This is a genomic window from Larkinella fluvii (assembly GCF_051857545.1).
In the GTDB taxonomy this organism is placed as follows: domain Bacteria; phylum Bacteroidota; class Bacteroidia; order Cytophagales; family Spirosomataceae; genus Larkinella.
Genome location: NZ_JBPZHB010000014.1, coordinates 57,672 through 146,771 on the forward strand (window position 1 = coordinate 57,672; position 89,100 = coordinate 146,771).

Below are 89,100 nucleotides of genomic sequence, written 5' to 3' on the forward strand. Positions count from 1 at the left end.
TGCCCAGCCCCAGTTGCAGGCTGTCGAGCGTTTCGGTGAGCAGCGACGACATCCCTTTCACCTCCGTGATGAGTCCGTTTGGGGTTTCGCCCAGTTTGGCAATGGTGGCTTCCACGGCCTGCGTGGCCGTGCCCAGATCGCGGTGGTGTACGTTGGCCGAAACCGTTACGAACCGGCGGGGGCCGATGCGGTCATATTCGCCGGGCAGGGTGTCGATGGAAAACGTGGCGACATCGCCCAGTACGGGCCGTGTCTGACCCGATACCAGCGGAATCGACTCCAATTGCGTCATGTTGCGCATGTCATATTCCGGAATCTGAACCTGCACCTGGTACGTGTACGCCGACTGTTTATCGAGCCACTGGTTTTTTTCGGTATACCGACTCGAAGATGTGGATGCGGTAATGGATCGGGCGGCTTGCTGGAGATTCAACCCCATCATGGCCAGTTTCTGCCGGTCGAGTGTGATGTTGATAACCGGAAATTTCAACGGCTGAAGAATGCGGACGTCGCGCAGGTACGGCACTTCGGCCAGGCTGTCGACCAGGCGGTTGGCATACCCCGCAATCTGTTTCATGTTACGCCCGGCCACCATCACCTCAATAGGCGTGCTGGCCCCTCCGCTCATGAGCTTTTCGGTCAGATCGGCGGGTTCGAACGAGAGTGTGAGGTCGGGAAGCTGGTCCTGAACCGCCAGCCGGATGCGTTCTTTCAGGTCCTGCATGTTGGTATGAAACCCCTTGGTCAGTCCCACTTTAATAACCGCATCGTTGGTTCCGCTGGTGTTCACGTAGAGGTTGGAGGTGGCGTAGTTGGTCGGTACAACCCCGACGTAAGCCGACGAAACCGCCAGATTTCCCCCCGACACCTCATCGACCAGCGCCAGGAGTTCGCCCACGCGTTCTTCGGTGCGTTCGAGCCGGGTGCCGTCGGGCGTTTTCATCCGAATCACCATCTGGCCGGAGTTGGTCACGGGCAGCATGTCTTTCCCGATTAATACAAAACCGACGCCAGCCAGGGCCAGAATGCCGACGAAATACAACGTGAGAATGAGCCCATTGCGTTGGAGAAGTCGCCCCGTCTGACCGACAAACCCGACACGAACCCGCTCAAAAAAGCCGGGTTTCTTCGCTTCGTGATCCGCTTTGTGAACGTGATCTTTCATGAGCCAGTTGGCCAATACCGGCACCAGACTCTGGGCCAGGAAATAGGAAACCGTCATGGCAAAACCGATCGACAGCGACAGGGGCAGGAACATGGCCCGGGGAACGCCCGTCATGATGAACGAGGGCGCAAAAACCGCCAGAATACACAGCAGAATCAGCAATAGCGGCAGGGCAACTTCCTTACAGGCATCGAAAATCGCCTGCTTGCGGGGTTTGGCTGACGTGCCCCGGCCCATTTCCAGGTGCTGGTGAATATTTTCAATCGTCACCGTAGCCTGATCCACCAGGACCCCAATGGCTAGCGCCAGTCCCGACAACGTCATGATGTTGATCGTTTGTCCGGCCAGACTCAATCCCAATACGGCAGCAATAATGGAAACCGGAATCGTGATGATGACGATGACCGACGAGCGCCAGTCGCCCAGAAAGAGCAGCACCATCAAACCCGTCAGAATAGCCCCAAGCCCGCCTTCAAACAGCAGGCTTTCAACGGCATTGATCACGAAAACGGACTGATCGAATTCGTAATTGACCTCAATATCGTCCGGGAGCAGACCGCGCATCTCGGGCAGTTTGGCTTTCAGCCGCGTAACCACATCCCAGGTCGAGGCATCGGCGGTTTTAACAACCGGGATGTATGACGAGCGGCTTCCGTTGACGAGCGCATAGCCTGCCGTTACGTCCGAACCGTCGAGGACAGTGGCCACGTCGCCCAGAAACACGGTGCGGTGTCCCTGCGTAACGACCGGAATCCGGCTAAAATCGGCCACCTGGTCTTCCAGCGAATTTAGAGTGGTGATGTAGGTGGTGTTGTCGATCCGGATATTGCCGGAGGGCGTCATGGCGTTGTTGGCCGCCAGGGCTTCCACCACTTCATCGGGCGAGAGGTTCAGGCTCCGGACTTTATCGGGGTTCAGGTTGATGACAATCGTGCGGGAGTTGGTTCCAATCGGGGGCGGAGCCGTCAGGCCTGGCACGGTGGAAAAGAGGGGCCGGATGCGCGTTACGGCCAGTTCGTGAATTTCCGCGAGCGAACGGGTTTTACTTGAAAACACCAGATCACCGATCGGCACCGACGAGGCATCGTAGCGCACCACCTGCGGGGGCAACGCACCCGGCGGGAAAAATTTCATGGCCCGGTTTACCTGAATGGCCACTTCGGCGGCTGCCTGAGCCATGTCGGAACCTTCATAAAAAGCCAGCTTTACGATGGTAAGCCCCTGCACACTGCGGCTCTGAATTTCCCGAATACCGCCGATGTACAGAAACTGATCCTGCATCCGGGTAGCAAAGAACCCTTCCATCTGCGCTGGCGACATCCCGCCATAGGGTTCGATCACGTAAATGGTCGGGGAGTTCAGGCGCGGGAAAATGTCGATGGGAATCCGCATTGCCGACATGATCGAAAACGCAACGACTCCGGTAACGAGTACCAAAACCGCAATCGGGCGTTTTAACGACGTTGATAATAAAGACATAAGCAGGAAATTTAGGTTGGGTTAGCGCCGGAACAGCGAATAGAATTCCTCAAAATTGTCGGTTGCCTGAGCGCGTTGCAACCGGAGTTGAACGGCCTGAGCGCGGGTCTGCACGGCTTCTTTTTCCACCGCCGTGAGCAGCGTCAGGGCGTCGGTCAGGCTCAAAATGGTTTCCAGTCCGTTGTTGTAGAGCGAAAACCGCTGGTTGTACGCATCCTGGGCTGAGCGCAGCGTGTAGGGGAGTTCGGTCAGTTCGCTCTGGACGACGGAAAGCTGGGCGTCGGCAATCCCCACCGCATTCTGGAGTTGCAGCTTCGCAACGGCCAACTGGTTGCGGGCTTCCTCAATCCGGAATTGCTGGAGCTTGATGCGGTGAGAGGCCCGTCGGAAATCCATCAGATTGACCGTTCCGGCAATGCCGAGCAGGTAGTTCGTGCGGCTATAGGCCAGCCCTTTCGCCACCGGGCCGAAGTTGTTTTCGACATCCAGACTGGACCCCCGCGCCCAGGTGGCCGCCAGCAGCGATATTCTCGGAAGGGCTGATTTTCGAATCAGGTCAATCTCGGCGGTTTGCCGGGTGACGAGTCGTTCCTGAACCCGCAGGAGCGGATGCGTCGGTGGGGTAAGCGATGTCGAAAGCGGAACCAGCAAAGGCCCCACCCGGAAGGCCGTATCGATTTTTACCTCTTCGGCCGGGCGACCCGTCAGCGTGGCCAGTTGAACCCGCGCGCGTTGCCGTTCTTCCTGCATCCGGAGGTAGGCCAGCCGGGCGCGGGAAAGGGCGACGTTGGCGAGAGAAGAATCCAGGCCGGGTTTGACGCCGTTTCGGACCAGGTTGACGATGATCCGGCGCACAGTATCGACCCGGGCCAGGTTCTGCTCTTCGATGAGCAGATTCTGTTCCGTCCAGTATAAATCGAGGTAACTGCTGATGACCGTCTGGCGCAATCCGAACTGCTCGCGCTGGAGGCTCGCTTCGCTGACGGCGACATCGCTGCGAACGAGCTTGTCTTCCGCCGAAAACCGGCCAAAGTTGTAGATTTCCCAGTCGGCGGTCGCCAGCGCTACGTTGCCCGACGCCAGATCCGGGCGGTTTTCGGCCCGGCGTCCGCCCGAGGTTGGCACGATCAGACCCAGGGAAAAATAAGATCCCGAAATCCCGTTGGCCGTTCCGATGTTGATCTGATCGTGCAGCCGGACATTGGGCAGGCGGTTGTCGCGGACCACCCGGACGTTGGCGCGGATGGCTTCCAGTGCCGACCGCTGAGCCGCCAGCGTGGGGTATTGGGCAAAGGAGGCTTCAACCGCTCCCTCCAGCGTTAGCGTCTGGGAATATAAATAAGGAGAGCTTCCAAGCAAAAATACAAGGGCAAGCAGATGACGTTGAATCATAGTGCGTTTCAAAATAAGAATCAGGCTTTACGGGTCGCAACCATTCCTTTTCAAAATAACCACCCCTTCCATTAAAGGCTGATTAGTGAGTTATTAGAATTTGGTTAGAGTCCGGGCCAACCCCCCGAATTGGTTACTTTGTTGCTACATTTATCCTAAAAAAGACGGTAGACAGCCTATGAATGTCTTACTTGTAGAAGATGATGTTGAACTGGCGCAGTTCATCCAGAAAGGATTGCAGTCTGAAGGGATCTCGGTTTCGATGGCATTCGACGGCGTCATTGGCCGGAGTCTGGTCAACGAACACCGGTTTGATGTGGTCGTGCTGGACGTGAATATTCCCGGCATGAATGGCTACGATCTGTGCCGGTATATCAAGCAGAACTGGCCGGCCATTCCCGTCATTCTGCTGACAGCGTTGGGGAGTCTGGACAACAAAGTGCTGGGCTTCGAATCCGGTGCCGACGATTACCTGACCAAACCGTTCGCTTTCAAAGAGCTCCTTTTTCGGCTGAAAGCCCTCGCCCGGCGGAATTCGCCCCGGCCGCTGCTGCCCCAGCGGCTTCAACTTTTGGATCTGGAACTCGATACGCAGTCGCACCAGGTCTGGCGGGCGGGGCAGCGCATTAGCCTGACCGCCCGCGAATACGCCCTGTTGGAGTATCTGCTCGCCAATCAGGGGCGGGTGGTGAGCCGGGTGAGCATTCAGGAAAATGTCTGGGATGTGCATTTTAACACCAACACCAACGTTGTGGATGTGTACATCAACTACTTGCGCCGGAAAATTGATACCGTAGAACCGAAGTTGTTGCACACGGTCTTTGGAGTCGGGTATATGATCGGCGCCGAACCATGAGCATCAAGCAGAAGATAACCATTGCGTTTGGTCTGCTGGTGGCGGCTTTGCTCATTCTGTTCTCCGTGTTTATTTTTCAGGCCTACGAATCCTACCGGAGTTCGCTGATGAAGACCCGGTTGCAGCGCCGGGCCCTGGCGGCTCAAACCTATTTTCAGAACCGCAGCGAATTTCAGCAATCGACCTACCTGACTTTACCCGAGCAGCATGAAACGCTTTTTGACGACCAAAACCAGCGGATCTATGCTTCGACCGGCCCCGACGATTATCCGCCACCGCCCGAACTGCTTGAGGAGGCCCGTCGCGAAGAAGTGTATTTTACCTACCAGAGTCCGGAATGGGAAGCTCCGAAGGAGGGTGTTGCGCTCTCATTCCGACATCAAAACCAGGTTTACGTTGCCATTGTGACGGCTTATGACCTGAGTGGGCGACAGACCAGCCGGAATCTGGTGGCCATCCTGATCGGCGGCAATTTTCTTTCACTGGTGGTCATTGTGCTGGCCGGTTTTTTATTTGCCAGCCGGGCCATGTACCCGTTCGACCAGCTCATTCGCCAGATCAACACGGCTACCGTCAATGATTTCTCGTTTCGGCTGATTCACGAACCCCAGCCCGACGAAGCCAGTTACCTGGCCGGATCGTTCAATGACCTGTTGAGCCAGTTGCAGCAACTGGCGCTGAGCCACGAGCATTTTATCGGCTATGCTTCCCACGAAATCCGGACGCCCCTGACGGTGGTCAAAGGCATGCTGGAAACGAGTCTGGCCTACGATCAGACGCTGGAAGCCACCCACCAGAGCATCGAGAAAGCCCTGTTCCGGTTGGATGGCGCCATCGACCTGGCCAATTCCTTGCTACGCTTGACCGAAGTGGAAGGGCTGAATCCGTCGCGGTTGCTGGAAGACATCAATCTGGTCGACACCATTTTAGATACTGTCACCTATTTCCAGGAAAAATACCCCGAACAGGCCATTGAACTCCAACTGACCGATGTTTTTACGGAGAGCAGTTCGGTGATCAAAGTGGTTGGCAACAACAGCCTGCTCCGCACGGCCCTGATCAATATCATCGACAACGCCTGTAAATATTCCAGCCACCAGCCGGTGCAGGTTCAGGTGACCTACCAGCCTTCGTGGGTCGTTATCGATGTCATCGATCAGGGCATCGGCATTCCCGAAGCGCAGTTGTCCGATGTGTTTCTGCCCATGATGCGGGCCGGTAACGTGGGGAGTATTCAGGGGTTTGGCCTGGGGCTCACGCTGGCGGAAAAGATCGTCAGTCTGCACCAGGGCGTTCTCCAGATTCAATCCGTGCCTCATCAGGGAACCACGGTTTCTGTCCGTTTGCCTGCGCTGCCGTTTTAAAACCGGACTTTCCTTTATTTCTCAACAATTGCCCGGATCATCTCCCTGATTTTCAAGCTGGCGGTAGCACTTTGCCGGGTTGTGGTACGCGTGAAAATAATGCCGGTCACGTTGTTCTTGGAATCCTGCCAGGGGTGCGCGCCAAACAGACCGGGGCTGCTGGTTTCCAGAGCCTTCCCGGACGCGTCCACCACATCCCGCCAGTTTCCGATGCCGTAGCGAACGCCGACCGTCGGATGGGGTGAATACGGGTTGGTGGGGTAGGGCGTTCCCTGAATCGTCGCACCAGCGGTTTGGTCACTGAGCATCTCCGTGATGGCTTGCTCGCTCAAAACCCGCTTGCCTTTAAACACCCCCTTCTGGTTGATCATTTCCAGAAAATTCAGGTAATCGCGGGCGGAGGTTCGGGCACCACCGGCGATCAGCGGATTTTTTAGGCTGGTCAGCAGATACGTCGCCTGCATCCCGCACGGAATCGCAACTTTCTCATTGAACAGCACCTGCCAGGATTGGCCGGAGACCAGTTCGGCGATGCGTCCGGCAACATGCATGCTCGCACTGCCGTAATTGAAGGCTTTGCCGGGCGGGTTGGTCAGTTTGGTATACACCGCCAGCGAATCGACGGCTTGCGCCAGGGTCAGGTCGCGCCGGTATTCAAACTTCTCGGGAGAGTCGCCCGGAAAACCGGCGGTGTGCGAAAACAACTGCCGGATGGTGATGTTACCCTTGCCGTATTTTGTAAAAATGGGCAGGAATTTGCCAACGGTGTCGGTCAACGCCAGCTTCTTTTCATCGACCAGCGCCATGATCACCGCGCCCGACAGCCATTTGGAGGCCGATGCAATCAACCGGTTTGTCTTCGTGGTCAGGTTCACTTCTTTTTGGTAAATCACCTGCCCGTTTTGAGAAACGAGCACCAGTACGCTATCCTGATAGACGCCGAGGTTCTCCTCAAGGTATTTGTCTACAGCCGAGAAATCGTAGGTTTTGGGTGGGGTGTTGGGCGTAACGGCGTCGTTACAGGCCAGAAAGGCGATCAGAATGGCACTCAGCAGAAAGACGGTTTTCATGGTTTCGTTTTGATTGGATGAAGAGCCAGACGTCAGAAGATCTGGTCGAACGAAACAAAGAAACCGTTTGCCGGACTGGTCTATTGAAAAAACGAAGTAAACCGTCCGGATTGCCTGGTGATTCGGTCGATCCGGACGGTCAATGAAATTCCGTACTGTATGATGAAAGGATTATTTATTGGAAATCGCCGGGGTATTCAGGGCCTTGATTTCATCATCAAGCACGTCCTTCATGATGCTCAGGATATCGGCCGCGAGGAGTTTTTCACCGTCGTCGATAAAGCGGCTGTACGATTCGTACAGGATGTGGCATCTCCGCTCGAACCGGGTCGATGGCGTCATTGAGAAGAGGGTGGTCTGGCTTTTGAACTGACCCGCAATTACGGTTTCTCTCGTTTTACTGAATAAGCTTGTCATACACACAGCTATATTTTAAGGTACATCTCACTTTTTATAAAAAACCACAGTGAACTGATATGTTTGTGCAAGTATACTAAAAGTCAAAACAAAACCCGACTCGATTGGTCGGGCTGTATGTTAATTCTGTCCTACCCTTGCGGGCATGTCAAAAAAATAGCAAATATCAGGCCAGTTGGCATAGATAAAGGGGTTTAGCGGAGTGATTTTTTTACCAGAAAAAAGTCCAGCTCAGGCGGGCGAAAAAAGGTGTTCCGGGCGTGAAGTGAATTTCGTCGACCGGAGCGGTTTCGCCACGCAGGCGGCTTTCGGTGGCAAACTGGGTTTCTTTCCAGCGGGTATTCAGCAGATTTTGTACCGACAACCCGAACTGGTAGCGGGGCTGCGTGTAATTGACCTGCAAATCCGCCACAAAATACGATTGGGCCACAATGGAATTGTCTTCGTTGGCCGGTCGGTTTCCCAGATAGCGATACCGCAATGAACCACTCCAACGGCCCAAATTCTGGAGCGTCAGTCCGCCGGTTGAGGTCAACGTCGGTGCTAAGGGCAGGTAGCTCTGCCCCGCTTCGGCGCCGATGGCGCGGGGTTTGGCGGTATTCAGATCCAGGTCGGCATACAGGTGGTGGGTCAACTGGTAGCGGATCGACAGATCGACCCCGTATCGGCGCGACTTTCCGCTCGGTTCCACCACGCCTTCGTCCCCAACATATACGAATTCCTGTTGCAGCCACAAATACCAGCCTGCTGCGTTGATGAGCAAGCGGGGGAACGGTTTGAAAATCACCCCTAAATCAGAGCCATACGCGGGTGGCAAAATCTCCCGTCCGTTCCGGGGAACCACCACGCGGGTGTCGTTGGAGTGAAAGCCTTTTCCGGTGTTGAGATACACCTGAAACCGGGGATTCACCGTGTAATACAGGTTGAGTTTGGGCGAAACAAGAGCGGCATCCGCCCGTTGCAAACCGTCCGCTGGCTGAAGCAAATCGTCGTATTGGCTTCGGAAATAATCAAACCGAATCCCGGCATTGAGCGAGAAATGATCGGAAAACTGAATGAGTTCATCCACGTAGGCACTGGCGTTCCGTTCATTGATGTTGCCAAATTGCCGCCGTTCGAGGGTTTCGCTCCGATTTCGGGTGTGCGAAAGTTCGGTGTGGTGCGTCAGATCCTGGCGGTAGTGAAGACCCGCCGTGGACACAAACCGGGTTTTGCCGGCAAAATCCGTTCGTGAAACACTGCCGTTGTAGCCAAACAGATTCCGGCGTTCTTTCTGCCGGATCTGGTCGCCGTTGAGCGAATCGTCCCGGAAAAAAGTGAAGTTGGAATACAGCTCGAAGTGGTAGTTGCTATAGAAGACCTGGTTTTTGATGGTGTACTGGCTGGGCGTCACCGTCACCAGCTCGGCATTGACGTTGGTGCGGCTCGTTTCGCCCCCTTCGGTCGGGTCAACGGAGCCGAAAAAACCGACTAAGCCCGACGCCACGGCCCGGTCGGGAATCTGGCCGGAGTGGTTCCATTGGCTCCAGAACGTGGATCCCGTCAGCGTCAGGTTGGTCTGGGCCGACAGGTGGCCGTGGTATTTGCCTACGACATTCAGGCGCTTGAAGTTTTGCGGATGATCGAAGTAGGAATCGGAATACGAATATTCTGACGCCAGATAGGCCGATTGTTTTTTAGTACGCCCTTTTTTACCTATTAAATCCAAACCGGCCACGGCCCGGTAGGTGTTAAACTGCCCGACTTCCAGCTTGGCAAAACTTTTGTCGAGTGTGGTGCGTGTGCGAAAATCGGCCCAGCCCGCCGTCGTAAAATTGCCTTTTTCTGCGTTGTAAGGGCCTTTTCTGAAATCGACGCCTTCGATCAGTTCCGGAATGACGAAGTGCAAATCCGCGTAACCCTGTCCATGGGCGTGCGAAACCAGGTTGACCGGCATTCCGTCGACTGTCAGGCTAATGTCGGTGCCGTGGTCGATATCGAATCCCCGCAAAAAAATCTGTTCGGCTTTTCCACCCCCCGCGTGCTGGCCGATGAACAAACCCGGCACCATTCTGAGAATTTCCTGCGAGTTGGTGATGGGCCGCATCTTGATATCGAGGCTGCTGATCAGTTGCTGGTCGTGCGCCTGCTGCGCTGAAACGACGATCTCCCGCAATTCGATGGACGACCGGCTCAAAACCGTATTCAGCGCGATCGTTTCATCATCTTTAATGGTTACGTTGAGAACCAGTGACTTAAAACCGATGTGCGAAAGTTCGACTTTATAGGGAGCCGCCACCAGTCCCGCGAAACGGTATTGCCCCAACTCATTGGTCATCGTGGCTTTGCCCAAACCCGTGAGTTGCACGACCACCCCAGGCAGGGGAAGCTTGGTTGTCTGGTCGAGGACGGTACCGGAAATGCCGCCGAGGTGGGCAAAGGCCTGAAGGCTGAGGAAGGTCAGGAAAAGGGCGTAAAGCGTTCGTTTCATAAAACCGGGTTAGTCGTCAGATCGCATCCATTCGGGATTAAAGTGCGAATGTAGGATTTATTTTCCGGGCCTGCGCAACCAGCCGGTTTCCCATTTCAACGTGACCCAACGCTACTTCGATGGCCGCGGCCTGTTGCAGCCGTTCGGGGTCTTTGCTTCCGGTTTTCAGCGCGACCTGCATGTGCTCCTGCGCTTTTTTCAGGTCATTCTGATTGAAATAGACCCACGCCAGCGCGTGATTGACGTCGATGTTCTCAGGCCGTTTCCGGTATTCTTTCAACCCGTAAACCCGGGCCGAATCCAGTTGCCCGGCTTTGGTGTAGAGTTTGCAACGTTCGAGATCGACGGCGTGGCCGGAGCGGGCGTCTTCGTCGAGCATCGTGGCTACTTCGGCAAACTTTTTCTTCGCTTTTTCCTTCTCACCCTGCAGGGCATAAATCTCGGCCATTTCTTCGTAGAACGAAAACTCGGGCATAATTCCGGCGGCTTTTTCGAGTGTGGTCAACGCTTTTTCGTATTCCTTGCGGGCTTTCTGGATTCGGGCTTTTCCGGCCAGCGCGAAGGCGTAACTGGGCCGCAGGGCTAAAATTCCGTCGTATTGCTGCTCGGCGTCGGCCAGCCGCCCGGTGGTTTCGTAGAGGTGACCCAGAATATTTTTGCTCCAGCAATGCGGTTCGGAACCGGGTAAACCCGCCTGCACAGCCAGCTTCATGGCTTCAATCGAAGCGGGGTAATTGCCGTAGATTTCGCGCAGGTATGACGCCCGCGAATACGATTCCAGCGACGGTTTCAGTTGCTGCATTTTGTCCGACATCGCCACGGCTTCGTCGTAATGCCCCAGTTCAACGTTGGCATCCACCAGCACACCATACACGTAGGCATTGTCGGGGTTGATCTGCCGGGCTTTTTCGGCCAGTTCGCGGGCTTCGGCAAACTGGTGCTGCGACATTTTGACGGACGACTTAAAGGTCGTAGCCTCAAAGTTTTTTGGAGCCATCGCCAGGACGCCATCCAGAATGGTCAAAACCGCCGGGTAATAATACGGGTGTTCACCGGTGATGCGGGCTTCGGACAGGTAAATAACGGCCAACTGCAAACGCGGTTTGACATCGCCGGGTGTTTTTTTGATCTTTTTTTGAAGCTCGTCCACTTTTTCTTTGGTACGCGGCCATTCGACGGCGGTGGCCAAAACGCCCCGGCGCTCGAACAGGGGCGGTATTTCCAGGGTCGAACCGGGCGAAGCCGCCGTTTCGGTACCCGTTTTTTTGCGTTCGGTACAACTCATCTGTACCAGCAGGAGGAGGGAGAGAAGACTCGTAATGCCTGTTGAAACGAGTTGTCGGAAAGGAAGGATAGGTGTTGCCATGAATCGAAGCCGCTCATGCGGAGGAATGAGGAATCGTTTATTTTCGTTAAAAAAGCCGGGAATTGAGGAATAAACCCACCCAACTCCCGGCCTGAGCCGCAACGGTTTATTGCCGCAGCACTTTAATAATCTGGCGATCCGTTGGCGTTTTCACTTCCAGGAAGTAGACGCCGGTTTGTTGTCCCAGCCGCAGTGTCCGGCGTTCGACCGAGCCCGCTGCGGGCACCGAGTGTTCGCCAAACTGCTGCCCCTGGCTGTTGATCACCGAGAAATGCAGCGACTGGCCGGTGGCGCCGGTTACTTCCACCGTCACCTCGGTTTTGGAGGAGGGATTGCCCAGAACGCGAACGGACAAAGGTTCCGATTCCGCAGAGATGCGGGCCGAGGCACAGTGCGTGCGGAAGTTGAAGGTATAACTCACCTCTGAAGCGGCATCCCCGACATACCGACCCATGAGGATAATCGTGCTGTTGTTGGAATCGTTACGCACGCCAAACTCGATCTGCCGGTTGATGCTGGTGCCGTAAACGCCGTTGACAACCCCCGCAGCCCGGTATTCGACCGTCCGGCTCGGGTCGCCCCCGATGCGTCCGAAGGTGATGTCGCCGGTAGTACAGTTGTAATTCTGTACGGTTACGGCCAGCTTCTGATTCGGCTCATAGCTACTGCCGATGAAGCCGCGCCACGGGTCCTGTACAAACGGGAATGCACTTTTGAAGGTCGTATCGTTTTTGGTAACCCCCGCGTTGAAACCCAGCACTTTGCCCAATTGAGGAGTCACCGGGCTGCCACCCGGAACGAAGTCGTCGTACCACAGGCCAATGGCGGCCAGTACCACCCCACCGACGGCCTGCAGTTCAATCGTTGTCACGTCATCTTCCAGCCGCCGTCCGTTGGGAAAACCGTCCATGTTGGGAATGAACTGGAGGGTGGGATTGGTGTACATCGGATCGGTCAGCCCCAGCACGGCGGCTCCCACCAGCCCCAGGGTGCTGAATTTGGCGTGGTTGCGGGGCGTTGCCGGAACGGCCATGTTGAGCCGGAGCATATCGCCCAGCGTGGGCAGGAAGTTGTGAATGAAGGGTTTTCCGGCCGCCAGCGGATTGCCGCCTTTGCCCGTGGCGAGTTGATACGGTCGCAGGTTCGGCACGCCGGTGTAGAAAATGGGCAGCAGATCGACGGCGCGGGGGCTAGCGTTGTTGGGCAGCAGGATGGTGCCGAAGATGGCATCGTCGAGGGCCGTGCCGGTTAGCGCGGAGCTGCCTTTCAGACTGAATAAACCCGGTCTGCCATTGCGGAAATCAAACGCTCCCAGTGAATTAGCCTGAATCCGGAGGGCACTGAGTCCTGGAACCGCTCCGCCAAATTTGGAATCGTCCATATAGAGCGCCAGTTCGGGGTTGGTAAAGTTGGCGGCAAACTGCAGATCGTTGTTGTTATACGGCGTATAGGCATTCCATTTGTCCTTCATGCCAATCGGAATGACGGCTTCGTTGGTCAGTGGCATGCCCAGGCGCGAGACCTGCACCCAGCCGCCGTCGTAGCCTACATCGCCACCGGAATTGATGGTTTTGATCTGTCGGCGGCTGGACGATGCCCACACGCCGATGACGAAATCCGGGTCAAGAATCGTGGCAGCCTGCGCTACGGTTTTTCCGCCTTTCTGCAAGGTCGAAACCGGTACTTCAATGGCAATCGTGTGGACGTTGAAGCGCGCCAGACCGTCGCGGCCCGGTGCCCGGAAATTCCCGACGTCAAACGCTCCGCCCAGATCGACAAAGAACGGATCGTCGATGGGGCCGCAGAAAATCCGCTCGCCCGTCGAGCTTACGGTAATGGCCTGTTTCGCCAGCGCGTTGTAGGATGGAGCACCCAGACCGACGGTTGCATTTTCGATGGAGCGTGGCCCAATGTTGGCCGGAGGTACCACGCCGTTGCTCACAATGGTCGTCCAGCTTGTACCGCCGTTCGTACTCCGTTCGCAGGTGTAGGTGGCTTTCTGGTTTTGCTTGCCCAGCCGGATGTTGAAAAATGTGGTCGGATCTTCGTTGACAATCTTGAACGTAAACCGGTATGTGATGTCATCGCCGGGCGTTGCGGTATTGTTGTCAACGTGAATTTCATACCGGATATTCTCGCCGAACGTGTACCAGTTAGGGCCACCCGCCGGATCTTCGAACGGGATGTAATTGGCAATCAGGACGATTTTTTCCGCATCGGTCGGGCTTTTAAACGCGTAGACGTCGGTATTATCCGCCAGTGGATCGTTCGAAATCAGCGGAGCTTCCCGGTGACTCGACGCCATCACCTGACCAGAGGGCAGATACAGCAGTATCGCCAAAAGAAGGGTAAGTATCTTTTTCATGGTTTATCAGAATGGCAGGCTTAAAACTTGGTCGTTTTGGTATAATTGAACCCTCTCCACGGCGTCTGAACGTAGGGAAATGAGGCTTTGAGAGTCGTATCATTTTTGGTGATACCGGCGGTAAAACCCAGCACTTTGCCCAGTTGTGGAGTCACCGGGCTGCCACCCGGAACAAAGTCGTCGTACCACAGGCCGATGGCGGCCAGCACGACACCACCGACGGCCTGCAATTCAATCGTCGTTACGTCATCCTCCAGCCGCCGGCCGTTTGGAAAACCGTCCATGTTCGGAATGAACTGAAGGTTGGAATTGGTGTACATCGGATCGGTCAGCCCCAGCACGGCGGCTCCTACCAGGCCCAGCGTACTGAATTTGGCGTGGTTACGGGGCGTTGCCGGAACGGCCATGTTGAGCCGGAGCATATCACCCAGCGTGGGCAGGAAGTTGTGAATGAAGGGTTTTCCGGCCGCCAGCGGATTGCCACCTTTTCCCGTGGCGAGTTGATACGGTCTCAGATTCGGCACGCCGGTGTAGAAAATGGGCAGCAGATCGACGGCGCGGGGGCTGGCGTTGTTGGGCAACAATACTCCTCCAAACGCGTTCTCCGCCAGTGCCGTCCCATCCAGCGCAGGCATTCCTTTCAGACCAAATAAACCCGGTTTCCCGTTGCGGAAGTCGAAGGCTCCGAGCGAGTTGGCCTGAATCCGGAGGTCTTTCAACGACCCTACCGCTCCGCCAAACTTAGAATCGTCCATGTAGAGGGCCAGTTCGGGATTGGTGAAATACGGGGCGAATTGCAGGTCATTACTGTTGTAGGGCGTCATCGCGTTCCATTTGTCCTTCATGCCAATCGGAATCACAGCTTCGTTGGTCAGCGGCATGCCCAGGCGCGAAACCTGCACCCAGCCGCCGTCGTAGCCTACATCTCCCCCCGAATTCAAACTTTTGATTTGCCGGCGACTGGCCGATGCCCAAACGCCGATGACGAAATCCGGGTCAAGAATGGTAGACGCCTGAGCAACGCTTTTGCCGTCCTTCTGCAACAGACTGACCGGTATTTTCAGGGCGATGCTGTGAACGTTGTACCGGGCAAGACCGTCTTTGGGCGGATTGATTTTGTTGCCTTCAGGCCGGAAATTGCCAACGTCGAAAGCCCCCGCCAAATCGACGAAGAAGGGATCGTCGGCGGGGCCGCAAAACACTTTTTCGCCCGACGATGCCATGGTAATCGCCTGTTCGATCAGCGTGTTATACGAGCTGGCTCCCAGGCCAACACCCCCCTCGATGGAACGGGGTCCGATGTTGGCCGGTGGCACCACGCCATTGGCGACGATAGTGACCCAGGTTGTCCCGCCGTTGGTGCTTTTTTCGCAGCGGTAGACGGTTTTCAGGTTTTGCTGACCCAGCCGGATGTTGAAAAACGTGGTCGCATCCTGGTTGCTGTTCGTAAACGTAAACCGGTACGTAATGTCGTCGGCAGCCGTGGTTGTTTTGTTCTTGATGTGAATCTCATACCGGATGTTGGGGCCAAAATTGTAATAGTTCGGTCCTCCTTCCGGCAATTCAAACGGAATGTAATTGGCGATGATCGTGATGGTGTTCGGATCATCTGGACTCTTGAACGCGTAGACGTCCGTGTTGTCGGCCAGCGGATCGCTCGAGATCAGGGGAGCTTCCCGGTGGCTGGATGCAAAACTGCCGATGGTCAGCAGCAGCAGGAGACAACTCAGGATAGAACGCCTGAGTTGGCCCAAAAGCATAGGAAAGATGGCCATAGTGAGTATGGTTGAAAGTGAAAAAAATGGAAACGTTAACGAGCAGGTTGTCGATAGAATGAGACGAATACAACAGCCGCTTTCTGTTTTCTTCAGAAAAACGACCCGCCGGTTTACCGGTTTTTATACTCTCGTTGCTGGGGATGCATGAATTGATTTTACACGGAGGCACGGACATCCGCATAAAAACGCGCGTATTTTCGTAATCGGCACTGACAAATACACTGAACTTTTGGAAAGGAAACACTCTGCACTGGTACCGGGCTGTTCTGCTTCAGAGGGCACGGTACGAAAGAAATCTGGTAAATATACTTTTTTTTATAATTTTTATACCTTTTATTGGGGTAAGGATTGCTTAATTTATCGGACGGTTTTTGTGCTCATACAGACGATCCGAAAGGCCGCTCAAACGCCGGATTTCGGCACCGGAGCGGAAAGTATGATCGGGTTGTATCATGAAAAGAATAAGATACTTACCAGGGAAAACTGGAAAGTTTTCGGTTGAGCAAACAGATATACGTAATGAAGTTAAAAACGGATTTGCGGGATCAAAAAAATACGGAAGCGACGACCGAGGGTGGGCTTCGGAGGGAAAAACAACGAGCGGGAAAGGGAGGTAGAAGGGGCTAGTAACTCAGGGCGGCAATGAGCATGGTGCGAAGAAAAACGATCAGAAACGCCAGAATTGAAATGCCGAAGCCAAACATAAAGATGTTGTAGGCAATCCACAGCCGGCGGTATTTTTTAGCGAGCACGCGCCCGAGGTAATAAATGTCGCGGGTCATGGTGCCGTACAGGTAGGGACTGTCCTTCATCAGTTCACTCATTCCCCACTCAAAGTCTTCCAGGCTCATGCGGTGAAAATTACCGAAAAAGAGCAGGTTGCCTTTCTTCTTTTTGATGTCTTCCCGCTTGAACGTGCCTTTGGTCACGTTGGGGCGGGTGGCCAGAATGGCGAAAACGATGGTCAGCAGCGAGGTGGTCAGAATCAGCACCATCGGCACCAGCAGCGTCGGGTTTTCGTCAATCTGGAGGGCCAGCACCGAAACGATAACGGAAACCATGATCGAATTGACCGAAATCAGAATATTGGCTTTGTTGTCGGCAATGTCGCTCAGGTAGACGTGGTTGGTCGAGGTGGTGCGGAACATGGTTTCAATGCCCCGCACCGGTTGGTTGTCTTTCACGTTCGTAGCGTTAACGGGCCGGTTCCGGGTAGTTGAGGTGCAGGCGGATGGCTTTCAGCCGGGCAACACCCTGCAACGGTTCGAGATCAAGGTATTCGATGTGGGGTGTCAGCTTCTTCTGTTCCTGTAAAGCCGTGATAAAAGGGAGATAATCCGCTACTTCCCGGCGGTTGGAATACACGAGCGCAATGGTATTGGGCTGCGTCAGCCGTTCATCGGTTCCGGCGATGTAGGCCTTGTCGATCCGCTTTTTCAATACTTCATACCGGATGCTGTAGGAGCCTTCCACGTCGAACCGGTGTTCGTCCTGCCGGAAACTGATGTCCACCGGCTGCGAATGGGCCAGAATCAGTTGGGTGGTTTGCAACGCCAGCGGCAGGCGGGGCAACAGCAGGTGGGTCAGGGAGGCCAGTTCTACCATCGACTTCAATTGCCACGCATACAGATGCCGCAGGAAATCCGGTTCGAAGGGCGTTTGGGGCGCAATGGACTGGCCGACGTAGATCGTATACTCCATTCCGTCGGTCCGGTAGCGCTCGAAATAATGCGGATAAATGGTCTGAAGCTGTTTTTCCTCTTTTTCGATGAAGGTATTGACGGCGGTATTGAGCCATTCGACGCTTCGTTCGTAGACCTGCAACGCCTGATTGAATTGACCGTTGGTGGCATTCGTGCGCTTGAAATACCGCTGAACCGGCGTTTCCAGTTGCGGATAATGTAACTGCAAGTGTTGGAAATACGGATTGACTTCCAGCGTCAGGAAGTCCGAAATACCGAGTTCGTCTTCCGGATTCAGCCCGGTGGTGAGTTTGTTTTGCCAGGAATAGGCCGTGGCCAGGAGCTGATTCGGCAGCGCCAGTTCGTCCGGCAAATCGGCCTGACCCAGCAGGGTCTGGATGGTTGCCAACTGGTCGGCGAAATCCTGGCGCACGGCCTTGTAGCGTTCGTTCGACGAATTGCGGATGTCGATCGCGCCGTATAACGGATAAACCTGCGGAAACCGCACCTGCGTAGCCTCGCTGTTGAATGACTCCTTGTTGTCGAGCCGCAGGTATTCCCAAGCCACCTCATTGAACTTCCATTCGACGGCGGGTTGCAGGGGCGTAAACTTGGTTTTGATCAGCCGCTCCAGATTTTGTTTGAACTGATGCAGTTGATACCGCAGCAATTCCTGCACGAGCGGAATCACCCGCTGAATCGTCTCCAGCACGTCGTCTCCGAACGCTGTCGAATGCGGGCTGGCCATTTCCAGCACGCCCAGCATTTCACTTCCATTCACGACCGGGTAAAAAGCGAAACTGCGAATTCCTTTCTTGGTCAGGAGCTGTTGCTCGTTGCCGGGCAGCCCTTTCAGATCCGGAAACAGGAGCGGGGCCGGATTCCGGATCAGGTTGTGAATGATGGCCTGCGTGGCCGGATCGTAACCGTCGATGACCGTGCTCGAATGCCGGAAGAAAACACTCCGCGCGCTCACCTCTGGTTGATGGACGTAAAAACCGTTGACCTGCGAAAACGGAACGATGCTGATCTGGAGATCGGTCTGGCCGACCAGATTGCGCAGGGCGGTTTCGAAACGGCGGTAAATAACCGGTTCGGCGTCTGAATGCAAATGGGTGAAAACCGCCTGCAACTGCTGAACGGTTTCGGCCTCCGTAATGTCTTCTACCACAAAAAAAGCAAAGCCTTCGGACGTAAACTCGCCAAGTGGCAACTGCTCCTCAGCCTCCGGCAAGGGGCCGGTTCCGTTGGCAAAATCAATCCAGGACGGTTGTAGTTCGGGCAGAGAGCGGTTCAAATGCGGCTCAATAAACGTGTTGTTGATGTCGATCCGAAAATACCGGGTGAGTCCGTTTTTGTGTTTTTGAAACCGAAAACTGGGGTTGGCATTTTTGCCGGGTGGTACTTTATAGCACTTTTCAAGAACGAGCTGGTACAGAAAACGCAGCTTGTCTTCCGCGCAAATGTCCTCGGGCAGTTCCGACAACAAATCCGGAAATTGTTCGATCAGGTGCGTAAACCGGGCTGACTGGTACAGAATCTTCATCGGCACGGGCAAACCGAAGGTATAGGCAATGTTCTGACCGGTGGCGCTCAACGGCATAACTGCCAGTGACGCCAACTGAAAAAGGTTCGCTAACCGGTCCGGCCCGAGAATCTCTTCGAGCGGTGTTTCGTCCGCCGTGGGTACGTTTTCAAACTGCTCCAGCAGGTGGTCGTAGAGACCAGACAGAGCCGCATTGGTAGCATTTTTTTCCTGTTGCGCTTTTAAAAAAGCAACGAAGGGCTGAAACGACAACTTGACTTCGAACGGAAAAGAGACAGATGGGGAAACAGAAAGGGTCGTTTCCATGATTTTGTATAATTTTCAGCAAATAGCACGCTTAACGCTTGAGTTCGGATGGACACCAAGGGCAAAAGCAAGGTGGATGTTTTTGTTTATTGAACAACGAAGCCAATCCGTGAGTTGCGTCGTGGCAGTATTAATTCTCAATACAGTACCGGCTTTTTGACGGTTTGGGGATAATACCCCTGCGCGTGGTACAGGTACATGGTTCGGACACGCACGTTTCGGTAATACACCGGCCAGACCTCCTGCCGCAACACCGGCCCCAACTGCGCCCGGGCGTCCGGCGACAAGGGATCTTCGCTGACATACACGATGTTCTGTCGCTGCGAAGCGGGGGGCGGTGGCCAGAAATCAAACTGGTTCATGCGTCGGTTTGCATTGGGCAGGCAGTACGTATCCGGATGCCCGTCGACGTAAAACGCCAGCTCGGACGCCGTGTGGTAACTGTCGCTCACAATCGCAAAATGACCCGGCGGCAGATCCTTGACGAAGTCATCGACGGTTTGTCCGATCTGCCGCCAACCGGCCAGCCGGTATAAGGGATCGGCTTTGACCGGTAAAACCGGGCGTCCGGCAACGGCATCGAGCCAGCCGGGTTGCAGAATCAGCAGGAGGGTGGCCGCCGATAGCCCCACGGGCCAGGCCACCCGGGGCGTTTCCGACCACCGGCGGTAGCGTAGGTGCAACAGGTACGAAACCACCAGCGGCCAGGCCACCAGCGTCGCCGACGGCCAGTTGACTTCCACGCGTTTGTGGACTGACAGAACCGCAAATCCCGCCAGAATCAGTGCCGGAGCCAGCCACAACGGCAAAAGCCGGGCGTGGTCGACCAGCGGAAGTTTCCAGGGGCGGGCCAGCAACAGACCGGCGACGATAAAAATTGAACCGTAGGCCAGTTGACCACCTACAAATTCCAGCAGTTGACCGAGAGCGTTGCGATGAAGGAACGAAGACCCCGAACCGCCTGCCAGCGTAAAAATATGCCGGAACGTCACCCAGTCGTGCTGGTAGTTCCAGATCAGGGAAGGCAGCAAGCCCACCAAAACCGGTAATGCGAATGCAAGCAACCGACGGATAATCAGGGCGATATCCCGGCCACTACCCGCCAGTACCACGAAGCCGAAAAGCACCATCGTCGGTTTGGCAAGCATTCCGAAAACCACGAAGGCGGCCGTTCGCCAGCCGTCGCCGGGCTGACCCGTATCGGCGTAGCGCAGAAAATACCGCAAGGCACCGGCCCAGGCCAGCATCAGCAACGAATCCGTCGTGAAAAACAGCGTTGCGGTTACAAAAAACGGACTGACGTTCAGCAACACCACGCCCAGCACCGCGACCCGGTGGCTGCGAAAATGTTCGACACCCAGCCGGAAAAGGAAATACGAAATTCCCAGTCCGCACAAAACCGCATTCAGCCGGACCACCGGGGCCGAGATCCCGAACAGCCCCGAACTGAGGGAGTTGACGTAGGCGATCAGGGGCGGTTTAGAATAATAAGCCCAGTCCAGGTGCCGCGACCAGAGCCAGTATTGGGCTTCTTCCGTGAACAGATCGGGGCCGAAATAGACATAGACACCTTTCACCAGCGTAATGATCCCCATCAGACTCCAGAACCGGGCGATGCCCAGCGAGCGACTGTAGAGCGCGTGAAAGGGATTGGAATTAAAAACGTGCGCCGTTGACATGGCTATCGACTAGACGGTGTGGTACTTTACTTTTCTTCCAGCAACGACGTATGTTCCGCCTGAAACCAGTTCACCATGCGCTGCAAGCCTTCCTCGAGTGAAACACGCGGCTGGTAGCCCAGCAGATGCGCGGCTTTGGTCAAATCGGCAGCGGTTTGGCTGACGTCGCCGGGCTGCTCGGGCCGGTAATCGAGCCGGGCTTTGCGGCCGGTATACTGTTCGAGTTTCCGAACCAGATCGATCAGGGCAACGGGGTGGGCACCGCCCAGGTTGATGATTTCAAATCCGTTGACCCGTTCGATGGCCCGGACAATACCCGCTACGATGTCGTTCACGTACGTATAGTCGCGCAGGCTTTGTCCGTTGCCATAAAGCTGAATCCTTTCGCCGTCGAACAACCGCTGGATGAAACGGGAAATCGCCATATCGGGCCGCTGGTTGGGGCCATAGACCGTAAAAAACCGCAGACAATAGGCATTCAGGCCGAAAAGCTGGTGGTAGTTCTGGAGAAGCATCTCGCCGGTTCGCTTGGAAATGGCGTAGGGAGAGGCCAGTTCTTCGATCCGATCCGTTTCCCGGAACGGGATTTCGTTGCGCTCCCCATAAACCGACGACGAAGAGGCAAACACAATTTTGTTGACCTTGAAATCCCGCATCGTTTGCAGCAGCGTTACCGTCCCGGTTACGTTGGTGTCAAAATAAGCAGCCGGTTGCTGCAGCGATGGGCGCACTCCGGCCAGTCCGGCCAGATGCACCACCACGTCGATGGCGTAGGTACCGAACAACAAATGCAGAAAACTGGACTCCCGAATATCGCCTTCAAAGAGGTAATAGCCCGGTCGGCCTTCGAAAGAGGCCACGTTCCGGCGTTTCAAAGCCGGGTCGTAGTTGGAACCAAAGTTGTCGACCGCCAGGACGATGTGCCCTTCATCGAGCAGTTTTTTAGTGAGATGGGTTCCAATAAAACCCGCTCCACCGGTTAAGAGAATGTTCATGGGTTTTCATCGATACTAGTAGACGACGGTAAGGTCTATACGTAAATCAAAAACGGTGTGGTCAAGCCGGGTCTAGTCAAATTGCGTTTCCTGAGCCAGGTACTCTTTCAATTGCCCAAACGTTTCGAGCTTCCACCATTCCTGGTCCGGAATGCGAATGCCGAAATTGATTTCGACCTGCAGCAACAGGTCGGTAATGTCCAGCGAATCCAGCCCCAGATCTTTACTAAAGTTGGTGTGATCCGTCAGCGCGGTTTGGTTAATACCCATGCCGACGAGCAGGTCGTGCAGGCGGTTGTCAATTTGTTCAGCGATCATAATAAAAGTAGTTGATGTTAGTATGGCTTTTGCTTTCTGCCCCTAATCCCCTAAAGGACGGTCGGCCGCTGCCGGACTTTTGAATCTGGATTAAGCTGTGTCCAAGTCCCCTTTAGGGGATTAGGGGCAGAAAGCGAAAGTCCTAATCAGTTTATGGTTAGTAAACAGCGGTTTCGGCCACCTCTTTGGTCGCTTTGGTTTTGCTGAAGCGGTTTGAAAACCACTCCTGCGTCCGGTCGACGAGGTAATAGACCATCGGAACCAGAAAAACCGTCAGGATCATCGAGCTGGTCAGCCCACCGATCAACACCCAGGCCAGGGAGTTTTTCCACTCCGAACCGGCTCCGCTGGCGATCGCAATTGGAATCATCCCGATCACCATGGCGATGGTCGTCATCAGAATCGGGCGCAGCCGTTCTTCTCCCGCGTGCAGAATCGCCTGCCGGTACGGAACGCCCTGGGCTTTCTGCTGATTGGCAAAGTCGACGATCAGAATGGCGTTCTTCACCACCAGACCAATTAGCATCAGCATCCCCAGCAGGGCGAAAATCCCGATGTCCGACGAACTCAGGGCCAGAGCCAGCAAGGCGCCCACCACCGCAACCGGAACCGACGTCAATACCACCAGCGGGTAGATGAAACTGTCGTAGAGCAGCACCATGATAAAATACACCAGCATCAAACCGGCCAGCATCGCGATTCCGAGCGAACCGAAGCCTTCGCTCTGGTTCTTGGCGTCGCCACCCCAGCTAACGGTTACACCAGCGGGCAGCGGATTTTTCGCCAGATCGGCCTGAATGATTGCCGTCAGCGTTCCCGAACCGGTGCCTAACACGTTGGCCGTTACGGTCACGGACGACCGGCGGTTTTTGCGTTCCAGCAGCGAAGGACCGTTGCTCAGGCTCACATTGGCGAATTCCGCTAACCGAACCGTACGACCGGCCAGTGGACTGACAAAGTTGATGTTCTTGACATCGTCCGGGTTTTTCCGGTCAAACGCATCAAGCATGATGCGGATGTCGTAATCCTCACCACCGTCGCGGAATTTGGAGTCGTCGTTCCCGGCGAAGGCATTCTGTAAGGTGGCTCCAACGGTTTGAATGTTCAGGCCAAGTTTCGCCATCTTCTCGCGGTCGATTTCCACGCGCACTTCGGGATTACCCAATTCGATGGATACGTTGACGTCGTTGGCTCCCGGTGTTTTCCGAATGCGGTTTCCCAGGTCATTGGCCGAAGCCAGCAGTTGGTCTATGTTATCGCCACTGAGGAAAATCTCGATGGGAGCCGTACCGGAATTGACTATACCGACCACCGAAGATTTGAACTCGATAGCGGGAAAACGCTGCTCCAGTTCTTTCCGCAGTGAAATCATATACGCTTCCGTGGGCTGGTGACCAGGCCGTTCGCTGGCTTCGGCCAGTTCAATCGTCAATTCACTCCGGTTGGTTTCGCCCTGTCCGGTGCTGTTCAAACCGGTACTGGCCCCGGCTACGTTTGTGAAAATGCTGCGGACTTCCGGTTTTTTACGCAGGTAATCCTCAATCTGGCGGGTGGTCAGGTTGTTGTGTTGCAGCGACGCGCTTTTGTCGACTTTCATCGTCAGCAGGAATTTTCCCTGATCGCCCTCCGCCACAAACTGCGAACCGATAATCCCCAGACTCATCACCCAGCCGGTGAACACGAAGAGTGCTACCAGAATGCCGGTGAAGGCCAGCTTGTGGGTCAGCACCCATTTCAGGCTGCCGTGGTACCAGTTGGTCAGACCCGTCAGTCCGCGTTCAAACCAGAGCAGAAACGCCTGGAACGGGTTCTTTGGGTTCAGATGCTCCAGCTTCGCCATCCGGGACGTCATCCAGGGCGTCAGCGTGAAACTGGCGATCAGACTGGTCATGGTGGCAAAAGCAACCGTCAGCGAGAACTGACGGAGCAGGTCGGCGATGACCGAATCCACGAACGTAATCGGCACGAACACGACCACAATCACCAGCGTAATGGCAACGGCGGCAAATCCGATTTCCTTCATGCCGTCGAGCGTTGCCTGCCAGCGGTCTTTGCCCATTTCCAGGTGTCGCTGGATGTTTTCCAACACCACAATCGAGTCATCGACCAGAATCCCGATCACCAGCGACAGAGCCAGCAACGTCATCAAATTGAGCGAATAGCCCATCACGAACATGAAGAGGAAAGCCGAAACCAGCGAGGCCGGAACCGATACCATGACGATGAAGGCATTCCGGAAGCTGTGCAGGAAGAGCAGCATCACGACAGCCACCAAACCAACGGCCAGAATCAAATCGTGCGTTACGGCTTCCACGGATTCGAGCGTGAACACGCTGCTGTCGTAGGCAATCGCAAAATGCACCTTGTCTTTGGCGTTGTCTTTTTCGATCTGCGCCAGTTTTTCCTGCATCAACCGGCTGATTTCGACCGCGTTGGCGTCGGATTGTTTCTTGACGAACAACCCGATTCCGTTCTGTCCGTTGTAGCGGCTGATGCTGGAGGTTTCGGTTAAACCGTCGGTTACATTGGCGACGTCACCCACCCGAATCGGGCTGCCGTCTTTCGGCGTCACAACCACCAGTTTCCGGATGTCGTCCAGCGAATTGAATTTGCCCGCCAGCCGCAGCGTCATGTTTTCCGAGGTGCTTTTAACCTTTCCCGTCGGAAAGTCGAGGTTGGCCTGGTTGATGGCCTGCGTGACCTGAAGCAGCGATAAACCGTAGTAGTTCAGCTTGTCGTCGTCGACGTTGACGCGGATTTCCCGTTTTTCGCCCCCCACCATCGTAATTTCAGCCACCCCTTTGATCTGCTGCATCACCGGTAGGTACTTGTCTTCCATCTGTTGGTAGAATACTTCGTTTGGCAGGGAAGAGGTCGCCAGTAATTGCATGATGGGCTGATCGCTGGGCGATATTTTCGACAGCGACGGGGTTTCCACATCCTCGGGCAAGTCGCTCACCATTTTGTTGATGGCCCGCTGGGCATCTTCCAGCGCCTTATCGACATCGGTACCCGGTTTAAAACCGACGATAATAACGGAGGCATTCTCGAACGAATTGGCCTTTATGTCGTCGAGGTTGTCGAGGCCGGAAATGGCGTCTTCCAGCTTTTTACTGACTTCCGTTTCGACTTCCGATGGAGCCGCTCCGGGATAAACCGTGGTGATGGTGATGGTGGGTACCGAAAATTCCGGCAACAACTCATAACTCAACATCTGGTAGGAAAATATGCCGCCGATGGTCAATATCGCGAAGAGCACGATAATCATCGAGGGGCGCTTGATGATGGTTTCGAAGAAGTTCATAGACTTTTTTATTGAGTGATTGAGTCAATGAGCGATTGAGTGAAGAGCTGATACGTGGTGTCACTCAATCGCTCAATCACTTATTCACTCAATAATTTCATTGTGCATTGACTAACGTGCCGTTCTGTAAGTTGATCTGACCGCTGGTGACCACTTGATCGCCCGCTTTCAGACCCTTCGTGATTTCGTAAAACTGGTTGGTCGTGGCACCGATTTCCACCGTTTTGAGAACCGCTTTGCCGTTTTCAACCACATATACCTGCGGAGCTTTGGCGGAACCCAGAATGGCCTGACGGGGAATGGCCAGTGTTTGCGTTTTTAGCTTGTTCTGGTTGGCAATGGAACCGTACATACCGGCTTTCAGCGGATTGGCACCGGAGTTGTTCACCGTAATCTGAACCGGGTAGTTGTGGGCGGCATCGCCTTCAGCACCGATCATCGTCACGCGTCCCGTAAACCGGACGTTGGGATACACCTCGGTTTCGATGGGCAGAGACTGGCCAACGCGGAACTGATTGATGGCTTTTTCCGGTACATCGACCACCAGTTTCAGCGACGAAATATCGGTAATTTTGGCAATCGGGGAACCGACGGAAACGACCGAACCTTTTTCCACCATTTTCTGGGTTACGATGCCCGAGAAAGGAGCGGTGACGGTCGTGTTGGCAATCTGCTTTTTGAGTTGCTTGATCTGTGCTTCGGTGGCCCGGATGTTCAGTTGCGCCCGTTCGAGGTTGATGGCCGGGGTGGCATCGCCTTTCACCAGCGCTTCATACCGCCGAACGTCGTTCTGGTAGCCTTCCAGGGTCACTTGCAGGGCTTCGATCTGGTAGTGAAGTTGTTCGTCGTCTAGCTTGGCAATCAGGCGGTTTGCGCCAACCAGTTGGCCTTCTTCAATCGGCAACTGCGTGATTTGTCCACCGGCCTGGGGCCGGATTTCGACTTCGCGGTTGGGCGAAAACGAACCCAGGAACAGGGTTTCTTCCGACAGGTTGCGGAGCTCGGCTACGGCCGTCCGCACGCCCACTTTCAGGTCGGCGTCGGGTTTATAGACTTTGGCTTCTACTTTTTCTTTGTTGTCGAGGAGCGTCCAGGCAGTCAGGCCGAGGGTGCCAACGAGAACCAGTACAATGATGATGCGTTTCATGGTATTAACAGATTGTGTGTGTTATGGATTGACAATGAGGTTTCCGGTGGCTTTTTTCCAGTCCAGTTCGGCCGACCGAAAGGCGACCAGGGTGCTGAGGTAGGTGTTCTGGGCGTTGCGCAGCTCGTCTTCCGTCTGGATGACTTCGCTGATGCCGACCGTGCCCTCCTTAAATTGAAGTTGCGTTTGGGTGTAGATTTTTTCGGCGAGCGTTACCTGAGCGCGGTTGGTGGTGAGATTCCGTTGTTCCACCAGCAGTTTGTTTTGGGCGTTGGTCACGTCCATCGTAATCGACTCGCGGGTTTGCTGGAGTTGGGTTTCGAGTTTCTGGTTGTCGAGTTTTTTCTGGATCACTCTGGATTTGCGGGCCAACCCGTCGAACACGTTCCAGTTCAGTTGCAGACCCACCCAATACCCCGGCACATTTTTGAGGTAGGAATTATCTCCGCCGATGGCATACACCGTACTGTTGGCAACGCCATAGGCCGAAACCGTGGGTAAAAAACCGGCTTTGATGTTTTGGAGATCCAACGCGTTGAGGGCTTTCTGACGGTCGAGGAGCAGCAGATCGGTGCGGTTGATGGCGGGGGCTTCGAAAGCCACCGTCGGCGTTGTTTCATCGATCTGGGTCAGCACCGCCAGCGGCTCGCTTTGCGGGGTTCCGGTCAGGTATTTCAGCAGGTTCAGCAGTTGGTTGTAGGTCGCCTGCAACGATTCGATCTGCGTTTCCGATGCGGTTTTGCTCAATCGCAGCCGGTCGACATCCACGCCTTTCGCCAGTTGATTCTGCCGCTGGAGATCCGTAATCTGGATCATCTTATCGGATGAAACGATGTTCCGGCGCAGAAAAGCCATTTGCTGGGCCGTCGTTTGCAGGTTGTAGTAGGTAGCGGCCACGTTATACGCGACGTCTTCTTTCACCTGCCGGGTTTGTAGTGCCGACACTTCGCGGCTGGTTTTGGCGGCTTTCAACCCGATCATGACCGACGGGTTATACAACGCCTGGGAAGCCTGCACCGAAGTGGAAAGATTGTAGGGAAGACCGAACGCCAGGGTTTGGTATGAACCTTCGGGGCCACCAAAGGCCGATGCGGGAACAACCTGGCCCGGAATTTTCAGATACCGTTTGTAATCACCGGTCAGGTTGACGGAGGGTCTTGCCCCGGCTTTTACTTCGGCAATGCGGGCTTCCGTTTTGGTTTCGTCAAATTGGGCCGACTGCACGCTTAGGTTGCTGGTGAGGGCCTTGTCGATCAGTTGCTGGAGTGTAAGATCCTGAGCCTGAGTGAGTGTGCTGGTGAAAGCGAGTATCAGGCCGAGATACCATGGTGTGCGTTTCATATCAAAAAATGTAAGTAAAGCGGATGGTGGACTAAAAACTGGATTTTCGGATGATTAAATTGTTTGATTTAATCAATTGATTAAATGGGGTGCAAAAAAATATCAGGTAACGGGTTCAGGCTTAAAAAGATACTCGCAAATCATGTCTTTGACGTATTCCATGTGGCGGGTGGCGAAGGCATTAAAACCGGCCTCGTCCAGTCCCTGGGCCAGCATCGTCATCGGTTTGGACACAAACAGAAACTGGATGTTGGCAATTATCATCGTCAGGATGTGGTGCGAATCGATCGGAGTGATGATCCCCTGCGCAATGGCATCTTCAATTTGCTGGTGAAAAATCGACTCCGGAACCTGTTTGGCCATCCCGATCGTTCCGTACAGCCTTTCCGGATTCAGGCGCAGCTCGTTCATGATAAAAATGGTCAGATTCGGATTCTGCATCATCATCTGAAACTGGTGATCCATCAGTTTCGATATTTTATCGCGCAGACTGATGGGCTGGTTGATCAGTTCGAGCATGCCCTTGAACATCAGGGTGCATACATCATTAAAAATCGACTGAAACAGCTTCTCCTTGCTGCGGAAATAATAATTCATCAGCGCACTGTTAATGCCGGCTGCCTGCGCAATATCCCGCGTCGTCGTACCATCGAAGCCCTTTTCAAGAAACACGGTTTTGGCCGCTTCCTTGATGCGTTCTTCGGTTGTGTCAGTGAGGCATTTCATGGTGTTGGTAGAATGACGGGTCAAAGGTAAAGTCGCGAAATCGGATAAGCAAACATTTTAATCAAAAAATTTAATCAATTGATCAAAACGATTGATTAGCGGTTTTTGATCTCTTTAAGCGGTTTTTAACGGGTTTGAATCGTACCCATAGCGGGCTAGGCCTGCATCCGGCCGGATTTTTTCAAATACCGCACAAGCAGGTACAACACCAGCCAAAAGGACAGAAGAAGACCCAGCAGGGTGTACCGGTGATCGGTCTGGAATAAAACGGGATACCTCAGAAATAGAATGAGGGTGATGCCGGTGAGCCAGACATACTGGGTATTGTATTCTTTCAGCACCCACCGCACCCAGTTGAATTGCATACTGGAAAAGGTTCGCCCGATGCCGCGCAGGTCCGGAATCCAGCGGTTGACCTGGTGCGAATACTGATCGAATGCCGTGCCGAATTTATTTCTCAGAAAAGTCTCTTCGGCGATGACGATGGCCTGGTAGATGAACAGAAAAAGCGGCATGAAAACGCCCGTGAACAGCAGCGAATTGGCCAGAATGCCGACGCCCAGCAGCATCAGGACATTGCCCACATACAGCGGATTCCGGCAGTGGTTGAAGATCCCCTGCGTCACCAGCGTTTCGGCGTAGACCTTTTTGTCCTTTCCACCCCGGACGATGTACGCCAGCCCGATGGTGGCCCCCCGGATGAGCTGACCACTGACCGTAATCAACAGACCCAAACCGATGGGCCAGATATAAAACGAGGGGCCGAAAACCGCCGGCGAAAAAATCGGGGGTGACGGAATAAACAGGGCTAAATACAGAAAAATGAAAATCAGATTCCGGTATTTAAAGAAGAAGTTTCCGATTCCGATCATGACGTTGCCTGGTTTTTTACCGCAATGATGCCGGCGAAATTATACCATTGAAAAAAGGTTTCGACGTGTGAAAAGCCCGTTTCCTGCAACAGAAGGCGGTTTTCCGACAGTTTATAAGGAATCAGAACGTTTTCCAGGGCTTCCCGTTTCTGGGAAATTTCCAGCTCGCTGTAGTGTTGCCGGCGTTTGTAATCGTAGTAATAGGTGATGTAGTCGCGGTTAAACTGGTGGTCTTCCGTGAGGATTTTTTCCACCAGGATCAGCGCACCCCCCGGCACGAGACCATCGAATATTTTCTTCAGAACTTTCTGTCGGTGAATCGGCCGGATGAACTGGAGCGTCAGGCATAGCACCACCACCGAGGCATTGCTGATGGCAACATCCTGCTGAATATCGCCCGCCAAAAGCTTATAGGGCCGAGAGATGCCGAGTTCCTGGAGTTTTACTTCACATTTTTTCAGCATCTCCGCCGAATCATCGATGCCGATGAAGCGAATGTCGTTGGGAATCCGGCGGTTCATGTTGATGAGCGTCGTGCCGGTCGAACAGCCCAGGTCGTAGACATCGGTGCCGGGTTGGGTATAATCGACCGCCAGTTCACCGATCATTCGCTGAATCTCTTCGTAGAACGGAACCGAGCGATTGACCATGTCGTCGAAAACATTCGCTACGGTTTGTCCAAACTTAAAATCGGATACTTTACTAATTTCTTCTTTAAAAACGGTGTCGTGCCTGAACGCCTGTAGATGAGAGTTGGCCTGTGTCATGTCATTGGGTAATTAAGCCATTGATTGAAGAAGGTTTTATGAGTGATTAAATCGACCGGTTTAATCATCTGATTAAGGCGCGAACAAAAAAATTACGAACTCAGTTCGGGTTTGAAAAGATAATCGCAGATCATGTCTTTGACGTACTCCATGTGGCGGGTGGCGAAGGCGTTAAAACCCGCTTCGTCCAGTCCCTGGGCCAGCATCGTCATCGGTTTGGACACAAACAGAAACTGGATGTTGGCAATGATCATCGTCATGATGTGGTGCGAATCGATCGGGGTAATGATCCCCTGCGCAATGGCATCTTCAATCTGCTGGTGAAAAATCGACTCCGGTAGCTTTTTGGCCATGCCAACGGTGGCATACAGCCGTTCCGGATTCCGGTGCAATTCATTCATGATGAAGATGGTCAGATTTGGATTCTGCATCATCATCTGAAACTGGTGATCCATCAGTTTCGATATTTTATCGCGTAGACTGACGGGCCGATTGACCAGATCGAGCATGCCCTCGAACATCAGCGTACACATGTCATTGAAAATCGACTGAAACAGCTTCTCTTTGCTGCGGAAATAATAGTTCATCAACGCACTGTTGATCCCAGCCGCTTTGGCAATATCCCGCGTCGTCGTACCATCAAAGCCCTTTTCAAGAAACACGGTTTTGGCCGCTTCCTTGATGCGTTCTTCGGTTGATTCTGAGATGCACTTCATTGTCCTGTTGATTAGTGGTTCAAATGTAGACTCTGTAAAACTAACAAACAAATGCGTTAATCAAAAAGTTTAATCAATTGATTAAAAAAAGGGTGTTCGAATGAAAACCGCCTGACCAGGGGCTATTTCGGGGAATATAAAAGTAGAAATAGGGCCTTCGGGACTTAAAGAAGCTGGATTCGGATCGTTTTGAACGGTTTTAAGAACGAGCGCCCATTTTGGGAAGAGTGGTTCGTAAAAGTAACTATGGAATATCGTAAACTGGGTAAAACTGATTTAACCGTCTCACTTCTGAGTTTCGGAGCGTCGCCGTTGGGCAATGTTTTTGATGAAACGAACGAGGAGGAAGGGTTTCGGGCCGTTCACGCGGCCATTGACCACGGCATTAATTTTTTCGATGTCGCGCCATTTTACGGCGACACCCTGGCCGAAAACCGCCTGGGGAAAGCCCTGAAAACGAAACGGAATTCGGTTTTTCTGGCCACAAAATGCGGTCGCTACGGGAATGGCGTGTTCGATTTTTCCTACGACCGCATCCTGCGCAGCATCGATGAATCGCTGGAACGATTGCAGACGGAGTACGTCGATTTGCTAACCGTTCACGACATCGAGTTTGGTGACCACGATCAGGTGATCCGGGAAGCGTTTCCGGCGGTGCAGAAAATAAAGGAAAGCGGGAAAGCCCGCTACGTCGGTTTTTCGGGTCTGCCGGTTCGGTACCTGGCGAAAGTCGCCCGCGAGGTCGAAGTCGATACGGTCTTGTCGTGGGGCCATTACACGCTGCTCGCCGACGAAATCAACGACGAACTGGTGCCGCTTTCGCAGGAAAAGGGGTTTGGTTTGCTGAACGCGGCCCCGCTCATGCAGCGGATTCTGTCGGATGCACCGATTCCGGTCTGGCAAAGTTCTCCGCAAGCCGTGAAAGATTTGCAGCCGAAACTCCTGGCCCTCTGCCGGGAATACGGGCTGGCACTGAGCGATGTGGCCTTGAAATACGCGGTCAGCCATCCGGTCATTGCCACGACCATCGTCGGCATGTCGGAGCAGCGGCAACTGGAACAGAACATCCGGGCACTCGGGTTAACGATTCCCGATGAACTTCTTCACAGGATTGAAATGCTGGTGGCCCCGGTTAAAAACCAGCTATGGTTTGAGGGAAAACCGGAAAACAACCTTCCAAAGCCCACTTTTCAACATGATTAATCAACGCGCCCTGGTGCTGGTGGAACCCGGAAAAACCGAGGTTCGGGCCATTGAAATACCGGATTTTGGACCGGAAGACGTTCTGCTACAGGTCAATATGGTCGGTTTTTGCGGGGGCGACCTGAACGGTTTTCGCGGGTTGTTCGAGTTGCAGGAATACCCGAATGTGCTGGGCCACGAGGTGGGAGCCACCATTCTGGAAACCGGCGACCAGGTTCCCGACGCATTCAAACCGGGCATGAAAGTGACGCTCAATCCTTATTTGAACTGCGGCCATTGTGTTTCGTGCCGGAAAGGCCGACCGAATGCCTGTCAGGATAACAAGACGATGGGTGTTCGTCGTCCGGGGGCCATGACCCGTTTTATCAGCGTGCCCTATCAGAAGCTGCATTCGTCTTCGAGCTTGTCGGTCAGGGAACTGGCGTTGGTTGAGCCGCTGACGGTCGGTTTTCATGCGGCCGCGCGGGGGCGGGTTTCGGCGGGTGAGAAAGTCGCCGTGATCGGTTGCGGCATCGTCGGGATGGGCGCCATTGCGGCCTCCGTACACCGCGGGGCCGAGGTAATTGCCATCGACATCGACGATTCCAAAATGCGGATTGCGAAACTGGCGGGTGCTGCTCATGCTATTAATACCACGAAAGTCGATTTGCACGAAGCTCTGATGGCCATCACCGACGGCGATGGCCCGGATGTGATCATCGAAGCGGTGGGCAACGCCACGACGTATCGTGCGGCCGTGGAAGAGGTGGCCTACACCGGGCGAGTCGTGTACATCGGCTACGCCAAAAAACCGGTTGATTACAATACCGGAACGTTTGTCCGGAAAGAAATTGAGATTCTGGGTTCCCGCAACTGCCTCGGCGATTTTCCGGATGTGATTGCGTACCTGGAAGCGGGTAAATTTCCGGTCGATGCCGTCATCAGCCGGGTGGTGTCGCTGGACGAAGCCGGTGCTGCCCTGGCCGACTGGTCGGAAAATCCGGGGCCGATTACGAAAATTATGGTTGATTTTGATAACAGTATGAATTGATGAAATCCTGCGTCACCATTGCCCTGGTTCCGACGATCCAAACCGGCCCCTGGATTTACTGGCACGATTTATCGACCAGCATGGCCAAAGCCGCAGATCTGGGATTCGATGCCGTCGAACTGTTCACACCTTCGGCGGATGCTGTCAGCATCGACCGGCTGATGGCGCTGAGCAATCAATTCGGGCTGGACATTGCCGCCGTCGGTACCGGAGCCGGGAAAGTGCTGCACGGCCTGACACTGACCAACCCCGATCCAGCGATTCGATCAAAAGCGGTTGCGTTTATTTCGGACATGATGACCTTTGGCGCCCGCTTTGGCGCCCCGGCCATTATCGGATCGATGCAGGGCAACGCGGTTCCGGGTGTTGAAAAAGAACAGGCACTGGCCTGGCTGGCCGAAGGGTTGAACGTGCTGGGGAAACGAGCGGAGGAGCAAGGGGTCAAGTTGATTTACGAACCGCTAAACCGCTACGAAACCAACCTGATCAACCAGCTTGAAACCGGTGTTGCCTTCCTGAAATCGCTGGAAACCCGGACTGTGGTGCTGCTGGCCGATCTCTTCCACATGAACATCGAAGAAGTGTCGCTGGCGGACAGCATCCGGTCGGCCGGTTCATACATCGGCCACGTCCATTTTGCCGACAGCAACCGCCGACCGATTGGATTTGGCCATACCAACATGAGCGAGGTGGCAACGGTTTTAAAAGAGATTGATTATCAAGGCTACATCTCCGCCGAAGCGTTTCCCTGGCCCGATCCCGATGAAGCTGCAAGGCAAACGATGACGGCTTTTAAACAGTATTTTACTTAGTATACGATTTACGGTTTTTGGTTTACGGTAGTCGGCATGCGTCAGCTACCAAAAACCGTAAACTGAAAACCATAGAACCATGCAACGATTTTGCCTCGCCCTCGACCTGAAAGATGACCCCGAATTGATCGCCGAATACGAACAGTGGCACGCCAAAGGCAGCGGCTGGGCGGAAGTCCGGGCGAATGATCTGGCATCCGGAATTCTGGATCTGCAAATTTACCGCACCGGAAACCGCATGGTCATGATTCTGGAAACAGACGATGATTTTACCTTCGAAAAGAAAGCCGCGCTGGATGCGGTCAACCCACACGTTCAACGGTGGGAGGAACTGATGTGGAGATTTCAGGAGCCGCTGCCCTGGGCCAAAGAAGGCCAGAAGTGGATTTTAATGGATCAGATTTTTCAGTTTGAGAAATAAGCACATCAGTTGACACTTGCTTTTATTCAGGTAATCTTTCTCTCGTCGAAAGATTTACCTGAATAAAAGCAAGTATTGATTCCTACCCACTGTCAATTCCTCTCGCCAATTTTAGGTTCATCGGATCATACAACTTCCCTGATCCTGCAGCCCATTAATCCTTCCCGTTCTGAAAAATAATCATACCATTTTGGTAGGGTTTGCTTTTCTGTATTCTTCGCTGCAAAACTAATTTTGGATAGTAAATATCTGAATGTTAGATGGTTGTTGTGCAGTAATTTCGTTATTGAACCCCCGGACTCCTTTTTGCCAACTGATTAGCAACACTAACTAATCAATGTATGGCCACGCTTCTTCTGCTCGTTGTTACCGCACTTCTGAGCTTTGTTATTTTTTACAAAACCATCGAATGGTTTGAGAAAATCTAATCGTATCCCATGATCACGCTTGTTTTTATTGTCGCACTGCTGGTTTTCGCGTACATGCTGTATGTGCTGATTAAACCGGAAAAATTTTAACCCATACAACCATGTTAACGGAATGGATCGGTGTAATTGTCATGTACGGGCTGACCGTCCTGCTGGCAATTCCGCTTGGAAAATACCTTGCCAAGGTGTTCAAAGGAGAACCCACTGGGCTCGACTTTATGGCTCCGATGGAGCGATTGATTTACCGGTTAGGTGGCATCGACCCCCATCGGGATATGAACTGGAAAGAAAATCTGGTGGCCCTGCTGACGATCAATGCCGTCTGGCTGGTATACGCATTCATGCTGTTGCTGACTCAGGGGAGCCTCCCGCTCAATCCAGACGGCAACCCGTCGCAAACCCCGGATCTGGCGTTCAATACCGCCATTAGTTTCCTGGTGAACTGCGACTTGCAACACTATTCGGGCGAGACGGGCGCGACGTATCTGACGCAGTTGGGTGTGATGATGTTCCTGATGTTTGTTTCGGCGGCCACCGGAATTGCCGCAGCGGTTTTGCTGTTTCGTTCGTTCATGCCCCAAAGCGTTGAAACCGTCGGCAATTTTTACGTGCTTTTCACCAAGGCCATTACCCGGGTTTTGTTACCGGGATCGCTGATTGTTGCCCTGATTCTGGCGTTCAATGGCACCCCGGCTTCGTTCGACGGTAAAGACACCATCGTTACCTTGCAGGGCGATACCGTGGGCGTTTCGCGGGGTCCGGCAGCGGCTATGATCGCCATTAAACACCTGGGAACCAACGGGGGCGGTTATTTCGGCGCGAATTCGGCGCACCCCCTGGAAAACCCCAACTACCTGACCAATATGGTCGAAATGATCGCGCAGGTGCTGATTCCGATTGCAATGATTTTTGCGATGGGGTTCTACATTAACCGCCGTAAATTCGCCTGGGTCGTCTACAGCGTCATGACGATCGGGATGCTCTGTCTGCTTATTCCCACGATCAGCTCGGAGCTGGGCGGAAACCCGGCCATTGCCCGGATGGGCATCTCGCAACTGACGGGCGCAATGGAAGGCAAGGAGGTTCGATTTGGCGCTCTGGCGTCAGGCTACTGGAGCATCGTGACTACGATCATTTCCACCGGTTCGGTCAATTCGATGCACGACAGTTCGATGGCGCTTTCGGGGGCGATGCAACTGCTGGGCATGATGGTGAATGCGTTTTACGGTGGAGCTGGTGCGGGTTTGCTCAACTTCTACTACTTCCTGATCATCGCGGTTTTTGTGTCGGGACTGATGGTGGGCCGGACGCCCGAACTGTTTGGCCGGAAGGTCGAAGCGCGGGAAATTAAAATTGCCTCCATCGTGGCCCTGATGAGCGCACTGCTGGTGAAAGGCGGAACGGCGCTGGGAGCCTGGATTTTTATGAAGTATGGCGCGGCTGAATGGGCCGTTCAGCCCTCGGCCTGGCTAAACAACCCCGGTTTTCACGGTTTTTCAGAAATGCTGTACGAATTCACCTCGGCCAATGCCAACAACGGTTCAGGTTTTGAAGGACTGGGCGACAACAACTTCTTCTGGAATTATTCAACGGGAATGGTGCTGTTGCTGGGCCGGTTTTTACCGATCATCGGTCCCGTCGCGATTGCCGGTTTGCTGGCGAAGAAGAAGTACGTCCCCGAATCGTCGGGAACCTTGCCGGTCGATACGGCTACGTTTGGACTCATGATTTTTGCGGTCATTTTCATCATCACCGCGCTGTCGTTCTTCCCGGCCTTGGCGCTGGGGCCGCTGGCGGAGTATTTTTCACTGCGGTGACAGTTGACTGGCAATGTACGCAAGCACCTTTTCCAGCGTCATCGGTTCCGAAGGGTGAATATTTTCTTCAGAACCAACGTGCTGATGGTGAGGAGACGTTGCCAGATTAGGGTACTCGTGGGCATTGTCCCAACGGTGGATCAATTGATTGCCCGTCGTCATCCATTGGTAACTGTATTTCGTGCGGCCGGAGTCAAAGTACGTATACTCATGAGCAATCAATTGGGTGCCATTTGTAAAACGAATATCGGCTCGTTGCTTCTTCTGGCGTTCCGGTATAAGAACTAATTTGTCAGTATAGGAAAGTACAATGAATGGGAACTGCTCAATAACCTGCCTCATCTCGCCAATTGCTCGAGCCGCTGTTGGAAATAAGGAAGTGAATGTTGCTCAAATCGCCAATCCATTAAATCATCCTCCTTTTCGATAATGCCGAATGGTTTGAGTGCTTCGTCCTGATGGTTAACAACGCGTTGCTCGAATGTGAGAAAATCCATCCCATACTTTGCTTCGTAACGACCAATAATGGCTTTACATTCAGTTAGTTTTTGCTGAAAAATGCTGTAAGCCTGTTGTCTTGCAAAGTCGTCAAGGGAGGAGAACCCCAGTTCTTTTTGAACGACTTCTTCCAGGAAATCATGATTGACTACCATACCTCATTTTATTTTTTTCAAAGATAACATTATGGCACAGCCAAAACAATCCTCCCTCTTTCAACGCGACCTCGTTGGAAAAGCCATTCGGGAGTCGTTTATTAAATTAAATCCGGCGGTTCTGGTGAAGAACCCGGTCATGTTCACGGTCGAAATCGGCACGCTGATTATGGTGCTGGTCACGGCTTACATTGCCCTGTCGGGCGATACGTCGCAGGGAACACTGGGCTACAACCTGGTCATCACCCTGATTCTGCTGATCACCGTCCTCTTTGCCAACTTCGCCGAAGCCATTGCTGAAGCGCGGGGGAAAGCGCAGGCCGAATCGCTGCGGAAAACCCGGCAGGAAACCCCCGCCAAAGTGATTCGCGCCGTGGGGAACATGAAGGTCAATGAATTCCAGACCATTCCGTCGTCACAACTGGTGAAAGGCGACGTGTTCGTTTGTGAAACCGGCGACATTATTCCCTCCGACGGCGAGATCATCGAAGGCTTGGCCACCATCGATGAGTCGGCCATCACGGGTGAATCGGCCCCGGTTATTCGAGAAGCCGGTGGGGATAAATCATCCGTAACGGGTGGTACGAAAGTGCTTTCCGACCGGATTAAAGTGCAGGTGACAACCCAGCCGGGCGAATCGTTTCTGGATAAAATGATCGCACTCGTGGAAGGAGCCAGTCGCCAGAAAACACCGAATGAAATTGCGCTGACAATTCTGCTGGCCGGTTTTACGCTGATTTTCATCATCGTCTGCGTGGCTCTGAAACCGTTTGCCGATTACGCCAACACACCCATCACGATTGCGGCCTTGATTTCGCTGTTTGTCTGTCTGATTCCAACCACCATTGGCGGTTTGCTGTCGGCCATCGGCATTGCCGGGATGGACCGGGCGCTACGGGCCAACGTGATTGCCAAGTCGGGCCGGGCCGTCGAAACGGCAGGCGACATCGATACACTGCTGCTCGACAAAACCGGAACGATCACGATTGGAAACCGGAGGGCCACCCACTTTTATCCCGCGCCGGGCGTCTCCAAAACCGATATGATTCGCTCAAGTGCCCTCAGTTCGCTGGCCGATGAAACGCCGGAAGGCAAGTCGATTGTGGAACTGGCCGGAGCCGATGTCACACGTAACCTGAGTACGACCGGCGCGACGCTGATCAAGTTTACTGCCGAAACCCGCTCGTCGGGAATCGACCTGCCGGATCAGCGCAATGGACTGGTTCGGATTCGCAAAGGCGCGACGGATTCCATTCGGACGATGGTCAAACGCGCAGGCCATGCGTTCCCGGAAGAGACTGAAGAACAGGCCAAAAAGATTGCTGCAAATGGCGGAACACCTTTGGTGGTGTCGCAAAACGATAGCGTCATGGGCGTTATCGAGTTGCAGGATATCATCAAACTCGGTATTGCCGAACGCTTCGACCGGCTACGGAAGATGGGCGTCAAAACCGTCATGGTGACGGGTGATAACCCATTGACAGCCAAGTTTATTGCCGAAAAAGCCGGGGTCGATGACTACATCGCCGAAGCCAAACCGGAAGATAAAATGAACTACATCCGCAACGAGCAAACCGGGGGCAAACTGGTGGCCATGATGGGTGACGGTACCAACGATGCCCCGGCTCTGGCCCAGGCCGATGTAGGCGTGGCCATGAACAGCGGCACCCAAGCCGCCAAAGAAGCCGGCAATATGGTCGATCTGGACAACGACCCGACGAAGCTGATCGAGGTCGTGGAGATTGGCAAACAGTTGCTCATCACCCGTGGAACGCTGACGACGTTTTCGATTGCCAACGACGTCGCCAAATATTTCGCCATCGTTCCGGCCTTGTTTACGGTTTCGATACCGGCCCTGCAAAGCCTGAACATCATGCGGTTGCACAGCGCGGAATCGGCGATTCTGTCGGCGGTTATTTTCAACGCCATCATCATTCCGATGCTGATTCCGCTCGCGCTGCGGGGCGTCGAATACAAACCGATTGGGGCCAGTGCGCTGCTCCGACGGAACCTGTTTATCTACGGTTTTGGCGGCCTTGTCGCGCCGTTTATCGGCATCAAAGCTTTGGATTTAGTAGTCGGTTTATTCGTCTAATCAAACACAATCATGAAAAATCACATCTCCCCGGCCCTTCGACTGACCCTCGTTATGCTGGTTTTGTTAGCGGTCATGTATCCTTTGTTGGTAGCCGGAATCTCCCGCCTGGCCCCGGGCGGTGGCCAGGGTGAAAGCGTTGTTGTCAACGGAAAAGTGGTTGGGTACGCCCGGATTGGTCAGGCGTTTACCGAAGACCGGTATTTCAACAGCCGTCCGTCGGCAGTGGAGTATAACGCAGCCGGGTCGGCGGGTTCCAACAAAGGCCCCAGCAATCCGGACTATCTGACAACCGTTCAGGCGCGGATCGATACGTTTCTGGTGCATAATCCGGGTGTTCAGAAAGCCGACATTCCGGCCGAACTGGTGACAGCTTCCGGCTCTGGTCTTGACCCGGATCTGTCGCCCGCAGCGGCCAAAATTCAGGTGGCCCGCATTGCCAAAGTGCGCGGAATTTCCGTTGAAAAACTGAATCAACTGGTTGATAGCCAAATCGAAGGGCCGCTTTGGGGACTTTTTGGTCCGGCCAAAGTGAATGTGCTTCGGTTAAACGTCGCGCTGAATGCTTTCAAGTAAAAAGGAACAAAGTGAGTACAACAAAACGGCGGCTCCATCATAAAGTCGCGTCAGACATGAAAAAGTTGTTAGTAACGACCACGGTTTTAACGATGGTCTTTTGCAGCGGACCGTCGTTCGCCAAAGTGAATTTGATCCAACCGGCAGATACGACGGCAAAACCGGTTTCGGCATTGACTTTTTCCGGGTACGCCGAACTGTATTACGTTCAGGATCTGGACCAGCCCAGGGGACAGGAACGACCCGATTTTCTGTACAATCACAAGCGAAACCGGGAGGTCAATGTGAACCTGGCGTTTCTCAAGGCGGCTTATGCAAACGAGCGGGTTCGCGCTAATCTGGCCCTCCAGGTCGGGACGTATGCCCAGTATAATTATGCCGCCGAACAGCCGCTTCTCCGCAATATTTACGAAGCCAACGCGGGGGTGAAGCTCAGCAAAAACCGCGATTTATGGCTCGATGCCGGTGTTTTTTCGTCGCACATCGGTTTCGAAAGTGCTATCTCCAAGGATTGCTGGACGCTGACCCGCAGTATGTTAGCCGAAAATTCGCCGTATTACCTGGCCGGCGCCAAGCTGACGTATAACACGCCGAACGGAAAATGGACCTTGCTGGGATCGGTGCTCAATGGCTGGCAACGCATCAACCGCTTGCCGGGGTATACCAAACCGGCTTTCAGTACACAGGTACAGTTTAAACCCAGTTCAAAAGTGACCCTAAACTGGAGTAGTTTTCTGGGAGCCGATCATGCAGATTCATTGGACCAGCCCCGGTTTTTCAATAACTTTTATGCCATTATCAACCCAACCGGCAAGTTCGGACTTATCCTGGGCTTCGACATCGGGGCCGAGCGAAAACCGATCGTTGATGAGGGAATACGGAAGCGATACGTCTGGTATTCGCCGGTGATCATTGCCCGATATGCCACCAGTTCAAAAAGCTACGTTGCCGGGCGAATTGAGTATTATAATGATCCGAATGGGGTGATTATCAATACGCTATCGGCGGAACGGCCCAACGGTTTTAAAACCTGGGGCTATTCCGTCAATTATGACTACACTATTCTGCCAAATGCCGTCTGGCGAATCGAATACCGGGGTTTCAACAGCAAGGATGCCATTTTTGCCGAAACCGCAAACGGCCCGGCCAAGCGAACCAACAACGCGCTGACAACCTCACTGGCAATTAGTTTTTAATTAGAAGTGAGAGGTTAGACAAGAGAGTAAAGACAAAGGTTTATAGCGAGCTAATGGCGTCTTTTTTCTCTTGTCTCATCTCTTTACTCTCAGAAAACAATGGAAAACGACCGCGATCAATCCGCCGAACACTTTCTCCGGCTCATCCAGGCGTCGCGCCGGGGGAAATTCAAGATTTACATCGGGATGAGTGCGGGCGTGGGCAAAACCTACCGCATGTTGCAGGAAGCGCACGCGTTGCTGCGGGGAGGAATCGACGTGAAGATCGGGTACGTGGAAACGCATAACCGGGCCGAAACCCAGGCACTGATCGCGGGTTTGCCGATGATTCCAAGACGGAAAGTGTTTTACAAAGGCCGCGAGCTGGAAGAAATGGATCTGCAAACGATTCTGAACGGGCATCCCGAACTGGTCATCGTGGACGAACTGGCGCACACCAACATTCCAGGTTCGAAAAATGAAAAGCGGTGGCAGGATGTGCTCGACATTCTCGATGCGGGCATCAACGTGGTCAGCGCCGTGAACATTCAGCACATCGAAAGTCTGTATGACGAGGTTCACGACATCACCGGAATCGAGGTCGCCGAGCGCGTTCCCGACCGGGTTTTGCAGGCAGCCGACGAAGTGGTTAACATCGATCTGCCGGCCGACGAACTGATTACGCGCCTGAAAGAAGGGAAAATCTACGATCCGGCCAAGGTAGAAACCGCCCTGCGCAACTTCTTTCAGGCCGATAAAATCCTGCAACTCCGCGAACTGGCGCTCAAGGAAGTGGTGACGGCGGTGGAACGGAAAGTGGAAACCACGCTGCCCGTCAACACCCAGTTTCGGCACGAACGGCTGATGGCGTCCATTAGCACCAACCACGTCGTGGCCCGTCGGGTGATCCGCAAAACCGCCCGGCTGGCGGCTTATTATCAGGCCCGGTGGTGTGTATTGTATGTGCAGACGCCTGCCGAAGATCCCAACCGCATCAAGCTGGATGTGCAACGGCATTTGATCAATAATTTAAAACTGGCGACGGAATTGGGGGCCGAGGTGATCCGGGTAAAAAACACGAGTATCTTTAATGCGCTGGTCGAGGAGTGCGAAAAGCGCAAGATTACCACGGTCTGCATCGGCAAACCGCATTTCAACCTGTTTCAGGTGATTCTGCGGACCCATGCGTTCAATCGGTTGCTCACTATGTTATCGGAATCGGACATTGATTTAGTCATTCTGTCATGACGATTAAACTAAAACTATCGCTGGCCCTCGGATTTTTGTTTGCCGTCATGCTGTTGCTGGGCGGGCTGGGAATGTATTACCTGAACCAATTATCGGACGACGCCCGGGCTATTCTGAAGGATAATTACACGTCCCTTCAATTCGTTGGCGGCATGCAGAAAGCATTGCTGACCCGCAATTCCGACCCCAATTCCATGAAGGCGTTCGAAGCGTCTTTGCGTCGGCAGGAAAACAATCTGACGGAAGAAGGCGAAAAAGAACTGGTGGAAGCTGTGCGCGTGGACTTCGACCGGTTGAAATCGGGAAGTCGGAATGACTCCCTGACGGCGGCCCGGATTCAACAGAACCTGCTTCAACTGGGAGCCATCAACCAGCAGGCCATGTTTCGGAAAAATACCGTGGCCGAGCAAACCGCCAAAGATGCGCTGATCTGGCTGGCTGTCACCGGCACCTTCAGCTTCCTGATTCTGTTTTCGTTCATCATCAATTTTCCCGGCTACATCGCCAATCCACTGCGCGAACTGACGCGCGGTATTCAGGAAGTGGCCAGTCGAAATTTTGAGGAACGACTGCATTTTAAATCCAACGACGAATTTGGTGATCTGGCGCGGGCGTTTAATTCGATGGCACACAAGCTCGACGAATACGAACACACCAAACTGGCCGACGTACTGTTTGAAAAGAAGCGCATCGATACGCTCATTCAATTGATGGATAACGGGATTATCGGACTGGACGAGAAAAAGACAATCCGGTTTGTGAACCCCGTTGCCTGCCGGTTGCTGGGCGTTCAGGAAGCCGACCTAATCGGGAAATACGCGCCAGATGCGGCCCTGACCAACGATTTGCTGCGGACCCTGCTCCAGAATCTGGTGGAACCGGCGAAGGAGCCCCAGGTTGGGGGTGGTTTACTCAAAATTGTCGATGAAGGAAAAGAAAGCTATTTTAACCGACAGACGCACGTTGTTACCCTGACGCGTACCGGCGAAGACCAGCCGGTGGCCGCCGGTTGGGTGATTGTGCTGGAAAACATAACCGCTTATCAGGAGCGCGATCTGGCCAAAACCAACTTCATCGCAACGGTTTCCCACGAGTTGAAAACGCCGATTTCGGCCATCAAGATGAGTTTGAAACTGCTGGATGATCAGCGGGTGGGTGCGTTGAACGAAGAACAAAAACAACTGGTCGATCACGTCCGCAACGACGCCGACCGGTTGTTGAACATCACCGGTGAGCTGTTGAATCTGGCGCAAGTGGAATCGGGTCAGATTCAACTGACCATCAAGGCCGTCAATCCGTCGGATCTGGTTCAGTATGCGACCCGCGCGCTGGAAGTGGCGGCCCAGCAGCGGCAGGTGCGGTTTGAGGTGTCGGGTTTTTCGGATTTGCCCGCGATCAAAGCCGATCCCGACAAAGCCACCTGGGTGTTGGTCAACCTGTTGTCGAATGCCATCCGGCACAGTCCCGAAGAAAATGTGGTTCATATTTCGGCTCAACAGATTGGCAATCAGGTGGAATTTGTGGTTCGGGATTACGGCCCCGGTTTGCGCCCCGAACACCGGGCGCGGGTTTTCGACCGGTATTTTCGCGCTCCCGGCCAGAACGGTTCGGTGAGCGGCACGGGCCTGGGCCTGGCCATATCCCGGGAATTTATTCAGACAATGGGAGGGGAAATCGGGTTGAAGGACGGGATTGAACCGGGGGCGGCTTTTTACTTTCGGCTGGCTATTGCCTGAAGTCCGTAGGTACGTTCAGCTCAAAGCTGTATTTTTGTGTATCTATTTCCCAAACCCCTATGTTCTGGTACGAAGACGAAGTCCATCAACTTGAAAAAAAGGTTCGATCCACCGCAGAAGTTACCAACCGCACGGTTTTTTACGGCAGTTCCTCCATTCGCCTGTGGAAAACGCTGGACCACGATTTTTCCGAAGAACAGGTGTTGAATATCGGTTTTGGTGGCTCGACGCTGGCGGCCTGTGGCTGGTTTTTTGAACGGCTGGTACTACCGGTCCAACCGCGTTCCATCGTGTTTTATGCCGGCGACAACGACTTGGGCGATGGACGTCATCCGGAAGAAGTGTATCTGTTCTTCTGCGCGCTGACCAGTAAAATGCAGCAATACATGCCGGAAACGCCGTTTACCTTTGTGGCCATCAAGCCCAGCCCCGCCCGTTGGCACATCATCGACCGCATCCGGTTTGCCAATCACCTCATTCAGCAGAAAATCGAAACCCTGCCCGGTTATCACTTTGTGGACGTCTTCACGCCGATGCTCGATGGGGGAGGGCGCCCGCGCTGGGAACTGTTCGATAGCGATGGCCTGCACCTGAACCGGACAGGCTATACATTGTGGCAACAGACGTTGTTGCAGCATCCTGAGATTTTTTAACAAATTGTTTAACTAAAAAGCTGTTCGGTAAATAAAAAAGGATGCATCTTGCCTGCCGAATAAAGGAGTTGTATGCATCGCGAATACCAAAAATGGTTTAGCCCCCGGCTGAACCGCGACATGGAGCTTTTAGTGTTTGGTCATGCCGGTGCGCGGGTGCTGGTGTTTCCGACCCGGCGGGGGCGGTTTTACGAGTTTGAAAACATTGGTCTGGTCGACGCGCTGGCCGACAAACTCGAAAGTGGGAATCTGCAACTGTTTTGCGTCGATAGCATCGATGCCGAGAGTTTATACAGCAAATGGATTCCTCCGCACGAGCGTGTACAACGCCATCTGCACTACGAAAATTACATTCTGGAAGAAGTGTTGCCCTTCACCCGGATGAAAAATCCCCAGCCGTTCATGATCGCCCTGGGCTGTAGCTTTGGCGCTTTTCACGCGGTGAACATTGCCCTCCGGCATCCTGCCTGGTTCGGGAAAGTGGTCGCCCTGAGCGGGCGGTATGACTTGTCGGCACCGGTGGAGAGCTTTCGCGGATTGTTCGATTCCTATTACGACGAAACCATTTACTTCAACACCCCCACGCATTTTCTGCCCAACCTCCACGACGAAGACACGCTGGCGTTGCTGCGCCGGATGCATTTCCTGATCGCCATCGGTCAGCAAGATCCCTTCTTCGACAACAACCGGGCCTTGAGTTTTTCATTGGGCGAAAAGCAAATTCCGCACGATCTGTACGTCTGGGAAGGCCGGGCACACCGGGCCGAATACTGGCAGCAGATGGTGAGGGTGTATTTATAGCAAAACCGGCAACTGCCCCTCGATTTGCGCCCGGCGGGGTTCATACTGGGCGGGTAGTTTGAGGTGCGTACCCAATTCGTTCAGCGGTTCGTCTACCGTAAAACCGGGGTTGTCGGTTGCGATTTCAAACAGCACACCGCCCGGTTCGCGGAAATAGACGGAATGGAAATAATTCCGGTCGATCTGATCGGTAACCTGCAAGCCTTTGGCGGCAATTTTTTCCTGAAAGTGTTTCTCAACAGCTTCATCTTTAACCCGGAAAGCGACGTGGTGAATGGTGCCACCGGCCACATGCCCGCGCGCTTCGCCCGGAACCTCCACCAGGTCCACCAGATTGGCATTGTCGACCGCACTGGTGGCAAACCGGTAGCGATTAACGTGCTGGTCGATGAGTTGATAACCAAAGACATCGGTTAAGATATCCGCGGTGCCTTTGATGTTTTCCAGCGTCAGCGTCACGTTGTGAAATCCTTTCGTGGCGACGGCTGCGCTAACGTCGTTCGTCTTCCAGGGCGTCCGGTCATCGGCGGTTTTGGAAACGATCAGTTCGAGTTTCAAGCCGTCCGGGTCGAGAAAGGGGAGGTAAGTTTCGCCGAATCGCTGCGTCGGTTTGTTGTAAATCACGTTGTGATCCACGAAGCGTTTTTGCCAGAATTCCAGGCTTCCTTCTGGAACGGAATAGCCGATTTCGGTCGCCATTCCGGTGCCTCTGCGGCCCGGCTGAACGGTTCCCCACGGAAAAAACGTCAGGATGGTTCCCGGCGAACCACCTTCGTCGCCAAAGTAGAAATGATAGGTGTTCGGATCGTCGAAATTGACGGTTTTTTTGATAAACCGGAGTCCGAGTATTTTCGTATAAAAATTGAAATTCCGCTGGGCATTTCCGGCGATGGCGGTGATGTGGTGCAGGCCTAAGAGTTGGTCTTCCATGTGAATAGGGTCTTGAAAAGCACGAGCCGGGAAGTTAGGAAAAACTCGTTTGCCTGACACCTGCGTTGGCTCCTTTATTTCACTTTTTTGAAGGCAGCTCCGAATACGCTGGCACTCGCAGCAAGGGCATCATCGCATCGTTCGCGTCAAAACTGGCGTCTGCGTGTAACCTTTGGTTGTTCCGGGAGTTTCCCGCGCAACGTGGTGACGGATCCCTGGTCTTTACACCGTTAAACGATACGCCCCAAGAAAAGACAACAAAAACAATGAACGACAAACTTGATCCCTGGCTTCTGCGGATGGCAATCATGACCTTACTACTTATCGGCCTGTTCATCAACACGGCCTCGCTGGCCCAAACCGACCAGGTGGAAACCCTGATCCGGCGCGAAATGCAGGAACGCCGGATTCCCGGCCTTCAGGTGGCGGTGGTTCAGCGGGGTAAACTCGTTCTGCTCAAATCGTACGGGATCGGCAATCTCCAGTATGGGACACCGGTGACCAGCCAGAGCGTTTTTTCGATCAATTCCTGCACGAAAGCCTTTACCGGTGTTGCCATCATGCAGTTGGTGGAAGAAGGGAAAGTGGACCTGGCGGCACCAGTATCCCGCTACCTCGCCGACCTGCCAGCAAGCTGGCAACCCGTCACGATCCGGCAACTGCTGACGCACGTTTCCGGTTTGCCGGACATTCTCCGGGTGATCGATTCTGCGCCGATGGGTCGGGTGATGGATGAGGAAACGGCCTGGGCGAAAACGAAAGCCATGCCCATGGATTTTCCGACCGGAACACAATTTCTGTATAACCAGACGAACTACGCCTTACTGGGGAAGATCATCGATCAATTCCGGGAGAAACCGTTCGCGGAGGTTTTCCGGGAGCGACAGTTTCAGGTGGCAGGGATGCCCAACACCGGTTTTGGCGACTCCCGCGATGTGATTCCCAACAAAACCCAATCCTACGGGTATGTGACCCGAATGGATGGGCAGGCATTTCCGGAGGGCAAAGTCACCCCTTCGTACGAAATTTTTCCGGCCTTTCGCCGGACGGCTTCGGGCATGAACAGCACGGCGGAGGATCTGGCCCAGTGGGTGATTGCGCTGCAACAGGGCAAACTTTTTCGAACCAAAACCGCCCTCGCAACCCTCTGGACGCCGGGAAACTACAATGACGGAACGCCGACGCAGTGGGCGATGGGCTGGGTAACCAAACCACGACCCCGCCACCGGGCCATGATTACCACCGGCGGTGGTCGTTCGGCTTTGTTTGTTTACCCTGAAGACGACCTGGCCATCATCGTTTTAACCAATCTGGCTGGTTCTTTTCCGGAAGAATTCATTGACGAACTGGCGGGTTTTTACGACCCGGAAATCCCGAAATCCGATCCCATCACGACACTCCACATGCAGTTGCGGAAACGCGGTTTTGAGCAGGCCCATGCGGTATTTCAGGAAGAAAAAGCAAAGAACGCGGCTTTCCAGCCATCCGAAGCCGATCTGAACGACTGGGCGTATCGGATGATGAGTCGGGGACAACTGACCCAAGCCCTTGCCATTTTTAAACTCAATGTGACCTTGTTTCCGGCAAGCTGGAATGTGTATGACAGCTACGGCGAAGCGCTGTTCAGGAATGGCCGGAAAGAAGAAGCCATTGCGATGTACCGGAAATCAATTGAGCTGAATGCCGATAACCAGAGCGGAAAGCAGATGCTGGAGCGGATTTTGAAAACGCCGTAAGCCGGAAAGCCGTTGTGTGTCTAATTTTAAGCTTGACAGATATGACGGTTTTTGTTCGAATAATATTTTGTACACACAAAAATATTAGTGTGACTTTTTTCGCAGTGGGAAGTCTACATTAACGAATGTTATTCCCGAAAGGGCCGGAAACGTGGCCTGAGCCGGTTTTTGATGAAATGCATTTAAAAAACCAGTTGGAGTCATAGCACTTGTCGTAGTTAGTCGTTGATGAATATGAAAAAAAAAATCTACCTCCTTGCGGGTCTTTTTCTGTTAGCGGTGAGTGCCTCATTCGCTCAGAATGGAAAATTCGACGTCCGATTTTTGGTTAAAACCATCGACTGTACTACCGGCAAAGCCGTTATCAACGTGCAGGTGAAGGCCAGCAATGGCCAGGGTACGTTTCTGATGGGCGATGCGAACTACCGATTCGATTATGACCCCCGAATCATCAACAATCCCGTCATTCTGACGCAGGAAAATTTTTCCAGCCAGGCTCCGGCGAGCGATGTCCGGTATGGAATCCAGAACCTAAACGGCAGTTCGTTCGGCCCCACCATGGGAACCGTTTCGCTCAACACCACCTACGGTGGTTCAGGAACCGGAGCGGCTTCCGTTGGCATCAACTGGATCACCGTTTCGACCATTCAGTTCGATATTGTCAATACGCAACTGATTCAAAACAACTGCTTTGCCATCGTCTGGCATACCGATACCATTTTTCCGGTTACCGGGATGAATGAGTACATCACCAATGCGCAGGCAACCGGTGGGTACGAACTCAAAAACGTGGCGGCCGGTGGCATTTTCGGTAATCTGCAGGTTTGTATTCCCGACTATTGTTCCATCAATGCCATCGACGACATCGCCACCACGCCCGTCAATACGCCCGTCAACGGCAATGTTCGCACCAACGACCTCACCGACCCGCTGACCCTGGTCGTGACCACGACGCCCGTCACCGCTCCCAAGCACGGTTCGATTACCATCAACCCCGATGGTTCCTACATTTACACGCCCACCAATGGCTACGTCGGTAAAGACAGCGTTCAGTATCAGGTCTGTAAACAAAACAATCCAACGGTTTGCGACCTCGCCTGGCTGCGGATCACCGTGACCCAATCCACCGTTCAATCCATCGATCTCTCCCTCACCAAAACCGTTAGTAAATCACAACCGGCAATGAATGAGGTAATTACGTATACACTAGCCTTGTTGAACAGCGGGGGAGGCAATGCCACCGGCGTCGAAGTAAAAGATTTGCTACCAGCGGGATTGATGTACCAGAGCAGCAATGGAACCTACAACGCCAATACCGGAATCTGGACCGTTGGCACCGTCAACGCGGGGGCTACCGTTCAGTTGGTCATTACCGCTAAGGTAACCACGGTTGGCACCTGGTTTAACAAAGCCGAAGTCAGCAAAGCCGACCAGCCCGATACCGACTCGACACCCAACAACGATAATCTGCTGGAAGATGACATCGGCGTGGCCTGCATCGCCATCCCGGTCAATATTTGCGATGGCGATACCTACCAGATTGGCTTGCCCAGCGGGTATACGGGCATTCAATGGTACAAAGACGGTCAAATTATTCAGGGTGCTACCGGATTGACCCTGCAGGTGTCTGCCGCTGGCAGTTACAGCTTCACAGCCTCGAATGCCCAATGCCCCATTCAAGGCTGTTGCCCCGCTATTTTTGTCAATGGAGATTGCTGCAAACCAACCGCCTGTATTCCCATCACCATTACGCAAACGAAAAAAGGACGATTATAAGCAAAGCCGGGCCAACCCGTTGGCCCGGCTTTGCTTATGCTTTTAGTCCTCATCGTAATCTGCACACTAATGGGATCAAAATCATCGCCAAACCGGAAATTTGCCATCGATGTCATCCAATTACACCATGCCACCGGTCGTCAACGGGATGAATTGGTTGCGAAACTCATTCACACCGTCTTCGAGGAAGGGCCTCAATCCCAGTCGGCGAAACGACGAAAACGAACGAAACGACGACCACCGGATGAGGAGCAGGAAATCCAAAAAGCGGAATGATACGTTACTGATACGGTATTTATGGTAAATCATGTTTAAATTTGTTAAAAACGGTTTATCAGAAACCTATGGCAACCATCACCGACTTTTCGCAGCTTGATCTGACTAAAAAATACACCTACGCCGATTATTTGACCTGGCAGTTGGATGAATGGGTCGAGTTGATAAAAGGAAAAGTGGCCCGGATGAGCCCAGCACCAAAACGGATTCATCAGGCGATCTCATTTAATCTGTCCAGAATTCTGGGTCAGCGACTAAAAGGGAACACCTGTAGGGCTTATGCTGCGCCATTCGATGTGCGGTTGACCACGATGGACGTTGTAACCAACGAAGCCATCGAAACCGTCGTTCAGCCGGATATAAGCGTTATTTGTGATCCGGCCAAATTGGATGAACAAGGGTGTATTGGCGCTCCCGATTGGATTATCGAAATTCTGTCACCGGGCTCAATGGCCCGCGACACGAAGGAGAAATTCGATTTGTATGAGGAAAATGGGGTAAAGGAGTACTGGATTGTGGCACCGGGTGAAAAAAATATCTCGGTGTTTGTGCTGGAAGGTGATCGGTATCAACTGGTTGCCGATTTTTACCAGCCCGGTTTGATTCCCGTTCGCACATTGGCGGACTTTTCAATTGAATGGGGTACGGTTTTTGAAGACCTGTAGTCACAGTTTGGGTAGGATGAAGCGTTAAAAAGGGTTTTCAATAATTGTTTTTACAAGCAATTATTTCACTATACACACACCATATTTTCCCGTTCTGGTAGTTCGCCCTGTTGCCGAAACTTCGGCAACAGGGTAGAATCACGAAATTTGAAAAAACGTAATTTTTTTTTGCCGGGACGATGTCCCGGCTTTTGCCCAACCAGTCGCTAAGTGTTTGGAATATACCTAAATAAGGAAAAAAGTGTGCATAAATTCAGATTGAAAAGTGACAAATTGGAAGGACTTCGGTCTCAAGTAAAACGAAGCGGATTAAGTATAATTGCTTGAGTAAGCAACTATTTCAACACAAATGCCATTGCCAACGATCAATGCGGATGAATACCCATCTGCAAAACCGGGATGAAACCATTTTCACTGATACTAACCATCCTGTTTCCCTTGCTGGGGAGCGTCGTGCAGGCCCAGACGGGCCTGACGGTGTTTGGGGATTGTTCCGTAGCAGCCGACGCATCCATCGGTTTTTTTGGCGATCACCTGACCCTGAATGCCGACCTCGGGGGAGAAGGCAGCGTGGTGATGGCCGGGAACCAAATCCAGATCATCGAAGCCGCCGACAAAACCGTCAGCCGACTGGTGATTGTCAATCCTACTGTCGTGAAAGTGCGGGGGAAACTAACCGTCCGCCAATCCCTGGTGGTTGAGCGCGGACGTCTTGACGTGCTGCCGCAGTCCAGTCTGGTGCTGGCCCCGCAGTCAAGGCTGCTGGTGTTGCCGGGAAGCCGGTTCAGTCCGCTGGCGGACGGTTTCAAACCCGATCGAACTACCGCCCCGACGGCCCAAAACCAGCATCCGGATGTTTATAGCCTGCCGACCGATGGCCGACTGGTGGTGGGAACATCGACATCCGCCGGATCCGCCGTGATTTACCGTGCGGCCGGAAGTTACCAGGCTCCCTCTTTACCCCGAACGGCGACGCCCCCCTGGGCCTAATCAGCCCCGCCCGTTCCTGTACATAGTCTGTCATCTTTTTATTTGAACCACACATGAAAACCGCTATCAAACATACGTTGGCGATCACCGCCCTTCTTTTCAGTGCATTAACCACCCAGGCCCAGGTGAAAATTGGCTCCAACCCGACGGTTATCGAGGCACAATCCAATCTGGAAGTAGAAGCTTCCACCCCCAATCGCAAGGTGAAAGTAGACAAAACCTCCGGTCAGTTGACCATTCAGGATGGCACGGAAGGAACGGGGAAAGTGTTGACGTCGGATGCCGTTGGAGGGGCGAGTTGGCAGGAACCAGCGACGTTAAATATCCCTGTAACTGCATTTAGCGGAAAACTAACATCCAGTTACGTTGTACCAGCCTGGACAGCACATGATCAGCTCGATCAACGCATCCCTTTGGTTCCAAGTATTGGCGCTTCTGGTTGGAATGCTACTACCAAACGATGGGTTGCCTCAACGGCTGGTACGTATTCAGTGCAAGTTGGCCTATCCTGTAACAGTACGACAGGGGCAGCCGTTGCACTTTGGACCCGGATCTGGATTACCTCCGAAAATGGTGGCCCGTTATTTAAAGGAGTAACTGCAATGGGAGCACCTGCCGGTGACTGGCAATCGGTTGTTTATACAGGTCAGTTAGCTCCCGGTGATGGAATTTCCCTTGAAGGATACACCATGCAGACTGACGGTCAACCCCCGGTGAACCCGATTTGGACAGGAACATGCGCTCCTGCTTATATGACCATTACAAAAATCTCAAATTAATAAATTTTGGTTAATAGATCATCACTTCCGTTGTTGCTCGCCCATCGCGAGTGACTTCTATTGAAACGTTTTCAGTCTCGAAAGATAATCCCGGCAAGGGCGTTGTTGCAAAACGGTGCAAACCGGGTCGGCGGTTCTTGGGATCGGGGGCTGGCGCGGCAGGTGGGCGATGTCGGCGGTTTGATGTCAATGGGTTAAGAATGGTCGAATGGAAATACCGGATCGGGGAAAAGCAATTGTATCGGACAAATAATTGACGGAGTATTTGTTAAATCCGAGACCTCAAATTCGTGACATTGGTACCGATTAACAAATAAAAGACCATGTATAACGAATTTGAAAGGGTGGTTTTAACGGATGATCTGCCGGAATTGGGCCTGATGCGTGGCGATCGGATCGCCGAAGCGATTGACCCAGGTCAGGAAGTAGGACGAAGCGGCTTGAGGATTGGTCGCGATGTCACTTGTATGTGAAAAGTGACAACAGCCGGGTTAAGAAACAGAAATGGGCGAATTTGTGTAATTTTGGTGCATAGTGAACAAAAACCGGTAGTACATATGCAGTATATCGTCAATGAACAGGGCATGGTTCAAATTCCGCTTGAGGATTGGAAAAATATGCAGATGCGCTATAAAAAGTTACATCAAAAAGTCCGTGTGATGACGGGTATTCAGCAGGGATTAAAAGAAGTCCACGACTCCATCGCACTGGGGAAACCTTTGCAGAAATTAGACGATTTTCTGTCTGAGTTGCAGAAAGAATAAAGGTCGAAATCCGGGTTAGCGAAAACTTTAAGCGGGAAGCCAGACGCTTGCTGAAAAAGTTTCCTTCATTACAGGCAGAATTGATGGATTTGCAACGAAAGCTCGCTGAAAATCCAAAAACTGGTACCCCGATTGGTCACAATGCTTATAAAATTCGATTGGCAATACGGTCGAAAGGCAAAGGTAAAAGTGGCGGAGCCAGAGTGATTACCTATTTGGAACAGATTGTAGAAGTTGAAATCAGGAAGCAATAACAAGCTGAGGAGCTTGTTATTGTAAATTTGATTTCAATATATGACAAGTCGGAAACGGCAACAATTAGTGATAAAGAATTAAAAATCTTGATTACTGAAACCATGAATACCAAGAATTAAAGTTCTGTTGTCATGAGAAGTTACAGAACAAATAAAGTCAATATTGATTGCAGTATCAGTAAGAAAGGCAAGCGGCCTCAGTAACCCTGATTGTTAAAAATAACAAATAATTAGTTTGCTTGCTCAATCAATTAAAGATTGAAAATCAGTACAATCAGTACAAAAAGATAAAAGGATTTAAATCGCAACGAAGATGATGGGACAGTATACCAGAAAGCACAGATGGGGAGTTCTCTTGACATTTGTGTTGACCGTCATGGCCCGCTGGGCAGAGGCTCAATCCGGGAGTACGGGCAGTACGTTTGTCCATACCGGTGGGCAGATGGGTATTTTTGGACAACACGACTTCCAGAACGGGAGTGGTACCATCAATGCCGGTATCATTGGCTCCGAGCGGCAACCCGCCATCGGCATGTACACCTTCGTCAACCCGAACGCAAGCTGGGTCGGGGCCAGCAGTTCGGCCTTTGTCGACGGTTACGTGCGGACCCTTCAAAGCGGCCCCTTCACCTTTCCGATTGGCGACAACAATGCCTACCGTCCGGCGGCCGTGTCGGCTTCGTCCAGTGCCAATCCGACCACGGCGGCCTATTTCGGCGTCGATCCGGGTCTGGCCACCACCAGCGATTTAAAAGGAGGGACCTACGGTATTCTGCCGGGAGGAGGCCCCGAGTTTCCCACCACTTCCAAAGCCCCCACCGTCGGCGTGGTCGACAATGTCGAATACTGGGACATCGACGGCACCACGCCTGCGCGCATCACCCTCACCTGGGATGCCAACACACCCATCAGCGCGATGATCGGCACTGATTTCAGTAAACTGACCATTGTCGGCTGGGACGGAGCGAAGTGGGTTACGATTCCTTCGACGGTCGATCCGGCTTCCCTGGTGCAGACCACCAGCGCGAGTGCCTTCACGGGTCTGGGTCCTCAGGTTTCGGCCGGTTCCATTACGACGGATGCCGATGTGGTGCCGGGTTCTTTCATCGTGTATACGCTGGCGGGAATCGAAACCATCTGTAGCCTGACGGTTACGGCGTCGGCCAGTTCAACGGCGGTTTGCGTGGGGCAGGTCGTGACCCTGGCGTCGACGGTAACGGGGAATCTGGGCGCAGTGACCTACGCCTGGAGCGGCCCCAACGGGTTTACGGGCAATGCCGCCAATCCGACCCTGCCTGCGGCTACCTCCGCCACCTCCGGTTTGTATACCGTTACTGTTTCTGATCCAACCTCTTCAACCTCCTGTATTCGAACGGCTTCGGTGGCGGTCAATGTCGGTTCGCTGGGTGTACTGGCGAGCAGCAACAGCCCGGTTTGTTCGGGCGGAACCCTGGCGTTGTATGCCACCGTACCCGACTTGACGTACGCTCCCTTTACCTACGCCTGGACCGGCCCGAATTCGTTTGCAAGCAATCAGCCCAATCCCACCATCGTCAATCCGACAGCCAATGCGAGTGGCAATTACGTTTTAGTGGTCACTGCTACCAACGGTTGTTCGGGATCAGCCACCACCGCGGTCGTCATCACCGATGCGCCTGATTTAAGTTTTGGATTGCCCAACGACACTTACACCATTTGTTCCGGATCACCCGCGCAGTTAACGGTTTCCGGTTCGAACGGGGCAACGGTAACCTGGCAGGCATCGACCGGACAAACCGGGACGGGTACGACCATTGATCTGGGAACCATAATCAATAACGCCAGCGAAGCGGGGATCATTAAAATCCTCGTGAATGCGCAGGCCAATGGATGTCAGGATAATGCGATTGTCTATATCAAAGTAAAACCCATACCGATTCTCCAGCTTTCCCCAACGGTTTCCAGTGTCTGTGATTTGGAAATGGTGACTGTCCAGGCCACGGCCCTCCTAACGGGAGCAACGATCGATTGGACCCGAACACCCAACACGCCCAATCCGCCACCAGCCAGTGGCACCGGTACAACCAGCGTATTGCTGACGCAAACTTTGCCACCAGCCACGTATACGTACAATTTTACGACAACGTATGATGGCTGCACCAGTTCACCCCAATCAGTCACCGTAACTGTACAGCAATGATGACCGGGCCGGATTATTATCGAAGACTTTTTAACTGCATGAATGCTATGAATCTTAAGATTATTGCTGGAGAAGAAAAGGAGAAGGGAAGAACCCGACCTCTGTTCTATCATTTATTCGGAACGATTCTGGTTATTCTGGGCATGGTCGCACCGGCTGTTGCCAATACCTATGTGGTTACCAATACCAATGCCACGGGTGCGGGGTCGTTTCATCAGGCCCTGCTGGATGCGAATGCGAATCCGGGTGCAGATGTCGTTCAGTTTAATATTCCACCGGCATTGTTGGATGCCAATAATGTCGCAAAAATTACCATGCCGACTGGAATTCTGATCTCGGGATCGGTCTTCATTGACGGGAAATCGCAGGCCATTAACTCGGGACGTTCTAATACCGCGTGTCTAAACAGCGAAGCCATTACGGTAGGCGTTGATAATGTCGCCATCCCGGCTTTCGATTGCCCTGAGGTAGAAGTCACGTTCCCCAGTGTTACTACGTTAGGCTTTTTCATCAACACCGGAGCGGATGGAACCGTAATGGATAACATTGCCGTAGTAGGTCCCAATTCATCACCTACAAACGGAACTTTGGCTGAAGTTGAACCGGGCGTAAGTAACATTAAAATAACGAACTGTTTCCTGGGACCAACCGCGACGGGGATTTTTTCAGGAAACAGCCTGGCTACAACCGGGAGTATTTTGCAAATTCTGGGAAGTAATGTTGAGGTAAGCCATAATATCGTGGGCTATAATTTAAATGGCGGAGGCATCATTCTGAACGGTTTGGGTGTCAATAATAATACGATTAAGCAAAATAAAATTATACAAGCGGGGATCACTTCGACGGTTGGTGATGCCATCACACTGGTAAATCACCCCAATTACAATTTAATTGAGGGGAATTATATATTCAAACCAGGAGCTAACGGTATGCACTTGTTGCAGGGAGCCAGTAATAATACCATCCGCAATAACACCATAATCGGGGCTGGGCAACTGGTTCAGGAGACGGCCGGGATAGCAGTAAATCAATTTGTTAGTTTTGGTGGTCCCGCAACCTTTAACAATCAGATTACCAAAAACGTCATTACCGCCAGTGGTGGCCCGGCCATCCTGGTTGCAAACGGAAACGGAAACCTGATCTCCCAAAATTCCACCTTCAACAATGGAACGCTGGGGATTGACCTGACCGATGAAACAACGGCCAATACCCGGGATCAGGGAAATGGGGTAACGATCAACAATGGCGTCACCACTACCGGCTTGGGAAATATTGGCTATGATTTTCCGATCATTAGCAGTGCTACGATCAATTCGAATGGGGATCTGGTGGTGACGGGCTTTGCGCGACCCGCAGCTAAAATCGAGCTGTTTGCTGCCGACAATACTGCGGATGGCGGAAGCTTGAGCTTCAAATACGGTGAAGGCGAGCACTTTTTCTATTCGTTTCAGGAGGGGTCTGCCGGTATTGACCTGGATGCCACGACGGGGTCATATTCAGTCGCCGATGGTAATACCGATGCCAATGCCAGCCGTTTTCAGGTAATTATCCCTCAGAATGCGCTTCCGGCTTTTGTCAATAACACCCTGAAAATAGCCGCCACCGCTACCGATGCCTTAAACAATACCTCGGAATTTGGACCGGCATTTACCCTGAATTTAACGCGTGACTATGGCGATTTGCCAGCTATCTATTGTACCGAGCAAACCTCAAATGGAGCCAGTCACCTGATTACTGCCGGACTGAAAATGGGAGCGCTGATCGATGGGAATACGGACGGCATCCCCGCAGCAACAGGGGCAATCCCGGATGGGGATGATACCAACGGGGATGGATTTGTTGCCTATGAGTACTATAATGGTATTGTTGGTAGTACTGCGAATATTCCGGCTTCTGGGGCTACTGCAACCGGTCTAGTTTCCAGCTTTGGCGTTGTTCCGGCTAATCAGGGCGATCCGAATATGTACGGTATCCGTTTTAGCGGGTACATTACCATCAAGGATGCTGGAACGTATACTTTTTACACAAACTCGGATGACGGATCAATTTTGAAGATTGATGGGATAACGGTTGTCAACAACGATTTTGCGCAGATACCGACCGAACGATCCGGCACGATCACGCTGTCGCCCGGCAATCATCAGATTGAAGTACTTTACTGGCAGGGGAACGATTTTAGTGCTTTACTGACCGTTTCCTATGCAGGGCCTAATATTACCAAACAACTGATTCCTTCTTCTGTATTATCGTCCGTTGCGCCGGATGATGAAGATGGTGTGGCCTCCTTCCCGACATTGACGACATCCACAGTAAATTATACGGTGCCGGTAACGGTTCAGAATACAACCGGTGGGCCAGCAAACTTAATTGGCTGGATTGATTTTAATCGAAACGGCACGTTCGATACCGGCGAAGCTTCAGCAATTACCAATGTTCCAACTGGAACCAACGGAACCGTCAATGTGTCATGGAGTGGTCTTTCAGGCCTGAACGCAGACCCGGTTTATGCGCGTTTCCGCCTGTCATCTGATCCTGCTTTCACAGCAGCATCTAGTTGTGGTCCTTTAAATAATGGAGAGGTAGAAGATTATCAGTTGACCATTGTTTGTACACCCGCATCCATTACCGCCAGTCAAAACAGCCTGACCATTTGTTCGGGACAGCAGGCTAATGTAACCTTTACGACGACGCCTGTGGGTTCTCCAGTACGCTGGACAGGCAGTGATGGCACCGCCGGATTCTCATCGACCATGGTAACGGCACCCGTGAACAATGGTTTAACGCCCATTCTCGTCAGCTACACCGCCGTGACCGGCGAATTTGGCTGTACGTCCTCCACGGTGGTGACGGTCACCGTCAACCCCGTCCCCGTCATCACGCCCTCGGTTTGTTCCCAAACCATCTGTTCGGGCCAAACCGGAGCCATCACCTTTACGTCTTCGGTGTCGGCCACCGTCAACTGGCTGCGGGTGGAAGACGGGGCCACCGGAACCGGCAACATCAGCCAACTCTTTGCCACCACCGGAACCAACACCTACAAAATCTGGGGCGTCAGTGCAGCCCCGGCTTCGTGTCCGTCGTCGACCACCATTACGTGTGTGATTGTGGTCAATCAGTGTACCGATCCCTGTAGCCTGACGGTTACTGCGTCGGCCAGCCAGACGGCGGTTTGCGTGGGGCAGGTCGTAACCCTGGCGTCGACGGTAACGGGGAATCTGGGCGCAGTGACCTATGCCTGGAGCGGCCCCAACGGGTTTACGAGCAATGCCGCCAATCCGACCCTGCCTGCGGCTACCACCGCCATGACGGGAATTTATACCGTTACCGTTTCTGACCCAACCTCCTCGACCTCCTGTATTCGAACGGCTTCGGTGGCGGTCAATGTCGGTTCGCTCTATGTCGCGGCCAGTAGCAACAGCCCAGTCTGTACAACGGGGTCGCTGTCGCTGACGGGTATAGCCGCCGGAGGGAATGGAAGTTTTACCTACGCCTGGAGCGGCCCAAACGGTTTTGTGAGCGCGGTTCAAAATCCGACACTGGCGCTGTCGACCACGGCCCAAAGCGGGAACTACAACCTCCTGGTGACGGATACGCAGGGTTGCTCGGGAACCGCCACCACGTCGGTGGTGGTGGCAACGCAGCCCAACCTGAGCGTAAGCGGAGCGCCTGGTCTGACGGTTTGTTCGGGCGTGTCCACGACGCTGAATGTGACGGGCGACAGCGGGGCAACCGTGACCTGGACCAACAGTGTAGGCCAGAGCGGAACCGGAACGGCTATTAATTTTACCGGACTGATCAACGTGAGTGGCCTCCCCCAGTCGGTCACCTTCGTCGTGACGGCGGCTACCGGAGCCTGTGTCGATCAGGAGTTTGTGGTCGTAACGGTCAACCCGGCACCCGCCCTGCAGGTGACGCCGATCTCGGCGGTCTACTGTAATCTGGAGCAGGTAACCGTGACCGCTACGGCATCCATAACGGCGGCCACGATCAACTGGACGCGAACGCCCAACACGCCCAATCCGCCGGTTCCGAGCGGCAGTGGCACGGGCGCGGTAACCGTTCAGCAGACCTTGCCGGTCGGGGCCTACACCTATCAATTCACGGCAGTCGGTACCAACGGGTGTAGCAGCCAAACCGCCAGCGTGCCGGTGACGGTGCAGCAGTAAAGAGGGATTATGGAAATGGCTGGTGCAAAGCGAAAAGAAAACGAGAAAAAGTTTAAAAAGTGGGAAACAACAGCGGATGGAGGACGGACTTATCGGTTCATTGTCCCCGGCAAATACGGTTGGATAGCCCATTATATAAAAGATGTAGATGCTGATGAGCAAACGCTATCTTTTCGACAGGAGATTTACGATGAATCGGGAAATCTTCGCGAAATTCACGTAAAGTATCCGGAAGATAAAGGGCACATCAAACTATGAAGGTGACAAAAGAATTAGTAGCGAACCAGTTGCTGGCCTATTTACAACACCGAATGTCGCTGGCATCGCTGGTAAACTGGGCGGAAGAGATGGTCATGGAAGCGTCCTTCCCGGAGTCCGATACCGATGTATTGACGACGGTTCTGGCCCAAATTGGTCTGGCAGACGTCCGGCAATTTGGTCTTACCTGGGAAGATTGTGAAAATTTGATGCAGCAGTTAGGGTATCATCTTCAGGTTGAAGCCCGGCAGGCAGCCTGATAAGAACAACTGGATCAGAATTCGACTGGAAGATTGGACAGCGGTGTGATGCCGGGACCGAAAAGAGAAAAACGCGTATGAGTCAGGTATTAATAGATTGCGTGAACAAACAAATAATCAGTACGACCATGTGGTTACCTTCTACACCGATTCACCATCCCGGTTTACCCGCCACCGCTCACGGGCGGGGGTATGCCGACCCCACCAGAATGACGGTTGTTCCGCTTGCCACCAGTCGCTGGCGGGTGTGGACCTGGGTCGTAGGGTTGTTGTTGACAATGGCCTGGACGCAGCGGGTGCAGGCCCAGGCTACGATCACGATTCATAAGAATGCATTAAGTGAGACAGGGCAAATCTTTAACTTCACTACTAGCAACAGTGGCTCTGGTAGCACGACAATTCCGGCCTTTAGTCTGACGGATAATGCCCCCTTTATACCCATGAGGGATGTAGGGGTAGGGGGTAATAATGCGGTCTGGGCAATTGACCAAACGAACCTTGTGTATTATCGCTTGCCGGGAAGCACCAACTGGACTCAATTTGGTACAGATGCTTACAGAGTAGACGTAGATGGAAATGGAAGGGCATTCATCGTGACGACCCTAGGTAGCACCCTGTTTTATTCAATTAATGGAGCCCCTTACGTTAATATAGCTCCAGCGGGGACTGGTATCGTGGATGTAGGAGCAGATGTAAGCGGCACAACTTTGTATGTCAATAACCCTGCTTTATTTAGATGGGATGGTACTTTTAATAACTTCACGGCTATTACAGGTGCTCCTGCCAGTTATCGGATTGATGCCGGCCCGGGCAATTCAGTCTGGTTGGTAGGTACGGACAATAATTTATACGGAGGCACTGTGGCAGGTACGGTTTGGACTCAAACCAGTTTCTTTGGAGGTAATACCTATAATGATGTTGCAGTGGCGGCAGATGGAACGGTTTGGGCAACCAAAACCGATGGTTTTGCTTATCGATTGGTAGGGGGAGTCATGGTGAAAGATCCCGGAATTAGTGAGTTACGCAATGCAATCTCAGCAGGTTCTGACGGTGATACACCCTACAGTATTCAGAATATCAGCGGTTTTATCAATGGCTCACCATATAATTATGACAAATTAATACAGCGAAATGAAAACGGTACATGGAATGATCATACCGTCAGTGTTAGCAATGATAATTCAGTAACTTTTAATGTAGCACCAGGAACGTATACCATTACGGAAACCACACCGCCCGCCCCCTGGAATTTTCAGGGCTTTCAATTGGCGCATGGTACCGGTAATGTCAGTACACGAACTGCTACCATTACAGTAGCTGCCGGACAGGCTGGTTTTGCCGGTTTTTATAATAGTACGTCTGTACCCACCCCAATCGTCAGTTCCTGTGGGACACCCTATATAGAAAACTTTGGATCAGGATCCGTAGGTACATTTGGACTCCCGTTGCAGGGGCAAACTACCTATCGATGGGCGGCTGATAATGCGTATACGCCCGATGGTGATTATAAAATCGTAGGGAGAGTGCAACCTGATGTTGACCCTGCTAATGCACTCGGTACAGGAATTTGGCCACAGATGTACGATCATACTACGGGTAATGGGACGGGTAGAATGATGTATGTAAATGCCAGTGTTGAAAAAGGAGAATTTTTTCGCCGTAAATTCACAAATGTCATCGTGGGCGCCACCTATGATTTTTCAGCCTGGACGTTTTCAGCTTGCCCAGCCTGTGCTGTTAAACCCAATGTGCAATACGAAGTTTGGGATGCGTTAACCGGGGCTTTAATTGCTAGTACCAGTACAGGAGATATAACTCTGCCCAATGTTTGGATTAAAAAAAGCTTGACGTTTACGGCAACAACGACTGATATTTTCCTGGTTTTGCGGAACATCAATCCGGGTGGGAATGGTAATGATTTAGGCATTGATGACATAAGCTTTGGCATAGCAACAGATCTAGGCGATGCACCAGATAGTTATCTCACTACATTGGGCAACAGTGGTGCTTGTCATATAACAGTTCAGGGCCTCAAAATAGGGTCTTTAATAGATTCTGAGTTAAATGGTATTCCGGCCACCGCCGGGTCTAATGCAATCGGTGATGATCTGGACAATACAGATGACGAAGATGGCGTTGTCTTCAACACACTTTGCACAGGCAACAGTAGCTATTCGGTTACAGTAAATATCACAAATACTGTAATTCCCTCGGCCCGGCTGATCGGCTGGGTCGACTTCAACCGCAACGGCACGTTCGAAGCGTCGGAAGGGACAACCGTGGCCGCTAGCAATTCCGGCAGTTACACGCTGACGTGGACGGGCCTGAGCGGTCTGGTGGCGGGAACGACCTACGCCCGGATTCGACTAACGAGCGACGGCAGCATCTCGACCAACACCCCCGGCGGTTCTGCTGCTGACGGCGAAGTCGAAGATTACCAGATCGTGATCAACCCCGGTGGCGGCACCATCACCGCCAGTGCCACCAGCCTGACCACCTGCTCGGGTTCACCGGTTTCTATCAGCTACACCACCGCCCCAACGGGCCAGCAAACCCAGTGGACCCGGATGCCGGGCAACCTGTCGGGGTTAGGTGACATCATCGACTATCCCACGGCGACCGGTACTACGCCCGTGAACTATACGTACACGGCTTCGATTTCAAATGCGTTTGGTTGCCCGAGCAATGTGGTCACCACCGTCGTCACCGTCAACCCCGTTCCCGTCATCACGCCCTCGGTCTGCTCCCAAACCATCTGTTCGGGCGAAACCGGAGCCATCACCTTCGTGAGCAGCGTTTCGGCCACCATCAACTGGCTACGGGTCGAAGACGGGGCCACCGGAACCGGTAACATCAGCACCTTATTCAATACCGCCGGAACGAACACCTACAAAATCTGGGGTGTTTCGGCTGCACCCGCTTCGTGTCCGTCGTCTACGACGATTACGTGTGTGATTGTAGTCAACCAATGTACCACGCCCTGTAACCTGACGCTGACGGCGTCGGCCAGTTCGACAGCGGTCTGCACCGGGCAAGCCATCAACCTGGCGTCTTCGGTGTCGGGCAATGCCGGGGCGGTCATCTACGCCTGGACCGGCCCCAACGGGTTTACGAGCAATGCCGCCAACCCCACGGTTCCGTCCGCGACCTCGGCCACGGCGGGAACCTACTTCCTGACGGTGAATGATCCAACGTCCGGCACCACCTGTAGCCGAACGGCTTCGGTCAATATCACGGTCGGTTCGCTCTATGTAGCCGCCAGCAGCAACAGCCCGGTCTGTACGACGGGTACGCTGTCGCTGTCCAGCCTGAGCGCCGGGGGCAGCGGTTCCTACACCTATGCGTGGACGGGGCCGAACGGTTTTGTGAGCGCGGTTCAGAATCCAACCCTGGCGCTGTCGACCACGGCCCAAAGCGGCTCTTACACGGTTGTGATCACCGACGCGGGGGGCTGCTCGGGAACGGCCACCACCTACGTCGCTGTGGGTGTCCAGCCCAATCTGACGATCAGCGGGGCACCGGGCCTAACGGTTTGTTCGGGTGCGACCTCTACCCTGAACGTGACGGGTGACAGCGGTTCAACCGTGACCTGGACCAACAGCATCGGCCAGAGCGGCACCGGCACAGCCATCAATTTTACCGGCATTCGCAACCTGAGCAGCCAGCCCCAGTCGGTCACCTTCGTGGTGACGGCGATGTCAGCCGCTTGTACCGATCAGGAAATTGTGGTGGTGACGGTTAATCCGGAACCGGTTTTGCGGGTGACGCCCAACGCGGCCGTCTACTGTAATCTGGAGCAGATCACGGTTTCGGCCACGGCGCTGCCGAACACGGCCACCATCAACTGGACGCGAACGCCTAACACGCCCAATCCGCCGGTTTCGAGTGGCAGTGGCACGGGTTCGGTAACCGTTCAGCAGACCTTGCCGGTCGGTGCCTACACCTATCAATTCACGGCAGTCGGTACCAACGGGTGTAGCAGCCAAACCGCCAGCGTGCCGGTGACGGTGCAGCAGTAGGACACGAACTAGAAACCGGCTGGTTTGTGTATCTTTGGCTATTGACACAAATTGGCGGTTAGCATGGAACTAATGGAACGAATTACGATAGACCCGGAAATCTGCCACGGAAAACCCGTTATTCGGGGATTGCGTTATCCGGTAGAAACGATGTTGGAATTGCTCACATCCGGTATGACGATTGAGCAGATTCTGGCCGATTACGAAGACCTGGAACGGGATGATTTGCTGGCGTGTCTGGCGTATGCCACCAGTATGGTAAAGACGAAGGACATTTATCGAATTGCATCCTGATGCGTTGGCTGGTTGATGCTCAATTACCCCGGCGATTAGCTTACTGGCTGAAAGAACAAGGGCATGATGCGCTTCACACGCTGGATTTATTGCATCAAAATCGAACGAGAGACCCGTTGATTTGTCAGATTGCCGACGAACAGCAACGGATTGTGGTGACGAAAGATACTGATTTTTGGGAAAGCCATTTGTTGAAGAAGACACCCCGAAAATTGCTTTTGCTGAAGACCGGGAATATGAATAATGATGCATTAGTGTCGCTGTTTGGAATCTGTCTGGCTCAGATAGAAAAATCGTTTGAGACGGCCACACTCCTTGAAATTACCAGAGAGGCTATTATTGTCCATCAGTAAATGGGTGTGATGCCGGGACCGAAAAGAGAAAAACGCGTATGAGTCAGGTATTAATAGATTGCGTGAACAAACAAATAATCAGTACGACCATGTGGTTACCTTCTACACCGATTCACCATCCCGGTTTACCCGCCACCGCTCACGGGCGGGGGTATGCCGACCCCACCAGAATGACGGTTGTTCCGCTTGCCACCAGTCGCTGGCGGGTGTGGACCTGGGTCGTAGGGTTGTTGTTGACAATGGCCTGGTCGCAACGGGTGCAGGCCCAGGCCACCATCACGATTCATAAAAAAGCGCAGTCGGAAACGGCAGGGCAGCAGTTTGGCTTTACCTCTACCATTCCCGGCGGTCTTAACTTTAACCTGACCGATAATGGTACGTACATTCCGGTTCAGGATGTGGGCGTTGGGAACAACAACCGCGTTTGGGTTACTTCAAAACCGGCTTCGGGAATCGATGGATTTGTATACTTCCGTACTCAGGGAAATACCAATTGGACAGGTACGACGATCTTCGCCAACCGGTTGGATGCGGATCAAAACGGAACGGCTTACATCGTTAACTCCATCGGCGATATCTATAGCACTCCGGATGGCGTTAATTTGACCCGGTTAGGAGGGCCTAATTTTGTTGATGTCGGGGCTTCAGCGGGCGCGTCTCAGTTTGTCTATGCTTTGGGGGGCAGTGGAGCCTGTAAAGATTTGTATTTTTACAATGGGGCTGGTTTTGTGCAAGTCCCCGGAGCTTGCGGGACCCGCTTGGATGTTGCCCCCGATGGAACGGTGTGGGTCGTTTATAACGGTACAATTTACCATTTGTCTATATCGGGGACATCCTTCACCATCATAGCCGATTATGCGGGTAACTACGGTGATGTGACGGTGGCGGCTGATGGGACGGTTTGGGCACTATCCCTGGCGCAAACCCTGCACCGGCTGGTTGGTGGCGTATTTGTCACGGACCCCAATGCGGAATTTAATGGCGGTATTTCGGCCGGTTCAGATGGTGATGCACCCTTTACCATTCACGTCGACCGATTATTCCAGCGAAATGAAGATATAACCTTTATTGACGATCACACCGTTAATACGGTGAATGCCAATACGGTTTCTTTCAATGTAGCACCGGGTACCTACACCGTTACGGAAAATTCTCCTCCCTCGTCCTGGCAATTAAGCAATATCGTAACCGCCGGTGGGTCATCCACTAAAGATCTGCCAAGCCGGACCGCCACCGTTACCGTTTTGGCCGGTCAAACGGCCTACGTTGAATTTGATAATGTATTTACCAATGCGACCCCGATCTCGAACAGTTGCGGATCTCCCTTTATCGAAACGTTTGGCACTTCCGGTACCACAGCCTATACGTTTGGTCCAGCCTTGCCCAATGGCTACACTTCTTACCACTACCTGGCCTCAGGACTCCCGGCGGGACATTATGGTCTCGTAAATCAAGAAAACCATACGCCGGGTGATCCAAACGGCTATATGATGACAATCAACGGCGGTTTTGGGCCGGATGAATTTTTTAGACGCCGATTTTCCGGCTTGGTGCCTGGGGCTACCTATTACCTTTCTCTGTATGCAAAAAGTATAAGTAATGCACCAATAAAGCCAAACATTATTCTGGAAGCCCGAAGAACCGATGGTACGCTGTTAACGTCTTTCACTTCCGGTGATATTACGTTTGATTTCCTGTGGCATAAATACCAACTGGAATTGGTGGCGGATGCGTCAGGAACGGTCGATTTTATCGTTCGTAACAATCAACAGGTGATCGGTACGGGCGGCAACGACATCGCTCTGGACGACATCACCGTCGGCGTCGGCTGCGATTTCGGCGATGCACCAAACACTTATCTCACTACCGTTGCCAGCAACGGGGCCTCTCACAAAGCAACCGCCAACCTGAAAATGGGCGCTTTGCTGGACATTGAAACCGATGGTATTGCCGGAACCGGTACGGGGGATGATGCAGACAATACCGACGATGAAGACGGGGTGGCATTCGGTACGCTTTGTACGGGCAACACCTCCTTTAGTGCCATCATCGCCAATGTCACCAACACCGTAGCGCCCTCGGCCCGGCTGATCGGCTGGGTCGACTTCAACCGCAACGGCACGTTCGAACCCTCGGAAGGAGCCACCATAGCCGCGGGCAGTTCGGGCAGTTATACGCTGACGTGGACGGGCCTGAGCGGTCTGGTGGCGGGAACGACCTACGCCCGGATTCGGCTGACGAGCGATGCCGCCGTTTCGGTTAACACCCCCGGGGGGGCGGCCAATGACGGCGAAGTCGAAGACTACCAGATCATTATCAACCCCGGTGGCGGTACGATAACCGCCAGTGCCACCAGCCTGACCACCTGCTCGGGAGATCTGGTTTCCATCAACTACACCACCAGCCCCGCGGGGCAAACCGTTCGCTGGGTGCGGATGCCGGGCAATGTCACCGCCCTCGGCAGCGTGAGCGAAGCCCTCAGTGCCACCGGCACGACGCCAACCTCCTATACCTATTCCGCCATTATTGCCGACATCTACGGTTGTCTGAGCAACGTGGCCACCACCATTGTCACCGTCAACCCCGTTCCCGTCATCACGCCCTCGGTCTGCTCCCAAACCATCTGTTCGGGCGAAACCGGGGCCATCACCTTCGTGAGCAGTGTTTCGGCCACCATCAACTGGCTGCGGGTCGAAGACGGGGCCACCGGCACCGGCAACATCAGCCAGCTCTTTGCCACCGCCGGAACCAACACCTACAAAATCTGGGGTGTCAGTGCGGCCCCGGCTTCGTGTCCGTCGTCTACCACCATTACGTGTGTGATTGTGGTCAATCAGTGTACCGATCCCTGTAGCCTGACGGTTACTGCGTCGGCCAGTTCGACGGCGGTTTGCGTGGGGCAGGTTGTAACCCTGGCGTCGACCGTAACGGGGAATCTGGGCGCAGTCACCTACGCTTGGATTGGACCGAACGGCTTCACCAGCAATGCCGCCAATCCGACCCTGCCAGCCGCGACCTCCGCCACTGCCGGAACGTACTCGGTTTTTGTCAGTGACCCAACGGCCAGCACCTCCTGCGTCCAAACGGCTTCGGTCAACATTAGTGTCGGTTCGTTGTCGGTATATGCCAGCAGCAACAGCCCGGTTTGTACGACGGGGAGCCTGTCACTGACCGGCCTGGCTTCTGGAGGAACCGGGCCCTATACCTATGCCTGGAGCGGACCAAACGGATTTGTGAGTGCGGTTCAGAATCCGACGGTTGCTTTGTCTACGACGGCGCAAAGCGGCTCGTATACCCTGGTAGCGCTCGACACCCAGGGTTGCTCAGGTGTAACGACGACCGCCGTGGTGGTAGCGGCTCAGCCAACCTTAGCCATTACGGGTTCACCGAGCCTGACCATCTGCTCGGGCCAATCCACGACGCTGAATGTGGGCGGCTCCAACGGTGCGCCGGTTTCGTGGACCAACAGCCTGGGGCAAACCGGAACGGGAACGACCATTACGTCGGGAACGCTGGTCAATGCCGGAACGGGGCCTCTTGTGGTGACGTACCGGATTTTAGCCCAAACCGGATCGTGTTCGGATGAAGAAATCGTACAGGTGGTGGTCAATCCGGAACCGCATTTGCGGGTGGTTCCCAATGCGTCGGTCATTTGTAACCTGGAACAAACCAATGTAACGGCCACGGCCTATCCGGCCACGGCGAGCATCACCTGGACGCGAACGCCCAACACGCCGAACCCACCCGCAGCGTCGGGCAGTGGCACGGGCAGTGTAACGATCAACCAGGTGTTGCCCCCGGCGACGTATATCTACACCTTCACCGCGACCAACGGCGGTTGCAGCAGCACACTGCCCGCCACCGTCGCGATTACGGTGCAACAGTAGTTTTCGCCCCGGTTTCGCCCCCAACCCCCTAAAGGCCGGGCGGCCGGTGCCGGGCTTCGGCATCCGGATTTTTAAAGCCCCCTTTAGGGGGTTGGGGGCGAAACCGGAGTTGGAAGCAAAACCGGAGGCAAAGACAGCAGACAGATCAAACGATACGAGTATGGGTTCGGTATCAGCATATTGCGTGAACAATCAAATAACTAGTACGACCATGTGGTTACCTTCTACAACGATCTCCCATTCAGGTACACCCTCAACCGGCAACGGATCGGGGCTGACTGATCCAACCGAACAGGAAGTATACGGGCTTGCAGCGTCTCGCTGGCGGGCTTGGTGGTTGGCACTGGGGCTTTTGATGGCGATGGCCTGGACTGAGCGGGTCACTGCACAGTCGACCATTATTATCGCCAAGAAAGCGCAGTCGGAAACCGCAGGACAGACTTTTGGGTTTACGTCCAACATTCCTGGTGTTACCACCTTCAACCTGACGGACAATGCCGCCTACATTCCCTTGCAGGATGTGGGCGTGGGCAACAATAATAAAGTCTGGGTGGTACAACGGCCCGCAACACCGGGTGCTACCGGGGCAGTTTACTCACGGGTGGCCGGTACCACGGCCTGGACAGCATTGGCCGGTGCCAACGCCAATCGGTTGGATGCGGATGCCTCGGGTACCGTCTACCTGGCAAGCAGTGGTCAGTTGTTTTCTTCGAGCGGTGGTGCGCTGACCAGTCACGGTGGAACGTCCATCGTCGATGTCGGCGTATCTGCCGGAGCGACGCAGCCGGTCTATGTGCTGGCCGGAGCCGGTCCCTGTTATACCTTATACCGCTATAACGGGGGTGGAACCTATACCGCCTTTACGGGAATCTGCGGTTCGCGTCTTGATGTGTCCAGCGATGGAACCGTCTGGATGCTTGGACAGGGCGGAACAGTGATTTATCAGATTGCCATATCGGGTACCACGGCTACCATTGCCGGAACCTATCCGGGAACCTACGCCGATATTACCGTAGCGGCTGATGGAACCGTCTGGGCATCTACGCTAACGCAGTCGTATCGAAAAACGGGAAGCTCGTTTGTCCTGGACCCCAACAGCGGGGGAACGGGCACCATGTTTGGCGGCATTTCCGCCGGTTCGGACGGTGATGCCCCGTTCTTAACCTACAATGCCGGTTATATTCCGACCTATACCTCCGAATCGGGAAGGTTGGTGCAGCGAACCGAAAACGGAACCTGGCTTGACGACCATGCGGTGAATGTCACCAATGGAAATACGGTTATTTATAATGTCGCTCCCGGCACCTACACCATTACCGAAAATAGTCCGCCCTCTCCCTGGCAATTGACCAATATCACGACTTCCGGTGGAACGGTTTCTGCTGATATATCCACACGAACGGCCACCGTTACGGTGTCGGCCGGCCAAACCAGCTACATTGAATTTGATAATGCGAACATCATCAACTCGGTGGTTTCCAATTCTTGTGGTGCTCCCTATGTCGAGACGTTTGGGGCTGCCGGTACGACGGTCAGCACCTTCGGCGCAGCCCTGCCCAATGGCTATACCTCTTATCACTACGATGGTTCAGGAACCAGTGCGGCCTATGGTGCCGGACAATATTCCATTGTGAATAACGCTGGAAAAATTTTTATCGCAGATGCCAGCTATGAGGATCATACTCCCGGCGATATCGGGGGAAATTTCATGTTCATCAATGGTGGTTTTGCAAAAGATGAGTTTTTTCGACGCCGGTTTTCCGGTTTGGCACCCGGCGTTACCTATTTTCTTTCAATTTATGCAATGGGTTTCAATGCCAACACGGTATTGCCAAATCTGCTGCTGGAAGCCCGTAAAACCGATGGAACGCTGATCGGATCCACCACCACGGGCGACATCCCACTCATCAATGGGAGAGGAGCCTGGCAAAAATTTCAATTGCAGTTTACGGCGGATGCGTCCGGCATTGCCGACTTTATTGTTCGGAATAACCAACAACTAGCCGGTATTTACGGCAATGATCTGGCCATCGACGACATTACCATCGGGGTGGGCTGTGATTTTGGCGACGCGCCGGATACCTATAAAACCACCATTGCCAACGGTGGTCCGTCTCACAAAGGATCGGCCAGCCTGCGAATGGGCTCCTTGATCGATATTGAAACCGACGGTTTTCCCAGTACAGCCAACGGCGATAACCTGGACAATACCGACGACGAAGACGCCGTGTCGTTCGGAGTTCTATGTACCGCCACCACCAGCCTGACGGCGCTGGTGGTCAATGTGAATAATACTGGAGCCCCAACAGCCCGGATTATTGGCTGGATCGACTTTAACCAGAACGGGGTTTTCGATCCCTCCGAAGGCACGACCGTGGCCGCGGGCAGTGGCGGAAATTATACCCTGACCTGGACCGGCATCACTGGTTTGGTAGCCGGAACGACCTACGCCCGGATTCGACTGACGAGTGACCCGGCCATCACCGTCAATACGCCCGGCGGTTCGGCCAATGACGGGGAAGTGGAAGACTATCAGATTGTGATCAATCCCGGTGGGGGCACCATCACAGCCAGCCCGACCGCCCTGACGACCTGTTCGGGAGATCCGGTTTCCATTAACTACACGACCTCCCCGGTCGGACAAAATGTCCAATGGGTGCGGATGCCCGGAAACATCACCGGTGGGATGGGAGTCGTTGACAGCCCAACCGCCACTGGTACCACCCCTGTCAGCTACACCTATACGGCCATTATTGCCGACATCTACGGTTGTCCGAGCAACGTGGCCACTACCATTGTCACCGTCAACCCCGTCCCCGTCATCACGCCCTCGGTCTGTTCCCAAACCATCTGTTCGGGCCAAACCGGGGCCATCACCTTTACTTCTTCCGTGTCGGCCACCATCAACTGGCTGCGGGTCGAAGACGGGGCCACCGGCACCGGCGACATCAGCCAACTCTTTGCCACCGCCGGAACATTTACCTATAAAATCTGGGGTGTCAGTGCGGCCCCCGCTTCTTGTCCGTCGTCCACCACCATCACCTGTACGATTGTGGTCAACAACTGCTGTAGCCTGACAGTCACGGCTTCGGCCAGCCAAACCGCCGTTTGCGTGGGGCAGGCCGTCACCCTGGCGACTTCCATTTCGGGCAATGCCGGGGCGGTGACCTACTTCTGGACGGGGCCGAACGGTTTCACCAGCAATGCCGCCAACCCGACCCTGCCAGCGGCCACCACGGCCACGGCGGGCATGTACACGGTTTTTGTCACTGATCCCACGGCCAGCACCTCCTGTGTCAAAACCGCTACAGTTACGCTCAATGTGGGGTCGCTTTATGTAGCCGCCAGCAGCAACAGCCCGGTCTGTACGACGGGTAGCCTGTCATTGACGGGTATTGCCGCCGGTGGGAATGGTTCTTACACCTTCTCCTGGACGGGACCGAACGGATTTGTGAGTGCGGTTCAGAATCCGACGCTCGCGCTGTCGACCACGGCCCAGAGCGGGAACTACAACTTGCTGGTGACCGATACCCAGGGATGTTCAGGAACTGCGACAACAACTGTGACCGTTGCCACGCAACCCAGTCTAAGTATTACAGCCGGTTCTGGTTTGACGATCTGCTCGGGTCAAAGTACAACGCTGAATGTGGCGGGTTCGAACGGCGCGCCGGTTTCGTGGACCAACAGCCTGGGACAAACCGGAACGGGAACGACCATTACGTCGGGAACACTGGTCAATGCCGGGACGGCTCCGATGGTGGTGACCTACGTCATTTCGGCCAGTACGGCTTCGTGTTCGGATGTAGAAATCGTGCAGGTGGTGGTCAATCCGGAACCGGTTTTGCAAGTGGTCCCGAATGCGTCGATCATCTGTAACCTGGAGCAAACCAATGTAACCGCCACGGCTTATCCGGCCACGGCGAGCATCACCTGGACGCGAACGCCCACCACGCCGAATCCGCCCGCAGCGTCGGGCAGTGGCACGGGCAGTGTAACGATCAACCAGGTGTTGCCCCCGGCAACGTATACCTACACCTTCACCGCGACCAACGGCGGTTGCAGCAGCACGCTGCCCGCGACGGTGGCGATTACGGTGCAGCCGTAGAGAAGCCAATGGATTCGCCCCCAACCCCCTAAAGGGGGCTTTGGACATGGAGTGAATCGGACATAAACGTTGTCCAAAGCCCCCTTTAGGGGGTTGGGGGCGAATCCGGGGCGAAACGTAGGTTGGGAATAAAACCGGGGTTGGGGGCGAATCCGGGGCGAAACGAGGGGCAACCGGGTACCAAAGACAGCAGACAGATCAAACGATACGAGTATGGGTTCGGTATTAGCATATTGCGTGAACAATCAAATAATCAGTACGACCATGTGGTTACCTTCTACAACGATCTCCCATCCAGGCACATCCCCAACCGGCAGCGGGCGGGGGCTGACCGACCCGACTTTACCGAAAGCCCACGGCCCTTCCGCCGGTCGCTGGCGGGTCTGGATCGTATTCCTGGGACTACTGGTTACGACGGTCTGGTCGCAGCGGGTGCAGGCGCAAGCGACGATAACCATTGCCAAGAAATCTCAGTCGGAAACGGGGCAGCAGTTTGGCTTTACGTCTGACATTCCGGGGGGGAGTTCTTTTAACCTGACGGATAATGCGGGATTTATTCCGGTGCAAGATGTGGGAGTGGGCAATAACAATACCGTTTGGGTCAGTACCGGCACCGCTGGTACGAACGGACAAATTTATTACCGAACAGCGGGTAGTACCGTCTGGACAGCGGCCGCCGGTTTAGCAACCAGGATAGATGCAGACCAAAATGGCCAAGCTTTCTTTGTCAATTCCTTTGGGACTCTGTTTGGAGGAAATAGTCCGTTTTTTGCCTTAGGAAATGGTGGATTTGTGGATGTTGGTGTTTCCGCAGGGGCTACTCAGCCGGTTTATGTGTTAGCTGGAACTGGTTGTGGGTCTTTACAAAGATATAGTGGCGGTGTTTTCCAACCAATTTCAGGAGCATGCGGAAATAGCCTGGATGTAGCACCGGATGGAACCATTTGGATTATAAATGCCGGTGGTCTGTACCATCTTTCAATCTCAGGAACAACCGCTACAGTTATTGCTAATTTTCCAGGTAATTATTCTGATGTTACGGTAGCTGCAGATGGAACCGTTTGGGTATTACAATCAAATGGCTTACTCTATCGCTTAGTAGGTAGCACACTCACAAAATCAGAAAATGGTGCGGAATTTATAGTGTTTGCTTTATCAGCCGGTTCAGACGGTGATACACCTTATACTGTTCAATATCAGGGGCGTTTATTTCAGCGGAATGAAAATGATACGTATATTAACGATCACACCGTAAATATCGTTAACGACAATACGGTATCTTATAACGTTGCGCCCGGTACATATACTATTACCGAAAATGTTCCGCCATCGCCTTGGCAGCTAACTAGCATCAGTACGGCTGGAGGTATACCTTCGATTAATTTGTCAGCCCGCACAGTAACTATCACTGTAACCGCAGGGCAAACGGCGTATGTAGAGTTCGATAATGCCTTTATTGATACACCAACTCCTGTAGCCAACTCGTGTGGAACTCCCTACGTCGAGACATTTGGGGCAGGGGGTACCGCCTTTGGGCCTGTTTTGCCAAATGGGTATACGTCCTACCACAACAGTTCTCAAATAGGTGCGGGATACTATGCTCTGTATAATACTTTAAATGGTATTTTTGGACTTGACGCCACCAAAATTGACCATACCCCTGGTGATACAGGTGGCTACATGATGGTGATCAACGGGGGCTATGGACAGGATGAATTTTTTCGTCGCCGGTTTTCTGGCTTGGTTCCTGGTGCAACCTATTATCTGTCTTTGTATGCCACAAGTATCACCAACACGGTAATATCGCCCAACCTCATCCTTGAGACACGCAAAACAGATGGAACTTTACTGGCTTCTGAGACAACCGGTGATATACCCTACAATGGCGTCGTCTGGCAAAAATACCAATTAGAGTTTACCGCAGACGGTTCTGGGACTATTGATTTTATCGTTCGAAATAATCAACAATTACCGGGAACAGATGGCAACGACATCGCCATCGATGACATCACCATCGGCGTCGGCTGTGACTTCGGCGATGCCCCCGATACCTACAAAACCACCCTGGCGAATGGTGGCCCTTCCCACAAAGGATCGGCGAATCTCCGCATGGGAACACTGCTCGACATTGAAACCGACGGTTTTCCCAGCACCGCTAACGGCGACAACCTCGACAACATTAACGACGAAGATGCCGTAACGTTTGGTGTTCTCTGTACCGCTACCACCAGCCTGACGGCTTTAGTGGTCAACGTGAACAACCCCGGTGCCCCCACGGCACGGATTATCGGCTGGATCGACTTCAACCAAAACGGTATTTTTGAAACCTCGGAAGGGGCCACCATAGCCGCTGGTAGCTCGGGCAGTTACACCCTGACCTGGACGGGTATTACCGGTTTGGTGCCGGGAACCACCTATGCCCGTGTCCGGCTTACGAGTGACCCGACCATTACGGTTGCCACGCCAGGCGGTTCGGCGAGCGACGGCGAAGTGGAAGATTACCAGATCGTGATCAACCCCGGTGGCGGCACCATCACGGCCAACCCCACCGCCCTGACCATTTGCTCGGGGCAGCCCGTGTCGGTTTCCTACACCACCGCACCGGCTGGACAAACCGTTCAATGGGTGCGGATGCCCGGAAACATCACCGGGGCCGGAGACTTCATCAACTTCCCCACAGCCACCGGCTCCACGCCCGTCAGCTACACCTACACGGCGGTTATTCCCAGCGTGTTCGGTTGCCCGAGCAATGTAGCCACCACCGTCGTCACGGTCAACCCCGTTCCTGAAATCACGCCCTCAGTCTGTTCCCAAACCATCTGTTCGGGCGAAACCGGGGCCATCACCTTTGTCAGCAGCATTCCCGGCAGCACCATCAACTGGCTGCGCGTGGAAGATGGGGCCACCGGAACCGGTGACATCAGCCAACTCTTTGCCACCGCCGGCACCAACACCTACAAGATCTGGGGCGTCAGTGCGGCCCCGGCTTCCTGTCCGTCGTCCACGACTATTACCTGTACGATTGTGGTCAACAACTGCTGTAGCCTGACGGTTACGGCGTCGGCCAGCCAAACCGCCGTTTGCGTGGGGCAGGCCGTCACGCTGGCGACTTCCATTTCGGGCAATGCCGGTACGGTCACCTACGCCTGGAGCGGCCCCAACGGGTTCACCAGCAATGTTGCCAACCCGACCCTGCCAGCCGCCACCTCGGCCACGGCGGGCATCTATACCGTGACCGTCTCCGACCCCACGGCCAGTACGTCCTGCGTCAAAACCGCTTCGGTCAACCTGACAGTCGGGTCGCTTTATGTAGCCGCGACCAGTAACAGCCCGGTTTGTACGACGGGAAGCCTGTCGCTGACGGGCATAGCCGCCGGAGGATCAGGCTCCTACACCTACGCCTGGACAGGACCAAACGGTTTCGTGAGTGCGGTTCAGAACCCCACCGTCGCGCTGTCGACCACGGCCCAGAGCGGGAATTACAACCTGCTGGTGACCGATACCCAGGGTTGTTCGGGAACGGCGACCACCGCCGTGGTGGTGGCAACCCAGCCGACACTCAGCGTGACTGGTTCACCCAGCCAGACGATCTGCTCGGGACAATCCACGACGCTGATTGTCGCGGGTTCGAACGGTGCGCCGGTTTCGTGGACCAACAGCCTGGGGCAAACCGGCACGGGAACAACCATTACGTCGGGCACGCTGGTGAATGCCGGGACAGTGCCGATGGTGGTGACCTACCGGATTCGGGCCAGCACCGGATCATGTTCGGATGAAGAAATCGTACAGGTGGTGGTCAACCCGGAACCGCGTTTGCAGGTGGTCCCGAACGCGTCGATCATCTGTAACCTGGAACAAACCAACATAACCGCCACGGCCAATCCGGCCACGGCGAGCATCACCTGGACCCGAACGCCCAACACGCCCAACCCACCCGCAGCGTCGGGTAGTGGCACGGGCAGTGTAACGATCAACCAGGTGTTGCCCCCGGCGACGTATACCTACACCTTCACCGCGACCAACGGCGGTTGCAGCAGCACGCTGCCAGCCTCCGTCGCGATTACGGTGCAGCAGTAGTTTTCGCCCCTTGCCCCGGATTTGCCCCCAACCCCCTAAAGGGGGCTTTCAAAATCCGGATGCAGAAGCCCCCTTTAGGGGGTTGGGGGCGAATCCGGGGCGAAACGAAGGTTGGGAGTAGAACCGGACATAAGCGTCGTCAGCCCGGCACCGGCCGCCCGGCCTTTAGGGTGTTGGGGGCAAAACCGGGGCAAGGGCAGACCAGAGCAAACGAAGGTTGGGGCCAAACCGGGCTTGGGGGCAGAAACCAGTCGAAAGAGCAGACGTAAACTAAAAAGAAGAAGCCCATGGCGACCGACATGTTTTATGGAGCAACACCTGAGCTATTTCGGAAAGCGGATGAACTAAGGAGAATGTTGACACCGGCCGAAAAAATAGTTTGGAAGGCTTTGAGAGCCAATCAACTGGAGGGCTTTCGGTTTAAATCACAGCATCCGTTGAGCCATTTTATTGCTGATTTTTATAGTCATAAGGCCCGGTTGGTTGTCGAAATCGATGGGGGCATACACCAGGAAAGAGAGCAGATGGAATACGATAAAGGGCGCACCCGATTGATGGAAGAGTTGGGAATCACCGTGCTACGGTTTAGCAACGAAGATGTATTTCACCATCTGCCCTCGGTGCTGGATCGAATTAGAAGTTTTTTACGGGTAAGGCAACCGGATTTGTCTCCGGATTTGGCCCCAAGCCCGGATTTGCTCCTTGCGCCGGATTCGCCCCCAACCCCCTAAAGGGGGCTTTGGACATGGAGTAAAACCGGACATAAGCGTTGTCCAAAGCCCCCTTTAGGGGGTTGGGGGCGAATCCGGGGCGAAACGAAGATTGGAAATAAAACCGGGCATAAGCGTTGCCCCCAACCCCCTGAAGGCCGGGCGGCCGGTGCCGGGCTTTAAGAATCCGGATGCAGAAGCCCCCTTTAGGGGGTTGGGGGCGAAACCGGGGCGAAACCAAGATTGGGGGCAAACCTGAAGCAAAACCGGGGCAAGAATAGCAGCAGACAGATCAAACGATACGAGTATGGGTTCGGTATCAGAATATTGCGTGAACAATCAAATAATCAGTACGACCATGTGGTTACCTTCTACAACGATCTCTCATCCAGCTATACCCTCAACCGGTAGTGGCCGGGGTTTAACCGACCCAATCCTGCCGAAAGTACACGGGTCTTCCGCCGGTCGCTGGCGGGAGTGGGTCGTACTCATCGGGTTTTTGTTCACCCTGATCGGGGCGCAGCAAGTGCAGGCCCAGGCTACCATTACCATTGCCAAGAAGTCTCAGTCCGAAACGGGGCAGCAGTTTGGCTTTACGTCCGATATTCCCGGTGGGAGTTCTTTCAATTTGACGGATAATGCGGCTTTTGTCGCATTGCAGGATGTGGGGGTGGGGCAAAGCAATACGGTTTGGGCCATTGCAAGTGTGGTTGGGGGAAATGGAATCACTCCCGGGATTAATGGACAAGTTTATTATCGAACACCCGGTAATACTGTTTGGACTGCGGCCCCCGGAACGGCAGTGCGCGTGGACGCTAACCAATTTGGGACTGGCTATGTAGTGACTGTGAATGGAGATCTTTTTCAATGGAGCGGGTCAGCATTCACGGCAATCACAGGTGTCACGGGTATTGTTGATGTTGGCGTATCGGCAGGTGCCGTTCAACCTCTTTGGGTATTAGCAGGCGGTGTTCCTGGTTTTTCAGGCTGTGGTAATTTATATAAGCACAACGGAGGAAGTAGTTTTACCGTAATTCCAGGCATATGCGGTTATCACCTGGATGTAGATCCTGACGGTTCACTGTGGATAGTTGGTGGTGATAATCGGATTTATCATATTTCTGTATCTGGTACGGCAATAACTACTCTGGGTACTTATCCGGCCGATTTTTCAGATGTTACCGTCGCGGCTGATGGAGCAGTGTGGGCATCCAAAGTATCTCCTGATGGAAAACTTTACCGTTTCACCGGTGGGTCATTTGTTGCAGATCCTAACGGTGGTGAAATCGTCGGTGGTATTTCTGCGGGCTCGGATGGCGACACACCTTACATAATTCAGTGGTCAGGGCGGTTATTCCAACGTAATGAAAACGGTACATTCATTGATGATCATACCATTAATACTACTAACGATAATACGGTTTCGTATAATGTCCCCCCCGGTACCTATACCATTACTGAAAACAGTCCTCCTTCTCCCTGGCAGTTGACTAGTATTGTCACTGCCGGAGGAACAGCCGTTCCTGACCTCGCTGGACGAACGGTGACCATTACAGTAACAGCGGGGCAAGCAGGTTATGTTGAATTTAATAATGCGAATGTACTTTCCAATGTAGTTTCCAACGCCTGTGGAGCTCCCTATGTTGAGACATTTGGGGCCGCTGGTACGACCACGCCTACTGTTGGCACCCAGTTGCCCAATGGCTATACAAATTACCATTACATTAATCCAGGTACGCAGGTTATTAGTGCTGGTAATTACACGATTATAAATGATTTTAGCACTATCCCTTATTTAAATTATCCCATTATTGATCATACTCCGGGCGATGTAGGAGGGCATATGATGGTCATTAATGCTGGATATGGGCAGGACGAATTTTTCCGACGCCGGTTCTCAGGTTTGGTTCCCGGAGCGACCTATTTTCTCTCTTTATGGGCTCTAAGCTGGAGTGACTTGCCGGTTAAACCTAATTTATTGTTAGACGCCCGAAAAACGGACGGAACGCTGTTAGCTTCCAGCACTTCTGGTGACATTCCGTTTGATGGATTTCAATGGCGTAAATATCAATTGGAGTTTACCGCCGATGCATCGGGAACCATTGATTTTATTGTTCGAAATAATCAACAGTTACCCGGTACCAGCGGCAACGACATCGCCATCGACGACATCACCATCGGTGTCGGCTGCGATTTCGGCGATGCGCCCGATACCTATAAAACCAGCCTCGCCAGCGGTGGCCCTTCCCACAAAGGATCGGCCAACCTCCGCATGGGAACACTGCTCGACATTGAAACCGACGGTTTTCCCAGCACCGCCAACGGCGACAACCTCGACAACATTAATGACGAAGACGCCGTAACGTTTGGCGTTCTGTGTACGGCCACCACCAGCCTGACCGCCCTGGTAGTCGATGTCAACAACACCGGTTCGCCCTCCGCCCGTCTCATCGGCTGGATCGACTTCAACCAGAACGGCACGTTCGAAGCCTCGGAAGGCGTGTCGATCCCTGCGGGGACGGCAGGTAATTATACCCTGACCTGGACGGGCATCAGCGGTTTGGTGCCGGGTACGACCTACGCCCGCGTGCGGCTCACGAGCGACCCGAGCATCACGGTCAACACGCCCGGCGGTTCGGCGGCTGACGGCGAAGTGGAAGATTACCAGATTGTGATCAACCCCGGTGGCGGCACCATCACGGCCAACCCCACCGCCCTGACCGTCTGTTCGGGCGCACCGGTTTCGGTTTCCTACACCACCGCCCCGACCGGACAGGTGGTGCAGTGGGTGCGGATGCCGGGTGGCCTCACGGGTGCCGGTGATTTCACGGATTACCCCACGGCCACGGGTTCTACCCCGGTCAGCTATACCTATACCGCCGTGATCCCGAGCATCTACGGTTGCCCGAGCAACATTGCCACCACCGTGGTGCTGGTGAATCCCGTACCGGTCATCACGCCCTCGGTCTGTTCGCAAACCATTTGCGTCGGGCAAACGGGGGCCATCACCTTTGTGAGCAGTGTTACCGGCACGACGGTCAACTGGCTGCGGGTCGAAGACGGAGCCACCGGAACCGGCGACATCAGCCAGCTTTTCACCACTGCCGGAACCTACACCTACAAAATCTGGGGCGTCAGTTCGCCCCCGGCAACGTGTCCGTCGTCCACCACCATCACCTGTACGATTGTGGTCAATCCGACTTCGCTTTCCGAGAACAAAACCCTCGCCATCTGCAACAACGTCACCGTCGATCTGGCCACCTATTTCCCCGCCGGAGGGTCCTTCTCGGCCCTCAGCGGGTCGCTGACCGGCACCATCTTCAGTGGCATTGCCTCCGGCGTCGGTTCCTACACGGTGGCCTACACGCCGGGTGATGTGTGTTCGGCTCCCGCGCTGGCGGTCATCGTCGTGCGGGATTGTACCCCGCCACCCTGTAATTACCCAATCAGTGCGGGTAAAATCGATGCGACCTGCGGCAACAGCGACGGAACCGCGTCGGTTTCCATCGGTGGACTTCCGGCGGGAGCCACCACCGGTTTTGCCTGGAGCAACGGAAAAACCGGCCCGAACATCACCGGTCTGGCGGCTGGCGTCTACAGCGTGACGGCCACCATCACCACCGCCAACGGGGCCTGTACGGTGATCGACAGCGTGCAGGTGAATGACATCGGTGCGCCCATCGGCGAAATCGACCTGATCACTTCCGCCGACTGTCTGGGCAACAACGGTGCCGTCGCCATCGACATCACCACCGGCACCGGACCTTTCACGATTTCCTGGACGGGAGCCGCCACCGGCTCGCTGCCCGGTGCCACCCTGGGTGTGACCACGATTCCGAATCTGGCCCCCGGTTCCTACATCTTTAAAATTACCAGTAGCAGCACCAATACCGCCTGTTCTTCCTACCTGCCGATCACGATTCCGAAAGACGACAGCGACCGCATTAGCGTGACGGCCACCCCCACCAATGCCACGGCCTGCGGTTCGTTCTCGGGCAGCATCGTCATGACGGCCATTCCGGCGGTGGGCGTAACGGGACCCTTCTCGTATTCCCTCAACGGCGTGGAGATGGGCGTTTCGGCCAACACGAGCTTCACCGTTACGGGTTTGAAAGCCGGGGTATATACCGTGGGCGTTAGCTCGGCGGGTGGTTGTTCTTCGGCCGAAATTCCGGTAACGATCCTCGAAACCGGTGCGCCAGCCATCACCGGCTGGACGGTGGTCAATCCGGTTTGCCCCGCCGACAAAGGCCAGTTGGTCTTTGCGGGTGGTCAGGCCACCGCCACCTTCCTGGTTCGGGAAGTCACGACGGGTGCCATTGTCAGCCCGGTAGCGGGCATCAGTGGAGCCACGTCAACCACCCTGACCTTACCGGCAGGAACCTACAGCATCGAAAGCACGGCAACCTCATCGACCTGTACGTCCTTTACGACGGTGACCATCGTTGTGCCGGAAGGATTGAAATTCAACGTCGAATACACGAAAGTGACCTGCGCGCCGGGTGGCGTAGCCAACAACGACGGCACGGTTTCGGTCGTTCAAATCATGGGCGGCACCAGCCCGTATTCGACCACGCTGACCAACGCGCAGAATCAGGTGATTGCGCCCTCGTCGCCGGGCGTGTATACTAACCTGGCACCGGGCGTCTACAACGTCAAAGTATTCGATTCGAAAGGGTGTTCGGGTGTTGAAAGCATCTTCGTCACCGTACCCAACTGCGAGCAGCTTTGCCCGGTTATTCCCATGAATACCTTCGTGGTGGATGCCAATTGCGGAGCTTCCGATGGGCGGGCCGTGGCGCAACTCGGTACCTACAGTGAGAATGACGTCGATTACCAGTGGAGCAATAATTTCTCCGGCAAAAATACCAACGGTTTAGCATCCGGGGTCTACTCGGTCACGGCCACGGTGTTGACCGGCACCTTCGCGGGTTGCCCCTACGTCGAAATGGTCAACGTCAACGACATCGGCGGGCCGGTATTTGAAAGCCGGATCATCAACCCGTCAAGCTGTACGGGTGCCACCGGTTCGGTTTCGTTCAGCGTCACCAGCGGCACGGGGCCGTATGTGGTGTCGTGGACCGGCCCGAGCAGCGGTTCTGCCAACCTTGGCAACACCGGTTCCGGCTTCTCATTCAACCGCACCGGTTTGGCGGCTGGCAACTACGTCTTCACGCTAACCGGCAGCACTTCGTCCTGCAAGAGTACGCAGGACGTCACGATCCCGGTTTCGTCGAGCAGCGCCATTACGCTGGCGGCTACGCCAAACACGGCATCGAGTTGCGGATCACAGGACGGTTCGATCAGCCTGACGGCGTCGGGCAGCGGTCCTAATTATACATTCTCCCTCAACGGCACGGCCTATACTTCCGTGTCCATCAATACCTTAACCATTCCGGGGTTACCGGCGGGCGTCTATACCGTCGGGGTGGTGAGTGGAGCCAACGGCTGCGAAACCGAACGGACGGTAACCATCGGCGAAACCGGGGCACCGGTGGTGTCGGGCTGGACGTCGCAGAGCGCGACCTGCCCCACCGATGACGGAACGCTGATTTTCGCCGGTGGGCAAGCGGCCAACGTAACCTACCGGGTGCTGCTCGGTTCGGGTGGAACGGTGATCACGACGGTTCCGGGGAATACCTCCGCCACCGTGAACGTACCGAAAGGCGTGTACGTGGTCGAACGGAAAGAAACGGTCGGCGGCAGTGTCTGTACCTCTTTCCAGAGCTTCACAATCAACGTACCGAACGGCATCGACTTCAACGTTCAGTACACGCCGGAATCCTGCGGACCCGGTGGTACGGGCAATGGCGACGGTACGCTGCAAGTGGTTCAGATCAACGGCGGAACACCGGGTTATACGGTGACCGTTACTGACATAACGACCGGGCTGGTGGCTTCGAACCTGCAAAACCTGGGTGGGGGCGATTACAAAGTCAGCGTGACCGACGCCAACGGCTGTCCGGGCAATGAAGACGCCCTCGTGACCGTACCGCCCTGTCAGATCAAATGTCCGGCTATGACGTTCGAAACGACGGTGATCGACAACGAATGCGGCAAAGTCAACGGTCAGGCCACGGCGAATCTGCTGGTGGTACCGGCCGGTGCCACGGCAACGTATTTGTGGAGCAACGGCGCCAACGGCCCGGTGGCTTCGGGACTGGCGGCTGGCACCTACTCGGTTACGGCCACGGTTTCTTCCGCCGACAATGTCTACAATGCCTGTAAATACATCGAAACCGTCAATGTAAACGACATCGGTGGCCCCATCCTGTCGCTGCAACTGGCCACAGCCGCCAGTTGTACGGCCGCCAACGGCAGCGCGGTACTGAACCTGAGCGGTACGGGACCCTTCACGATTTCGTGGACCGGCCCAACCACCGGGAACCAGACCCAGCCGAGTGCGGCCCCGGTGACGATCTCCGGTTTGAAATCCGGCAATTACGTCTTTACACTGACCGGCAACGGTACCTGTAAGTCCGTGCTGGACGTCACAATTCCGAGCAACAGCACCACGGTGATCAACGCCACGGCGGTAGCGACCAACGCTACGAGTTGCGGAGCCAACGACGGTCGCATCGTCATCACCGTAACCGGTGGGGTAGGGCCGTTCACCTACAGCCTGAACGGCTACATCGAAGGCGTGAGCAACGTCCGGACATTTACCCGCACGGGTCTGCCCGCTGGAACCTACCAGATTACGGTGACGGATGCCAACGGATGTTCGGTGACGAAAACCAACGTCATCATCAACCCCGTGGGCCAACCGGCCATCGCGGGCTGGACCAAAACGGACGCCAACTGTCCGGACGAAAACGGCACGATCCAGTACACCAATCCGGGAACGGATGCCGGTGCTACCTACGTCGTAACGATTGCCAACACGGCCACCATCATGGGTCAGGCGACGGCCGGAACGCCCCTGTCGCTGACGGTTCCGGGCGGTACCTACGTGATTACGAGAACCACCTCCACGTCCTGCGTATCGGTCACCACCATCACGGTGAACCAGCCGACGGGCATGGATTTCAATATTCAATACAAAAACCCGACTTGTCTGTCGCCCACCTCGGGAAGTCTGACGGTGGTGCAGCCATCGGGCGGAACGGGAACTGCGTATTCCTACACCATCACCGGTCCAACGGGCGTGGTGGGCAGTGGCGGCACGGCGGCCAATCTGGCACCGGGCAGCTACACGGTAACGATGGGCGACGGTCGAAGCTGTACGCTGAGCGACGTGGTGACCCTGACCAACGGCTCGAACCTGACGGTGGTCGCGGGAGCAACCCCGGCGGCTGTTTGTGCAGGCGGTTCGCTGGCACTCTCGTCTACGGTGACACCGGCCGGTTCCTACACCTTCGCGTGGAGCGGCCCCGGCGGTTTCACCAGCAACCTGCAAAATCCGACGGTTTCGAATGTGACGCTTGCGGGTAGCTACACCGTCGTGGTGACGGATGCCACCAATTGCGCAACGACAGCCGTTACGTCGGTGGTGAGCCTCTCGGTCTGTTGCGATCTGGCGGCTACGGCGGTTCCGACAGCCGTCACGAGTTGCGTCACGCCCAACAGCGGGGCCGTGGTCCTGACCTACACCGGTTCGCAGACCTACCAATACAGTGTGAATGGCGGTGCGTTCCAGAGTCTGGGAGCCAGTCCGTTCACGGTGCCGAACCTGGCCGCCGGAACGTATACGATAGTCGTTCAGGCGGTGGGTGACCCAAGCTGTATGCAGTCGCTGACGGCCACGGTCAACAGCCCGGTTCTGCCGACGGTACAGGCCACGAGCAACAGTCCGCTCTGCGCCGGAAGCACCATCGCGCTGGCGGCCACCGGCGGGTTTACGACATACGCCTGGAGCGGCCCCAACGGTTTTGTGAGCAACCAGCAGAACCCGACCATTCCGAACGCAACCACGATCACCAGTGGTACCTACAGTGTCACGGCGACAAATGCCGCCGGTTGTACGGCACTGGCATCGACCACGGTGACCATTGCGACGCAACCCAGTCTCAGCATTACCGCCGGTTCAGGTCTGACGATCTGCTCGGGCCAAAGCACCACGCTGGCGGTTTCGGGCGACGGCGGAGCGGCAGTCACCTGGGTGAACAGCCTGGGACAAAGCGGCACCGGCACCTCGATCGTCTTTGCCGGCATTGGCAACGTGAGTGGCCAGCCCGAAACCGTCACCTACGTGTTCTCGGCGAAAGCGGGCGATTGTTCGGATAGCAAAATCGTGACGCTGACCATCAACCCGGCCCCGGCCTTGCAGGTGGTTCCCCAGAACGCGGTGATTTGCGCCCTGGAAATGACCAACATCGTCGCCACAACGAATCCGGCGACCGCTACCATCAACTGGACGCGCACCCCGGCGGTGCCGACCCCGGCCAGTGGTACCGGAACCGGCAGTGTCACGGTGAACGAAGCCTTACCGGCAGGCAACTACACCTACAATTTCACGGCAACGCAGAATGGGTGTACGAGTCCGGTAGTAACGGTGCCGCTGACGGTGCAGAACTAATGCTGCCTCATATTCATGTGAGGTATGCTGAAAGCGAAGCTGTTTATTCAATTCCGGAGGGGGATTTGCTTCAGGGCGAATTGCCCCGGTCGAAAGAACGTCTCGTACTAGCCTGGATTGAGTTACGGAAGGAAGATTTGATGACAGATTGGTCTTTAGCCGTAAAAGGCGAACGCATTTATCCAATAGAACCTCTTAAATGAATACGGAAATGTTGCCAAGAGTGAAACAGGTGGAGCCAATGTCTGATTACAGGTTGTCACTATCTTTTACGAACGGAGAAAAAAGACAATTTGCGGTCAAGCCGTATCTAAACTATACCGTTTATCGATCGCTGGCACAGTGGGAAATCTTTAAGCAGGTAATGGTCTCAAATGGGACCGTTTGCTGGGGAAAAGATGGACACATCGACTTCGATCCCGATACGCTCTATCTGGAAAGTCAGATTGTTGCTGAATAACGCATCATCCGGTAGGGAAAGCCTATGGAAAATCAAGGATAAAAAATTTACGACTGTATATTAAAATTGCTTGTAAAAGCAAATAGTTCACTTGAAACCTTCACTCCTCATACTCCTTCTTCTGCTCGCCGGAAGGGCCGGTTTTGCCCAATCGGGCATGACGGTCTTTGGGGATTGTTACGTGCAGGAGAAGGCGTCGATGAGTGTGTTTGTGGAAAAACTAACGCTGGAGGCCGATGTGAACGGCGATGGAGAATTGATCATGGCAGGTCAGGAGAGCCAAACCATCGATGCCAAATCAAAGGCCGTCGATCACCTCGTCGTTCGGAATGCGAAGGGGGTGAAGGTAAAAGGCAACCTGACCGTCCGGAAATCGCTGACCATCGGGCAGGGGAATCTGGCGGTGCTGCCACAAGCCCAACTGACGGTTTTACCCGGCACCACCGTAACCCTGAGTGCGGGTTGCCACCTGATTCGGGTCGATGAGCAGTTGAAAACCAGGAAAGAGGCCGTGTCCCAAACCGCAAAACCGTTTCACCTGGTCTGTGAGGTGTCGGAAAGCACAGCAGGGCAAGAGGGACGCCGGGTTTGTAAAAGCAGCCATAAAAGCGCCATAGCCACGCTGGCCATTCGGTACGATTCGCCGGACCTGCAAGGCGCCATGCCACCGCCGTGGTAGGTTCCGGTTTTGCCCTCAATCGGGTTTCGCCCCCAACCCCCTAAAGGCCGGGCGGCCGGTGCCGGGCTTCTGCATCCGGATTTTTTAAGCCCCCTTTAGGGGGTTGGGGGCGAATCCGGGTTGGGGGCAAACCGGGCCGAAACCAAAAACCGGGTCAGTTGAAAACAACCCCCGAAAAACGAATCATAACCACCATTGAACAACACCATGAAGACCTCTATCAACCAAATGCTGGCCGTTCTGGCCCTCCTGATCTGTACCCTGACCGCGCAGGCGCAGGTGAAAATTGGCAACAATCCCACCTCCATCAACGGCGGCTCCCTGCTGGAACTGGAAGGCACGGACAAAGCCCTCCTGATGCCCCGCATCAGCCTGACCAACACCACCACCTGGGGCTTGGCCGGAACCCCGGCTGCGGGGATGCATGTGTACAATACGAACGTGGGAATTACCTCGACGAATGCCAAATACCCCACACTAGAGGCTTTTATTGGTGAATACTATTGGGATGGAACGGGCTGGGTAGCATTGGGTGGCTCACAAAGTGCCGATGTTGTGCTGCGGGTGGAGTTTGCCGGTTCTCAGACCGTGACGACTGGTGTTACGGTAAATTTTAACAGTACAAAATTTGATAAAGGGGCGCATTTTAGCTTGGCTACAGACAAGTTTACAGCACCTTCAGCAGGATTTTACCTGGTGAATTTCAATATCAATTGCGGTATTCCGGAACTGCTGGGTTATGCCACGGGCCGGTATGCACACCTGGTCGTGAATGGTACCAGTGATCGAATTCTGTTCAACGATGCGGTCGGTGCCGGTGCCGGTTTCGCCCGGACTACCCCGGCGTTGTTAAAATTAAATGCGGGTGATACGGTCTGGATTACCGCAGGGGATGCCGCCGGAGGAGGAGCTGGTGGCTGGCGGTTTGGAACGGCCATTCTGGAAATCACCAAATTGTCAAACTAGTCGTTTTCCGTTGCGGGCGGGTTTTATCCCAAAACCGCCCGCAACCAACGCCTTCCAACGGGTACGAAGGCAACACGTTCTTATTAATTCCCGAATCATGCACGGGCTTTTGTTGCCGTCGCTTTGCCCCTACATCCGTATCGACGGCCCGGCCCTAAAGGGGACTTGGACACCGAGCGGGAGTAATACGCTTCGTCCTAAGCATTGTCCAAGTCCCCTTTAGGGCCGGG

The 89,100-nt window shown here is 54.1% G+C and carries 64 protein-coding genes (1 of these 64 cut by a window edge); 39 read left to right on the top strand and 25 right to left on the bottom strand.

Annotated elements, in window-relative coordinates; genetic code table 11:
* On the bottom strand, window positions 1–2,644 hold the 5' portion of the coding sequence (locus tag ACS5NO_RS29465; protein ID WP_439418451.1) for an efflux RND transporter permease subunit. 557 nt of this gene lie to the left of the window's left edge; only the first 2,644 of its 3,201 coding nucleotides appear in the window; it begins with the start codon at window positions 2,642–2,644; the stop codon falls past the left edge of the window.
* A 21-nt stretch (window positions 2,645–2,665) separates the two neighbouring features.
* Window positions 2,666–4,036 carry a TolC family protein gene (locus tag ACS5NO_RS29470; RefSeq protein ID WP_439418452.1) on the bottom strand — a complete coding sequence of 457 codons (1,371 nt, stop codon included), beginning with the start codon at window positions 4,034–4,036 and terminating at the stop codon, window positions 2,666–2,668.
* Window positions 4,037–4,214: 178 nt separating this feature from the next.
* Between ACS5NO_RS29470 and ACS5NO_RS29475 the strand changes: the two genes are divergently transcribed.
* Both ACS5NO_RS29475 and ACS5NO_RS29480 read left to right on the top strand, forming a co-directional pair.
* Window positions 4,215–4,892 carry a response regulator transcription factor gene (locus ACS5NO_RS29475; protein ID WP_138991402.1) on the top strand — a complete coding sequence of 226 codons (678 nt, stop codon included), beginning with the start codon at window positions 4,215–4,217 and terminating at the stop codon, window positions 4,890–4,892.
* Entirely contained in the window at window positions 4,889–6,256 is a 1,368-nt protein-coding gene (locus ACS5NO_RS29480) for a sensor histidine kinase (RefSeq protein ID WP_439418453.1), read from the top strand. The genes ACS5NO_RS29475 and ACS5NO_RS29480 overlap by 4 nt, the downstream gene beginning before the upstream one ends.
* A 14-nt stretch (window positions 6,257–6,270) precedes the next feature.
* Here the strand turns inward: ACS5NO_RS29480 and ACS5NO_RS29485 are convergent, their stop codons facing one another.
* The 18 genes from ACS5NO_RS29485 to ACS5NO_RS29570 form a co-directional block, all read right to left on the bottom strand.
* Window positions 6,271–7,326 carry a serine hydrolase domain-containing protein gene (locus ACS5NO_RS29485; RefSeq protein WP_439418454.1) on the bottom strand — a complete coding sequence of 352 codons (1,056 nt, stop codon included), beginning with the start codon at window positions 7,324–7,326 and terminating at the stop codon, window positions 6,271–6,273.
* A 171-nt stretch (window positions 7,327–7,497) separates the two neighbouring features.
* Window positions 7,498–7,743 (bottom strand): hypothetical protein, encoded by a 246-nt coding sequence (locus tag ACS5NO_RS29490; protein ID WP_133299921.1) that lies wholly within the window; start codon window positions 7,741–7,743, stop codon window positions 7,498–7,500.
* Window positions 7,744–7,954: 211 nt separating this feature from the next.
* The gene (locus ACS5NO_RS29495) at window positions 7,955–10,213 is read right to left on the bottom strand and encodes a TonB-dependent receptor (protein WP_439418455.1); all 2,259 of its coding nucleotides are present in this window, start codon (window positions 10,211–10,213) and stop codon (window positions 7,955–7,957) included.
* A 37-nt stretch (window positions 10,214–10,250) separates the two neighbouring features.
* On the bottom strand, window positions 10,251–11,579 hold the full coding sequence (locus ACS5NO_RS29500) for a tetratricopeptide repeat protein (RefSeq protein ID WP_439418456.1): 1,329 nt from the start codon (window positions 11,577–11,579) through the stop codon (window positions 10,251–10,253).
* A 106-nt stretch (window positions 11,580–11,685) separates the two neighbouring features.
* Window positions 11,686–13,944, bottom strand: coding sequence for a DUF4331 domain-containing protein (locus tag ACS5NO_RS29505; RefSeq protein WP_439418457.1), 2,259 nt, complete (start codon window positions 13,942–13,944; stop codon window positions 11,686–11,688).
* Window positions 13,945–13,964: 20 nt separating this feature from the next.
* On the bottom strand, window positions 13,965–15,719 hold the full coding sequence (locus tag ACS5NO_RS29510) for a DUF4331 domain-containing protein (RefSeq protein ID WP_439418458.1): 1,755 nt from the start codon (window positions 15,717–15,719) through the stop codon (window positions 13,965–13,967).
* A gap of 626 nt (window positions 15,720–16,345) precedes the next feature.
* On the bottom strand, window positions 16,346–16,906 hold the full coding sequence (locus tag ACS5NO_RS29515) for a Pycsar system effector family protein (RefSeq protein ID WP_439418459.1): 561 nt from the start codon (window positions 16,904–16,906) through the stop codon (window positions 16,346–16,348).
* A gap of 10 nt (window positions 16,907–16,916) precedes the next feature.
* Window positions 16,917–19,256, bottom strand: coding sequence for a GAF domain-containing protein (locus ACS5NO_RS29520; RefSeq protein ID WP_439418460.1), 2,340 nt, complete (start codon window positions 19,254–19,256; stop codon window positions 16,917–16,919).
* Between the two features lie 137 nt (window positions 19,257–19,393).
* Window positions 19,394–20,935 carry an ArnT family glycosyltransferase gene (locus ACS5NO_RS29525; protein ID WP_439418461.1) on the bottom strand — a complete coding sequence of 514 codons (1,542 nt, stop codon included), beginning with the start codon at window positions 20,933–20,935 and terminating at the stop codon, window positions 19,394–19,396.
* A gap of 26 nt (window positions 20,936–20,961) precedes the next feature.
* A complete protein-coding gene (locus ACS5NO_RS29530) occupies window positions 20,962–21,930 on the bottom strand; it encodes a GDP-mannose 4,6-dehydratase (protein ID WP_439418462.1) in 969 nt (322 codons plus the stop codon).
* Between the two features lie 72 nt (window positions 21,931–22,002).
* A complete protein-coding gene (locus tag ACS5NO_RS29535; protein ID WP_114408411.1) occupies window positions 22,003–22,248 on the bottom strand; it encodes an acyl carrier protein in 246 nt (81 codons plus the stop codon).
* A 157-nt stretch (window positions 22,249–22,405) separates the two neighbouring features.
* Complete coding sequence (locus ACS5NO_RS29540; protein WP_439418463.1) at window positions 22,406–25,552, bottom strand: efflux RND transporter permease subunit; 3,147 nt, start codon at window positions 25,550–25,552, stop codon at window positions 22,406–22,408.
* Between the two features lie 97 nt (window positions 25,553–25,649).
* Window positions 25,650–26,699, bottom strand: coding sequence for an efflux RND transporter periplasmic adaptor subunit (locus ACS5NO_RS29545; RefSeq protein ID WP_439418464.1), 1,050 nt, complete (start codon window positions 26,697–26,699; stop codon window positions 25,650–25,652).
* A gap of 21 nt (window positions 26,700–26,720) precedes the next feature.
* Window positions 26,721–28,040 carry a TolC family protein gene (locus ACS5NO_RS29550; protein ID WP_439418465.1) on the bottom strand — a complete coding sequence of 440 codons (1,320 nt, stop codon included), beginning with the start codon at window positions 28,038–28,040 and terminating at the stop codon, window positions 26,721–26,723.
* 102 nt (window positions 28,041–28,142) lie between these two features.
* Complete coding sequence (locus ACS5NO_RS29555; RefSeq protein WP_439418466.1) at window positions 28,143–28,766, bottom strand: TetR/AcrR family transcriptional regulator; 624 nt, start codon at window positions 28,764–28,766, stop codon at window positions 28,143–28,145.
* A gap of 155 nt (window positions 28,767–28,921) precedes the next feature.
* Window positions 28,922–29,638 (bottom strand): methyltransferase family protein, encoded by a 717-nt coding sequence (locus ACS5NO_RS29560; protein ID WP_439418467.1) that lies wholly within the window; start codon window positions 29,636–29,638, stop codon window positions 28,922–28,924.
* On the bottom strand, window positions 29,635–30,405 hold the full coding sequence (cmoA, locus tag ACS5NO_RS29565) for a carboxy-S-adenosyl-L-methionine synthase CmoA (RefSeq protein WP_439418468.1): 771 nt from the start codon (window positions 30,403–30,405) through the stop codon (window positions 29,635–29,637). Before cmoA ends, ACS5NO_RS29560 begins: the two co-directional genes overlap by 4 nt.
* A 92-nt stretch (window positions 30,406–30,497) precedes the next feature.
* Window positions 30,498–31,121, bottom strand: coding sequence for a TetR/AcrR family transcriptional regulator (locus ACS5NO_RS29570; RefSeq protein ID WP_439418469.1), 624 nt, complete (start codon window positions 31,119–31,121; stop codon window positions 30,498–30,500).
* Window positions 31,122–31,367: 246 nt separating this feature from the next.
* On the opposite strand from ACS5NO_RS29570, the gene ACS5NO_RS29575 reads away from it, so the two are divergent.
* From ACS5NO_RS29575 to kdpA, 6 genes are all read left to right on the top strand, one after another.
* Complete coding sequence (locus ACS5NO_RS29575; protein WP_439418470.1) at window positions 31,368–32,324, top strand: aldo/keto reductase; 957 nt, start codon at window positions 31,368–31,370, stop codon at window positions 32,322–32,324.
* Window positions 32,317–33,354: a zinc-binding alcohol dehydrogenase family protein gene (locus ACS5NO_RS29580; RefSeq protein ID WP_439418471.1), complete on the top strand. Its 1,038-nt coding sequence runs from the start codon at window positions 32,317–32,319 to the stop codon at window positions 33,352–33,354. Before ACS5NO_RS29575 ends, ACS5NO_RS29580 begins: the two co-directional genes overlap by 8 nt.
* Window positions 33,354–34,166 (top strand): TIM barrel protein, encoded by an 813-nt coding sequence (locus ACS5NO_RS29585; RefSeq protein WP_439418472.1) that lies wholly within the window; start codon window positions 33,354–33,356, stop codon window positions 34,164–34,166. Before ACS5NO_RS29580 ends, ACS5NO_RS29585 begins: the two co-directional genes overlap by 1 nt.
* A 79-nt stretch (window positions 34,167–34,245) precedes the next feature.
* Window positions 34,246–34,587 carry an L-rhamnose mutarotase gene (locus tag ACS5NO_RS29590; RefSeq protein WP_439418473.1) on the top strand — a complete coding sequence of 114 codons (342 nt, stop codon included), beginning with the start codon at window positions 34,246–34,248 and terminating at the stop codon, window positions 34,585–34,587.
* A gap of 437 nt (window positions 34,588–35,024) precedes the next feature.
* A complete protein-coding gene (locus ACS5NO_RS29595; RefSeq protein WP_020599353.1) occupies window positions 35,025–35,105 on the top strand; it encodes a potassium-transporting ATPase subunit F in 81 nt (26 codons plus the stop codon).
* An 11-nt stretch (window positions 35,106–35,116) separates the two neighbouring features.
* Entirely contained in the window at window positions 35,117–36,832 is a 1,716-nt protein-coding gene (gene kdpA, locus ACS5NO_RS29600; protein ID WP_439418474.1) for a potassium-transporting ATPase subunit KdpA, read from the top strand.
* Here the strand turns inward: kdpA and ACS5NO_RS29605 are convergent.
* Together ACS5NO_RS29605 and ACS5NO_RS29610 are read right to left on the bottom strand one after the other, a co-directional pair.
* Entirely contained in the window at window positions 36,821–37,174 is a 354-nt protein-coding gene (locus ACS5NO_RS29605) for a toxin-antitoxin system TumE family protein (RefSeq protein ID WP_439418475.1), read from the bottom strand. The two genes, kdpA and ACS5NO_RS29605, sit on opposite strands and share 12 nt — an antisense overlap.
* Window positions 37,171–37,485, bottom strand: coding sequence for a hypothetical protein (locus ACS5NO_RS29610; RefSeq protein WP_439418476.1), 315 nt, complete (start codon window positions 37,483–37,485; stop codon window positions 37,171–37,173). Before ACS5NO_RS29610 ends, ACS5NO_RS29605 begins: the two co-directional genes overlap by 4 nt.
* A 31-nt stretch (window positions 37,486–37,516) precedes the next feature.
* Here ACS5NO_RS29610 and kdpB point away from each other — a divergent pair, with 31 nt between their 5' ends.
* The 7 genes from kdpB (at window position 37,517) to ACS5NO_RS29645 (ending at window position 45,769) form a co-directional block, all read left to right on the top strand.
* On the top strand, window positions 37,517–39,580 hold the full coding sequence (kdpB, locus tag ACS5NO_RS29615; protein ID WP_439418477.1) for a potassium-transporting ATPase subunit KdpB: 2,064 nt from the start codon (window positions 37,517–37,519) through the stop codon (window positions 39,578–39,580).
* Between the two features lie 12 nt (window positions 39,581–39,592).
* Window positions 39,593–40,156 carry a K(+)-transporting ATPase subunit C gene (locus tag ACS5NO_RS29620; protein WP_439418478.1) on the top strand — a complete coding sequence of 188 codons (564 nt, stop codon included), beginning with the start codon at window positions 39,593–39,595 and terminating at the stop codon, window positions 40,154–40,156.
* A 56-nt stretch (window positions 40,157–40,212) separates the two neighbouring features.
* Window positions 40,213–41,352 (top strand): porin, encoded by a 1,140-nt coding sequence (locus ACS5NO_RS29625; RefSeq protein WP_439418479.1) that lies wholly within the window; start codon window positions 40,213–40,215, stop codon window positions 41,350–41,352.
* A 99-nt stretch (window positions 41,353–41,451) separates the two neighbouring features.
* Window positions 41,452–42,579 carry a sensor protein KdpD gene (locus ACS5NO_RS29630; RefSeq protein ID WP_439418480.1) on the top strand — a complete coding sequence of 376 codons (1,128 nt, stop codon included), beginning with the start codon at window positions 41,452–41,454 and terminating at the stop codon, window positions 42,577–42,579.
* On the top strand, window positions 42,576–44,315 hold the full coding sequence (locus ACS5NO_RS29635) for a sensor histidine kinase (protein WP_439418481.1): 1,740 nt from the start codon (window positions 42,576–42,578) through the stop codon (window positions 44,313–44,315). Before ACS5NO_RS29630 ends, ACS5NO_RS29635 begins: the two co-directional genes overlap by 4 nt.
* A 59-nt stretch (window positions 44,316–44,374) precedes the next feature.
* The gene (locus ACS5NO_RS29640) at window positions 44,375–44,968 is read left to right on the top strand and encodes an SGNH/GDSL hydrolase family protein (RefSeq protein ID WP_439418482.1); all 594 of its coding nucleotides are present in this window, start codon (window positions 44,375–44,377) and stop codon (window positions 44,966–44,968) included.
* A 72-nt stretch (window positions 44,969–45,040) separates the two neighbouring features.
* On the top strand, window positions 45,041–45,769 hold the full coding sequence (locus tag ACS5NO_RS29645; RefSeq protein ID WP_439418483.1) for an esterase family protein: 729 nt from the start codon (window positions 45,041–45,043) through the stop codon (window positions 45,767–45,769).
* Here the strand turns inward: ACS5NO_RS29645 and ACS5NO_RS29650 are convergent.
* Window positions 45,764–46,699, bottom strand: coding sequence for a ring-cleaving dioxygenase (locus ACS5NO_RS29650; protein ID WP_439418484.1), 936 nt, complete (start codon window positions 46,697–46,699; stop codon window positions 45,764–45,766). The genes ACS5NO_RS29645 and ACS5NO_RS29650 overlap by 6 nt on opposite strands.
* Before the next feature lie 266 nt (window positions 46,700–46,965).
* Between ACS5NO_RS29650 and ACS5NO_RS29655 the strand changes: the two genes are divergently transcribed.
* From ACS5NO_RS29655 to ACS5NO_RS29710, 12 genes are all read left to right on the top strand, one after another.
* The gene (locus ACS5NO_RS29655) at window positions 46,966–48,435 is read left to right on the top strand and encodes a serine hydrolase (protein WP_439418485.1); all 1,470 of its coding nucleotides are present in this window, start codon (window positions 46,966–46,968) and stop codon (window positions 48,433–48,435) included.
* A 234-nt stretch (window positions 48,436–48,669) separates the two neighbouring features.
* A complete protein-coding gene (locus ACS5NO_RS29660; protein ID WP_439418486.1) occupies window positions 48,670–50,211 on the top strand; it encodes an Ig-like domain-containing protein in 1,542 nt (513 codons plus the stop codon).
* A 69-nt stretch (window positions 50,212–50,280) separates the two neighbouring features.
* A complete protein-coding gene (locus ACS5NO_RS29665; protein ID WP_439418487.1) occupies window positions 50,281–50,487 on the top strand; it encodes a hypothetical protein in 207 nt (68 codons plus the stop codon).
* A gap of 68 nt (window positions 50,488–50,555) precedes the next feature.
* Window positions 50,556–51,152 (top strand): Uma2 family endonuclease, encoded by a 597-nt coding sequence (locus tag ACS5NO_RS29670; protein ID WP_439418488.1) that lies wholly within the window; start codon window positions 50,556–50,558, stop codon window positions 51,150–51,152.
* A 399-nt stretch (window positions 51,153–51,551) separates the two neighbouring features.
* Window positions 51,552–52,142, top strand: a complete 591-nt coding sequence (locus ACS5NO_RS29675) for a hypothetical protein (protein ID WP_439418489.1) — start codon at window positions 51,552–51,554, stop codon at window positions 52,140–52,142.
* 53 nt (window positions 52,143–52,195) lie between these two features.
* On the top strand, window positions 52,196–52,921 hold the full coding sequence (locus ACS5NO_RS29680; protein ID WP_439418490.1) for a hypothetical protein: 726 nt from the start codon (window positions 52,196–52,198) through the stop codon (window positions 52,919–52,921).
* A gap of 323 nt (window positions 52,922–53,244) precedes the next feature.
* Window positions 53,245–53,394: a hypothetical protein gene (locus ACS5NO_RS29685; RefSeq protein WP_439418491.1), complete on the top strand. Its 150-nt coding sequence runs from the start codon at window positions 53,245–53,247 to the stop codon at window positions 53,392–53,394.
* Window positions 53,395–53,478: 84 nt separating this feature from the next.
* Window positions 53,479–53,685 carry a hypothetical protein gene (locus tag ACS5NO_RS29690; protein WP_439418492.1) on the top strand — a complete coding sequence of 69 codons (207 nt, stop codon included), beginning with the start codon at window positions 53,479–53,481 and terminating at the stop codon, window positions 53,683–53,685.
* Between the two features lie 630 nt (window positions 53,686–54,315).
* A complete protein-coding gene (locus tag ACS5NO_RS29695) occupies window positions 54,316–56,118 on the top strand; it encodes a hypothetical protein (protein WP_439418493.1) in 1,803 nt (600 codons plus the stop codon).
* Window positions 56,119–56,165: 47 nt separating this feature from the next.
* Window positions 56,166–60,284, top strand: a complete 4,119-nt coding sequence (locus ACS5NO_RS29700; protein ID WP_439418494.1) for a GEVED domain-containing protein — start codon at window positions 56,166–56,168, stop codon at window positions 60,282–60,284.
* A 9-nt stretch (window positions 60,285–60,293) separates the two neighbouring features.
* A complete protein-coding gene (locus ACS5NO_RS29705; RefSeq protein ID WP_439418495.1) occupies window positions 60,294–60,542 on the top strand; it encodes a hypothetical protein in 249 nt (82 codons plus the stop codon).
* Window positions 60,539–60,802, top strand: a complete 264-nt coding sequence (locus ACS5NO_RS29710) for a hypothetical protein (protein WP_439418496.1) — start codon at window positions 60,539–60,541, stop codon at window positions 60,800–60,802. Before ACS5NO_RS29705 ends, ACS5NO_RS29710 begins: the two co-directional genes overlap by 4 nt.
* 178 nt (window positions 60,803–60,980) lie before the next feature.
* Here ACS5NO_RS29710 and ACS5NO_RS29715 read toward each other — a convergent pair whose 3' ends face one another.
* On the bottom strand, window positions 60,981–61,121 hold the full coding sequence (locus ACS5NO_RS29715) for a hypothetical protein (protein ID WP_439418497.1): 141 nt from the start codon (window positions 61,119–61,121) through the stop codon (window positions 60,981–60,983).
* Between the two features lie 1,525 nt (window positions 61,122–62,646).
* Here ACS5NO_RS29715 and ACS5NO_RS29720 point away from each other — a divergent pair.
* The 5 genes from ACS5NO_RS29720 (at window position 62,647) to ACS5NO_RS29740 (ending at window position 73,460) form a co-directional block, all read left to right on the top strand.
* Window positions 62,647–64,821 (top strand): GEVED domain-containing protein, encoded by a 2,175-nt coding sequence (locus ACS5NO_RS29720; RefSeq protein WP_439418498.1) that lies wholly within the window; start codon window positions 62,647–62,649, stop codon window positions 64,819–64,821.
* A 72-nt stretch (window positions 64,822–64,893) separates the two neighbouring features.
* Window positions 64,894–65,115, top strand: coding sequence for a DUF433 domain-containing protein (locus ACS5NO_RS29725; protein WP_439418499.1), 222 nt, complete (start codon window positions 64,894–64,896; stop codon window positions 65,113–65,115).
* A complete protein-coding gene (locus ACS5NO_RS29730; RefSeq protein WP_439418500.1) occupies window positions 65,115–65,468 on the top strand; it encodes a DUF5615 family PIN-like protein in 354 nt (117 codons plus the stop codon). The genes ACS5NO_RS29725 and ACS5NO_RS29730 overlap by 1 nt, the downstream gene beginning before the upstream one ends.
* Before the next feature lie 89 nt (window positions 65,469–65,557).
* Window positions 65,558–69,355, top strand: coding sequence for a GEVED domain-containing protein (locus ACS5NO_RS29735; protein ID WP_439418501.1), 3,798 nt, complete (start codon window positions 65,558–65,560; stop codon window positions 69,353–69,355).
* A gap of 211 nt (window positions 69,356–69,566) precedes the next feature.
* Window positions 69,567–73,460: a beta strand repeat-containing protein gene (locus ACS5NO_RS29740; RefSeq protein WP_439418502.1), complete on the top strand. Its 3,894-nt coding sequence runs from the start codon at window positions 69,567–69,569 to the stop codon at window positions 73,458–73,460.
* 245 nt (window positions 73,461–73,705) lie between these two features.
* Here ACS5NO_RS29740 and ACS5NO_RS29745 read toward each other — a convergent pair whose 3' ends face one another.
* Window positions 73,706–73,918 carry a hypothetical protein gene (locus tag ACS5NO_RS29745; RefSeq protein ID WP_439418503.1) on the bottom strand — a complete coding sequence of 71 codons (213 nt, stop codon included), beginning with the start codon at window positions 73,916–73,918 and terminating at the stop codon, window positions 73,706–73,708.
* A 1,222-nt stretch (window positions 73,919–75,140) separates the two neighbouring features.
* On the opposite strand from ACS5NO_RS29745, the gene ACS5NO_RS29750 reads away from it, so the two are divergent.
* From ACS5NO_RS29750 to ACS5NO_RS29780, 7 genes are all read left to right on the top strand, one after another.
* Window positions 75,141–77,537 carry a GEVED domain-containing protein gene (locus ACS5NO_RS29750; RefSeq protein ID WP_439418504.1) on the top strand — a complete coding sequence of 799 codons (2,397 nt, stop codon included), beginning with the start codon at window positions 75,141–75,143 and terminating at the stop codon, window positions 77,535–77,537.
* Between the two features lie 287 nt (window positions 77,538–77,824).
* Complete coding sequence (locus ACS5NO_RS29755) at window positions 77,825–78,268, top strand: endonuclease domain-containing protein (RefSeq protein ID WP_439418505.1); 444 nt, start codon at window positions 77,825–77,827, stop codon at window positions 78,266–78,268.
* A gap of 2,050 nt (window positions 78,269–80,318) precedes the next feature.
* Complete coding sequence (locus tag ACS5NO_RS29760; protein ID WP_439418506.1) at window positions 80,319–86,765, top strand: beta strand repeat-containing protein; 6,447 nt, start codon at window positions 80,319–80,321, stop codon at window positions 86,763–86,765.
* On the top strand, window positions 86,765–86,968 hold the full coding sequence (locus ACS5NO_RS29765; protein WP_439418507.1) for a DUF4160 domain-containing protein: 204 nt from the start codon (window positions 86,765–86,767) through the stop codon (window positions 86,966–86,968). The genes ACS5NO_RS29760 and ACS5NO_RS29765 overlap by 1 nt, the downstream gene beginning before the upstream one ends.
* Complete coding sequence (locus ACS5NO_RS29770) at window positions 86,965–87,225, top strand: DUF2442 domain-containing protein (RefSeq protein ID WP_439418508.1); 261 nt, start codon at window positions 86,965–86,967, stop codon at window positions 87,223–87,225. The genes ACS5NO_RS29765 and ACS5NO_RS29770 overlap by 4 nt, the downstream gene beginning before the upstream one ends.
* Before the next feature lie 91 nt (window positions 87,226–87,316).
* Complete coding sequence (locus tag ACS5NO_RS29775) at window positions 87,317–87,904, top strand: hypothetical protein (protein WP_439418509.1); 588 nt, start codon at window positions 87,317–87,319, stop codon at window positions 87,902–87,904.
* A gap of 207 nt (window positions 87,905–88,111) precedes the next feature.
* Entirely contained in the window at window positions 88,112–88,870 is a 759-nt protein-coding gene (locus tag ACS5NO_RS29780; RefSeq protein ID WP_439418510.1) for a phage tail-like protein, read from the top strand.
* Window positions 88,871–89,100: the final 230 nt, after the last annotated feature.

Bases quoted from the DNA above. Each gene is read 5' to 3' on its own strand.
- ACS5NO_RS29700 (WP_439418494.1), top strand. From the start codon at position 56,166: ATGAATCTTAAGATTATTGCTGGAGAAGAAAAGGAGAAGGGAAGAACC.
- ACS5NO_RS29685 (WP_439418491.1), top strand. From the start codon at position 53,245: ATGTATAACGAATTTGAAAGGGTGGTTTTAACGGATGATCTGCCGGAA.
- kdpA (WP_439418474.1), top strand. From the start codon at position 35,117: ATGTTAACGGAATGGATCGGTGTAATTGTCATGTACGGGCTGACCGTC.
- ACS5NO_RS29605 (WP_439418475.1), bottom strand. From the start codon at position 37,174: ATGAGGCAGGTTATTGAGCAGTTCCCATTCATTGTACTTTCCTATACT.
- ACS5NO_RS29475 (WP_138991402.1), top strand. From the start codon at position 4,215: ATGAATGTCTTACTTGTAGAAGATGATGTTGAACTGGCGCAGTTCATC.
- ACS5NO_RS29555 (WP_439418466.1), bottom strand. From the start codon at position 28,766: ATGAAATGCCTCACTGACACAACCGAAGAACGCATCAAGGAAGCGGCC.
- ACS5NO_RS29480 (WP_439418453.1), top strand. From the start codon at position 4,889: ATGAGCATCAAGCAGAAGATAACCATTGCGTTTGGTCTGCTGGTGGCG.
- ACS5NO_RS29755 (WP_439418505.1), top strand. From the start codon at position 77,825: ATGGCGACCGACATGTTTTATGGAGCAACACCTGAGCTATTTCGGAAA.
- ACS5NO_RS29650 (WP_439418484.1), bottom strand. From the start codon at position 46,699: ATGGAAGACCAACTCTTAGGCCTGCACCACATCACCGCCATCGCCGGA.
- ACS5NO_RS29550 (WP_439418465.1), bottom strand. From the start codon at position 28,040: ATGAAACGCACACCATGGTATCTCGGCCTGATACTCGCTTTCACCAGC.
- kdpB (WP_439418477.1), top strand. From the start codon at position 37,517: ATGGCACAGCCAAAACAATCCTCCCTCTTTCAACGCGACCTCGTTGGA.
- ACS5NO_RS29495 (WP_439418455.1), bottom strand. From the start codon at position 10,213: ATGAAACGAACGCTTTACGCCCTTTTCCTGACCTTCCTCAGCCTTCAG.
- ACS5NO_RS29535 (WP_114408411.1), bottom strand. From the start codon at position 22,248: ATGATCGCTGAACAAATTGACAACCGCCTGCACGACCTGCTCGTCGGC.
- ACS5NO_RS29575 (WP_439418470.1), top strand. From the start codon at position 31,368: ATGGAATATCGTAAACTGGGTAAAACTGATTTAACCGTCTCACTTCTG.
- ACS5NO_RS29595 (WP_020599353.1), top strand. From the start codon at position 35,025: ATGATCACGCTTGTTTTTATTGTCGCACTGCTGGTTTTCGCGTACATG.
- ACS5NO_RS29770 (WP_439418508.1), top strand. From the start codon at position 86,965: ATGAATACGGAAATGTTGCCAAGAGTGAAACAGGTGGAGCCAATGTCT.
- ACS5NO_RS29780 (WP_439418510.1), top strand. From the start codon at position 88,112: ATGAAGACCTCTATCAACCAAATGCTGGCCGTTCTGGCCCTCCTGATC.
- ACS5NO_RS29705 (WP_439418495.1), top strand. From the start codon at position 60,294: ATGGAAATGGCTGGTGCAAAGCGAAAAGAAAACGAGAAAAAGTTTAAA.
- ACS5NO_RS29530 (WP_439418462.1), bottom strand. From the start codon at position 21,930: ATGAACATTCTCTTAACCGGTGGAGCGGGTTTTATTGGAACCCATCTC.
- ACS5NO_RS29665 (WP_439418487.1), top strand. From the start codon at position 50,281: ATGGGATCAAAATCATCGCCAAACCGGAAATTTGCCATCGATGTCATC.
- ACS5NO_RS29570 (WP_439418469.1), bottom strand. From the start codon at position 31,121: ATGAAGTGCATCTCAGAATCAACCGAAGAACGCATCAAGGAAGCGGCC.
- ACS5NO_RS29590 (WP_439418473.1), top strand. From the start codon at position 34,246: ATGCAACGATTTTGCCTCGCCCTCGACCTGAAAGATGACCCCGAATTG.
- ACS5NO_RS29545 (WP_439418464.1), bottom strand. From the start codon at position 26,699: ATGAAACGCATCATCATTGTACTGGTTCTCGTTGGCACCCTCGGCCTG.
- ACS5NO_RS29695 (WP_439418493.1), top strand. From the start codon at position 54,316: ATGGCCCGCTGGGCAGAGGCTCAATCCGGGAGTACGGGCAGTACGTTT.
- ACS5NO_RS29560 (WP_439418467.1), bottom strand. From the start codon at position 29,638: ATGATCGGAATCGGAAACTTCTTCTTTAAATACCGGAATCTGATTTTC.
- ACS5NO_RS29490 (WP_133299921.1), bottom strand. From the start codon at position 7,743: ATGACAAGCTTATTCAGTAAAACGAGAGAAACCGTAATTGCGGGTCAG.
- ACS5NO_RS29655 (WP_439418485.1), top strand. From the start codon at position 46,966: ATGAACGACAAACTTGATCCCTGGCTTCTGCGGATGGCAATCATGACC.
- ACS5NO_RS29660 (WP_439418486.1), top strand. From the start codon at position 48,670: ATGAAAAAAAAAATCTACCTCCTTGCGGGTCTTTTTCTGTTAGCGGTG.
- ACS5NO_RS29625 (WP_439418479.1), top strand. From the start codon at position 40,213: ATGAAAAAGTTGTTAGTAACGACCACGGTTTTAACGATGGTCTTTTGC.
- ACS5NO_RS29610 (WP_439418476.1), bottom strand. From the start codon at position 37,485: ATGGTAGTCAATCATGATTTCCTGGAAGAAGTCGTTCAAAAAGAACTG.
- ACS5NO_RS29635 (WP_439418481.1), top strand. From the start codon at position 42,576: ATGACGATTAAACTAAAACTATCGCTGGCCCTCGGATTTTTGTTTGCC.
- ACS5NO_RS29505 (WP_439418457.1), bottom strand. From the start codon at position 13,944: ATGAAAAAGATACTTACCCTTCTTTTGGCGATACTGCTGTATCTGCCC.
- ACS5NO_RS29735 (WP_439418501.1), top strand. From the start codon at position 65,558: ATGTGGTTACCTTCTACACCGATTCACCATCCCGGTTTACCCGCCACC.
- ACS5NO_RS29670 (WP_439418488.1), top strand. From the start codon at position 50,556: ATGGCAACCATCACCGACTTTTCGCAGCTTGATCTGACTAAAAAATAC.
- ACS5NO_RS29585 (WP_439418472.1), top strand. From the start codon at position 33,354: ATGAAATCCTGCGTCACCATTGCCCTGGTTCCGACGATCCAAACCGGC.
- ACS5NO_RS29470 (WP_439418452.1), bottom strand. From the start codon at position 4,036: ATGATTCAACGTCATCTGCTTGCCCTTGTATTTTTGCTTGGAAGCTCT.
- cmoA (WP_439418468.1), bottom strand. From the start codon at position 30,405: ATGACACAGGCCAACTCTCATCTACAGGCGTTCAGGCACGACACCGTT.
- ACS5NO_RS29520 (WP_439418460.1), bottom strand. From the start codon at position 19,256: ATGGAAACGACCCTTTCTGTTTCCCCATCTGTCTCTTTTCCGTTCGAA.
- ACS5NO_RS29500 (WP_439418456.1), bottom strand. From the start codon at position 11,579: ATGGCAACACCTATCCTTCCTTTCCGACAACTCGTTTCAACAGGCATT.
- ACS5NO_RS29725 (WP_439418499.1), top strand. From the start codon at position 64,894: ATGGAACGAATTACGATAGACCCGGAAATCTGCCACGGAAAACCCGTT.
- ACS5NO_RS29710 (WP_439418496.1), top strand. From the start codon at position 60,539: ATGAAGGTGACAAAAGAATTAGTAGCGAACCAGTTGCTGGCCTATTTA.
- ACS5NO_RS29765 (WP_439418507.1), top strand. From the start codon at position 86,765: ATGCTGCCTCATATTCATGTGAGGTATGCTGAAAGCGAAGCTGTTTAT.
- ACS5NO_RS29645 (WP_439418483.1), top strand. From the start codon at position 45,041: ATGCATCGCGAATACCAAAAATGGTTTAGCCCCCGGCTGAACCGCGAC.
- ACS5NO_RS29580 (WP_439418471.1), top strand. From the start codon at position 32,317: ATGATTAATCAACGCGCCCTGGTGCTGGTGGAACCCGGAAAAACCGAG.
- ACS5NO_RS29620 (WP_439418478.1), top strand. From the start codon at position 39,593: ATGAAAAATCACATCTCCCCGGCCCTTCGACTGACCCTCGTTATGCTG.
- ACS5NO_RS29525 (WP_439418461.1), bottom strand. From the start codon at position 20,935: ATGTCAACGGCGCACGTTTTTAATTCCAATCCCTTTCACGCGCTCTAC.
- ACS5NO_RS29740 (WP_439418502.1), top strand. From the start codon at position 69,567: ATGTGGTTACCTTCTACAACGATCTCCCATTCAGGTACACCCTCAACC.
- ACS5NO_RS29485 (WP_439418454.1), bottom strand. From the start codon at position 7,326: ATGAAAACCGTCTTTCTGCTGAGTGCCATTCTGATCGCCTTTCTGGCC.
- ACS5NO_RS29730 (WP_439418500.1), top strand. From the start codon at position 65,115: ATGCGTTGGCTGGTTGATGCTCAATTACCCCGGCGATTAGCTTACTGG.
- ACS5NO_RS29745 (WP_439418503.1), bottom strand. From the start codon at position 73,918: ATGGTTATCGTCGCTTGCGCCTGCACCCGCTGCGACCAGACCGTCGTA.
- ACS5NO_RS29630 (WP_439418480.1), top strand. From the start codon at position 41,452: ATGGAAAACGACCGCGATCAATCCGCCGAACACTTTCTCCGGCTCATC.
- ACS5NO_RS29680 (WP_439418490.1), top strand. From the start codon at position 52,196: ATGAAAACCGCTATCAAACATACGTTGGCGATCACCGCCCTTCTTTTC.
- ACS5NO_RS29640 (WP_439418482.1), top strand. From the start codon at position 44,375: ATGTTCTGGTACGAAGACGAAGTCCATCAACTTGAAAAAAAGGTTCGA.
- ACS5NO_RS29540 (WP_439418463.1), bottom strand. From the start codon at position 25,552: ATGAACTTCTTCGAAACCATCATCAAGCGCCCCTCGATGATTATCGTG.
- ACS5NO_RS29675 (WP_439418489.1), top strand. From the start codon at position 51,552: ATGAAACCATTTTCACTGATACTAACCATCCTGTTTCCCTTGCTGGGG.
- ACS5NO_RS29510 (WP_439418458.1), bottom strand. From the start codon at position 15,719: ATGGCCATCTTTCCTATGCTTTTGGGCCAACTCAGGCGTTCTATCCTG.
- ACS5NO_RS29690 (WP_439418492.1), top strand. From the start codon at position 53,479: ATGCAGTATATCGTCAATGAACAGGGCATGGTTCAAATTCCGCTTGAG.
- ACS5NO_RS29750 (WP_439418504.1), top strand. From the start codon at position 75,141: ATGATGGTGATCAACGGGGGCTATGGACAGGATGAATTTTTTCGTCGC.